Here is a 114117-nt window from a genome sequence, read left to right as displayed (position 1 = left end):
GTGCTGCCCGATGGCACCATTGAACTGCCGGGCGCCAACACCTCGGTGAAAATCGCCGGGATGTCTTCCGAAGAAGCGCGTCAGGAAATCCAGCGTGTCTACACACGCAAGCAGCTGTTTCAGCCTAACCGCAATCAGCTGTCCGTGCAGGTCATCAGCCCGCTAAGCGAAGAGGCGAACCTTAAAAGTGCCCTGAACCACCCGGGTACCGGCATGAGCCGGGAGATCACCGTAGGCACCGACGGCTACGCAAGCTTCCCGGAAATCGGCGCCGTGCCATTGCAAGGCATGACCGTCAATCAACTGGAAACCTTCCTCAACAAACGCTACGCACAACTGCCGGGGCGAATGACCGTTGACGTGCTGCTCAAATCCACCGCCGGCAATGAAATCTACGTGCTGGGCGAAGTCGGCCAACCGGGTTCCTACCCGATCCGCCGGCCGGTCTCGGTGCTTGAAGCACTGACCCTGGCCCGTGGCAGCAACACCAAGGCACGGCTCGATTCGGTGGTGATCATGCGTCGCAACGGTAACCAGGTTCAGGCCGTGCGTTATGACGTCGAAAAAGCCTTGTCGGGCGATGCGTCGCAGATTGCGTACCTGCAACCGGACGACATGCTCTATGTGCCTAAGACCAAACTGGCCAGCGCCGGTGAGCTCGCGCGGCAACTGGCAGACGTGGTGTTGTTCCAGGGCGTGGGCTTCAGCTTCGGCTACCGCGTCGACAACAAAGACAGTGACAGTAACTAACTCTCAGGTGACCGACCATGAATCCAAAGGAAAACTACCTGCACGAGTTCTTCAGGATCTTCTTCGCCAACAAGCAGTTGGTGAAGCGAGTCTTCCTGATCTTTGCAGTGATCGCGCTGGTCTTGCCGCTGATGCTCAAACAGAGCTTCGATATCACCGCCCAGGTGATCGTGCAGTCCAAAAAACTCTCCCAGGGAGACGCTACGACATCCCTCAACCAGGAGAACGCCTCGTTCATTCCACCGTCCCTGGCGGACATGGAAACCGAGAGCAATATCCTGCGCTCGCCGGCGTTGATCCGGCAGACCATCAGCGAGTTGCGCGACAAGGGTGAGTACACGCCCACCCCTGGAGTCTTCAACAAACTGGTGACCCAGCCGTTCAAACAGTACGTGACCACCCCGCTGCGCGAATACGTGATCAACCCGGTGAAAGCCACTCTTGGCCTGGAAACCGATCCGGTGCGCGACACGGTGCTGGATGCACTGACCCAAGAGGCGATGGACAGTCTGAAAATCGAGACCCTGCCAGGCTCCAACGTGATCTCCATCATCTACAGCTTTGACAATCCGACCCAAGGCACCAATTTTGTCGCCGCCTTGCTGCAGAACTACCTGACCAGCCGTCAGGAACTGCAGTCCATCGACTTGCCACAATCGTTCTACGAAACCAAAAAGAAGCAGTACCAGGTTCGGCTCGATGGCCTGGAAGGCACTCGGCTGGCCTTGCTTGAAGAAGTCGGCTCGTCCGATCCAAAGGAAGAAATCACCTTCCGCCTCAACGCCATCAACACCGAGGAGCAAGCGCTCAACCTGTACCGCGACCGCCTGCTGCAAAGTCAACGCTGGCTTGATTACCTGAAAACCAGCCTGGCCGCTGCCAGCAACTCCAAACTCAACGACTACACCTTCCCCTACACCTTCACCACCACCGTGGATAACGTGGCGTTCGAAGATCGCGAGATCAAACAGATGGGTGAGGCCCTGACCACTCAGGTCAGCCGCTACATGAACGACCTGGCGATCTTCCAGCCAAGCAGCGAGCCGATGTTGCTGACCCGCGAGCAAATTGCCCGCACCCGTCAGCAGTTTCTGAAAGTGGTCAGCAACCGGATTCAGGAGCGCACCACCGACCTGGCCGTTGTCAGTTCAGTGATCAACCAGAAAACCGCGCGCATTGCCGAGTTCAAGGAACGCATCCACCAGTTGCAGAAAACCCAGAGCAAGCTGCGGCAGATGGACACCGAGATCAACGGCTTGCACGCGGCGTTCTCGACTTACGCCCAGCGCTTCGCCGAAAGCAGCACCTCTCGCTCGCTGGACAACGACCTGTCCAACGCACGGGTGCTCAGCCCGCCGTATGAGCCGACCGAAGCCGCGTTCCCGAAACCGATACTGATCATTCCGTTCGGCTTGTTCACCGGTCTCTTGCTGGCGATTGCCCTGGTCTACGTGCGTGAGTTCTTCGATCACCGTTTCAAACACCCAGCGCAAATCACCCACGAACTGGGCTTGCCGGTGCTGTTGGTGATCAACGATCAAAACGTGGAACCGACCAATCCGCACAGCAACTGGTCCGTGCCTGGCCTCGTGCATTGGGTGCGCAATTGAACGCGCCGCTCAGCCCTTCCCTGCCGATCATTCATTTGCTCAGCAGCGGCGGCTTCTACGGGGCTGAGCGGATGCTGCTGGACCATTGCCTGGCGACGCCGGGGCAGCACCAGGTGCTGTTTCTCGATGCGCCGCCAGACCTGATCGCACGGTTTCGCCAGGCGGGGGTCGACTGCCGGAGCTGCGCGGGGCTGGGGCCATTGCTCGCGCATTTGCGCCAGCGCCGGGCGGAACGGCCGTTGATCAATACGCACAACTTCAAGGGCCTGTTGTTTGGCTGGGTGGGCGCAACGTTGTTGCGCCTGCCGCTGGTGATTACGCAACACGGTTTTACCCCGCGCAGCCGCAAGCAGAAGTTCTACACCTGGCTGAGCCTGCAACTGTGCCGCACCGCGTCGGTGACTCGCGTGGTCTGCGTCGCCGAAAGCATTGCCGTGTTGTGCCGCCAGGCCAGTGTCCGCGCGGAAAAACTGCAAGTGATCCCCAATGGTTTACCGGCGGCTACCGCACTGCTGCCGCACCGCGTGGACCGCCAGCGTTGGCTGGCCGGTTACGTCGGTCGGCTGAGCAGTGAAAAGGGCCCGGACTTTTTTCTCGATGCGCTGATTCCACTCTGTCAGCAACACCCGCAACTGGACGCCGTGATGCTCGGCGACGGCCCGGAACGGGAAACGCTGCTGGCGCGGATCAACGAAGCCGGTTTGCAAGACCGCATCACCCTGCCGGGTTACCAGACCCACATGGGTAAGTGGTGGCAGCAACTCGATGCGCTGGTGATCAGCTCGCGCACCGAAGGCACACCGATGATTCTGCTCGAAGCGATGCAAGCCGGCGTGCCGGTGGTGGCGTTTGGCGTCGGCGGGATTCCCGATGTGCTGCAAGACCGGCACAACGGCCTGCTGGCGACACCCGCCGACAGCGCCGCCCTCGCCCGCCAGATCGGTTCGTTGTTGACTGAACCGTCCATGGCTCGCGAACTGATCGACAACGCAAAACGTACGCAATTGGACCGTTACGACCTCAAGGCCCTGGCCGAACGATGGTCGCAACTTTATCTCCGTACTGCACGGGAGGCACGCGCGTGATCTTTCCGCTCTCGATCGTCAGTTTGTTTGGCCTGGTCTGCCTTGGTTTGCTGGCCAGCCCTTATCCGTATCTGGCGCCGGGGGCGGTGCTGGGCCTGGTTGGTGTCGCGCTGCTATACCGCAAACCCATGTGGGGCTTGCTCGGGATCGCAGCGCTGGTGCCGTTCGAAGGTTTCTTCAAGGACAGTTCAGTCTCGGGCACCAAGTTTCTCGGCGCCTCACTGGCCGTGATCCTGATGCTGCAACTGGCCATCCACCAGATTCCCTCCGAACGCCTGCGCAGCAACATCTGGCGCTACCTGATCTGGTTCATGGTCTTGTACATGCTGAGCGTGATCAACACCGATAACATGGCCATGTCGATGGGGCATCTGCGGGAACTGAGTGTCGGCCTGGTGCTGTTTGTGATCACCCTGCTGATCGGCCGCGAGCTGAACATGGACCTGTTCGCCAAACTGGTCACCCTCAGTGTCACGGCGACCTGCGTGCTGGCGATGTTCTCCAGCAAATATCAGGACCAGGGTCGCGCTGCCGGCCTGCTGGAAGACCCGAACGCCTTTGCCATGCTGATCGCCTTCGCCGTGCCACTCGCCTTGCTGCTGGTGGTCCGCAGCCCGCACTTTTTGCATCGGGCGTTCTGGGTCGGCTGCTGCATTTTGCTGCTGGGCGGCATGACCAAGACCGAATCCCGATCGGGGCTGGTAGTGCTGTTCCTCAGCCTGATGATTGGCGCCTGGCACTACCGCGCCGAGCTGAAACGCATCCGTCCACGGCATCTGGGGTTCGCGATGCTGGGTCTGGTGATCGTGATTCCGCTGGCCATTTATGCGATGCCGAAGGGTTACATCGAGCGCATACAGTCCTTGAGCATTTTGAGCGCCGGCGCCAGGAGTCAGGACCAATCCCTCGGCCGTCGCGCCTCGTACATTGTGGTCGGCAGCCAGATGATCCGCGAGAACCCGCTGCTGGGCACCGGCCCCGGGACGTTCCCGCTGCACTACGCCACCACCGGGTATGCCAAGGCGTTTTCGGCCAACCGCAAAATCGGCGACTTGTACCGCCGCGCCCACAACACCTACCTGGAAATCTTCAGTGAACTGGGGATTCCCGCCGGGCTGCTGTTTGTCGGCATGCTCACCCTCGGCTTGTACAACCTGGTCCGCGCCCGTCGTGTGTGGATGCAGCGACGCAACCGCGAGCAGGCGGATTTGCTGACGCACCTGAGCATGAGTTTCCTGGCGCTGAGCCTGTTCTTGATGTTCCTCAGCGCGCCCAACCAGAAGTACGTGTGGATCATGCTCGCCCTGACCAGCGTGCTGCGTTTGAAAGCCGAAGAAAGCCCACTCGTGGAGGCCAAGGCATGACCCGCATCAGCATTGTCATTCCGATGTACAACGAAGCCCCTCACATCGCACGGACTCTGCTGGCTGCGCAACGCGCCGCCATCGCCGCCGGAGTGCAATGCGAACTGATCGTGGCCGACAACGGCTCCGAGGATCAGGGCCCGCACATTGCCCGGCAAATGGGCGCGCAAGTGCTGGTGCTGCCGGGCTTGCTGATCGGCGCCTTGCGCAATCGCGGTGCCGCCGTCGCCACCGGTAAATGGCTGGCCTTCCTCGATGCCGATATCGAAGTGCCCGAGGACTGGCTCACGCTGTTGTTGAGAATCGAGCCCGCGGTTCAGGTCGACGTCCTCGGTCTGGATTTGCACACTCCGGCGCAAGCCCCGTGGTATGCCGATGCCTGGCAACGCCGGCTGTTGCGCCCCAGTGCGGAAACGGTGCAAACCGTGCGCTGGCTGCCCAGCGCCAACCTGCTGATGCGCCGCCATTGGTTCGACAAGATCGGAGGCTTCAATGAAAGCCTGCGTACCGGCGAGGACAAGGACTTCACCATGCGCCTTTCCCACGCGGGTGCGCGCTTGCTGTCGGTGAACCATAGCGTCGCCCTGCACTGGGGTTATGAAGCCAGCTGGCGCGAATGGATGGGCAAGGAGTTCTGGCGCCAGGGCAGTCACCTGCAGTTACTGCGCAGCAACGGGATGAGCCTGCGTCTGCTGCGGTTCCCGATGCTGTCGATCGCCGCCTGGGTGCTGGATATTGCGGCGCTTTTTGCCCTGATCAACGGCCAGGTCCATCTGACGCTGTTCTTCTTGCTGGTGACCAGTTTGCCCGCGCTCGCCCTGAGCATGCGCCAGAGCATGAAACACCGTGACCTGGGCCTGACGCTGCAACTCTGGGGCCTGCATTGGGTGCGTCTGCAACTGGCCGGTGCCGCGTTCATCCTCAGTCTTTGTCATTGGAATGCCAGGAGGCCCGCCCGTGGCTGAATTCATTTTCTGGTTGTGCCTGTTGCTGCCGGTTTACGCCTATATCGGTTATCCGCTGCTATTGACGCTGCTGGCGCCGTTGTTTGCTTCGCGGCGCCATGCGCCGCCGGAACCGATGAACATCAGCATCGTGATTGCCGCGCACAACGAAGCGCGGCACATCGAACACAAGCTTCGCACCTTGCTTGCTCAGGATTATCAGCCGGCCTCGCTGCAAATCATTCTCGCCAGCGACGGTTCGACCGATGACACCGTGGCCTGTGCACGCAAGGTCATCGACCCGCGCATCACCATTTTCGACCTGCCCCGCCAGGGGAAGGCCGCGACCCTGAATGCCGGCGTTGCGTTGAGCACCTGCGATATTCTGGTGTTCACCGATGCCGACAACCAATGGTCCCGCGACACCCTCGGCCACCTGCTTGCGCCCCTGTGCGATCCCCAGGTCGGCGCGTGCGCCGGGCACATGGTGATCCCGGTCACCGGCGGTGGCCTGAGCATCGGCGACAGCCTCTATCGGCATTACGAAGGCTGGCTGCGCAGGGTGGAAAACCGCACCGGCTGCATGGTCTCCGCCGACGGCGCCCTGCTCGCCCTGCGCCGCGAGTTGTTCCAGGACATCCCGGCCGAGGTCAACGATGACTTCTTCATCAGCACCTGCGCGCCGGTGGCGTTCAAGCGGATTGTCTATGTGCCCGAGGCGCAGGTCATCGACCAGGGCGTCGATGAAGCGGACAAACAATTCCGTCGTCGTCAGCGGGTCACCGTCGGTGGCTTGCAAAGCCTGGCCCAGCGCAGCGAGCTGCTCAATCCGCTGAAACATGGCTTGTATTCGATTGCCTTGATCAGCCACAAGTTGATCCGCCGACTGGCGCCGATCCTGTTGCTGCCCCTGTTGCTGAGCAATTTCTGGCTGTGGGAAGAACACGGTTTCTATCGCCTGAGCCTGGTCGCGCAACTGCTCGGTTACGCCGTGGCCATCGCCGGCCTGCTGGATTCGCAACACCGTCTGCCCAAACCCTTTCGCCTGGCCGCGTTCCTGCTGGTGACCCTGGCCGGGATGAGTATCGGTCTGTGGCAGTTCCTGCGGGGGCAGCGGTACGCCCAGTGGAACCCTGAGCAAAACCGTTGAGAGGACTGTGCCATGGCGATCAAACAATTATTAAAACGCACCAGTGGCTGGCTTTACCTCAACTCGTCGGTGGGCCGCACTCAACTGCAAGGCGCCGGTGTGATCCTGATGTTGCACAGGGTGCTGGCCAGCGACCAGGCCGCCGAGCTGCCCCACCGCAATGAACTGTGCGTCGGGCCGAAGGCCTTTGAGCACTTGCTGGTGTGGCTGAAAAAACACTTCGACTGCGTGTCGTTGATGGACATCCTGCAACCCGGCACAGTGAGATCGGATCGTCCAAAGATCACCCTGACCTTCGACGACGGTTGGCGCGACAATGCGCTGAATGCCTTCCCGCTGCTGCAAAAGTATCAGGTGCCGGCGAGCATTTTTCTCTCCACCGATTTCATCGGCAGCCGCCAGCGGTTCTGGTGGGAAAGCATCGGCGAAACCCTCTGGGGCAGCCACGGTGAACGGGCCCGGATGCAATTGATCGATTGCCTTAAACAGGTCAGTCGGCCGTTGCCGGTGCCCTTCGATGAACTGGATGTGGAGCGTCGCAGCCTGGCCTTGCTGCACTTCCTGCACAGCCTGAAAACCCTGAGCCCCGCCGACCTGAATCGACTGACCGATGAGTGCCCGGACGAGTCATTGCCCCAGGCGCTGGACTGGCATCAGGTGCGCGCGCTGGAAGCCTCAGGGCTCGTGCGGTTCGGCCCGCACGGCGCCAGCCATTCGATTCTCACCGGCCTTGATGATCAGCGTTTGCACGAGGAGCTGAGCCGCAGCCGCAATGCCTTGCAAAATGGCTGCAACCGGCCGCTGCCGGTCTACTGCTACCCCAACGGCGACAACGATGCGCGGGTGCGCGAACAGGTGGCCGACCATGATTTCCCGTTTGCCCTGGGCACGGGCACCGGGATTTATCGGGGCACCGATGACCCCTTGAACTTGCCACGCTTTGGCGTCAGCCAACGGGTGGCGCGCAATCCGCAGCTGCTGTCCTGGCGCCTGTACCGCGGGGCACGCGCATGAGCCGCAGCCATTACCTCAAGCATCTGGCCCTGAGCATGGGCACCAAACTGGCGATGATCGGTTTGCGGCTGATGCGCAACGTGTTGCTCGCTCGAATCCTCGGGCCGAGTGAACGAGGCTTGTTTGCCCTGCTCAGCACCTTGCCCGACCTGATCAGCGCCGCCACCAGTGGCGGGCTGAATTCGGCGGTGGGTTTTCAGGCGGCCAAGCACCGGCCTATGGGTTTGCTGCTGAGTCAGGTGCTGGTGTTCGGTTGCGTGTTGGCCGGTCTTTTGACCTTGCTGGTGGTCGCCCTGGTGCGCGAGTTCGGCAACGAACTCGACATCACCACGCAACTGGGCCTGCTCGCCTGGCTGTTGCTGCTGGCGGTGCCACTGACGGTGCTCAAGAGCGGACTGCTGACGTTGCACAACGCCTCCGGCGGCGTGGTGGCATTCAATGCGTTGCGCCTGTTGGAATCCCTGGCGCCGCTGTTGTTGTTTCTCGCCTTGTTCTGGATGTGGAAAGACTCCGCGCTGGAAGCGGCGCTGATCAGTTGGCTGTCCGGCATCAGCCTGGTGGTGCTGGCGGGCTGGTTCTGGCTCAAACGCGATCAGCCGTTGAAATTGCAGTGGGACCGCGCCAGTCAGAACGAGCTGCTGCGCTACAGCGCCCGCAGCCATCCTGACCTGCTGTTCCAGCAAGTGATCCTGCGCTCCGATTACTTGTTCATCGGCGCGCTGCTCGGCAGTACCGCGCTCGGTCATTACGCCATGGCCAGCGCCGCCGCCGAGTTACTGCTGATCGTCCCGGAAGCCGTGACCACGCCACTGATGAAACGCCTGCTGCAACAGGAAGAAGGCATCGACAAGGTCACGCCGCTGGCCCTGCGCCTGACCGCCACGGTGATGCTCGGCGCCTGCGTGACCATGGCCGTGATCGGCGAATGGCTGATCGTGACGCTGTTCGGCGTGGCCTATCAGCCCGCCTATCCCGCCTTGTTGGCGCTGCTGCCGGGCCTGCTGGGCCTGTGCTACGCGAGCATCCTGCGCCTGGACTTGCTGGGTAAAAACCGCCCCGGCACGATTTCGCTGTTGATGGGCCTCGGCGCCTTGCTCAATTTGGCACTGAACCTGGTGTTGATTCCGGCTTACGGGATCGTCGGCGCGGCGGCGGCATCGTCCATCGCCTACGTCGCGGTAACCATCGCGTTGCTGGTGATGTACTGCCGGTTGAGCGGTGTGCCGGTCTGGCAAACCCTGATCATCCTGCCCAGCGATGTAGCGCCGATGCTGCAAATGCTGCAACGGAAGTCGGCATGAAGCGCCTGGCCCTGCTGTTGAGTCTGGGCCTCTCGCTGAGCGCCCACGCGGCGCCCATGCGTTGGGCCGATATTCGCGACGGCAGCTTGTACCTGCAACCGGATCGCCCCGACACCTTGACCATCCGCTGGGCCCCGGCGTGGCAGGCGGATGCCAACGAAGAGCGCCTGTACCTGCTCGATGGCCAAGGCAAACTTCAAGGCGAGCGCCTGATCGCCGCCAGTGAATCGCGCGGCAGTCAGAGCTGGTCGCTGGCACCGAGTGCCTCCAGCTATCAACTGGAAATTCCGGGCTACAGCTTCCGTCGCTACCGGGTAGAACACGACGAACGCACGGTGGCACTGTTCGCCCCCGCCAAGGTGCATTTCAGCGCCGAAACCCACAATGGCGATGAGCTGTATTTCAAGGTGTCGCCGGGTGAACACGCGGTGCTGGCCGGCAAGTTCCACGGTGGCGTCAGCGCCCTGCAAGCGCAGCGGGTGGGCGACGGCAAACAAGTGGCGCTGGCGCTGAAACCGTATCGCGGCTATTGGCAATTCGATAAGGTCGAGTTGCCCGTCGCCACCGAGCCACAGGTCTGGCGCCTGCGTCTGCAAGGCAGCGGCAAAGTGGCGTTCTGGCTTGACGGCACCGCCAACCTCTTCGCCCAGAACCCGCAGCAGCTCAAGCCCCTGCGCGAGGACGATGGCCAAGTCCGGTTGACGTTGCACAACAAAGTGCTGGGGCCGACCCCGAACCTCGGCATCGCCCTGCCCTACGTCAAGGTGCCGGAATCGAGTTATGCGGTGCTCGATGCACTCAAGCCACAGGCGGGGACTTATTACAGTTTCGTCGACATCATGGCGAAGAACCCGCACTACGAAGACGCTTTCCGCCAGCTGTATCAGGACCGCTTCGGCATCACCCAGGACATCACGCTGTTGGCCGGGAGCCAGCGCCAGGCTGACCTGCGCGCCGACACCATGAGCAATGCCGGGCTCGACGCCTGGCTCGCGTCGACCCGGGCCCTGGGTGGCAAAGGCACGCACTACATCGGTTTTGCCGACGAGCCGAACCTCAACTACCCGGACTACGCCAACTACCAAAGCATCTTCAACAGCATGGCCCGGCAAGTGCGCAGCAACCCTGCCAACGCCAAGGCCGGCGTGCGCATTGCCATGCCCGCCAGTTCGCGACTGGTCAACGGCCCGTTTGCCGACAACGCCGCCGACAAGCGCGGCATCGATTGGGCCAAACGCTTGCTGGCGGAATCCGGCGACAACATTGATGCCCTGGCCTGGCACGAATGGATGATTCGCGACCTGCTGGCGACACGGGTCTACCGTGACAGCGTGCGCCGCGCCGCCGAGCTGGTCGGCCTCGACGTCCAGGGTCGGCCGCGCAAAGCCTTGCTGCTGGACCAGACCAACATGTCCAGCGGTTCCAGCCTCAGTCCTTACGATCAGGAAACCGATTTCGCGTCGTTGTGGTGGGCTTCGGTCGTCATCAATTCGTCCCAGGACGGCTTGCTGGAGATGCTGAGCTGGTTCCAGGCCGCCGACGAACCGAACTACCCCAAAGGCATGTTGCGCGTACTCGGCGAGAATTCCTTCGAGCTCAAGCCCGTAGGCATGGCCCATCAGTTCATCCGCGAGCAGTGGCTGCACGACGTGATGAGCCTGGACAATGACGCTTTCGAGGTCGACGTGCTGGCCATGGCCGAAGACCTCAAACGCAGTTTGCTGGGGGTCAACAAAGCAACGCGCTTGCAGCGTGTAGCCCTGACCGGAGTCCAGTGTCCTCTGGCCAACGGTTCATTACGTTACTTCGGCGCCGACAACCGTGCCCGCGACGCGCCATTCAAATGTCAGGACGGTCGCGTCAGCTTCGAGCTGCCAGGACGGACCCTGTTTAATCTAAGCTGGAGCGCCTCATGAATTGCCAACTATTGCATTGCGACGCCGGCCATTGGCCGCGCCCCGCAACACTCCACTTACGGCCCAGACCGTCAGGAGTCAATAACATGAGCGTTTTGCAGAGACTCAGCCGCCACATCAGACAAAAAGGCTTGCGCGCCACCCTCAAAAAAATCTGGAAGCACTACGTGTTTTCCCACGAAGAACTGTTGTGGATGGAGCGCGACCTGGTCAGTCCGGTGCCGCCGTACAAACTCAGGCCCTATCCACCGCTGGAGGTGGTCAGCATCACCCCGGAGAACGCCGTGGCCTTCACCCGTTACTTCGGCGACCGCGTGGACACCATGGCCGAACTGGCCCGAGAAGGTTACACCGGGCAGATGCACCTGGACGATCAGGGCAACGCCGTGGCCTTCATCTGGGGCACGACACGCAACTACCACGACAAGCACTATTACGGCTGCTGGTTCCCGGTGAAAGAAGGCGAGTTCTTCGAATTCGGCGGCGAGCTGACCCGTGCTTATTGGGGCACTGCGCTCTCGATGGACCTGCAGACGGATTTGTGGAAAGCCATGCTGGCCCAGGGTTGCCACACGGTGGTGGATGTCTGTGAGTACCGCAATGTCCCGGCCCTCAAACTGCACATACGCACCGGCTACAAGGAACAAGGGCGGATCATGAACGTCTACGAGCTGTTTGGTCGTTGGCGCTTCTTCCGCGAAACCCATTACAGCGGCTCACGCCTGGATGCCTTTCGCAAACCGACGCGTGAACCTGCCCCGGCAGCGGTGACCTGACCCTATGGCAGCACGATTCGAATGGCGCACTTCACTGTGCGCCGCTGACTTCCCGGCAACGGCTTACGAAGCGTTGCGTCTGCGAGTGACGGACCACACGCCGTTCAACACCCTGGCCTGGATGCGCGCGTCCGAACAGGCACTGACCACCGGGCAACGCTTGCACGTGTTGCTCGGCTGGCATGGCAACGAACTGGTCTTGTGCCTGCCCTTGGTGGCCAGCGTCGAACGTTTCGGCCGGCTGCCGTTTCGCGTGCTGCATCACCTTGGCTATCCCCTCGCCGACCGTCTCGCGCTCCTCGCGAAAACGGACTCGGAGAATATCCGCAAGGCACTGATCGAGATCCGTCGACAGCTGCCCCATGCCCTGCTGCAACTCAACGAGTTGTCGGAACCGGTCGGCGAAGAAAGCGCACTGACTGAGTGGATGGCCCACAGTTCGACCGGTGAACGACGCCTCAGCTGTCGGGTGCCGGTGCACGTGATCAGCGATACGGACCATCAGGAAGTCTCCGGCGACCCGCGCTACAAACTGCGCCGCGCACGCAAACGCATCGCGGCGTGTGGCGCCCAGGTTCGGCGGATCACCCCCGACGCTTCGACCATGGGTCCGTTGTTGAAGGCCATCAGTGAAGTCGAAGCGGTCAGTTGGAAAGGTGATGAAGGCGTCGGGATTTTCGCCGACGAACGCCACCGACAATGGATGGACCGTGCCTTTACCGCCCTCGCCGAACAAGGGCTGGTGCGGGTCGTGGTGCTGGAACTGGACGGGCGCTGCATCAGCTACCGCCTCGGGTTGCTGGAGCAGGGTCGACTGTACGATTACAACCTGGCGTTCCTGCCGCAATACGCCGATCTGGGCAGCGGTCGGGTGCTGCTCGAAGAGTGGATTCGCTGGGGCCTGGACGAGCACTGGCGCTGGATCGACGCCTCGCGGGTGAGCCTGGAAAACTCCAACCATCAACTGCACGAACGCATGACCGGACAGCTGGAACACTGGCGCTGGAGTTTTTACTCCTGGCGCCCCAGCGGCCTTGCGTTGGGCCTGGCACTGAGATTTTGGCAGTGGCTCAAACCCTTGCTGCAAAAACGGCGCGCCAAACGTTCAGCAGCGGCCGTTGCCGCCGCACCGGCCCCCGTCGCCGCGGTGGTCAAAGCAGCGAAGCCAACCGACAACAACAGGGAGAGCGAACATGCCTCGCCAAGTCATAGTCAACGCTGACGATTTCGGTCTCAGCCCGTGCGAAAACGCGGTGATCCTCGGTGCGTTCCAGGCCGGCGTGATCAGCTCCGCCACGGCCATGGCCAATATGCCGGCCTTCGAGGCGGCCTGCGTCATGGCCCAGCACCCGTTGCTCAAGGACCGGATCGGCCTGCATTTCAACCTCACCTACGGTCGCCCCTTGAGTCAGTCGATTCTGGCTCGATCGAACTTCTGCGACCGCAACGGGGTATTCGATCTCAACCTGCCCCGCCATCGCTTCTGGCTCAGTCGCCGCGACCGCGACGCGGTGTTGGAGGAGCTCAAGGCCCAATGGCAACGCTGCGTGGACAACGGCGTACGGCCCAGCCACATCGATTCCCATCAACACGTCCACAACATCTGGCCCATCGGCGAAATCGTCGCCCGCTTCGCCGCGAGCCAAGGGGTGGCCGTGCGCCTTGCGCGCAATCTGGGGCAAAACCTGAGCCTGCCAAAGCGCGTGTTCAAGACGTTGCTCAATAATCGTTTGCAGAGTCTGGCCGGGGTGACCGCAGATTATGTATGCACGCCAGTGGACCTGCGCAACGACGCCATGCCGACCGACGGTGTGCTGGAAATCGTGGCTCATCCGACTCAGCTCGGGGCTGATTTCGGCGATGCCTATTTGCACTCAGAAGAGTCGCTAACCCTTGTGCTAGAGCGGCGCCTTCAAGGTGTTCCGCGGGTTTCCTATGGCGCTGTGAACAGCGTTTTGATGACAGGTGAAGCCGCGCTCGAATGAGTTACATAAGTTGCAACATATTCTGAGCTGGCGCTTTGATATGAACTTTCAAGCTTGATCTATACACAACAAAAGCGTTTCCACCCACACCCTGGCTTAGGCTAAGGAGAGCGTCATGAGCATCATCCAAAAGCTTCGCGAACGCATAAAACAAAAGGGCCTGAGCCGCACGTTCAACACGCTGTGGAAACGCTACGTGTTCTTCCACTGGGAGCTTTTATGGATGGAACGCGACCTGATCAGCCCGGTAGCACCGCACAAACTGCGCCCCTATTCGGGCCTGCGCAAGGTGATCATCACCTCGGAAAACGCCATCGCTTTCAGCAAGCATTTTGGTGACCGCGTCGAGACCATGGCCGAACTCGCCACCGAGGGTCACACCGGGCACATGTATCTGGACGAAGAAGGCCACGCTATTGCGTTCATCTGGGCCAGCACCCGCGACTACCACGACCGTCACTATTACGGCTGCTGGTTCCCGGTCAAACCTGGTGAGTTCTTCGAGTTCGGCGGCGAAATGACCCGCCCGTACTTCGGCACCAGCCTGTCGGTGGATGCTCAGGTAGACCTCTGGGCGGCAATGGCGGCCCAGGGCTGCCACAAGGTGGTGGACGTCTGCGAAACCCACAACATCCCGGCGCTTAAGCTGCACATCCGCATGGGCTATCACGAACAGGGTCGCGTCACCCACGTCTACGGACTGTTCGGCCGCTGGCGCTTCTACCGCGAAACCCGCTACACCGGCTCGCGGCTTGATCCGCTGCGCAAACCGGGACGGCCGGTGGTGACGGGGGCGGCGAATGCCTGATTGCTGGACCAGAGACCGAGTCGCTGCCATCGTCGGAACGCCGCCCGGAGCAAGCTCGCTCCCACAGTGGATCTTCAGCGCACGCAGATTTTGTGTTCAACGACGTTCCAATGTGGGAGCTAGCCTGCTAGCGATGGCGGTGGGTCATTCAGTATTGATGTGACTGACAGATAGCTATCGCGAGCAGGCTCGCTCCCACAATAGATTTTCAGCGCACACAGCATTTGTGTTCGAAGACGATCAAATACAGGGAGACCAAATGATCTCGCTCGCGAGAGCAGGATAAGTCCCACACACCTCTGGGAAAAAACACCCATAGCCAAGGAACCGCCTGACTGCTCATTCGTATCCATATGGATACATTTGAGCAATGAATTATATTATTCAACAAACTATGATCTTCGTGGCATGGCATGCCTCAGTCCGTGACTTGCGGGCGAAGGTAGCTATCGCTCGCCGCATTGATCGTGCCTCTGCAGGTAATCTGGGCGATATCAAACCGGTGGGCGATGGCGTTTCCGAAATGCGCGTGGACGTCGGTGCCGGCTATCGGGTCTACTTCACTTTGCGAAACAGTGTCGTCATTGTGCTTTTGGCTGGTGGTGACAAATCTTCGCAAGCCGCCGATATCAGGCGGGCGAAAAAATTGGCAAAGGAGGTTTAAACATGAGCCAGACTTTGACTACTTTCGATATGGCGGCGCTGCTGGACAGTGACGAAGCCATTAGCGAGTACCTTTCACAAGTGCTCGCAGATGGCGATAACGAGGAATTTCTTCGTGCTATCGGCTATGTGGTGAAAGCGCGCGGAATGACACAGATTGCCAAGGATTCGGGCATGGGTCGCGAAAGCCTGTACAAGGCCTTCGCGCCCGGTGCAAAACCGCGCTTTGATACGGTGTTGAAGGTCATCCATGCCCTCGGCATTGATCTGTGTGCGCAGCCGGGTCATTCGGTAAATCACTCGGTTCTTTGAGAGATTCTTCTGACTAAGCTGCTCGCTTCACCACCACCAACGTAAAACACAACGGCAACTGCGCCGTCTGCTTCTCATACCGGTCATAGAGTTCCTCGCGGTTGGAATGCGGGTACTCCTTGAAGTGGCTGATCTGCAGCCCCGCCTCTATGGCGGCGGTGAAGATTGCGCCCAGGGTGTGGACGAACCAGTAGGACGACGCGGCCTGCTGGTCGACTTTGCCTTCGTAGACGATTGGCTGGTCCTGCACGAACGGCTCGCGGCGAAAGTACGCGCTGTCCAGGCGATAAGGATCGGTGGCCTCGGGATCGAACATTTCCAGGAAGGGATGGGTTTCGTACACCACCAACGCGCCGCCAGGCTTGAGGGTCTGCGCGACATGGCGCAAGAACGCGCCGATGTCGGGCATCCAGTTCAATACGCCGATGGTGATCAGCGCCACATCGAAGCGCTCATGAAGTTGGGTCGGCAGGTGATGAATGTCGGCCTCGATGAATTCAGGCTGATGCGGCGAGAGGCAAGCCAGTTCTCGCGCCTGATCGAGAAACGCCTCGGACTGATCCACGCCCACCACCCTGCGCGCGCCCAGCGCAAACAGCGAAATACTTTCGCGCCCGTTGTTGCAGCCCAGTTGCACCACGTCCTTGCCATCGACGCCGACTTGCTCCAGCACACCGCGGAGTGTGTCGTCGATGCAGCAAAAATCGCGCTGACTGACCGCCTTCACCAGGGCCTGCCAATCGGGGGTGTCTTTATGGTGTCGGGCGGAATCGTTCCAGGCATCGCGGTTGCTGGCGATGGCATTTTCTTTGTTCGGCATTTCCATTGCGCACTCCAGAATTCGGCTCTTGGTTGACCGGCACGAGTCTAGATCAGGGTGCTGAGAAACCCCATTGGGCGTTTGTTGGAATGTTGTAATCCGGGCTTCGCGAACGCGAGCCCGTACGGCAGCTATAGTTAATGGCCTTGGGGAAGTGCGGGAAAACCGATTTCGCAGGTGTTGCCATGAAAACAACTGATCTGACGCTGCTGTTCGCCCTCAGCCTGACCGCCATCACCGGCGCCCAGGCGGACGATACGCTGACACCCACCACCGATTACAGCAGTAACTTCAACTATTACGGGGCCGACCAGCCCTTCGCCCACCCGGTGCCGCCCTCCCTGAGCACGGTGCCGCCTCGGTCATACATCCCGACGGCCCCTCAGGATTTCATCCCGATTGCCAGCCAGCATGAGTTCTACGACTCAGTATTGCCGACGGTCGCGGATGCCTCCGTTCGAGTGTTCATCCGCTCCTACGATCCGGAACGCGGCGTCTACGTCAACGAAGAAGTCTTCGACCCCCGGTGCGTGCTCGAATGCCTCAGCCGTCAAAGTGTTACGTTGCAATAAGGCTCACCACTGGCGTTTGTCCGGGCGTGCGAGGCCGAGTTTCTCGATCCGGTAACGCAGCATGTCGCGGCTCAGGCCCAGCAGCCGTGCGGACTTGGTGACGTTCCAGTCGGTCTTGTCGAGCATCTTGCGCACCATGTCGCGCTCGACTTCCGGCAGGTTCATCGACTCAGTGCCGTTGTACACCGGGCGCGGCTCGTGGTGCTGTGCTTCCTGCAGGATGATCGGGTCATCCACCAGGCTCAGGCACACGTTCAACTGATGGACCGCAATCGTATCGCTCTGCGCCAGCAGCACGGTTTGCTCGAGCATGTTGCGCAATTCGCGCACGTTGCCCGGCCAGCTGTAGCTGAGCAGCAATTCTTCAGCCTGGTCGCTGAAATGCAGGTTAGGTTTGCCATAGCGTTTGCCGTGGATCGCCAGGAAGTGCCGGGCCAGCAGCAAGATGTCTGCGCCACGGGCATACAGGCGCGGAACCTTGATCGAAATAATGCGCAAACGGAAGAACAGGTCACGACGGAACTTGCCCTGTTGCACCATTTGTTCGAGGTTGCAGTTGGTCGCGCTGATCACCCGCAAATCGACCTTGCGCTCCTTTACCGAGCCGACCCGGCGGATGGTCCGGTCTTCCAGCAGCTTCAGCAGTTTGGCTTGCAGCAGCAGGTCCATTTCACCGATTTCGTCGAGAAACAGCGTGCCGCCATCGGCCGCTTCCACCAGGCCGACACGACGATCCTTGGCGTCGGTGAAGGCGCCCTTCTCGTGGCCGAACAGTTCCGACTCCACCAGATTGGACGGGATCGACGCGCAGTTGAATTCAATGAACGGACCTTTGCTGCGCGGACCATCGAAGTGCAACGCCCGGGCCACCAGCTCCTTGCCGGTACCTGTCTCGCCTTCCACCAGCACCGGCGGCAGGTCGGTATTGGCCATGCGCCGCTCGGCGTCGAGCAACTGGGCAATGGTGTTTTTCAAGTATTGCATCGGAGCCGATACTCCGATCAATGCCTGTACTCCTGACTTCTGCGCCTCGCGCTCCTGATAAAACGACAGCGTGCGCTCCATTCGGTCAGTGGCCAGGGCCTTGTCCAGCAGCAGCTTGAGCTCCGGCAAGGCCACCGGTTTGGTGACGTAATGAAAAGCGCCCTCTTTCATCGCCACCACGGCATCTTCGACGTTGCCGTAGCCGGTCATCATGATCACTTTCAGATCCGGCGCGCTGATGCGCAGCTTCTGGATCAGGTCGTGACCGCTCATGCCCGGCAGCGAGTTATCGGTCAACACCACATCAGGGGTGAACGTACCCAGTTTATCCAACGCCTCTTCAGCCGAGTGGCAGACCGTCACCTCGAAGTCTTTGCGCTCCAGGTAGGTCTGAATATTCTCGGCCAGGAGTTCATCATCCTCGACCAGCAGTATGCTGTGCTCCATATTCCCCTCCCGTTGCCACTTTAAAATTGAGACAGACGCGGGTTCCTTCCTGCTCCTGGCTGGTCAGTTCGACCGCGCCTTCGAAACGCTCCATTATTCGTTTGACGAGGGCCAGGCCAACGCCCAACCCTCCTTGTTTGGTGGTGAAAAACGGCTTGAAGACCATCTGTTGCTGCTGCTTGGTCATGCCTTTGCCGGTATCACTCAAGGTCATCCGCACCTGTCCGGATCGGGGCTGTTCAATATCGATACTGAGCATGCCGCCCTTGGGCATGGCCTCCAGGGCGTTGGCAAACAGGCTATTCAGAATTTGTGTGAGCAGCACCTGTTGGCTGACGACCGGTGGACAGGTTTGCGGTGTGAAGCGCACTTCCACGTTCGAGCGTTTGATCAGTGCGTCGAAGGCGCTCAGGGTGTCATCGATGGCCAGCACCAGGTCGACTGTTTCGGAGTCGTCGTTCATGGGCCGCAACGACACCAGCAACTCGCGGACCCAGCGCGACATGCGATCAACCTGATTGATGATGTCGCCAATGTTCTTTTGCGCATTCTGACTGGCGATTTCCTGGGCCAGTTCGGCGCTGGAGCGAATGTTCGCCAGCGGATTGCGCAAGCTGTGGGCGACCGCCGAGGACATTTCCCCCAGGGCGACGAAGGTCTCGTTAGTGATCAGTTGTTTCTGCTGGCTCTGCAGCAACATGGACGCACGCCGCACAATCCAGAACAACCCAAGGTAGATGACCAGACCACCGACCAGGGTCGCCAGCCAGATTGCCCTGAAGCCACGCTGAATGCGCTCTACCAGATCCACCGGCTCCTTGTAGATCTCGACCATCGCCATGACTTTGCTTTTGTCGGCATTGAACATCGGGATGTAGTTTTCGATGAACAGGTGTTCAGGCTCACGCAGCAGTTTCTGCTCGGGACGCTCGTCGTCGATCTCGTGGTAACTGGTGGACACCGCTTCCTTCATTTCAAAGGATTCGTCGAGTTCATCATCGTTTTCGATGCGCACACCGATCAGCTCCGGGTTGGTCGACCAGACCACGGTGCGATCCAGGGCATACACGTTGGCCAACAAAATATCCGGCAGATGTTTCACATGATCGAGAAACTCGCCGCGCGAAGACGCACGCGCTATTGGGGAGACGTCGGGATAAGCATTGTCATCGCGCGGGTCGAGCATTTCACCCATGGTTCTGATCGGGTTGATCGAGGCATGGCGGATTTCCGCATCGCCGATGGCCTGAACGAATTGCGCGGTGAGCATGGAGTCGCGTGCGATGCTTTCGGTGACCACAAAACGCGTGGAAATGTAGCCGAGCCCCGCCGCCACGGCGGCGATGATGAAAAAGCTGGCTAATGAAAACCAGCGCAGAAGATTGAACTGTCCGCCCCGGCACGGCTTCCCTGCTGCCGGTGTGTCCGGCGCAGAAATTTTTTGTTGTTCCAGCGTCTGCATGGGAGTGTCCTGGAGACTTGCATCGAGCCTTTTAAGCCGTGTCTGGGATCAGTGTAGGTGGCATTGATCGCGGTTGACGGCTCCACTGATAGTATTTCGCCGCTATTGCACCTGCGCCGCTTGCAGCGGTTGCTGACGATCGGTTTCTTCTTGCAAAAATCCCATAATTGACTGCGCCGCGTTCTCGTCCAGACGCAGGTTGGGCATCGGGATTCTGTCGAAACGCTCAAACAGCTCCACCGCGATCGGGTCCTTTTCCGCGAGCATGCGGTCCGGTTCACGAATCCAGCGGCTGAGCCAGGCCGGGTCGCGCCGGCGAGTCACGCCGATCAGGTCCGGGCCGATGCTGCGCAGACCGATGCCCTGCCCATCCATCGGCCCCAGGCTGTGGCACGACGCGCAACGGGTGCGAAACAATTCTTCACCATTGCTCGGCGGGCGAATCTCGGGCGCATCGGCGTAACTTTCTCCAACGCTGGGCTTCTTCCAGTTCTGCAAGGTGTTGGCCAACTGATCGGCGAGGATCCACGGGTTCTCGAACGGCGAGGCTTTCATCCAGCGACCCGTGGACTGGTTACCGACGATCAGGCTCAGGTTGTGGTCTTTGTTGCGTCCGTTGTCGACGCCTTCGATGAACAGCCCGAGTTTTTTGCGCAGATCGGTAACCTCTTCGAATTCGCCGGTCAGAAACTTCCAGCCCGGCCCGACCTTGAAGCGTTGTGCGTAAGCCTTCAGCACCTCGGGCGTGTCGCTGAGTGGGTCGATGCTGATCGAGTAGAAGAAGATGTCCTGGCCGACCCGGTCGCCCAGCAACGCTTGCACCTGACGCAGGCGCGCGGTTTCCAGCGGGCAGGAGTCGCTGCACGAAGTAAATATGAAATTGATCACCACCACCTTGTCCTTGATCAAGTCATCGAAGAACCGCACCTGCCGACCGTCCTGATCGGTCAGCAGAGTGTTGGGAAAGTAATCGCCGCCCCAGGGTGTCGCCGATTCCGTTGGCGCCAGTACCCCTTCGTGAGCGAGCAGCACTTGAAGGGCCAACAGGCAAGTGACCAGGACCAGAATCAGGTGCATGCCCAAGGCGCGTGAGCGCGGCGTATGCGGTGGTGTGTCGGCTCCCGTGCGCTTCATTTTTTCACCGTCACGTGTGGGCCGAAGGTCAGCCCCGGTTGACGCATAAAGGCGTCGAGTACCGCGCTCGGTGGCGCACTGCCGGCCGCTTTGATGGGGTCCTGCTGTGGCAACGGGCCAACGGCCGCCAGTGGGGTGGGGTAATTGAAATGCGTCTGCACCGACGGCGGCAGGATGTTTTCCTTGCGCGTCGTGTCTCGGCTGCCTTTGACGTCATCGATGGGGCTGGCCTGCAGAGTCGCTGTGCCCAGCGTCATAGTGAGCAGGACGCTCAGAGGCGTTATCAGGCTGACCCATTTGAAGGGGTGCCGCGCTTTTCTGTCCATCACCAGCCGCCTCGAAGTCGTGAAGGAGGTAGTGGTGGTTTTGCAAGGACCTCGCCAGATCTGTAACAGATTTGCACAAGAGCAAAAACACTAACAAAACAATGGCTTACAAACACCAACTCGCCACGATCGGAGAAACGACTGGGGCCTGGCACCCGCTAACGGGGAAAGTTCATACCCATTGTCAGGGAATCCGTTTGAACGCCAGACGGACCGAGGTGCCCTCGCCTTCACGGCTGCCCAAGGTCACCGCGCCGCCAAAACGCTCCATGATCCGCTTCACCAGCACCAGCCCGACACCCAGCCCGCCTTGCTTGGTGGTGAAGAAAGGCCGGAAGGCCATGCTGCGCTGTTCTTCGTTCATGCCCTTGCCGGTGTCGCTCACGACGACGCAGATGCCCCGGGTATCGGTCGGCTCCAGGGTGATGGTCAGCATGCCACCCCCGTCCATCGCTTCCACGGCATTGGCCAGCAAACTGTTGAGGATCTGAGTGAGCTGCACCTGCTGGCTCAACACCATCGGCGTTTCCTGCGGCTCGAACACCACCTGCACCCCAGCCTTGGCAATCTGATGCTCGAAGGCCATGAGGCTGTCATGCAACGCCGCCACCAGGTTCACCGGCTCGGCCTCGTCGTTGAGCGGGCGTAACGACTGCAGCAATTCCCTGACCCACTTCGACATGCGATCCACCTGACCGATGATGTCGTTGATGTTCTTGTGGGCCGGGCCACTGTCGAACTCCAGGGCCAGTTCTGCGCTGGAGCGGATGGTCGCCAACGGGTTACGCAGACTATGGGCAACCGCCGATGACATCTCCCCGAGCGCGACAAAGGTTTCATTGGTGATCAGTTGTTTTTGTTGGGTCTCCAGCAGGATCGCTGCCCGCCGCACGATCCAGTACAGCCCCAAATAGATCAGTCCGCCGCCCAGGGCCGTGGCCAGCCAGATCAGCGCCAGGCCACGCTCCATGCGGTCGATCAGGTCCTTGGGTTCCTTGTAGATCTCGACCATCGCCGTGACGGTATCGCCATCGGCATCGAACAGCGGAATGTAGTTCTCAATGAAGATGTAGTCCGGCGGCGTGACGAACTTCTGCTCCATGCGGCGTTTGTCGACGCTGTGGTAACTGGCCGACACCGGCATCCTGGAAGAAAAGGCCTGGTCGAGGTCATCGTCGGCATGGATCGTGGTGCCCATCAGTGCAGGGTTGGTGGACCAGATCACCATGCGGTCAGGGGCATAAATGTTGGCCAGGATCACGTCGGGCAAGTGCTCGATATGGTCGAGGAATTCGCCACGGGCGCTGGCCCGGGCCAGTGGGTCAACGTCGGGAAAGTCTTTGTCTTTGCGCGGGTCCAGCAGCTCGCCCATGGTCCGCACGTTGGGGATCGAGACATGGCGAACCTCGGCCGAGGCAATCGCTTGAACGAACTGGGACGTGAGCAACGCATCGCGCTGCACGCTTTCGGTAATCACGAAACGCGTGGACACCGCGCCCAGCGCGACCGCCACCGAGCCGATCACCGCCATGCTGATGAGCGAGAACCAGCGCAGCAGATTGAACGGCTGTTTGCGCGAGCTCAAGCGGACATCGCCCTCTTCTTTCTGGAGGGTTGTGGTCTGACTGGTCATGGATGTTGTTCCCGGAAACTCCCTATAGGGTTATAGCCCACTGTCTGGTGTTTGCCCGACTTCGGGTTTTGTCCCCCCCACCAATTCCCCGCACACCCCACAGCCCCCACCTACCCCCAATGCTGGGGACAATCGCCCGCTCGCGCCCTCGGCGCCGCGAAACCGTTTGCGCGCTACACGCCTTCACTGCGGGCCTCTGCCGGCCGTTTTCAAACATTGGTATGGAAGTTGCCGAAGCCTCCTCGACTGACCCATCCCTACGGGGCAGGTACTTCGATAGAGGGAATACTCATGCACCCTTTACTGTCCAAAACGGCGGCCGCCCTGGTCGTCAGCGCTTTAGCCCAAGGTGTTGCCCAGGCAGCGCTGTTTGCCGTTGACCCCGGCCCCTTTGTGCCAGCCAACGGCTCCTTCGCCGCCTGGTATCAGGACAGCCATGGTCGAACCCTCGATCTGTGCCTGTCCAAGGCAGTCAGCTCCCGGGTTGCCAGTACACCCGGCGCGCCGGCCTACATGTGCCTGTTGAATCCGACCCCCGGGGTTTTCGACGACGCGCAGCCCATCGTTTTCCCGAGCAACTTTCCCGATGAGTCGTTCTGGTTCACCGGCGACGGCTCAATCGTCGACGCCGCACGGGGCATCGACCTGTCCTATGTCAGCGCCGTGGAAGCCGCCTTCGCCGCTGAAGAACCGGTCGAAGGCGACCAGGTCAGTTTTGGCCGCATCCGCATTCGGGTGGACGTGCCCACCGCCGGTGTCTACACCATCACCCACCCCTACGGCGTCGACATCTTCGACGTTCCCGCTGGTGGGACTCGCGCCATCAACATGACCCGCGACATCGGCATCGGCACGCCGAAAACCTACGACGGCGCACTCAAGAGTGACATCGGCCCGTTCCTGCGCAGCGTCAACGGCCCCTACACCGAAACCAACCCGGTCACTGGGGCGGCCGAGCGTTTCGTCGGCGATCCGAACCTGGAAGAAGCCTTCACCGGCAGCCCTTTCAATACCAACTACATCCGCATCGAAGGGCCTAACGGTCTGGACTTGCGCACGACGGTCATGGCCATTTCCGGCAAGTTGTCGAACGTCGTCCGGCCAACCCCGATGATCACCGAGCGCAGCACTTACTCGCGCAAGGCCGGTGAAAGCGCACCGGTGGCGCAGCAGGATGTGTTCGTCATGGCCCCGCCGCCACCGGCCACCGTGACCCTGGACAGCAACAGCCCGGCGCTGAACCTGACCGAGGCTGACACCTCCGGTCACTGGTACGCCCAGTCCGCCACCAACCCGACGTTGCCAAGCACCCTGGTGGTGACCGCCGACAACCACCTGGCCATTCCCACCAGCACGCCGACCACGCTGTCGATGCCACTGACGGACCTGGTGGTGATCCAGACCGCCCAGTACAGCTTGAGCACCGCGCAAATCACGGTCGTGGCTTCGACCAGCGATGAAACCTCGCCGCCGGTACTCACCGCCACCACCGGCACCGGTGTCGCCATCGGCGCCCTGAGTGGCGATGGCGCAGTGAAATCCCTGGCGACCGGCATCTCGCCGATTCCACCGGCCAAGGTTCGAGTGACGTCATCCAATGGCGGCAGCGACACCGAAGAAGTGGTCATCGTGCAATGAACGCACATAGGCCCAGATCCTCATCAGGAGGCATCATGAACAAATTGCCACGCCTGGCGCTCAACGCCCTGGGACTGACTCTATCGCTGTCCGGCAGTGCTTTCGCGCAACTCAATGCCGTCGACCCCGGCCCCTACACCTTCGCCACCGGGAAATTCCCGATGTGGTATCAGGACAACAATCTGCTGTCGCTGGAACTGTGCCAGTCGCGGGCGACCAGCTCGCGGTCACCTGGAGCACCGGGCGCGCCTTCCTACATGTGCATCCTCAATCCGGAACCTGGAGTTTACGACGACACCCTGCCGATGGTGTTTCCGGATAACTGGCCACCGGAAACGTTCTGGTACCTCGCCGAGACCACCATCGCCGATGTCGGAGGCTATGGCGTGGATGCCTACGTGGCCGGGATCGAAGCGGCCTTCGCTTCGGAAAACCCTGTCGACGGCGACCAGGCAAGCTTCGCGCGGATTCGTCTGCGGGTGAACGTGCCTGTCGCCGGGACCTACACCATCACCCACCCGTACGGTGTGGACACGGTCAACGTCACCACACCTGGCCGTCGGGCGATCAACATCACCCGCGACATCGGCATCGGCGCACCGGGCAATTTCTCGGGTGCCCTCAACGGGGAGGTCGGGCCATTCCTGCGCAGCGTCAACGGCCCCTACACCGAAGTGAACCCGGACACCGGCGCCATCGAGACTTTCATCGGCGATCCGAACCTCACCGAAGCGGTCACCGGCAGCCCGTTCAATAACAACTTCCTGCGTGTGCAGGGGCCGGCAGGGACCATCCAGACCAACCTCTTTACCGTGTCCGGCAAAGTCCTCGACAACCGTGCGCAAACCCCGGCGGAAATTGGCCGCGCCACTTACCGCCGCACCTCTTCAGGCCCGGGCACCAGCAGTACCCGGGTAGAAGTGTTTGGCAAATCAACCAACGGTTCGAGCCTGTGCTTCCGCGAAACCGTGGCGCTTGTGCCCGGACCACCGCAGACGCCCTGCCTGACCAACATGCTCGGCGACAACAATGGCCAGTTCTTCGGCCATCGCCTGACGGGCTCCACCGTGCCTTCGGTGGTAGTGGTCACCGCCACCAATCCGGCCGGCACTACCCGGCCGACGGCAGTGTCGAGCAAGGTCACCGACCTGGTGAAAATCCAGACCGCTCGCTACAACTGGAGCAATCACAGCCTGCTGATCGAGGCCACCTCCACGGATGAAGTGGCGGTGCCGGACATGGTCGCGCAGGGTTACGGACGTCTGTCGAAAACCGGCACCCTGCAAAAAATCACCGTCGCCGACCTGACTCAGCCACCGGCGTCCGTCACGGTCAAATCCGCCGCTGGCGGCAGTGATACCGAGCTTGTCGTAGTCGTCGGGGCTGCACCGGATACCGGCGAGAACCAGGCGCCGCTCTCGGTCGCCGACACCGGCAGCACCAGCTTCGGCGTGCCGCTGACCCTCAACCTGCTGGCCAACGACAGTGACCCCGACGGCGACACGCCGCTGAGCATCACCGCGCTGACCCAACCGGCTGCCGAGCAAGGCACCGTGGCATTGAGCGGCACGGCAGCGGTGATCTACACCCCACCTGCCGTGGTCAATGCTCCGCTGACAACGACCTTCACCTACATGGCTCAAGACGTCAAAGGCCTGGCCTCGACCGCTCCGGCGACCGTGACCATCACCGTGGCGCCTAACCAGCCTCCGGTGGCCGTCGCCGACAGCATCGCGACCCTGGGCGTGGCAGTACCGATCAGTGTGCTGGCCAACGACACCGATCCGGAAGGCAACGTGCCGCTCACCGTCGCCAGCATGCTCCCACCGCCAGCCGGTCGCGGCACCGTCGCCACTGACGGCACGGTCATCACCTACACCCCACCGGCCACGGTCACCACGGCCTTTACCACAACCTTCACCTACATCGCCCGGGACAGCTTCGGCGCCCTGTCGACACCGGCGACGGTCACGGTGCAAGTCTCGCCACGGCCTGCTGCGGAAACCTTCGCAGTGACCGGAGCCACGGTGTCGGCCCGCTCCAACAACCGCTTCACCTGGGACTTTGCGGGCACCTCATCGGTGATCACCGGCAACACCATCACCGTACAGGTCACCACCCCGACCGGGCTGGTAACCCTGGGCACCACCACCGTGCCGGTGACCGGTCGCTGGCGGTTGACGGTGGGCAACAGCACCACGGTGATCCCGTCCGCTAATCCGACGGCCACCATCCGCTCCTCCCAAGGCACCGTGCGTACCGTGACGGTCATCGCCAACTGAGCCCTCGCCCCACCCGCCGATTTGGCGGGTGGGGCCGGCCTCTCCGCACAGGACAACGCCATGAAAACGCCGACCGCCGCCCTGCTCTGCCTGCTTCTGCTTTGCAGCAGTGCAGGCGTGCGCGCCGACGACTTGATGGAGAACGACGACCTGGCACCTTCCGCCGATCTCGGCGAGTTGCCACCACCGGTTGGCCAGCAGGCGCTGATCGACCAGAACGGCCAGGCCAACGTGGCGCTGCTGCAACAGAACGGCCAATCGTTGCTCGGCACCATCGTCCAGTCGGGCAGTAACCAGGAAGCCTACATCCTGCAACAAGGCAGCGACCTCATGGCAATGATCACTCAGCAAGGTTCCGGCAACGCCGCCTCAATCACCCAAAACGGCAGCCACAACCGCGCGCAGATTTCCCAGAACGGTAATAACAACGACGCCAGCATCGACCAGGCCGGTACTGGGCTTTCAAGCGCCGTGACCCAGTCGGGAAACGGCATGAGCGTTTCGGTTAAACAATATCGCTAAAGCACTGCACCCCTTGGAGGTTTCATCATGTTCAAACTGACGCCCCTCACCGCCGCCATCCTGGTCATTGTCAGTGCCCAGGCGATGGCCGACGACAGCGTTTCCACCCAGGACCAGCTCGGTACCGCCAACGTTGCCGATGTGAAACAGACCGCGGCCCCGTTCAGTACCGCCACCCAACAACAACTTGGCCAGGGTAACGATGCCGCGGCGGTGCAAGACAATGCCACCGGCACCATCACCCAGGATCAAGTCGGCGACTACAACGCCGCTTACGGTGAGCAACTGTTCGAGAACGGCGGCCTCATCACCCAGCAACAGGTCGGCAGCGGCAACACCAGCCATGCCAGCCAGTCGATCGGCATGGGCGAAAACCAGGCGCTGCAACAACAGTCGGGCAGCGGCAACTTCTCGTTCATCTATCAGGACAGCCAGGAAGCCACCCAAGGCCAGACCTTCCAGTTCGGTGATAACAACGAGGCCAATATCGAGCAGATTCAACTGGGCATCGCCAACAACGCGACGATCATCCAGTACGGCACCGCCAACTACGGCACCGCCGAACAGATCGCGCACATGGGCGGCGAGATTGGCATCAACCAGGCCGGTGAAGGCAACTATGCCTATGGCGACCAGCGCGATGGCAACGGCGGTATCGTGACCATCAACCAGTTCGGCGACTTCAACGGCAGTGAGGTCTGGCAAGGCGCACAAACCGCGAGCGAGGCCACCGTCAACCAGTACGGGCAAGCCAACGAAGCCGTGGTCGACCAGAGCTTCGGCCAAAACAACTATGCCCAGGTCCTGCAAGTCGGTGACGTCAACGCCATTTACGCCGACCAGTTCGACTCCGTCGGCTCGGTACTCGCGCTGTACCAGCAAGGCACCGGCAACGTGCACTTCACCTACCAGAGTGGCGACAGCCATGTGCTGACAGCCACCTCCGTGGGTACCGAAAACAAGGTCTACGCCAGCAACTGGAAAGGCCCGCAACTGGGCGGCCAATTCGGCAGCAACCAGATTGCGACCGTCACCCAGGCCGGCAACGGCAACATCGCCAGCTTCAAACAGGATGGCGCTGGCCACATCATGACCACCAACCAGACCGGCAGCGGCAACAAAACCACCATCAGCCAGGCCGATTCCTACAACGAGCTGTACTTCGACCAGAACGGCAGCGACAACATCCTGATCGCCGACCAGCGCGGCACCACCAACCTGGCCCAGGGCACCACCAACGGCACGGGCAACACCACCGAGTTCGACCAGTCGGGCACGGGCAACCAGGCGTTCACCACGCAGCTGTATGGCAGCGACAACATGATCACCGTCAAACAGGCTGACACCATGAACGTGGCCTATGTCACCCAGGGCGGTACCGGCAACATTGCCAGTGTTGACCAGAGTGGCGTGACCCAGATGGCGAATGTTCAGCAGTTGGGTTCTGACAACCGGGCGACTGTGTTGCAGCAATAACCGAAAGGCATAAGAAACCGCGGCCCTTGGGGGAGGGTCGCGGTTTTTTTGTGCCTGATGGAGAGGTGTCGCCTTAAAGTCAGCTCGCCCCCACATTTGATCTCCATGGGACACCGATTTTGTGAACGACGAAAATCCCCTGTGGGAGTGAGCCTGCTCGCGATGACGGAGTGTCAGCCGACATCAATGCTGAATGGAACATGGCAATCGCCAGCAGGCTGGCTCCCACAGGGACTGGGTAAATCCGGGAATTGGCGCGCAATGCTTCATCGCTTGTGGGGGTTCCTCACGAGACAAACCAGCGGTGCGTCCCCTATTCTCATGTTTCTTACCATTGAACTTGGTCAACAGGATGGCAAACGGTATCACTCGACTGATGCTTGAAAAGAGCGCCTACCAGGACTTCCATGCAATGCATTGCACAGGAAGCTTTAGCGGCCAGCGTTTGGGCCAAGCGTTCTACAACCACTTCAAATTGCACCGACTTTCTGACCAGCAGCGATTAGCTGGTTTGTATGAAGCTGATGGAAAGTCGGCACTCAAGATAATTGAGCGAGTATTCACATTCAGTTAGTACCTGGTTATGCCTGCGAGAAATTGGCCGGCTATCAGGCCGCCATCGCAGGCAAGCCAGCTCCCACAACGGATCGGCGTACACCAGCAAAAAACAGGTTGGCTGTCAGGCCGCCTTCGCGGGCAAGTCGGATCGCCGCACCGCTCGCTCCTACAGGTGTTCGGCGTACACCCGCTTTTCACCACTCAACAGTCCGAGTGTTAGCTCGCCTGCAGCTCTTGATCTTGATCTGGCTTTTGATCTGCCCGCCCCTTCGGTAGGCCGAGTGGAGGCGTTCATCTGGGGGGTGGGCGCGCAGCGCCGTGCGGCGAAGCCGCACACATCGAGAGGAGGTTGAAGCGAAGCCAACCGGAGGCGATACCCCCAGATGAATGCCGGAGCGAGGGTACGCCGAGCCTAAGCGAGGGGCCGGACGCTGGGGCGAAGACTTTTGGTTCCTTTTTGGCGTTTGAAAAAGGGACTCGCCGTAAGGGCGAAACCATAGGTGGCCGTTACCGCAGGAATGGATATGTACACCTGAAAAAGACTGGTCGGCTGTCAGGCCGCCATCGCGAGCAAGCCTCGCTCCTACAGGGGACCGGGTATATCAGGGTGAACTTGGTCGGCTTTAAGGCCGCCAAGGTCAAGATCATCAGATCGAGGGCAAAACCAGGTCGGCCCGAAGGCCGCCTCGGCTCACTCTTCCTCCCCCTCAGGCACAACCTTGTTCTGAGTCAGGTAACGATCCAGCGTCGCATTGTTATCAGGCGAAGAATTATCCCCGGCCACCTGCCACAAATTCCGCTCAATCCCCTGGGCCAACAGGTGCCCGACGGCCGACTCGATCGCCGACAACACACACAACTGCGCCGGCTCGTTAGTGGTGTAACCCACCTCAGCCTCAAGCAACTTCTTGAACTCGATAAACTTGAACACCCCGGCACTGCGGCCCACCGAGTAAATCGTCTTGCTGGTCATCACATTCGCCAGCACCTGCCCACTGCGCACATCCACCGCACGAAGGTTCACCGACACCTGGTCCACCCGATACTCCCGGGAAATATCGATCCCCAGATACCGCGCCCCTTCCCCGCCACTGCGCACGTTGGTGTCATAAGCGATGATCCCGCCTTCCAGCATCAGATTCGCCGCCTGCAACGGTGGCAGCTCGCCCTGAATATTCACCGGCGTATTGGGTTTCTTCTGCGAGGCGCGGATGATCTTGCGCTCGGTCAGCAGGTTCTGCAGCCCTTCCCGTTCCAGCACCACAAACCAGCCACTGGCCTGCAACGCATCCATCAACATGCTCGCCGCGCCCTGGGTCACGCTGGTCGAAAAAGAACTGGCCGGGGTCGGTTTGTACTGCCCGGTCTGATCCCGGAAGCCGTACACCACCGCCATCAACCGGCCCTTGGGTCGTGGCATGTTGATCAAGTCGTAATAAGTCGACGCCCGAGGTGTCAGGGTCGGTGATTCTGTGTCCTGCTCGGCGCCCACATTCTCGCGCAAACTGCACCCTTGCAATGCCGCCAACATCAGCCCCAGCGCTATTATTTTTTTCATGTCCATTTCTCCCCATCGACCCGAATCCCCTTCAAGGGGCGAGGCCATTCACCTGGATTTCCGAAATTTCACCGGTCGCTCGGTCGGTCACTTCAATGGTCAGTGCACCGGAGTCGTCGACGACGTTGACGATAAAAGCGTCGGTGGACAGGCTCCCGGTATTGCCCGTGGAGATGTTGTCCAGCAACTGCCCCAGCAGCCGCGATTGCAACTGGCTGGTGAAGCGTTCAAGGGCCGAAGTCCCTACCACCGACGCACGGTCTTTCAGGTCAGGATCGTCGTAGTCGTTTTGCGCCTGGGCGTTGTTCAGCAACCAAGTGCCGTTCAACGGGTTGCCGCCGAACGAGGGGTTGATGGGCGTGTAAACCAGCTCCGTGGCGTGCACCAGGCTGCAACTTCCCAGCCCGATCAACCAGAGCCCGAGGTTCCGTGAGACTGTTTTCGTTTTCATAATTCGTCCCTCTCAAGGTCCGTAGTGTCTTGCAACAAGGCTTCCAGCTTGCGCTGGACAATCTGTCCGCGAACCCAGTCGGCGGCGTCATAGGCCTCGTCCTTGAGTTCCACGGTGTTCGGTGGCAGGAAGCGCCGATAAACCAATCGCTGCTGATATTCCACGGTCACCAGGCTGCCCCAGCGTGCCGAAGGTCGTTCGCGTACCACCAGGTTGAAATCCATTGGGCTGGTGGCGCGCAGGCGTTCACTGAACGAGTAGTAAAAGTCGTGACCGATGTGCGAGATCGTGTCATCGACGATAAACCCCTTCATTTCGTCTTCCTCGCTGGCGCTGGCGAACGTCGCTACACACGCGAGGATCAGGGCCGACAGCCATTGGCGGCGGTTCATGGCGTCACCCCCTGAGGCGATGCGGAGTGGCTGTTCGCCGGGCCCGAGGCGCCATCGAGGAAGGCTTTCTCGGCCACAAACTGCCAGTCCTTGTAGCTCGCCATGCCGGTGAAGTCCGACCACTGGCTGGGGAAATCCGACTGCTTCAGCGGCAAATCCGTGGAAGGACTGTTGAGACCGGTGATGCGTCCGTCGAACCCGCGCATCAGGGTCCATTCACCACCGCCAATCGGGTCCGGGTACAGCTGGCGAATATGATGTTTGGCCGTTGGAAAACGCTCGTCCTGCAGCAGGTCTTCAAGTTCTTTCGGGTACTGCGCCAGGCCCGGCGAACTGCGGTAATAACTGCGCAACGCCTGGGCGTATTGAGTGCCGACCCACAGCAACTGGCGTTCGCGATCACGGCGCGAGGCGGTCGACCACAACTCGCCGGCACTGGCCAGGCCCATACCCATCACCATGATCAGAAACAGCACGCCCAGGTAAGTGAACCCGGCCTCGTCGGTGGGCTTACCACTCGGAATAAAGGCTGCCATCACGCGCCCTCCCTGTGGCACCGCTTTTGATATCGGCAACCCCGCCCGGTACGCCATCAGGCGGCGAGACCAGCACCCAGAGGTCCTTGCGTTCGGAAATCGGGTCCATCGGCGGGTTGCGCAAGTAGCGCTGCTCCACCAGTTGCTCCAGGGAATCGGGATAGCGTCCGGTGTCGCCGTAGTAGTGATCCAGTGCTTCACGCATGGCCGACAGGCTCTGGCGCAGCGTGGTTTCTTTCGAAGCTTCGAGGCTGTTGAAATAGCGTGGCAAGGCGATGGTCATCAGGGTCGCGATGATTGCCATGACCACCATCAGTTCCAGTAGGGTAAAACCCTTTTCCCGACGCATGTTCTCACCACTCCCGGTAGGCAATGCCGTTGAGACCCTTGCCGCGTGCGTGGGAGTAAACGTCGAAGACGTCTTCGCCATCCCGCGGGTTTTGAGCCGTGCTGTCGTAAGAGCGCAAGCCCCAGCCACCGTCGTCGTCACGCTTGACCGGCGTCAGCGGGTCATGCGGCACGCGCCGTAAAAAGTAGAACTTGGCGCCCTTGGCGCTGCGCACGTCACGCACGCCCTCCACCAGCACTTGCAGGCTCGGTGGATAGCCGCTGCTGTTCAGCGACTTCTCGATGTAACCGGCGTCGAAGGCGCGCTTGTAAGCGTCAATGGCGTCGCGGATCTGGTACAGCGCCGTGCGCAACTCCTGCTCTTTGCCCCGGCGCACCACGGTCTCGGTCAGCGGCGCGGCCATACCGGCCAGCAGGCCGATCAGGGCCAGCGTCACCACGACTTCGATCAAGGTAAAACCACGTTGCGAGGCGTTCATGATCAAGGCTTCTCGACGACAACAGGGGTGGAATTGGACGCAACCGGCCGGTCGATGTGTTCGTTCTGAATCGGCGCCGGCATCCGACGGTCAGGCGCCTGGATGTGCATGCTGGTTTCAGTGCCGGTGGGGAATTCCATGTCCGACGGGCTCTGGTACGGCAGGTTGCGCACGATCCGCGGGGTGATGGAGAGCACCAGTTCCGACTTGCCGACGGTGTCCTTGTTGCTGCCGAACAACCGGCCAAGACCGGGGATGTCGCCAAGGCCCGGAATCTTGTTGCCGGTGGCGCCATGGTCATCGCGCATCAGGCCGGCCAGCACTTGGGTTTCGCCGTCATGCAGACGCAGGGTGGTCTGGGCGTTGCGGGTGTCGACCTGAACCGGAATGGTGCCCTGGCGGGTCGGCTCCAGCGGCGTGGCGTTACTCACTTCCAGTGCGATCTTGATCGCCACTTCATTGTTCAAGTGCACGGTCGGTTGCACTTCGAGCTTCAGACCGACGTCCAGGTAGGTCACGCTTTCGGTGATGACCGGGCCTTGGGTCGACGGCACCGAGGTGGCGCTGATGATCGGCACACGCTGACCGATGTGGATACGCGCCTGCTCACGGTTGCTGACGCGGATCACCGGGCTGGCCAGGGTGTTGATGTCGTTGTCCTGGGCGTTGATCTTGGCCTGCGGCGATGGCGAAATGGTGATCCGGCTGGAGTTGATGCCTTTGAGTTGATCGAGCAGGGTCACCGCCGAACCGTCGCTGTTGACCACGCCGAAGGTGTTCGGCCATTGCAGGCCAAGGTCGAGAATCCGCTGCGTGGCGACTTCCATCACCTCCACTTCCAGCACCACTTCCGGGTTGGACTGGTCCTGGGATTGCAGGAGTTTCTCAGCCATGCGCACGGCGTCTTCGCTGTCGCGCATGGTCAGGGTGTTGAGGCGTTCATCGACGAACACGTCACGGGTCTTGAGCATGGTTTTGATCATGTTCAGCGCGGTGTTGGCATCGATGCTGGTCAGGTAGAAGGTGCGCATCACCAGTTCTTGGTAATCCTTGAGCTTCTGCGGCGAGTCGGGGTAGATCAGCAAGGTGTTTTCGTTCACCACTTTCTGATGCAGCTGGTTCTGTTGCAACAGCAGTTCCACGGCGTCTTCGATGCGCACGTCACGCACGAAGATGGTGGCTTTCATGTCCGGGCGCAGGTCCTTGTCGAAGATGAAGTTCAAACCGGCGACCTGGGACAGCACTTCGAAGATTGTCTTCAGGTTGGCGTCGCGAAATTCCAGGGTCACCGGCCGGTCGAGACGGGTGCGCAGTTGCGGGTAAGGAATCACGTTGCGGCTTTGCACCAGACGGATATTGCTTTGCAGCTCCAGGGCGCCTTCATTCTTGGGGTCCAGTTCGAGGATCTGTTTGACCTGGCGGTCGGCGCCGTAGATATCGCCGCGACGCAGGTCGCCCCGGGCCAGTTCGAGTTTGTCATCGAGACTGCGCATGTGTTCGAGTTGGCGCAGGGAGTCCTGGGCCCGACGGTTGTTGGGTTCGATGGTCAACACCCGGCTATACGCCATGCGTGCCGACGCGAAATCACGCTGGGCGCGATCCATGTCGCCCTGGGTCAACAACGCCGTCACCGCACGGGCGCGGCCGCTGGTCAGGGCCAGGTGCAGTTCGGTGTTGCGAGGGTTTTCCTTGAGCCCTTCCTCGATACGGGCCAGGCCGGCTTCATACTGCCCCGACTCCATCAGGTCGGTCCCCTCCTCTTTGGCAACCTGCGCCGAGCTGCACGCGGCCAGCCCTGCGCACAGGCAAAGGCTCATCAGCGCTCCTAGCGTATTACGGCATGATCTGATCATTGCGTGCTCCCCACAGACAAGGTCTGGGACAAATGCAGAGGCAGGTAGACAAAGCTGAGTTCCACATCGGAAATCCCCTCGATCCGCCAGGTGTCGTCGATCACATCCCCTTTGCGTACGACGTATATTTTTTCGCCGTTCTGCAAAAACACTTGCAGGTCGGAACGGTCATGGAGCTTGCCGACGAACTGGAAAGGCATCGGCGGTACGCTGGGGACTTGCACCACCGGAGTCTGGTTGACGGGTTGTTCGGTGACGCTGGCCAGCGTCGGTGCAGCCTTCCAACTGCGGGCGGCGAACAGGTCGCCGGATGGGCTCAGGTCTTTGATCGCCGCCGGTTTGCCGCTGGCTGCTACGGCCGGCAGCGTGCCGCGGGTTTTACTTTTGGCGGGCGTCGTCGCGGTCGCGACCAATGCATCACCTTCGTCCGACGGCATGAAGTAATCAGCCCCCCAGGTCAGCGCCGCGGCCACGCCGAAGAACCCCACCCAACCCACTGCGCGTTTGGTATTCATCATGACCTCGACAGGTAAAGGGTCATGCGGATCCGCCCGGTCAGGTCGGTGTCGGCGATCTTTTTACGCTGGAACTCCACGTCCTCCACCACCACCGCCGGCAACTGGCCGAGCAACGCGTGCAGGAAGCGCCGCAGCTGCGGATAGCTGCCGCGCACCGGCAGCAGAATCTGATAACGCGCCAGATGGGTCTTGGGGTCGATGCCCAGCGAGTATTCACCCCGTGCCAAGGTGATGTGTTCCTGGGCCGCCAGCGCATAGATCTTGTCGATGGCCACGGTGGCTTGAGGTTGCGACGGCAACTTGCTGCGGAAGTCGTCGAGCTGACGTTGCGGCACCACCGGGGCGGCGACACTGCCGTCTTCAACCTTGGCCAGGTACTCGCCGGCTTCGCGGGTCTGCTGGCTGAGGGTTTGCAACGAATTCCAGTCCGGCATCAAGCCACCCAAGGCCCAGGCCAGCGCCAGCAGCAACATCGCCAGCCCTGCCAGGCCGGGCACGCCCAGGCCTTGCAGGTATTCGTGGACGATCAATCTAGAGATTTGCATCGCCGATCTCCCAGCTAGCCGACAGGTTGAATTGCACCGGTTGTTCCGGTGATTTCACGATGATTTCGTGGCTGAGCAGCGACACATCGGAGAGCTCGTCGCTGGCTTCGAGGCGGCGGTGAAAATCGAGCATCGCTTCCAGGTCCCGTGCCTCGGCGCTGATGCGCACTTGGCCTTTACGGGCATCCGGGGTCAGGGTCAGCAAGGCAACGTTGTCGCGCGGCATGGCTTCGAGCATGGCGAACAGGCGTTCCCAGGGCCGGCGCAGTTGCTGCGAGACCTTGCGCATTTCCGCCAGGTTCTGTGCCTGCTCGCGGGTTTCGGCCGGGCTTAGGGTGACTTTGCTGCCGGTGTCACCGGTAAGTTCGCGCTGGGCGTGCTGCAAATGGCCTTGCTGTTGCGAGGCTTGTTCGGCGACGTGCTGCTGGGCGATAAAACAGGTCACCACCAGCACCACGCCACCCGCCAGCAGGCTCCAGCCCAAAGGGCCCGAGCGGCGGCGCGGCTGAAAGTCGAGCGTCAAGGCGCGCATATCAGGCCACCGCCCGGGACATGACGTACAAACCATCGTGTACGGATGTCCGGTCCTCTTCGAGGGTGCGCAAGTGCACACCGGGCACGTCGGGCTGCACGTCGATGCGCGCGGGAGCGTGCAGGTAAACGTTCAGCGGGCGTTCGCTGGTGGAGGCTTGCAACTGGTTTTCACGACCGATCAGCGCGGTTAGTGCGGCATCGCTGTCGCTGCTGCCCACCGAACGCACCGAGGTCCAGCGCCCTTCCCTGGCCAGCAGCAAGACACTGCGCACCGGCTCGGCGACCACGAACAGAAAGTCGCCGGCATCCAGGCTTTTATCGAAGTGATTGAACGCCGCCATCAGGTACGGCTGCACCGAACGCAGGCGCAGGCCACGACCGCTGACCAGGCTGCGCAGACGCGCCAGCAAGTCTTGCGGCAGCGCGGTGGCGATCCGGTCGTAACCCGCCGGTTCCGCCGACAGCACCATGCTCCAGGGTTGAGTCGGTATGCCGTAGAGGTCTTCGAAACACAGTTGGGCAAACCCGAGCAATTCGTCAGGGCTGGTGATTTGTTCGCTCCAGGGCACCAGGCAGAAGCGGCTGAAGTGGCCGGAAACCACCACGCTCAATTCCGCACCGGCCGGCACGTGTTCACCCAGCAAGCGGTCGAGGGTTTCGAGGGCGACGGCCCAGGCATGGAAGCCTTCGTCGATAAAGCCGACGCTGCCCAGCCACAGGGTGTCGCCACCCTTGCGCTGGCCCAGGCCGACACCACTGGCGCCGAGCACGGCGACATAACGATCACGAGACAAAAGTGACACGATTGATCTCCTCGAGCGTGGTCCGCCCTTCCTGCACCAGTTCCAGAGCGGACTCGCGCAACAGGCGCAAGCCACGTTTGCAAGCGTGTGCCTTGATCTTCGAAACGGGTTGGCGCTCGACGATCATTTGCCGCAGTTCGTCGTCCAGGTGCAGCAGCTCGGCAATCGCGGTCCGCCCGCGATAACCGGTGCCCCGGCAATGGCCGCAGCCTTTGCCATGGACGAAGTGGTAATGATCGACCTTTTGCGGGTCGAGCCCGGAGAGGCGCAGTTCTTCATCGGTCGGGTTGCACGGCGCACTGCAACTGGCGCACACCAGGCGGATCAGCCGTTGAGCCAGCACGGCGTTGAGGGCCGAGACGAGGCTGTAAGGGTCGATTTCCATCTGGGTAAAGCGGCCGATCACGTCGAACACGTTGTTGGCGTGAATGGTGGTGAACACCAAGTGCCCGGTCAGGGCCGATTGCACGGCAATCTGTGCCGTATCGGGGTCGCGGATTTCACCGACCATGATCTTGTCCGGGTCATGGCGCAGGATCGAGCGCAGGCCACGGGCAAAGGTCAGGCCTTTCTTTTCATTGACCGGGATTTGCAGGACGCCCGGCAGTTGGTATTCCACCGGGTCTTCAATGGTGATGATCTTGTCCACGCCGTGGTTGATCTCGGTGATCATCGCGTAGAGGGTGGTGGTCTTGCCGCTACCGGTCGGGCCGGTCACCAGCACCATGCCGTAAGGTTCGGCGGCCAGCCGGCGCAGCGCGCGCAGGGTTTCGTCTTCAAAACCCAGGGCCTGCAATTGCACGCCGCTGACCTTGTCCGCCAGGTCTTGTTTGTCGAGGACCCGCAGCACCGCGTCTTCACCAAAAATGCTCGGCATGATCGACACCCGGAAGTCGATCTGCCGACCGCTGATGCCGATCTTGAAGCGACCGTCCTGGGGCACGCGTTTTTCGCCGATGTCCAGTTCAGCCATGACTTTGACCCGGGAGATCACCTGCTCGGCGAACTCGCTGCCCTGGATTTTGCTGATGTTGTTCAGCACGCCGTCGATCCGGTACTTGATCACCAGCCCGCTGCCGGTGGTGCCCAGATGGATGTCGCTGGCGTGCATTTTCAGCGCGTCGTAGAGGGTCGAGTTGACCAGTTTGACGACGACGCTGGCGTCTTCGCTGATGCTGGTCAGCGACAGGCTTTGCAGGGTGTCGATTTCGACATTGGCGTCGGCCTGGGCGTTGAGCGATTCCACCGCGTGGAAGCTCTCTTCGTGGCGCGCGAGGTAGGCTTTCAGGTCGTCGGCATGCACCAGGTACAGCGGCGCACCGTGCAGGCAATCATCGATCCAGGCCAGACGCGACGTATCGAACGGGTCGGCAAACACGCCAATCACCGCATCGTCGTGACGCAGCAGGATGAATTCTCGCTTGAGGCATTGGGCCAGGGTGACCCGGTCGAACACCGGGGTGGCTTGAAACAGGGTGTCGGTGTCGAGCACCGGATAATGCAGGGTAGCGCCGAGGCACCGGATGAAGGGCATGGGGGCCAGTTCGCACAACGCCCCGAGGGCTTCCAGAACCCGCTCGCCGGAGCTGGTTGCCCGGGCCCGGGCCTGGACCAGTTGCTCACTGGAAAATCGCGACGGTACACATTCCAAAAGCGCCGGTTCGACGGCTAGGGATAGACGGTCCATGGCATGCTCTCCAACGCCGGGGGCTTTGAGCCCTGTCGACGCGGCAGGCCATTACGGCGTATGCCGGAACGTCTTGTCGCGCCACTACTCCCCGGTGAGCAATTGTTCGTCGCCTGGTGCCTTGGAGGTCGATAGACTTCGTCGACGATCTGCCAGCACCCAACTGCCATCGTACAACTGCAGCGGGAAGCTTTCGGTCCTGCTCTGGCGTCGTTCGACGAATCCTTCGGATGGGCTCGCGCCTGTTCGGTTTTCCCGCTCCATCCCCAGAAGGTCACAAACTGCTCGGGCCAATTCCGCCATTGGAAACGGTTTGAACAGGATATGGCTGACTCCCAGTTGCCGGGCCCGCTCACAGACTTCAGCGGTTGGGTGCCCGGTAATCAGCACAAAATGGCACTTCCTGTTCTGGCGGACGGCATCGAGCACCTCAAAGCCTTCCATATCGGGCAAGCGGTAATCGAACACCATCACATCGGGTGCAAACTGTTCGGCTTCACCGATACCTGTCGCACCGTCATGTGCTATCCGGACTTCCAGCTCTTGCGCCTGAAGGTAATCCTTGAGGTTTTCAGCAAGAAGCAGTTCGTCTTCAACAACCAGTACTTTGTTTAACAAGGTGGACTCCTTGAAACCGCAGGTCCGAAATTCGTGCCTGGGAGTACGCGCCTTAATTAGGCTAACGCACACTTCATGCCAGACTGAGCGTCGGTTTTTGGCCGATTCATCTCTTTGATTTTCATGAAAAAATCTTTTCGTTCAGGAACCCCGTCCCCCAAAGGCGGGGAAGCGCTCGGAATTGCCCCTGAAGCTTTCCCCACATTTGGGGGGGAACCTTCAATCGTCGTCAATCCGTTCGATTCGATTGCTGGATCGCAACTGCGCCAGAACCTGCAGACGAGCCTGATCCTTTTGCTGTCGGGCAAGGTAAGCCCGAACCATTTCAAGCCCCTGAGTTTCTGAGACATCGGTCGCCTCCGTGTGGTTCTGCAAGTAGATCAAATGCCAGCCCAGCGGCGTACGCACCGGCGCGCTGACGGCCCCCGGCGCCAGGGCAAATGCCGCTGCTTCGAACTCCGGCATCATGCGCCCACGGGGAAAATAGCCCAGATCCCCGCCTTCGGTGGCGGAAGCATCTTCGGAGCCGGCCCGGGCAACGCTGGCAAAGTCCTCGCCCTGGCTGATTTTCACCCGCATCTCCTCTAAGCGTAGCCGGGCGGCTTCAACTGTGGCGGCATCGGCGCCCTGCGGCACTTTGACCAGGATGTGCCGCGCCTGGATTTGCTCTGGTGTGCTCATTTCGGCGCGGTGTTCCTCGTAGAACGCGCGGACCTGTTTTTCGTCCGGCTCAGTGACCTTCAGGAGGTCGGCAAAGACTTGCTGCGCCGCCAGTTCACGGCGCGTGTACTCGATAAAGGTGGCTTCGTCGAAACCGGCGTCTTCGAGCCTGCGGGCGAACACTTCGGCACCACCGATCGCTTGCCGCGTCTGCTCAACCTGGCTTTGCACCACCTCATCGCTGATCTCCACCCCGCGCTTGCGCGCCTCCTGCCACAGCAACTCCTTGTCGATCAGGGCGTCCAGCGCTTTCTTGCGCAATTGCTTGTACGCCGTGGGGTTGCGGATGCTGCCCACCGCCCGGCCCTGGTCCTCCAGGAACTCGGCGAAATAACGCTCCAGACGGAACTCGGAAATAACTTCGCCATTGACTCGCGCGGCGGCCGGGCCATTACTGGCGAACGCCATGGGGCCCCACAGCGTCAGCAGGATCAGCAGAATCTTGAGTTTCATCATCAGACCTCCCGTCAGGGTGTCGCGGCAATGGGTTTGTACGGTGCGACCAGATAGAAGCGCTGGTCGGGCAAATCTACGGTGACGATATGGGCACCGCTCAAGCCCAGTCGGCGGCCCGGACCGAAGCTGATCAGTGGGGTCAGCCCGGTGTCGAAATCGTGCAACCCTTCAAGGGCGCTGATGAGCTTCTCGTGGCTGGCGTCGCGCCCGGCCTGTTTCATGCCTTCGCTGAGCAGCAGCATCGAACTGTAGGCGCCGACTTGCAGCACCGCGTGCTCACCGCCCAGCCCCTGGTTCTTGCGCAATTGCGTCAAGGCCAGGCGCCCGGACAGCGTCCAGTCACTGGGCACGAACGGATAGGCCAGAAACACCCGCCGGGAAAAACCACTGGGCAATTGAAACAGGTCGCCTGCCACCTGATTCGACGCGGCGAACAGGTACGGCACCTGCCCCGCCGTGTGCAAGCGCTCGGCAAGGCGACTGAAACCGCCGCCGTTGCCCAGGTAAAACACTGATCGCGAGCCCAGCGGCAGCTCTTCCGGCGCCGAGTTGTAGGCGTGCAACCGCACTTGCTGCCAGGCGTGATCTTGCAGGTACTGGCCGAGGTTCTGCGCCGCCAGTCGTTGGCTCGGCTCATCCGGGTAGGTGATCAGTGTCGGCCCCTGGAGCAAGCGCAAATTGGCGGCACCGTAGTCGGCCAGGGCGATCAGCTGTTCACGCAGCCCGGACAGCGGTTCGAAAATCTGTCGACTGGCCTGGGCCATGCCCTGCAGCGAGAGCGGCCCGATCAGTGGAATGCCGGCGCGTTCCAGCCGCGTAGCCAGTTCTGTGTCGAGCGCAGGTGCCAGCGGCGCGATCAGGGCGAACACTTGCTCCTTATCGATCAAGCGGTCCAGCGCCTGTTCGGCACTGGCGCGGTCCGGGCCTGGATCGAGGATGGTCAGGCGCAATTGCCGGCCATGAATCCCGCCCGCCTCGTTGATCCGCGCCACGCTGCCCTTGAGCACCGCCGCCACCGTCGCGCCCTCCTCGCTCAACGGTCCGTGACTCGGCAGCAAGGTGCCCAGGTGCAAACTGTCGGCGGTCAAACCGGGATCGCGGTCCTCGGCCACGCGCTTGAGGTAGGCCGTGAGGTTGCGCTGATCATTCATCGACAGCACGAATCGCGGCATCGCCGGGTCCAGCCGATTGTTCGCCGAATCACGCCCTTCCTGGATCGCCCGGGCGAGTGCGCCCTCGTTGTAGGCCGGGTAATTGCGACCATTGACCTGCTGCTGACCGTAACTGCTGGAAAGGCGCGACCAGCTGATATCCGGCGGCCGTACCCCGCCTTCGGGCCGCCCTTGAGCATCGGCGCCATGGCAATTGGCACACGGCAGGCTGGTGGCCGGCAGCAACATGCCTGCCGCGCCGACCCTGGCCATGATCGGCTCACCACTCCCGGAAACACCCTCGCGGTACAGCCGTTTGCCGGCGCTTTCGCTGGGGCTCAGCGGCAACGCACTGGCGGCAAGGCTGATGCCGCCGAGAAGGAGCAGACTGAGGGCGAGGGCAATGTTCATGGCGCAGGCTCAACGACCAGCCACGGGCATTGTCAGCAACTGCAAGCGCTGGGCAATGGCGGCGGCCGGTGCGTCGGGACGGATTTTGCTCCAGCGCTTGTTGGCCACATCACCCACGATCAGCTGCGTTGAATGCTGCTCGGGGGTCGGCACAATCTGGCCGATGCGCCCCAGCACAAGGTCCATTTGCGCCTTGTCGCCGGTGAGAAAAAGCCAGTGGGGGCCATCGACGCCCTGCTTCAAGGTGTAAGCCTTGAGTACCGCCGGCGTATCGCGCAGCGGATCACTGGTAAGGGAGATAAAGGTAATGCCATCGGCCTTGTCGCCCAGCACCTCACGGACTTCCTTGAGCTTGCGGGTGATCAGCGGGCAGGCATCGTTGCAACGGGTGAAAATCACGTTCAGCAGCACCACGCGGTTTTGCAGCGCGTCGCTGTAGAAGCGCAGCGTGTTGCCGTTCTGGTCCAGCAACGGCGTGTCGGTGAACCAGGTTTTCGCATCCCGCGTGCCGCTGGCCGGTTGCGCGGCGGCCACCGCCGGCGCCGGTTCCTGGTGTCCTTCATGGGAAAACGCCATAAAACTGATTACGCAAAAACACATCGTCAGGAAGATCAAAACGAGGGCTTTCATGGCTGGTGCTCCATGGCAATGGCAGTGTGTTTGGCGTGGGCGTTGCGCTGGCCGCTGAGTTTCTCGACTTCACGTGTGAGCACTGCCGGGTCGGTAAAACCGTAATAGCGCGTCCAGTGGCGGCTGTTGCCGTCACCGACGAGGATCAGCGGCTGATGGCTTTTGAAGTCACCGCTGAAAGAGCCGAGGCCCTTGAGGGTTTCGTTGATCGACTGCGAGCTGCCGGTCAGCCAGCTCCAGCCCGGACCTTTCTGGAAGCTGCGGGCGTAATCGTTGAGGCGCTTGGCGTCATCGCGCTGCGGGTCGATGCTGATCGACACCAGCTGCACCTCGTCGCCGACCCGGGCACCGAGTTGCTTCTGTACCTTGCCCATGATCGAGGACACCACCGGGCACACCGTGGTGCAACTGGTGTAGATGAAACTCATGACCACGATTTTGTTGGTCACCAGATCCTTCTCAAGTCGCACCGGTTTACCGTTCTGGTCCACCAGCGCCACGTCGGCGAATTTGACCTGGGCGCTCTCCGAGCTGGCGCTTTTGGCTGGCATGTCGTGTCCGGCATGTTCATCCGCCGAGTGCGCCAGGGCTTGGCCGATGCCGACGGCCAACAGGCAGAACGTCAGCAGTCCACGGTGTGCGAATCGATTCATGTCGGTTTCCTCTTCAGTGGGCATCGCCGGGCAACACCCGAACGCTGGCAAAGGTCTTGTCATCGAAACTCGCGCCAAGGGACGCCGCGCGCACGTGCAGGTACCAGGCGCCGTTCTGGTCGAGGGTCACCGGGGCTTCGTAGATGCCGTTGCCCACTTCAAGGGCGGCGACGTGCTGAGCGCGGGAAGTCGGGGCGCGGAAGTAGCGCACCTGAACGTCCTTGACCCCGCTGCGCTGTGCTTTCTGGTGGCCCTGGACAATGCGAAACCGCACGGTGTAGGGGCTGCCGAGGGCGGCGGTGGATGTGTCGAGCATGAACTCGACTTTTGGCACGCCGGGGAGTTTTGCGAGGTTCTTGTCCGGTTCCACCAGCGCCGTGAAGCAATGGATGATGTTCGGTTGGTTAAGCAGGAACGCCACGTCAAAACGCCCGGCGACCGGCAGCTTGATCCGCGAACTGTAAAGCCCTGGCTCGACCTCCCGCAGGCTGCGATCGATGACCATGGCCGCCCGCGCCACCTGCCCGCGATTGGGGTAACCAGACATCGGCGCGTTCATGCCTTCGGCGTAGAAGTAGGTGGTGTTGTCCACCGGGTTGACCACGAACACCGCGTTGTCGTCCCGCGACACCGCCAGGCTCGAAGCCAGCGGCAAATCACCGGCCAGCCGTGGCGCCTGAGGCCCGGCTTCGAAGCCCTGGCTGATCGGCGTGCGGCCAGTTCCCAACGACGAGAGGTTGATCATCGTGACCTTGGCCGAGGCCAGTCCGCGTACATAGGCGTAGGCCTTGGTGAACACCACTTGATAGGGTTCGGCGGACACGTCCAGCTCATGGATCATCGAATCGGTGGCCGCGTCGATCACTGCGGCCTGGTTTTCCAGGGTGTTGAGGACGATGCCGAAACGCCCGTCCGCGCTGAACCCCATCGGGCCCAGGCCCTGTTTCATCTTGATCACCCGCCGAACCGCGAGGCTGGCGGTATCGACCACGGTCACGGTACCGTCCTTGCCGTCGGCGACATACACCGCCTGAGACAGCGGCGAGTACGCCACCGACAACGGATGCGAGCCGGTCTTGAGTTGTTTGCTGATGGTCAGGCTGGCGATGTCGATGATGCTCAGCGTGCCGTCGTCGCGGTTGCTGACGAAGGCAAAACGGCTGTCCTTGCTGAAGGTGATTTCGTGGTGCCCGGCACCCGTTGCCAGGTGTTTGAGCGGCTTGAGGCTACGGGTGTCGATCACCGTGACGCCGGACTGCTCGGCGGTCTTGGCATTGTTGCCGACCCACAGCAGACGCTCGTCCGGCTGCAAGGCCACGCGCACCGGGTTGCTGCCGGCGGCGACCGAGTCGATCACTTTGAATTGCTCGCTGTCGATCACCGCCACTTCATCGGCGGTGGGCATGGAGACGAATACCCGTTTGTTGTCCTTGGGTGTGGTCCAGTCCATTGGTGGTTGCTTGATGTCGATCCGCGCCATGGTGCTGGTGATGCCGCCCACCGACACCGACGGGTCGACCACCGAGACACTGGCGTCGCGGTTCATCACCAACAGGAAGTAGCTGTTCAGATCGAGCATCGGCCGTGCACCGATGCTCGATTTCAGGAAGACCCCGACCCGGGATTTGCAGCTTTGCTCCCGACCCTGGGCCTTGTCCGCGGCAACGGTTTCCGGATCCAGCCAGGCACCGGGGTTGACGCCCGACAACGGCTGGCCCGAGGCACTGTCGCTGACGCGGAACTGCACGTCGGCAAACTCGCCTTCACGCAACACGCCGTCCGCGGCCAGTGGCTTGAGCTCAAGCGCCACCGAAATCCCGTCACGGGAGAGGTTCTGACTGCTCCAGGTGTCCGGCAGTGCGACTTCGCTCAGCAAGTTGGTCGGCGCGGTGCGCCAGACGCCGAAACTGATTAGCGCCACCCCGATAACCAGCGTGAAACTGGCGAATCCGATAGTCCTGTTCATAACACTCTCCCCTTACAGATCTGTGCCTGCCTTGTCCCTTGTAGGAGCGAGGCTTGCCCGCGAAGGCGTCATCTGTGACACCACCCACATCGAGGTGAACCCTTCGCGGGCAAGCCTCGCTCCTACAGGGTTGGTGCTGTTCCTGTGGGAGCGGGCTTGCTCGCGAAGAGGCCGACACATCCAACATTGATGTGACTGACACTCCGCCATCGCGAGCAGGCTCGCTCCTACAGGGATGGGGGGGTGTCAGCCACCACCCCATCCCTGGCTTTACGGTGCCGGCGCCGGTTCAGGTTCGTTGGTCACCCGCAGCAACCCCCAAAGCCCGGCGGTGTTGCCGTAGGCGCCGTAGTCGCGGTACAGGTAGTCGCCCGGTATTGCGTTGCTGCCCCCGGCGCTCGGGTGCATGAAGCTGAAGTGCGCCGCCGGCAGGATGCTTTCACGAGCGCCGATGTACATCGACATCGGGTTGTAGCCGAACCGCACCGACCCCACCCCTGGCGTGGACATCGGATAACCACCGGTATCGCTCTTCTCCGACTGGAACGGGTTGACCGACCAGACGTGACCGTCCAGTTGGAAGGTCGTGCCGCGACTGCCACCGCTCGGCATCATGATGTGGGTGCGGAACGGTTGCCCCGGTTTCACATACAGCACCGGTGTCTGCGGATCGCCCCCGATCAGCGCATTGCTGTAGGCCATATGCGCGTTCGGCACGTCCCCGTAACCGGCACCGTCGGCGTGCCCGAACGGCGCATCCGGCGCCAACCCGAAGCGGAACCAGATCGGCTCGGCCTTGTAGTTGATGGCCATGCTCGAGTTGTCCTGTGGATCGGTCGGTACACCGAAGCCTTCGGCGGCAATGCCTTCCACCGGCCGACCATTGGCCCAGCGGATGTTCAGCGCTTTCTGCCAGACCATCGCAAAGTCGCGGTAAGTGGTCTGCCCTGGCGCCGTGACCGTTGCGTTGGTTTTACGCGCATCCTCAACCCAGGTTGCGCCCACCGGCAGGATCGTCATCGCCCCACCCAAACCTTTCTGCGGTTGTTTGATGAGGTCCGCCGGGGTGATATTCAGTCCGCCGAACTCCACCGCGGTGGCGTTGATGTTGTCGACACTGCGGCCCAGTTGCGTGACCGGTTTGCCTTCGCGCTCCAGATGCCCGGCGTAGTACTGATAAGTACGGGTCGGGTACGCGCCGCTGTTGCCGATGCGCGGTGGCACGGTCTGGATCGGGTTGGCGCCGACGTTGGTGCCATCGGATTTGGTGATGTCGTACGCCAGCAGTTGCGCGTGCAGACCCACGTGGCTCGACGGCCGCATCAGGTTGTTGGTGAAGATGGTCGAGCCCTGGCCATTGTTGCGATCACGCTTGACCAGCCCTTGCATCACGGCCGTCTGGGTCAGGTCGGGCATGACCACAGGCAAGCGGTTTTCCAGGGTGACGTTGATGCAGTCACCCGCCGCTGCGCGCAATACCAGCGGCTCCACCGGTACACCTGGTTTCATTTTGCCGGTGACCGGATCGAGGTCGGATTTGCGCACGTACAGGATCGCAGTCGGATCGTGCAACGGGCCGCTTTGACCGCCGACGGTGATGGTTTCGCCATCTTCAGGATCGACCACGGTGACCTGCGGGATATTCACCGGACGCGAGTTGAACACCAGGGTGCCACCCGCCGGATTCAACGGCCCACCCACGTGTTGCCCGATGCCGGCCGGATCGCCGATGGTCAGGTTCAGCGGATTGCGCAGGATGTCGTTGGCCAGCGCCGCAACCACTTCATAGTTGCGTTGCACGGTCGGCCGGGTGCCGATGCCGTTGGGGTTGGCACTGATCCGTGGGCAGGAGCCATCAAATGCCACGGTGTTACGCATGCCCGCCGGCTTGGGATTGTTTGGCACGGCGAACAGATCGCTGCGCTGGGCCGTGTAGTTGCGCATCACGCCCCAGATACCGTTCCAGTAACCTTCAATGGAAGCGTCCATCGAGTACAGGTAATCCCCCGTGGTCGCCGCCGAACTGGAGAGCATCGAGACCGGCGCGTTAAAGCCCATCTGTTCGGAGATACCGACCATCTGCGACGCGCGCCAGCCGGAGTTGGAGCTGTTGCCGAAGCCGGAGCCGCTTTGCAGCCACTTCACGCCGTGCAGGGTCACGTTGTGCTCTTCTTCGTGACCGCCGGCATGCACCCGCAACCGCACATTGTCACCGGTGTAGGTGCGCAACATCGGGGTGAACGGGTCACCCGGTTCCGCGCCGCCACGGTTGACGTGCGGTGGGAACAGCGTGGTGCCGCCGGTTGGACCCGTGGCTGCGGTGACCAGGTTAGGCGCCAGGTTCATCGCCGGGATGGCGCGGTCGGTGCGGCTTTGCATGGCGTACGCCAGGTCGCCGCCGAGGCCGTCGGCCTGCATGCCGCGCTTGCCGTCCGGGCCGACCTTGTTCGGGTCGTACACCCGCAGGGCCAGCGGTTCGTTGCGGTAGTTGACCACGAACATGCCGGGGTCATCGACCGAGATCGCCTGTGGGCATGGCCGAGTCGGACAACCCGGCACCATGCCGCCCTGCACTTCGATGATGCCGTCGAGCAAGGTGCTGGCGTTGTTGCGCACCGGCGGGTTGATCGCGTAGCGGAAGCTGTCCGCGGTGGCCGGGAACGCTTGCGGATCAGGCACGCCGTTAGGACCGGCGCCCACATACACACCGGCTTCATAGGCGTGCTGGAAGTCGCTGTATTCGAGGAAGAACTCACGGAAGCTGTCGTTCTTGCCGTCGCCGTCGATGTCCCCGGTGGACACCACCGCTTGCCACGAAGTCGGCCCGCCGTCCTGGCGTGCGCCGCTGTACAACGGCTCGCCGGTTTCAGCGTGAAACCAGGTGGAACCGGCCGGTTCAGCCAGCACGGTGGCGTACAGGCCAATCTGTTGGTGAGTCGATGGGCCGAGGTGGTCGTGGGTGAAAATGGTCCCCAGGCCACGGTCGACACCTTTGGCGTTCACCACAGGGTCGACAAACCAGCGTTGCATCGCGGTGCGCGCACCCACCCAGTCAGCACGGCCAAATTGACCGAAATACGGGTGATTCTTGGCTTTCGGGCAGACCGGGGTGCCGTCACGAGGATCGGTGCCTTCGCACTGATTGAATTCGCGAATCGCGCGGATGCGTTCTTGCACAGCCCCCGGGGAAAGGACGCCGTCTTCGTAGTTCCAGCCGTTGGCCGAACCATCGGCGGCCGTCAGGTCCCATTTCGGCAGGTGAATGTGCTGGCCGATCACGTCGGTCGGCGTGCGCACCTGATAGTCGTCCATTTCATAGGTGGCCGGCACCAGGTTGGTTTGCTGGTATTGCACACAGTCGAAGGTGTTCATGCGCATCACCAAAGGCTCTGGCGGACGCTGCTTGGTGATCACCGGCCAGGCGTCTTCCCACAGCGCCAGGATGCGCGCTTGCGGGAAGTGGTAGCCGACCTTGTTGTAGACCGCATCGAACTGGATGTTCGCCGCTTTGTAGATCCTTGGGCGGTCGGCGGTGAAGGTCGAAGAACCGGTGTAGGACATGCCGTCGATCCGTTCGCCGCTGGCGAATTCTCCGGTGCCGGCGCTGCTGGTCAGGCGTTTTTGCCGGTCATCCATGCACGGCTCATAGTACGGCGCGCCGGCAATCGGCAACGCACCGTTGGTGCGGAAGGCCTTTGCCACGATTTGATTACCGGGCAGCACGGCAAAACTTGGATGGTCTTTTTTGGCGTGGAAGGCCATGGCCGCCTGTTCGACTTCAGTGCCCTCTTCCGGCATGTAGATCGGTTTGGCGCGAGTCACTTCCTTGGAGAAATCCAGCGACGTGGTAATGGTGTTCGCCTGGCCACCGGAGGAGAAGCCGTCCAGAGTATGGCGCCCCAGGCCGCCGTCCCAACCACCGGACGAAGCCGGGTCGAGGTTGGCCCACAGGGCGTTGCCACTAGTTTTCAACGACTGCGCCTTGGCCGCGTCGAGCATGTCCAGCGGTGGGGTCGGTGGACGTTGGCCGACCGACGTTTCCATGCCGCCGATCCAGAACGGATAGCCAGGGTTTTTCAGGCTGCCGTCGGCATTGCGGTTGGCTTCGCTGCGATCCACCAGGGCCAGGGAACCGATGGCTTGAGCGCCGCCGCTGCCGCCGTGATGTTCGCCGTCGTCATCCTCTTCTTCATCGTCGTCATCGTTAGCGGAGACCAGGGTTTCGCCGATTTTCGGCACCACCGCGACCTTGCCTGGCATTGGCGCCATGGCTTTGCCCGGCAGCGGCACGACCGCAGGGATCGGGGTACCGGCAACGATTTCGCCATCGGGCAAGGCCCGGGCGCCCGCTGCCGGTTTGCCGCTGCGCAACGCGTAGGGTTCGCTGTGGTATCCGTCGGAGCCTTGTTGCGAGACTTCGAGTTTGGTGCCTTCTTCAAACACGTCGTGTACCCGCCACATGCTCCACATGCCTTGGGCGAAGTGCGGGTAGAAGTGGCAGTGGTAGATCGCATCACCGGCGACGCGGTTGCGGTTACCCGAACCGCCGTTGGCGATTTCATAGGTGTAGCCGGCGCCCGGACCGATGCCCTGGGCATCCACGTAGTCGGAATTATCGTCGTTGGGGTTGAACAGCCACTGATGACCGTGCAGGTGGAAGATGTGCTGCTCATGGCCGTTGTGGGTGTTGCGAAATTTGATGAAGTCACCGATGTAGCTGTGGTTGACGTTGGATGGCTCGGACGGATACAGCGCCATGGTCGCCTTGACGCCGATCTGGTCGGCGCGCGGTACCTGCCCTGGAAGAATGCCTTCGAGGCCGGCGTTGGCCGGTACGTCCACCAGCATCGCCACGTCGCCGACGGTGTGCGAACTGAGGAAAAATTCTTCATAAGCGCAGGACAGGCAATCGTGCATCGGCCCGACGCCCAACCGGTTGGCCACCACCTCGGCGCCCATGCCGCCGGAGCCGTAGTTGATCATGAACGAATCGCGAGTCGGCTCCAGCACGTGGGCCATCACCGGGTCCGCCCAATACGCGGGGAATGCCTGGGTTGCGGCGGTTTCATCCTGGAACTGCGAGGCGAAATCGCGGAACGGTTCCAGCCGATTCGGGATCGCCGGGTTGCGTTTGCCGACGGATTCCAGCGGATAGGTCGACGGCGGGAAGCTACCGTCGGCGTTGCTGCCCATCACAATGGCGTCGCTTTCGCTGGAAATGATTTCATTGCCGTCGACCATGTTGATGATCGGCGTGCCGGCCTTGCCTTCACGGATCCACGGCTCGCGCTGCGGGTAGCGCGCCTGGTAATCGACGATCGGTTGACCGGCCGGGGTGCGGCCGGCGCTGGCCAGGCGCATCTCTTCTTCGGTCACGGTGTTGCGGTAGCTGCGGCCGCCCTTGGGCACCACGACTACCTGGCCGAACAGACCGTTGGCAACGTTGCCCGCATCGCCTTCACCACCAAAGGTCGCACCACGGCTGCTGGCGGCGAATGCACCTTCGCGCTCAGCGAACAAGGTGTAGGAACGGGTGCCGCCCGGGGCGACCAGCGAATTGCCGTTGCGCCCGGTGTACGAGGCGATGTCGTCGATGCTGTTGACCGCTTGCAAGCCGTTGACCTGGAAGCCGACATGGCGGTCAGCGACCTGCTCATCGACTTTCCAGTCGTCTACTTCACCGATTTCGACTTCACCTTCAATCTCGCCCTCTTCCTCTCCCCCGTCGTCGTGACTGCCGGGGTTAGCCTGATACGCCAGCAGGTTCTGCAGGTTGATGGTCAGGCAGTCGCCGGCAGCCACACGCAACACCAAGGGCCGCGGACGCTTGTCGGGTCGCAGCGAGACTTTGCCCGGCACTGCCGCGCCGCCCTGGGCCAGGGACACATTATGGTCGTCGACCACGTCGCGGCGCAGGGCGAACATCATGCCATTGACGTTCTGCGCGCCGAGGCGGTTGAACATCAGCGGCTGATCCAGCGCCACGACGTTCGCCACCAGATTGCGCTCGCAACGCAGGGCTGCTTCAGCCAGCTCGATGCCGAACATCGACACCACCAACAGCGCAAATTTAAACAGGGACGAAGCGTACGGTTTGCCGGTCATGATTACGGGCCTCGCTGTGGGTGCTCACAGGGAATAATTCTCGACAAATCCCCTTGAGCAATCCGCATGCCATAAAAAATTCAGTTACTTTTCAGCTACTTGGAGCAACGACTTAACAACTCGGGGGATTATTCCCCACTTATTCCCCCTTTCCGGTGGATACCAACCTCCACCCAACAACGCGTATCCCGTAGCAGCTGCTGCGCTCGGCTCTGTAGCAGCTGTCGAGCTTGCGAGGCTGCGTTCGGCGGCGAAGCCGTCGTGAGATCCGGCAACGCGGTGTTTCAGGAAAACCTCGCGCGCAGGTATTACGACTGCTCCGCAGCCGAACGCAGCCTCGCAAGCTCGACAGCTGCTACGGGGCGAATGCGGTCTTCGGTCGGTGGTACGGATCGGGTTGCCCCACATATGGGGGATCCCCCCCATTACAACGGTGCATCCATGGCCAGGCCCTGCAAGCGGCGGTATTGGCGCAAGACACTGGGCACATAACGCTGGGTTTCGGCGAATGGCGGGATCACCCCGCCACGGCTCAGCACCGCTTGTGGCCCGGCGTTGTAGGCCGCCACGGCGAGGGTGATGTCGTTGTCGAACAGGGTCAGCAGGCGCTTGAGGTATTTGGCGCCGCCCTGAATGTTGGCTTTCGGGTCATAGACATTCTTCACGCCCATTTCCCGCGCGGTATCGGGCATCAATTGCATCAGCCCACCGGCCCCTTTGGGGGAGGTCGCATCCGAGTTGTAGCGGGACTCTTCGCGGATGACGGCGTGCAACAACGCCGCCGGCAATTCGTTGGCCGTGGCGGCCGCCGAAACCAGCTCTGCATAAGGTTGTTTGGCAATCATCTGGGGCTGCTGATCGAGGCCGACCAGCGAGGATTGGGGCTCGTGAATGACCCGTTCATAGGTGCGGCCGGGACGGTGAACATTGGACAGCACGTAGCTGCCCTTGGCGTCCACGGAAACGAACACATCGGCCTGTGCGACGCTCGTCAGCAGCAAACAGCCGAGCAGTCCTGTGGTGAGTGTTTTCATTATTTTGCCTCCCCTGCCCGGCCCCGAAAAATGGGGGTATTGCCCCAATGGCCGGTAGTAAACAAGCCATACGCAAGCACTGTGCCGAAAGCGCAAAGGCCCGTAATACAGGGGTTACAGAAGCAAGTCCGGGGGTGAGCATGGCAATTGCATACGCCTTCAGGGCGACCCTTCTGCCGACTGTGTGAGGTCATCATGAATCAGCGTTTGCGTTCCGCCCCGCGTACCCAAAGCGGGTTCACCCTGCTCGAACTCTTAGTCGTACTGGTGGTGTTGGGGCTGTTGGCCGGCATCGTCGCGCCGAAGTATTTCGCCCAACTGGGCCGCTCCGAAGTGAAGGTGGCCAAGGCGCAAATCGAAGGCCTGGGCAAGGCGCTGGATCTGTACCGTCTGGAGGTCGGTCATTACCCGTCGACCGAACAGGGTTTGCAGGCGCTGGTCATTGCACCAAGCGATGAAACCAAATGGACCGGTCCTTACTTGCAGAAAAAACTGCCGCAGGATCCGTGGGGCCGTAACTACAACTACCGCTACCCCGGCGAAAACGGCGAATACGATCTGCTGTCCATGGGCAAGGACGGCCAACCCGGCGGCGAAGGCGAAAACGCCGAAGTCACCAGCTGGCAATGACGGGGAGTGGCGACCATGCGCTTTCATCTCAAGGCTGTGGGCAAGGCCGGCGTGGTTTCGATGACCGTCGAGGCGCCCGGCCACAGCGAAGCCCGGCGTATTGTCGAAGACCAGGGCTTGCGGGTGGTCAGCCTGCATGTCGATCGGCACTGGCGCGCGTTGCGTTTACAAAAACGCGAGACCTTCAACCTGGTGTTGTTCAGCCAGGAACTGACCACCTTGCTCAATGCGGGCCTGCCGTTGATCGATGCGCTGGAAAGCCTGGCGGAAAAAGAGAACGCGCCCCAGGCCCGTAAAACCTTGAGCGAACTGGTGCGCCTGCTGTACGAAGGCAAATCGTTCTCCCAGGCGTTGGCCCAGTTGTCGGCGGTGTTCCCTCCTCTCTACGTCGCGCTGGTGCAGTCCAGCGAAAAAACCGGCGCCGTGGGCGATGCCCTGGGCCGCTATGTCAGCTATCGCCAGCGCATGGACGAGGTCCGGCAAAAAATCGTCAGCGCTTCGATCTACCCCCTGCTGTTGCTGGTGGTGGGCGGCGGCGTGGTGTTGTTTTTGATGGGTTACGTGGTGCCGCGCTTCAGCCTGGTGTTCGAAGGGCTGGGGTCAAACCTGCCGTGGCTGTCACAAGTGCTGATGAGCTGCGGGATGTTCCTGCACGCCCACCAGGGTGAATTCTTCGGCGGGTTGGCGGCGATCATCGTCGCCCTCGGCTTTCTCCAGCGCCAACCGGCCTTTCGCCGGGGCGTCGACCGTGTGATCGAAAAACTCCCGGCAGTCCATCAACGCATCTTCATGTACGAACTGGCGCGCTTCTATCGCTCCCTGGGGATCCTGCTGCAGGGCGGCATCCCCCTCGTCACCGCCATGGGCATGGTTCGCGGCCTGCTCACCCCCGCCTCCCGCGTGCGCCTGGACCAGGCCTGCGAACGGGTGCGCGAGGGACAATCGCTGTCGGCCGCGCTGGAACTCAATCACCTGGTGACCCCGGTGTCCCTGCGCTTGCTGCGCGCCGGCGAACAGTCCGGCAACCTCGGGCAGATGATGGAGCGCAGCGCCGACTTCTACGACGAAGAAATCAGCCGCTGGATCGAATGGTTCGTGCGGTTGTTCGAACCCCTGCTCATGACCTTCATCGGCCTGCTGATCGGGGTCATCGTGATCCTGATGTACATCCCGATCTTCGAGCTGGCCTCGAGCATTCACTGACTCCTGGAACGGAGTCGAGTCGTACCGTTCATCGTTCATCCACGTTGCAACTGAATTAATCAGCGCGCTGCGGTGTTCACCCATTGAATCGAGCAGCAAGTTGCATTGTTCATCAACGTTCCAACCTGAATAAGAAGACGGAGAACGACATGCACATCAACAAGCTTTTACTGGCAGTAGCGATTGGCGCAGTTCTGTCGGCGTCTACCATATTGATTCCGGACAGTTTGTCCGGGGTGTCGAGTGCCCAGGCCAAGGACGGTGGTAGTGGTGGCGGTGGATCTGGCGGCGGAGGGGGCGGATCTGGTGGCGGCGGCAATGGCGGTGGTGGTGGTGGATCCGGCGGCGGTGGCGGTGGAAGCGGTGGCGGCGGCAATGGCGGTGGTCACGGCGGAAGTGGAAGCGGCGGCAATGGCGGTGGTCACGGAGGCAGCGGCAGCGGCGGTAATGGCGGTAGTCACGGTGGCAGCGGCAACGGTGGTAACAGTGGCAGTGGCGGCAACAGCGGCAGCGGTCACAGCGGCAGCGACCATGGTTCGGGACACTCCGGCAACACCGCCTCATCCTCCTCCGGGCGCAGCGGCACTCACGCCGAACCGGGTGACGATCATGGCGTACATCGTTCAGGCGAAGTCGGCCACAATCGAGGGGTTCATCGCTCCGGTGAGATCGGCGACGACCACGGCGTCCATCGCTCCGGTGAGATCGGCGACGACCACGGCGTCCATCGCTCCGGTGAAATCGGCGATGACCACGGCGTTCATCGCTCCGGTGAGATCGGCGACGACCACGGCGTCCATCGTTCCGGTGAGATCGGCGATGACCACGGCGTGCATGTCGGTGGCGAGCCAGGCGATGACAAACGGACTTGACAATCAATGACCTTCAAAACTCCACAAATCCCCTGTAGGAGCGAGGCTTGCCCGCGAAGGCGTCGTATCAGTCAACACTTGTTTTGAATGTGACGGCGCCTTCGCGGGCAAGTCGGATCGCCGCACCGCTCGCTCCTACAAGGAATTGTGTGATCCGGTGCTCTACAACCCACCCTCAACCCGATCCAGCCGCTCGCGCAAAAACTCGATCAGCGCCTGCACCGGCCGCGAACTCTGGCGGTGCTGCGGATACACCGCCGATAACGTCAGCGGCTGCGGACGAAACTCGTCCAGCACCGGCACCAGCCGGCCATCCTTCAGCGCCGAACCGACAATGAACGTCGGCAAATACGTAATCCCCATCCCGGCCACCGCCGCATCCTTGAGCAACTCACCGTTGTTGACCCGCATCCTGCCCGTCACGTTGACGGTCAGCGGTTTGCCCTGCCCTTCGAAACGCCATTGCACCTGACGCCCGTGGCCGTAAGGCAGGCAGTCATGACTGTGCAGGTCTTCGGGTTTGAGCGGCGTGCCGCGCTCGGTAAGGTAAGCCGGGCTGGCGCAGTACACGCGCTGGATGGAAGCGATGCGTCGGGCGATCAGTGTCGAGTCTTCAAGAGTGCCGATGCGCAACGCCAGGTCGTACCCCTCACCGAGCAAGTCGACGGGACGATCGCTCAAGTCCACTTCCACCGTGACATCGCGATAGCGCTGCAAGAAAAGCGGCAGCAGGCAACCCAAGTGCGCCAGCGCAAACGACAACGGCGCGCTCACGCGAATGGTGCCGCGTGGCTCGGTAGTCTGGCCGGCGATGCCCTGCTCCACCTGCTCGACTTCACCGAGCAGGCGTAACGCCGACTCGTAATAACTCTGCCCCAGCGGCGTGACGTCCAGTCGCCGCGTGGAGCGATTGAGCAAGCGCACGCCCAGACGCTCTTCGAGCTGCATCAAGCGGCGGCTGACGAACTGCTTGGACAGGCCCAATTGATCGGCTGCCGAGGTGAAGCTGCCGGAGTCCATGACCTGGCAAAAAATACGCATATCTTCGAACGGGTTCATTGTCACGCCTTGGTTGACAGTCAAACACTTTATAGCCGCTTTTTCCCTTTTGGGCGACCTATTAATCTGTGTCAACGGTGCAGCGACAGCCGCTGCTTCTAAACCAAAACCCAATACTTGTAGGAGCTGTCGAGTGAAACGAGGCTGCGATCTTTTGATCTTGTTTTAAATGATCGCAGCCTCGTTTCACTCGACAGCTGCTACAGGGACCGAGTACACAATTAAAAAGGAATTAACCATGAACATCGTCAACAAAACCCTGACCGCGTCCCTTCTCGCCCTCTCCATCGGCAACGCATTCGCCGCCGGCAGCCCGGGCGTCGAACACAACACCCAGGCCTTCCTCGAAGCACTCGCCGCCGGGGGTGGCAAGCCGCTTGAGCAGATGACCCCGAAAGAGGCCCGTGCGGTACTGACCGGTGCGCAAAATTCGGTGAAGGTTGATCTGTCGGGTGCGGACGTCAGCGACCGTGCGATCAAGGTCGATGGGCAAACCATCAACCTGAAAATCGTCCGGCCGGCCAAGGTCAAAGGTGAATTGCCGGTGTTCATGTTCTTCCACGGTGGCGGTTGGGTGCTGGGCGATTACCCGACTCACCAGCGTCTGATCCACGATTTGGTGGTCGGCTCCGGCGCAGTCGCAGTGTATGTCGATTACACGCCATCGCCGGAAGCGCACTACCCGACCGCGATCAACCAGGCCTACGCCGCGACCCGTTGGGTGGCCGAGCATGGCAAGGACATCGGCGTCGATGGCAAACGCCTTGCGGTGGCCGGCAACAGCGTCGGCGGCAACATGGCGGCGGTCGTGGCGTTGATGGCCAAGGAACAGAAAACCCCGGCGCTGCGCTTCCAGTTGTTGATGTGGCCGGTGACCAATGCGCAGTTCGACAGCGGCTCGTACCAGCAATTTGCCGAAGGCCATTTCTTGACCAAGGGCATGATGAACTGGTTCTGGGACAACTACACCACGGACAAATCCGAGCGTGCGCAGATCCATGCCTCGCCGCTGCAAGCCAGCGCCGAACAGCTCAAAGGCTTGCCCGCTGCCCTGGTGCAAACCGCCGAGTTCGACGTGTTGCGTGACGAAGGTGAAGCCTACGCCCGCCACCTCGACGCGGCCGGTGTGCCGGTCACGGCGGTGCGTTACAACGGCATGATCCACGACTTCGGCCTGCTCAACCCGCTGAGCCAGATTGCGGAAGTGAAGGCGGCGGTTCGCCAGGCGGCATTGGAACTCAAGACGCATCTGAACTGAGGCCCTCCCCCCTCGCCACACAGCAATGTGTGGCGAAGCTGCTTGCCTTTGTAGCAGCTGTCGAGCACCGCGAGGCAGCGTTCGGCTGCGCAGCAGTCGTGAAACCTGAATACGCGGTCCTCCTGACAAACCGCATTGCTTGATTTCACGACTGCTGCGCAGCCGAACGCTGCCTCGCGGTGCTCGACAGCTGCTACATGAATCGAAAGCGATCTTTAGCCGGAGTTTCCCCATGTCCTTTCTCCTCGCCCATCTGCTGTCCTGGAGCGCCCTGTTGCTGGTGATCGACACCGTGCTCTGGCACCTCGCGCCGTTCAAGCATCGCGTCACGCGGGTTGGCGTGCGGCTGGCGCTGTTTGTGATGTTCAGCGCGCTGGTGATCAACGCCGGTGTGAGCCCATTGCAGGCGCCGTTGCTGGCCGAGGATCGTGTCGCGCAATTGGGCGCCACGGCATTGGGGATTCTCTGGTGGTTGTACGCCGCACGGGTGCTCACCGAAGTCATCGGCCTGGTGCTGATGCGTCGTATCGGTCACAGCGGTCGCCTGTTGCAGGACGTCATCGGCGCGCTGGTGTTTCTGATCGCCATCGTCGCGGCGGCCGGTTATGTGCTGGAGTTGCCGGTGAAGGGCTTGCTGGCGACGTCCGGCGTCGTGGCCATCGTCGTCGGTCTGGCGTTGCAGAGCACTTTGAGCGATGTGTTTTCCGGGATCGTGCTGAACACCACCAAGCCGTATCAGGTGGATGACTGGATCATGATCGATGGCGTCGAGGGCAAAGTGCTCGACATCGACTGGCGCGCCACCCACCTGCTGACCAGCGCCGGCAGCACGGCCGTGGTGCCGAACTCGGTGGCGGCCAAGGCGAAAATCGTCAATCTCAGTCGGCCGAACAACATGCACGGCGTGTCGATCAGCATTCAGGTGCCCAACCACATTCGCCCACGTCGGGTGCTGGACGCACTGGAGCGCACGCTTCAGGGCAGCAGCAGTTTGCTGCTCAACCCGGCGCCGAAAGCAGTGTTGAAAGAGGCTGGCGAAACCATGTCCGAATACGTGGCCAGCGGTTTTATCACCGAGCTCGGCAAGAAAAGCGACGTGCGTAATCAGCTGTTTGACCTGGCACATAGGCACCTCGAAGCGGCAGGCATTTCCCGGCAGATCGATGGCGTGATTGAACCGACGACCCGCGCACGGGCGTTGCTCGACGAAGTGAAGATCTTCCGTTCCCTGAGTGAAGATGAGCGCGATCAATTGGCTCAGTCGATGGTCCCGCAGCAATACGCGGCCGGCCAAGTGGTGCTGGAACTGGGCGAAGTGCCGGACAGCCTGATGGTGATCGCCACAGGTGTGGTCAGCGCCACCGTGCCGGACGGCACTGGGCAAACCGAAGCGGGTCGCATGGGGCCGAGTGAGGTGATGGGTGAGCAAAGCATCCTCACCGACACGCCGTCCCAGGCCACCTTCACCACCTTGACCTCGTGCATCATTTACCGGATCGACAAATCCCTGACCCGTGGATGCATGGAGCGGCAGGTTGAAGTGGGTCGGGCGTTGAACAAGCTGCAAGCGGTGCGGCAGCAGAACAGCCGGTTGGCGTTGATGGCTAAACCGGTGCAAATCAAGAAAAGCGGTTTCCTCAGCTGGCTGCAAAAACGCCAATCGGTGTAACGGGCCACACGGTTTCTTGTAGCAGCTGTCGAGCCTGCGAGGCTGCGTTCGGCTGCGAAGCAGTCGCGAGTTCAAACAATGCGGTGTGTCAGAAAAAACTCGCACTCAGGTTTTACGACTGCTTCGCAGCCGAACGCAGCCTCGCGTTGCTCGGCAGCTGCTACAGAAAGCTCATTCGCCAGACAAAAAAATGCCCGCACAGTCGCGGGCATTTTCATCGGCGGCGGGGCTTATTTCGACGTCAGCACCGAGTAGCTGTTCATCAAATTGCGATAGTTCGGAATGCGCGGCGACAGCAGGTTCGCCAGGCCTTCCATGTCGTTGCGCCAGTCACCCTGAAGCTCGCACGCAACCGAGAACCAGTTCACCAGTTGTGCACCGGCCGCTGCCATACGGGCCCAGGCCGCTTGCTGCACGGTTTCGTTGAAAGTGCCCGAAGCGTCGGTCACCACAAACACTTCAAAGCCTTCCGCCAGCGCCGACAGCGTCGGGAACGTGACGCACACGTCGGTCACCACACCCGCGATGATCAACTGCTTGCGGCCGGTGGCTTTAACGGCCTTGACGAAATCCTCGTTGTCCCAGGCATTGATCTGGCCTGGACGCGGGATATATGGGGCATCCGGGAACTGCTCTTTCAACTCAGGAACCATCGGACCGTTCGGACCGCTTTCGAAGCTGGTGGTCAGGATGGTCGGCAGTTTGAAGAACTTGGCCACATCGCCCAGGGCCAGCACATTGTTCTTGAATTCGTTCGGCGAGAAATCCTGAACCAGCGAGATCAGGCCGGTCTGGTGGTCGACCAGCAGGACAACAGCATCGTCTTTGTTCAGGCGTTTGTACGGAACGTTGCTCATGTGAATCTCCTCGATGGATGGGAATTACGCAAGGCGCCGACACATCGCATCGGCGCTGATAGTGATCGTCAGAACGCGAAGCACGAGCAGCCGAACGCGCCCCAGAAACCGGCGAAATCGCTGACCGGCGCGTTCGATAAACGGGCCTTTTCATGACTGTGGGAATGCACGCCGCACGGCCCTCTGCAATGGTGAACCTGCGCCTGCATCGGCGACGTCGGACGCCAATGACCCGGCACCTTGACCACCGGCGACCAGTCCGGCAGCACCGGCACGCTGGCCGGCCCGAGTTTTTCGAAATCACCGGCGGCGTACACCACCTTGCCGCCGACCACGGTCAACAACGATTCGATCCACTTGATCGCTTCTTCATCGACGCTGAAAAAGTCCGCGCTCAAGGCCGCGACGTCCGCCAGTTGGCCGACCTTGATCATGCCTTTCTTGCCCTGCTCGGAAGAGAACCAGGCGCTGCCGTGGGTGAACAGTTCCAGCGCAGTTTGTCGGGACAGGCCCTCTGCGTGCAGTTCCAGGCCACCGACGGTGCGACCGCTGACCATCCAGTACAGCGAAGTCCATGGATTGTAGCTGGACACTCGCGTGGCATCGGTGCCGGCGCCGACCGGTACCCCTTCGGCCAACATGCGCTTGATCGGCGGCGTGGCTTCGGCGGCTTTGGCGCCATAACGCTCGACAAAATATTCGCCCTGAAATGCCATGCGATCCTGAATCGCGATACCACCACCCAGCGCCCTCACCCGCTCAATGTTCTGCGGGGTAATGGTTTCGGCGTGATCGAAGAACCACGGCAAACCGTTGAACGGAATGTCGCGGTTGACCTTCTCGAACACGTCAAGCATGCGGCTGATGGATTCGTTGTACGTGGCGTGCAAACGGAACGGCCAGCGCTGCTCGACTAGATGGCGCACCACCGGTTCCAGCTCGTCTTCCATGGTTTGCGGCAGGTCCGGACGTGGCTCGAGAAAGTCCTCGAAGTCCGCCGCCGAGAACACCAGCATTTCCCCGGCGCCGTTGTGGCGCAGGTAATCGTCGCCCTGATGCAGGGTCACGCTGCTGGTCCAGTTCTTGAAGTCGGTCAGCTCTTCTTTCGGCTTCTGGGTGAACAGGTTGTAGGCGATGCGGATAGTCAGTTGCTGGTCCTTGGCCAACTGCTCGATCACCTGGTAATCGTCCGGATAATTCTGGAAACCGCCGCCGGCGTCGATGGCGCTGGTCAGGCCGAGGCGATTGAGTTCGCGCATGAACTGGCGGGTCGAGTTGACCTGATATTCCAGTGGCAACTTCGGCCCCTTGGCCAGCGTCGAGTACAAAATCATCGCGTTGGGACGCGCAACCAACATGCCGGTCGGCTCACCGTTGCTATCGCGCACAATCTCGCCACCCGGCGGGTTCGGCGTGTTGCGGGTGTAACCGGCCACGCGCAATGCGGCGCGGTTGAGCAAGGCGCGGTCGTACAAATGCAGGACAAACACCGGGGTGTCCGGCGCGGCCTGATTGAGCTCTTCGAGGGTTGGCATGCGCTTTTCGGCGAACTGGAATTCGTTCCAGCCACCGACCACCCGCACCCATTGCGGCGTGGGCGTGCGATCGGCCTGGTCCTTGAGCATGCGCAAGGCATCGACCACCGACGGCACGCCCTCCCAACGCAGTTCGAGGTTGTAATTCAGACCGCCACGAATCAGGTGCAAGTGCGAGTCGTTGAGGCCTGGAATGACGCAACGACCCTTGAGGTCGATGACCTGGGTGCCCGAGCCGCGCAGGGCCATGGCGTCGGCATCGGTGCCGACCGCGACGAAGCGACCCTCGCTGATCGCCACCGCACTGGCGCGTGGGTTTTCACGGTCAACGGTATGGAATTGGCCATTGAATAAAATCAGATCGGCGTTCATCGCGTTTCCTTGGAAGGAGTGGAATGGGACAGCCAGGGCGCGAACAGACGCGTCGCCATCGGCATGAACAGGTACACCACCGAGACGACGATGGTCAGCGTGATCAGAAACGTGGCGACCACGTAATTGGACAGAAAGGCGTTGAGTTGCAGCAGCGGGCCCCAGAGCAGCGGCACCAGCAAGGTGTGCGGCAGAATCACCAACAGCGTCACCACGGCCTGCTTCCAGCGCGGTGGCGGCGGCGATGCGGCGTCGGCTTGCGGCGCGAACCAGAATTCATTGGCCGGATTGACCTCGGTCTGGTCGCCATCGGCGAGCATCGGCGTGGCCTCGTTGACCAACTCCAGGCGTTGCGGCGAATCGAGCCAGTGCTGCATCGCATCGGTGGTGCAAAACCGCAGCACGCAGGTGTACATGTCCAGGCCGGCGTTTTTACCGCGCATCACGTCCACGCCCAAATGCCCTTCCTGCTGCCCGGCGATGCTGACAATGTTGCGCAACCAGGCTTCGTAAGGCACTTCAAAACCGGCCTTGACCCGGTGCTTGATCACCAGGGTCACGACTTCCTCGAAACGATTGGATTCAGGCATAACGCAAAGCTCCGGCGAATCGGACATTGAGCGCCAGCCGTCCTGGCCCGGCGATAAATAGGCTGGTGAACACAATCAACAGCAGCCAGCCGAACTGCCCTTCATCGAGGCTCCATTGCGCATGCACTACCAGCAGCGCGACCAGCAACACCGACAAAATCGGCAGGCACGCCAGACGCACCAGCACGCCGGCGATAATCAGCAGCGGGCACAGCACCTCGGCGAAAATCGCCAGCATCAGCGTGACGTTGGCACCCAGGTGGAAAGGGTCTTCGATGACTTGCAGTTGAGCGCTGTAGTTAAGCAGCTTCGGCAAACCGTGCACCCACAGCAGAAACAAACCGCCAGTGACCCGCAGAAAAAGCAGCCCGAAATCCTGGGCCCGATCATCCCATCGCGACGTATTCATGGGCTCACCTGCACAAATGAAGAACTACCGGCGTCGTTGCGCCGGGACTTCATTTGATAGTGCCGGTGTGGGGGCGGGAAAAATTGGATGGGTGTGCTTTTTTTGCGGCGTGCTCCAATCTGCAATCAACCGAAGATCCCTGTGGGAGCGAGCTTGCTCGCGATAGCTGTGGTTCAGGCAACAACAATATTTATGACACACCGCCATCGCGAGCAAGCTCGCTCCCACAGGGAATTTTTATTGCTGGAAGGTTTCTGCCAGGCACAAAAAACGGCCTCATCGAGACCGTTCTTTTCAGCTGACACCGTTACCGCGGATCAACACCATCCAACGCCCGATTCACCGCCAGCTCGGCCAGCATGATGACCTGCTGAATGCCCAGCATCGTATGCCGCTGCGGCCCCTCCAGATGCCCCGCAAAATCACCGGCCAGCACACTCGCCGACGCCAGAGATTCGCAAGCATGGGTCAACAGGCTTTCGTTATCGATATCGGGGGCGACGATGAACATTGTGCTGGGCTTCCGGATGACGGGGGATTTCAGGGCAGACGGGTTGAGATAGTGATCCAGCGCGCGGTCGGCGGCTTCGTTGAGTTTTTTGGGATCGAGCGGATCGTAGGGGGAAACGTCGTCGGCTTCCGGGGGATTGGGTGTGGCTTTGAACATGGTGAGTCTCCTTTGGAAAATCGCACCACCAGCACCTGTCGCTAAACAAGTAAGGGTGGCGACTGTATGCAGGTTAGCGAACCGGTCAAAGGCACCCGGTAGACCCGAAGGTCTCCCGCATACAGCCACCATAACGTAATTGCAGACGTCAAAAGTCGGCAAAAAAGTCTGGAAAACAGATGCACTTTGATAGTCCGGGTCGCTAAACCCGATCACTGATTGGCAGCGATGCGGAAACGATAAAGACCTGGGTCAAAGCGCACAAGCCGGCGGATTCTGGCGCAGTCGTAGGCAACGGCGCAAGGATCTGTAGCTTTCAGGACGTAACGCTAAACAACATTAAACACAGCCCTCAAATCAACACACATTCCCCTGTGGGAGCGAGCCTGCTCGCGATTGCGGTGCGCCATTCAACATTGATGTTGGCTGATAATCCGTCATCGCGAGCAGGCTCACTCCCACAGGGAATGAAGTGTGCCTGCAAGAAACTGGTCGGCTGTCAGGCCGCCATCGCAGGCAAGCCAGCTCCCACAGGGAATGAAGTGTGCCTGCAAGAGACCGGTCGGCTGTCAGGCCGCCATCGCAGGCAAGCCAGCTCCCACAATGAATGAAGTGTGCCTGTAAGAGACCGGTCGGCTGTCAGGCCGCCATCGCAGGCAAGCCAGCTCCCACAGGGAATGAAGTGTGCCTGCAAGAGACCGGTCGGCTGTCAGGCCGCCATCGCAGGCAAGCCAGCTCCCACAATGAATGAAGTGTGCCTGTAAGAGACCGGTCGGCTGTCAGGCCGCCATCGCGGGCAAGTCGGATCGCCGCACCGCTCGCTCCTACAACAAATCGGCGTACACGCTTCGCTTGTCACCACTCAACAGGCCGAGCGTTAGCTCGCCTGCAGCTCTTGATCTTGATCTGGCTTTTGATCTGCCCGCCCCTTCGGTAGGCCGAGTGGAGGCGTTCATCTGGGGGGTAGGCGCGCAGCGCCGTGCGGCGAAGCCGCACACATCGAGAGGAGGTCGAAGCGAAGCCGACCGGAGGCGATGCCCCCAGATGAATGCCGGAGCGAGGGTACGCCGAGCCTAGGCGAGGGGCCGGACGCTGGGGCGAAGACCTTTGGTTACTTTGGGGCGTTTGCCAAAGTGACACGCCGTAAGGGCGGAACCATAAGTGGCCGTTACCGCAGGAATGGATATGTACACCTCAAAGAGATTGGTCGGCTGTCAGGCCGCCTTCGCGGGCAAGCCTCGCTCCTACAGGAGATCGGGCACAGGCGGGAATGTGGTCGGCCCGAAGGCCGCCACGTTCAAGCCGAAACCGGCAAAGGCCTCGACATGAACTCACTGATCCGCGACCGCAACCACCGCTCCGCCGGATCATTGTCATGCACCCCACTCCACGCCATCGACAACTGCGCCGCATCAATGGGAAACGGCGGATCCTCCGCCCGCAACGCACACCCTTCAACCAGCGCACACGCCGCATAATCCGGCACCGTGGCAATCATCTCAGTCCCGGCCAGCAACGCACGCAAACCACTGAACTGCGGCACACCCAACACCACACGGCGACTGCGACCAACCTTGGCCAAATCCAGATCGATATTGCCGCTCAAGTCCCCGGAGAACGACACCATCGCATGCGGCCGCTCACAGTATTCGTCAAGCGTCAGCGTCCCCGGTCGTTTATCCCCGCGCAGCACCTTGCAGGGAATGTCCCGCAACTTCTTGCACTTGGCATTCGCCGGCAAATCCGTGGTGTAACTCACCCCCACGGAAATTTCCCCCGAGGCCAGCAATGCCGGCATCAACAGATAGTTGGCACGACGCACCACCACGACAATCCCCGGCGCCTCTTCCTGCAATTGCCGCAACAACGGCGGAAACAAACCGAACTCCGCGTCGTCCGACAGCCCAATGCGGAACACATCGCAACTGGTCGTCGGATCGAATTCCTTGGCACGACTGACCGCCCCGGAAATCACATCCATCGCCGGTTGCAGCTCCTTGAGAATCGCCAGCGCCCGCCCCGTCGGCTCCATGCCGCGGCCATTGCGCAGCAACAACGGATCGTCGAACAGATCCCGTAACCGCCCCAGCGCCGCACTCACCGCCGGCTGCCCCATGAACAGTTTTTCGGCCACACGGGTCAGGTTCTTTTCGAACATCAACGCTTCGAAAATCACCAGCAGGTTCATGTCGACGCGGCGCAGATCGTTACGGTTCATAGGCACGGTTTCCTTGTGTGTTCAGCCGGTGACTTTACTCGATCAGCGGCACTTTGGCCGCACGTTTGTAAGGCCCGTATTCGACCGGCACCCACTGAAAATGCTTGCCCTCGGCGGCGATGTGGCTGATGCCCTGAAACGGCAAGTTTGCCGCCGTCACCCAGCTATCGCTCGCCGCCGCATCATTGAACACTTTCGCGCAGCTCTTGATCGCGAGCCCCAGCGCACAAATCAGGGAATGTTTCATGCCTTCACCCTTGATCGAGTCAGAAAAACGGCGATGTAAAACGTCGCCCAATGACGACGATTGTGCACGTGGGGTGGTCATGGAAATTGCAGCAATGTGCTGAGTTAGCGCTGTTGTCTCCCCTGCGCACCGATGGAATTAACAACGTTTAACTCGCCTGTCAGAGCCCTGCGACCAAGAATGAAGCTCACCGACACGGACATCTGTCATGGCCTCTTCTCAGCAAAACCTCGCCTGCGCGACTGTCACTGCAACGCGAAAGAAAACCACCGGCGGCCTGACCCCGTGGCGCGAAAGCCTGGCCAAGCAACTGATCCTCGAACGCCTCGGTGAAACCGTTGAAGTGACCGAACTGGCCCGCGCCTGTGCCCTGTCGCGCAGTCATTTCTCCCGTGCGTTCAAGTGCAGCACCGGGCTCTCGCCCCAGGACTGGATTCGTGACCAACGCATCGCCCGCGCCAAGCAGTTGATCCAGAGCACCGACCTGACACTGACGCAAATCAGCCTCGAATGCGGCTTCTGCGATCAGGCGCATTTCTGCCACATCTTCACCCGCAGCGAAGGTATTAATCCGTTTGCGTGGCGCTGCCGTGTTGTGCGCGCCCTGCCCCAACGCCCCGCCTGCACCGCTCAACTTCACGCGTAATAAAGCCCAACACCGCACGGTCCTGTAGCAGCTGTCGAGCTTGCGAGGCTGCGTTCGGCTGCGCAGCAGTCGTAAAATCAGCCAACGCGGGGTGTCAGGCATACCGCGTCATCAGGATTGACGACTGCTTCGCAGCCGAACGCAGCCTCGCAGGCTCGACAGCTGCTACAAAGCCGTGCGCTGCCACGTGGGTTGCGTCAGCCCAACGGAGTAAGCCGTTCCAACGCTTCAGCCACGCCAAACCCATACGCCGGATCAGCCTTGCTGCAGTTGTCGATATGGCGCTGACGGATCGCCTGTGGCACGCCGTTCATGGCACGCGCGGTGTTGTCGAACAGCAGCTGTTTGCGCACTGGATCGAGCAAGCGGAACAGGTTCCCCGGCTGCTCGTAATGGTCCTCTTCCAGCCGATGATCGTAGTGCTGCGCGAAGCCTTCCAGTGGCAGCGGCGGTTCGGCCAGTTCCGGTGAATCCTGCCACTCGCCCACGCTGTTGGGGAAGTAACTGGCGGTGCCGCCGAGGTTGCCGTCGGTGCGCATGGCGCCGTCGCGGTGGTAGCTGTGGGCCGGGCAGCGTGGCGCATTGACCGGGATGTGGTTGAAGTTCACGCCCAGGCGATAGCGCTGCGCATCGCCATAGGAAAACAGCCGCGCCTGAAGCATGCGGTCCGGCGAGAAGCTCACGCCCGGCACCACGTTGGCCGGCGAGAACGCCGCTTGTTCGATCTCGGCGAAGTGGTTTTCGGCGTTGCGGTTGAGCTCCATGATGCCGACTTCGATCAGCGGAAACTCGCCATGCGGCCAGACTTTGGTCAGGTCGAACGGGTTATGCCGATAGTTGAGCGCTTGCTGTTCTTCCATCACCTGGATGCACAGTTTCCAACGCGGGAAATTGCCCTGCTCGATGACTTCGTACAGGTCGCGCAGGTTGCTTTCGCGGTCCTTGCCGACCACCGCCGCAGCCTCGGCGTCCGAGAGGTTTTCGATGCCTTGCTGGCAGACAAAGTGAAACTTCACCCACACCCGCTGGTTGTCACGGTCGATCAGGCTGAAGGTGTGACTGCCGAAGCCGTGCATGTGGCGGAAACTGGTGGGAATCCCGCGATCGCTCATGACGATGGTCACCTGGTGCAGCGCCTCGGGCAGCAAGGTCCAGAAGTCCCAGTTGCTGGTGGCGTTGCGCAGGCCGGTGCGCGGGTCGCGTTTGACCACGTGGTTGAGGTCGGAGAAACGCAGCGGGTCGCGGAAGAAAAATACCGGCGTGTTGTTGCCGACAATGTCCCAGTTGCCTTCGTCGGTGTAGAACTTCACCGCGAAGCCACGGATGTCGCGCTCGGCATCCGCCGCGCCGCGCTCGCCGGCCACCGAGGAAAAGCGCACGAACAGCGGCGTTTCCTTGCCCACTGAACTGAAGATATTGGCTTTGGTGTAGCGAGTGATGTCATTGGTGACGGTAAAGGTGCCGTAGGCGCCCGCGCCCTTGGCGTGCATGCGCCGTTCGGGGATCAATTCGCGGTCGAAGTGGGCAAGTTTTTCCAGCAACCAGATGTCTTGCAGGAGCGCCGGCCCACGAGGGCCGGCGGTCTGGATATTGAGGTTATCGACCACCGGGGCGCCGGTGGCATTGGTGAGCTTTTTCATGAACAGGTTCTCGATGGCTTGCTGCTCTCATCAGGAGCGAAAACCGGCGCGGGTCTACCCCCGCGCCGGGGTACATCAACCCTTGAGGAACGCCAGCAGATCAGCGTTGAGCTGATCCTTGTGGGTATCAGTCAAGCCGTGAGGGGCGCCGGGGTAGATCTTCAGCGTAGAACCTTTCACCAGTTTTGCTGAGGCGATGCCCGCTGCTTCGATCGGCACCACCTGGTCCGCGTCGCCGTGTACGACCAGCGTCGGGATGTCGAACTTCTTCAGGTCTTCGGTGAAGTCGGTTTCGGAGAACGCTTTGATGCAGTCATAAGCGTTCTTGTGGCCGGCCATCATGCCTTGCATCCAGAACCAGTCGATCATGCCCTGGGACGGCTTGGCGTCCGGTTTGTTGAAGCCGAAGAACGGCCCGCTGGCGAGGTCGATGTACAGCTGCGAACGGTCGACCAGGGACGCCTGGCGAATGCCGTCGAACACTTCGATCGGGAGACCGCCGGGGTTGGCTTCGGTCTTGAGCATCAGCGGTGGCACCGAGGAAATCAGCCCGGCCTTGGCCACGCGGTCAGTGCCGTGGCGACCGATGTAGCGCGCCACTTCACCGCCGCCGGTGGAGAAGCCGAACAGCACGGCGTCCTTGAGGTCGAGCAACTCGATCAACTGCGCCAGGTCATCGGCGTAGGTGTCCATGTCGTTGCCGGTCCATGGTTGGCTGGAGCGGCCATGGCCGCGACGGTCGTGGGCGATCACCCGGTAGCCTTTGGAGGCCAGGAAGATCATCTGCGATTCCCAGCTGTCGGCGTTCAACGGCCAGCCGTGACTGAACACGATGGGTTGGCCGGTGCCCCAATCCTTGTAGTAAATCTCGGTGCCGTCTCGGGTCGTGAACGTACTCATGCGATATCTCCTTAGCGAGTGTTGGGGTGAGTCAAACCGGTGGTGGGGCCATGCGTTCGGCCAGACGCGCCACCCGCTCGCCCAAATGAGCGGCGGTGCAGCGATCTTCGGGAGGTGGGGCGAGGTCCGGGGTCTGTTCGACATTCGACTGGGCCATGGCGCCGAGGGAGCTGCCGAGGCGATTCATTTGCCCGTCGAAGGCGCCCGTGCTGGAGCGCGCCGGCAGCAGGTCGAGGCCGACCCAGATCATTGAATGCTGCGCGGCGAACACTGCCAGTTGCAGCAAGGTGTTGAGTTTGTCGCCGCACAGGCAGCCGGAATTGGTGAAGCCGGCGGCCAGTTTGTCGCGCCACGGCTGGGCGAGGTAGAACGCCGCCGTTGACTCCATGAAGGCTTTGAACGGTGCAGACGCGCTGCCCATGTAGGTCGGGGCGCCGAAGATGATGGCGTCGGCGTTGTGCAAGCGTTCCCAGTGCTGGTCCACTTCGTCGACCGGAATCAGCAGACAGGTGCTGCCCACGTGCCGCTCCACCCCCTGGGCCACGGCTTCGGCCATGACCCGGGTGTGCCCGTAGCCACTGTGATAGACCACCACCACGTTGCTCATCCCGGTGTCCTCATGACAAGTTGATCCCTTAGCAACACCGCCCTCCCTGTGGGAGCGACCTGTGGCGAGGGGATTTATCCCCGTTGGGCTGCGAAGCAGCCCCAAAACCATTCAACTCGGTGGTAACAGCTAAACCGCATCAGCCGGATTTACGACTGCTGCGCAGCCGAACGGGGATAAATCCCCTCGCCACAAAGGCTCACTCCTACAGGTTGCGCAATCCCACAAGACCAGCGGATGTTGAAGAGGCAGAGTTTTGGGCGTAGACCAGACGCAGGACGAGTTAAACGTTGTTAATTTTCATTGGCGCGCCAAAAGCCTCAACACCTGCTTTGCTACGGTTGCAGCCAATAAACACGGCACCGGCCAGTGGCGCCGGGTACTGGCAGCCGCCGCGAACACCCGACAGTCACCCGAACCCTCGTTGCGTTGATGGATAAACCTGAGGAATATGCTCGAAAACCGCGTACTAGACGGACGCAAGCAGGAGCGACACGTTGACCCTTTCCCCCGAGCAGGCCATCCATTTCGGCCCCTACCGGATCTATCCCGGACAACGCCTGGTGCTGGAGGCTGACCAGCCCCTGCGCCTGGGCCGGCGCGCCATGGACATTCTGTTGATCCTGCTGGAGCACGCCGGAAACGTGGTCAGCAAACAGCAACTGATCGCCGGGGTCTGGCCCAAAAGCGTCGTCGAAGACATCAACCTGCGCGTACACATGGCGGCGCTGCGTAAAGCTCTTGGCGATGGCCAGGCCGGCCAGCGCTATATCGTCACCGTCGCCCAGCGCGGCTACAGTTTTGTCGCGCCGTTCTCGCTGGAATCGATCGAGCAACCTCTGGCGAGCGAAAGCCTCGAGCCGAGCGCCCATAACCTGCCCATCCGTCGCACGCGCATGATCGGTCGCCAATTGCTGGTCGAGAGCCTGGTCACGCAACTGTCACGCCAGCGTTTCATCACCCTCGTCGGCCCCGGCGGCATCGGCAAGACCACGGTGGCGCTGCGCGTCGCCGAACTGTTGATCGGTCGCTATCGGGACGGCATTCGCCTGCTAGACCTTGCGCCGATCCATGACCCGACGTTGATCACCGCACATCTGGCCACGCTGCTGGATTTGTCCCTGCACGACGCCGAACCGACGAGCAGCCTCGGCGCGTTTCTGCTCGATCGGCAAATGCTGCTGGTGATCGACAACTGCGAACACCTGCTCGACGCCGTCGCACTGCTTTGCGAAAGCATCCTGCGCGCCGCGCCACACGTGCACATCCTGGCCACCAGCCGCGAGAGCCTGCGGGCCGAAGGTGAGTTCGTCCAGCGTCTCGAATCCCTCGATTGCCCACCGCCCATCGCGGTGCTGGACCGCGCTCAGGCACTGACCTTTTCTGCGCTGCAATTGTTTGTCGAGCGAGCCATGGCCAGCCATGACAGTTTCGAGCTGAGTGATGACGAGCTGCCGCTATTGATTGAAATCTGCCACCGTCTGGACGGCATTCCGCTGGCCATCGAACTGGCGGCGGCGCAAGTCGGCAACTTTGGACTGAGCGGATTGCTGACGCAGCTGCAAGGCAGTTTTCGCCTGCTCACTCAGGGCTGTCCGTCGACGCTGGGCCGACACCAAACCTTGCGCGCCACGCTCGACTGGAGTTTCGAACTGTTGAACGCCTGCGAGCAAACCTGCCTGCGCCGACTGGGCGTGTTCAGGGGCGGCTTCACGCTGGAGTCGGCGGCAGCCGTGATCGTCGGCGACCACATCGAGCCCGGCGTGGTGTTCGGTTCGATCACGCAACTGGTGGCCAAGTCGTTGCTGAACGTGGAGGTGGGCGACGAAGAAGTGTTCTACCGCTTGCTCGACACCACCCGCAGCTATGCCCTGGAAAAACTCGACCAGACCGCCGATTTGCAGGACACGCGAAAACGTCACGCCGAACGTTGCCTGGCCTTGATGCATCTGGCTGAGACTGACTGGGAGCTGATCTCCACCGACCTGTGGATCGAGCGTTACGCCCGCAGCCTGGATGACATTCGTTCGGCCCTGGACTGGGGTTTGAACGCTCAAGGTCCGCAGGCACTGGCGATCCGCTTAACCGCGACCTCGACACCACTCTGGCAGGAACTGTCGCTGCTCAAGGAACACGGCGTTTACGTGCGCAAGGCGCTGGCCTTGCTCGAGGCGGCGCCCGAGCCCTGCCCTCATCTGCAAATGACCCTCAAGCTGGCCCTCGGCAGTTCCTGTTACCACACTCAGGTCTGCGCGACGGAACCCATCGAGGCGTTCGTCAGCGCCAGAACCCTGGCCAGACAGTGCAACGATTTAGCCGGTCAGTTGCGGGCGGTGTCCGGGCACATGGCGGTCAACCTCTGTTGCGCCAATTATCAAACGGCTCTGGAGCAGAGCCGGCAATTCGATCGATTGGGGTTGTACGGCGATGCAGTCTTGTCCCTCAGCATGCATCGCTTGCGGGTGCTGGCGTTGCACTTTACCGGGGACCAGCAGCTGGCGCGGATGAATGCCGAACAGGTCATTCAACGCATGGCCCAAAGCGGGCACCTCAACCGCTTCACCCACGGTTTTGGCGTGCAGTACGATCAGAGCGTCGCCGCCCTGACGATTCTGGCGCGCATCCTCTGGTTGCAGGGGCAACCGGAACAAGCCTGGCGCACCGCCCGGCAAGCGCTGGACATTGCCATCCAGATCAACCACGGCACGTCCATCTGCTACACCCTGGCACTGGCCGGTTGCCTGATCGCTCACTACAACGGCGACAGCCAGAACGCCCGCAAACTCTTGCGCCTGTTGCTCGAGCAAGCGCAGAAACACTCGGTGCTGCTGTTCTACACCTGGGCCCGGCACTATGCGCAGGTGATCGACCGCGCCGAGGCGCACCTGCCTCTTCAACCAGGCGTGGGGTTGATCAAGGACATCATGGTCACGCTGGATAGCGGTTTCGTCGATGACGCCCTGTTGCAACGGGCCGACGCCGGTACGGCAGGCTGGAGCACGGCGGAGATATTGCGTGCCAGGGCTGATGCATTGTTGGCGGAGGATAATCAGCCGGAGATGGATTGCCTGGGCGGACGTCATCGCGAGCAGGCTCGCTCCTACACGGTCGTCGCAGCCGAGGAGATATTGGTTCGGGCGTTAAATGTGGCCAGGCATCAGGGCGCGCTGGCCTGGGAACTGCGCAGTGCCACCTCGCTGGCGCAATTGTGGCAGCGTCAGGGTCGGCATCAGCAGGCACATGAACTGCTGGCGCCGATCTACAACCGCTTCACCGAAGGTTTTGCCACGCCGGACCTGAGCAAAGTCCGCCGGTTACTCGACGAGCTCCATGGGCAACTGCACGCCTGAGACCCAGCGCGCACGGCTGATGTAATGCGAGTAGCGCCGTTCGAACGTACGCAGGTGACCGCTGTGTTCGAGCTTCTCCAGCGCATAGGTGCGCGTGGTGTTGAGCAAGCGATAACGGGTGGTGCCATTGACCTGATCCATCGACAGCAACGATTTGGCCACCAGGCGCTGCACCAGCACCGCCAGTTGATCGGGCTTGAGCACCTCGCAACTGCTCACGCCAATCGCGGCATCGAGGGTGAACGACATTTTGAATACCGAGAGGCGCTGCAATACGGTTTGTTCCAGAGTGCCCAGCCGTTCATAGCTCCAGTCCAGCGCGGCCTTGAGGGTCTGATGCCGGGGCACGGCCGTGCGCCGGCCCTGGGTCAGCAGCTGAAAACAGTTATCCAACTGAGCTTGTAAACCGACCAACGCCAGCGCATCGATCTGCGCCGCCGCCAGTTCAATGGCCAACGGCAAACCGTCGAGGCGCCGACAGATTTCACGCACTGCCTTGAGGTCCTGTTCACGCAGGGCAAACCCTTGTTGGCGATTGCGGGCGCGACTGACAAACAGCTGCACCGCCGAATAGCCCATGGCCTCGGCCACGCTGTGCAAGGCCGACGCGGGCGGCACCGCCAGGGACGGCAAGCGCTGGACCGTTTCCCCCGTTGCCAGCAGCGGTTCGCGGCTGGTGACGAGGATCGACAGCCGAGGCGCCAACGCCAGCAAGTCCTCGACCAATGTCCGGCAGCGCTCCAGCAAGTGTTCGCAGTTATCGAACACCAGCAACGTATGCCGTTGCACCAACACGTCCAGGGTTGTGCCGACTTCCAGCTCAAGGGTCTGCGTCAGGTGATCGACCACTCGCGCGGGGTCATCGAGCGCCGCAAAATCAACCAGCCACACGCCGTCTTCATAGTGCTGCAACAGCAGTTCGGCGACGCGCAACGCCACCGTGGTCTTGCCGATGCCGCCGGGGCCGACCAGGGTCATGAGACGCCGCACCGGCAACTGCCGGACCAGACTGCCGACAATCGAATCCCGACCGGTCACGGGCGTGAGCCGGGCAGGCAGGTTGTGCTGATGTTTTTGCGCGGTCTCGATCGAGACCAAGGTACCCGCAGGCACTGGCTCCACCGGGGCGATAAAGCTGTAGCCGCGCTGGGGAATGTTGACGATGTAGCGCTGGCCGTTCTGCCCGTCGCCAAGGGCCCGACGCAGGGCCGCAATGTGCACACGCAGGTTGATTTCTTCGACCACCGACGTCGGCCAGACATGGGCAATCAACTCGTCCTTGCTGACCACCTGGCCGGCGCGCTCGACCAGCACCTGGAGGATATCCAGGGCCCGACCGCCCATGCGCAGCGGCCGATCACCGTCCAGGATCAGCCGTTGCCGCAGGTGGAATGCGTAGGGGCCGAACCGCAGCACCGTATCGCTGTTTAAATCGCTGAGGCTGTTCATGCACGTTTGCGTGCTGAAAACCTGGCCCGGCTCACAGTGCGCAAATATCCATCGCACCCGCCCTCCAGGCTCCCGCACCTCCATTGCAAAGAGTTCACGGGTATCTTGGCAGGCATCAGTGACGGTACAACTACCGCGGTGGGAGCGTCACGGCCATTGCGGTGCGCACAACGGCCAAGAACGCTCTAGCTGAACTGTTCGCGGTATTGCGTCGGGGTCAGACCGAGTTTTTCAGCGAACAGAAAGCGCATGTGCCGCACGCTGCCAAAACCACTTTTGAAGGCCACGGTCTTGAGCGGCACGTCGCTGGTTTCCAGCAGATTTCGGGCGCAATCGATGCGTGCGCTTTGCAGAAATTCCATGGGCGTCATGTTTACGTCCCGGGCAAACATCCGGGCGAAGTGCCGCGTACTCATGTTCGCCAGGCTGGCCATGCGTTCAATGCTGAAGGCTTCATCGAGGTGTTCGAGCACATAGTTCTGCACGCGGGTGATCGGCGTCTCATGGGGTGCGACGGTGGCCATCAACGGACTGAACTGTGCCTGCCCGCCCTGGCGCTTCATCACCACCAGCAACACCTTGGCGACGTCCTGGGCGACTTTCTTGCCGTGGTCTTCGGCGACCACCGACAGGGCCAGGTCAATGCCGGCGGTGACGCCACCGGAGGTGATGAGGTTGCGGTCCTGAACGTAAATCTGGTCGGTCTCGACAGTTGCCTTTGGAAAACCGTTGATCAGTCGCTCGGTGTAATGCCAGTGGGTGGTGACGCGATAACCGTCCAGCAGCCCGGCATGCCCCAGCACAAACGCGCCGGTGCAGATCGAGCCGTAGCGCTCGGCGCGACCGACAGCGGCCTTGAGCCAACACAGCAATGGTGGATGTTTTTCGTTGTAGGCACCCGGGCCGCCCGGCACCAGCAACAGGTCGTACGGATGATCGGCTTGATCGATGTGCAGGTCGGTCTGCACGCTGACGCCGTTGGATGCGCGCAGTGCGCCATGCTCGGTGCCAATGGTCGACAGCTCGTAACGGTCATCCGAAGCGAGGTATCGATTGGCGATGGAAAACACTTCCATGGGCCCGGCCAAGTCGAGCAGCAGAAAGTCCGGAAACAACACCATAGCCACGGTTTTCATAGGTTCAAAATCACTGAAGTCAAAAGAAAATCCCTCTGCCAAACACCAATCCCTGTAGGAGCGAGGCTTGCCCGCGAAGGCGTCATCACATTCAACATTGATACTGACTGACACGCCGCCTTCGCGGGCAAGCCTCGCTCCTACAGGGGCTTTGTGTCCGGCATCAGAGTAGTGCTGTGCATTATGGCCAATGTGCGGCGCCGGCGTCGGAGAAGAATACGTTATGGCACGCCTGCCACTGTCAACCTGAGAGAGACAGTATTTCAATTTACATCTACTTATTGAACCCACCAGTAACCATTAATCTTCTCCTCACTCGGACGAATCAACGTCCCCACAGGAGATTTCATCATGCTGACCCTTCGCAAAGCCTCCGATCGCGGCGCCGCCAATCACTGTTGGTTGAAGTCGTTCCACACCTTCTCCTTCGCCAACTACCGCAACCCGAAAGAGCAGGGTTTTTCCGACCTGCTGGTGATCAACGATGACCGCGTCGCCGCCGGTAAAGGTTTCGGCCAGCACCCGCACCGCGACATGGAAATTTTCTCCTACGTGCTCGAAGGTGCCCTGGAACACAAGGACACCCTGGGCACCGGTTCAGTGATCCGCCCTGGTGACGTGCAATTGATGAGTGCCGGCAGCGGCGTGGCGCACAGCGAATACAACCACTCGGCCACGCGGCCGGTGCACTTTTTGCAAATCTGGATTGTGCCGGAGGTCAGCGGCGCCAAACCGCGTTATCAGCAAGAGCACTTCAGCACCCAGAAAAAACGCGGGCGCCTGCAACTGATCATCTCCCCCGACGGGGCCAAGGGTTCGCTGAAGGTGCGTCAGGACGCACGGGTGTACGCCGCGCTGATCGACGGCAAGGAAAGCGCCACGCTTGAACTGGCCGCCAACCGCTACGCCTATGTGCACGTGGCCCGTGGCAGTGTCGAACTCAACGGCGTGCAGTTGCAGGAAGGCGATGGCGTGCGGGTTCGTGATGAGCAAGTGCTGACGTTGAGCAACGGTGTGGATGCCGAAGTGCTGGTGTTCGACCTGCGCCCGCAGGAACTGCCGGAAATGCCATGACCATCACGCAAATGCCATGACCATCACGCAATCCCTGTAGCAGCTGGCGAAGCCTGCGTTCGGCTGCGCAGCAGTCGTAAAATCAGACACCGCGGTCTATATGACCCACCGCGTGTGCCGGGTTTACGACTGCTGCGCAGCCGAACGCAGGCTTCGCCAGCTGCTACAGGGGGTTGCGTGTTATTCGCTGGTACCGGAAAACACCGCGACAATTTCATCGATGACCGCACGAACCCTGGCGGTATGCCGCAAGTCCGCGTGGGTCACCAGCCACACGTCATACGGCACCGGTCGCGTGCGCTCCGGCCACAGCCTGATCAGCCCATCCCGCTCCCCCATGTACACCGGAATTTCCCCGACCCCGAGCCCCGCAGCAATCGATCGGCGCACCAGCAAACTGGAACTCAGACTGGCCACAATCCGCCCCCGCCCCAGCGGTTCCGAAACCAGGGCCATGTCTTTGTTGCCTTGCAGATACGGCTGATACACCACCAGATCATGCCCCTCGAACGCCGAGCCCGGTTCAGGCACGCCATGGGCATCTACATAGTCCTGAGAGGCAAACAGGCCCACCGGCCAGCGCGCGATGCGGCGGGCGATCAGGTCCGGGTTGTCCGGCCGGGTATTGCGCACGGCGATGTCGGCTTCGCGTTTCGCCAGGCTGAGAATCTGCGTGGAGGCGTCCAGTTGCACGCGCACGTCGGGGTGCTGTGCATGCAAGCGGGCAATGGCCGGAATCAGGAAATCGACGGCCATGGAGTCGGTGGTGCTGACCCGCACGAGCCCGGTCAGTCGATCGTCGAGCCCTTGAATCCGGCGTTCCAGCTCCAGCGCCGAGTGCTCCATTTTTTCCACGGCCGTCAACGCCGCCTCCCCCACCGCTGTCAGCGCATAGCCTTCAGAGGTGCGCAGAAACAGCGTCGCACTCAACGACTTTTCCAGCGCGGTGATCCGTCGGCCCACCGTGGCCTGATCGACCCCCAGCACCCGCGCCGCGCCCCTGAGCGTCGACTCCCGGCACACCGCCAGAAACACCCGTGCGTCATCCCAATTCATGCCCTTTCCTTGCTGATGCAGAATCGCATCACCATAACGCAAAATCGCTGCGTTATTGCATCAACCGTTCGGGATAGTCTGGAGGCCAAGCGTAAAACCTCTCAGGACGTTTCCCATGCACAGCACCTCGACCACCCCGCGCAGCGCGATCTGGCTGCCGATCTTCGCCGGCCTCAGCGCCAGCCTGGTCAGCATCGGCCTGGCGCGATTTGCCTACACGCCGCTGATTCCTTCGTTGATTCAGGCGCACTGGTTTTCCGCCAGCGACGTGGTGTACCTCGGCGCCGCCAACCTCGTGGGTTACCTGATCGGTGCGTTGATCGGCCGGCCACTGGCCAACCGCACGTCGAACAAAACGGCATTGCGCCTGATGATGCTGGCCGTGACCTTGTCGTTTTTCGCCTGTGGTTTTCCGTTGTCGGTGAGCTGGTTCTTCGGCTGGCGCCTGCTTTCGGGCGTTGCCGGCGGCGCGATCATGGTGCTGGTGGCCGCGACGGTGTTGCCCCATGTGCCGGCATCCCGCCGAGGTTTGGCCAGCGGTGCGATCTTCCTGGGCATCGGCCTGGGCATTGCCGGCTCGGGAACGATTGTTCCGCCGCTGTTGAGCCTTGGCTTGCAGCAAACCTGGTTTGGCCTGGGTCTTCTGTCACTGGTTCTGACGGCGGCGAGTTGGTTCGGCTGGCCGAAAGAGGCGCATCATCAAGCCGTTGAAGTGTCTGCCGAGAAAACCGCAACACCGACCGATCCAGGGGTTTACCTGTTGTTCGCCCAATACGCATTCATGGCCGCCGGGCTGGTGCCGGCGATGGTGTTTCTGGTGGATTACGTGGCCCGTGGGCTCGGCGCCGGGCCGCATGTCGGCGCGCTGATCTGGGTGATGTACGGACTGGGCGCGATCATCGGGCCGGTGAGTTACGGATTTCTGGCGGATAAACTCGGTGCGAAATTGAGCATTCGGCTGGTGCTGGTGGTGCAGGCGATTGCCGTAGGCCTGTTGTCGATTTCGAGTTCGTTCACGGCCCTGGCCTTGCTGGCCGTGATCCTCGGTTCGTTCCCGCCGGGCATCGTTCCACTGGCGCTGGCGCGGGTTCATGAACTGCTGCCGAACCATCACCAGCAGCAGATTGCCTGGAGCCGCGCGACGGTGTCGTTCGCCACTTTTCAGGCGATTGCAGGGTTTGCGTATTCGGCGTTGTTCAATGCCAGTGGTGGTCAACATGGGTTGTTGTTTGTGATAGCGGCGGGCGCGATTGTGGTTGCGCTGTTGCTGGAACAGGCCATGCGTTTGCTGAACAGATCAAACACTGTAGGAGCGAGCCTGCTCGCGAAGACGTAGGCAGATCCAGCATCAATGTGACTGACATACCGCTATCGCGAGCAGGCTCGCTCCTCCAGGGGGTCGGTGGATTGGACTGAATCATTCGTACACTCATGCGATCCCATTTTTACAGATGACTTTCTCGACAGGACTTCAACATGACTTTGCCCCAAACCATGACCCTGATTGAAATCACCGAGCCCGGCGGCCCCGAGGTATTGAAGCCGCGCCAGGAGCCGGTGCCAACCGCCGGTGCAGGCGAAGTGCTGATTCGTGTGTACGCCGCCGGGGTCAACCGTCCCGATGTGATTCAACGCGCCGGCAAGTACCCGATGAAACCCGGTATGAGCCCGATTCCCGGGCTGGAAGTGGCCGGTGAAGTGGTGGCGATCGGTGCGGGCGTCAGCGAATTCATCGTCGGTGACAACGTCTGTGCGCTGACCAATGGCGGCGGTTACGCGCAATATTGCGTCGCACCGGCCAGCCAGACGCTGCCGATTCCGGATGGCATGGATTGGGTCCACGCAGCGGCGGTCCCGGAAACCTTTTTCACGGTGTGGGCGAATCTGTTCGACATGGGCGGCGCGAGCAAAGGCCAGCGCGCGCTGATTCACGGCGGCACCAGCGGCATTGGCACCACCGCGCTGATGCTCTGCCGCGAATTCGGGGTCAAGGCGTTCGCCACGGCAGGCAGTGAGGAAAAATGCGCGGCGATTCGTCAGCTGGGCGCCGAGGCGATCAACTACCGCGACCAGGATTTCGTCCAGGTCATCCAGGAAAAAACCGCCGGCAAAGGCGTCAATGTGATCCTCGACATCATGGGCGGCTCGTACCTGAATCAGAACATCGCCGCACTGGGCATGGAAGGTCGCTTGGTGATGCTGGGCTTCCTCGGCGGCGCCCATGCCAAAGACGTCGACCTGATGGCGATCATGGGCAAACGCGCGACGATCACCGGCTCGCTGATGCGCTCGCGCACCCGGGAAGAAAAAGCCTCGATCGCCGAACAGTTGCGTGAATACGTGTGGCCCGTACTAGCCGCCGGGCGTTGCCTGCCGATGATCGACAAGGTTTACCCGTACACCGAGGCGGCGCAGGCCCATGCGCGGATGGAAGCCGGCGACCACATCGGCAAGATCGTGTTGCAGGTGGACTGATCAGTAACCCTCGCCGGCCGCCAATTCGCCGCCGATGATCGCGATGCCCGAGTTGGTGCCCAGTCGCGTGGCGCCGGCTTCGATCATCGCCAGTGCGGTCGTGTAGTCGCGCACGCCACCGGAGGCCTTGACGCCGATGTCAGGTCCGACGGTGCGGCGATCAGCGCGACGTCCTCCACGGTGGCGCGGCGGCGTTCCGACGATGGGGCCCTATGCATCACCGACTGATCAGGGCCATTCATACGACTGTCGAATTAATCCCCATCGCCCCCACGCTTCTGTTAAAACCCGAACTTTCCTTTTCACCCTCCGGACCTTTGCATGTTTTCAAACCTGATGAGCCGCATCAGCCGACGCTGGCTGCCATGGCTGTGCATGGCCGCGCTGGTCGTCGGCTTGCCCGTGGGTTGCGGCGTACTCAAATACAAGGAGCGCGAGCTGCTGTTCCGCATCGAGCCGGGGACCGCCGGCTGGTATCGCGGTTTGCCCAAGGACGTTGAGGAATTCGATATCAAGCCTACCCGCTTCAAGGCCGGGCAAAACCTGCATGCCTGGTGGTGGCCGGCCGCGCGTCGCGATGCGCCGTCGATCCTGTATTTGCACGGTGTGCGCTGGAACCTGACCGGCCAGGCGTTCCGCATCGAGCAATTGCGTGCGATGGGTTATTCGGTGCTGGCGATCGACTACCGCGGCTTTGGCCAGAGCAAGGGGGATCTGCCGTCAGAAGCCAGTGTCTACGAGGACGCCCGCGTCGCCTGGGAGCGCTTCAAGGCAATGCAACCGGACGCTAACAAGCGTCTGATCTATGGCCATTCCCTGGGCGGCGCGGTGGCCATCGACCTCGCCGCAGACCTGGCGGCGCAGGCGAAAAAGGACCACAGCGCGATCCCGGTGCGCGGTCTGGTGATCGAGTCCACGTTTACGTCGCTGGGCGATGCCGTGGCGCAAGTGGCCGACAGCAACCTGCCGGTGAAATGGTTGCCGGTGCGCTGGCTGCTGTCGCAGAAATTCGATTCCATCGACAAGATCGTCGACATCGACATGCCGCTCTTGGTGGTGCATGGCCTGGCGGATCCGTTCATGCCCTCGCGGTTCAGCCAGCAGCTGTTCAATGCCGCCAGCGAACCCAAGCGCCTGCTGTTGATCCCCGGCGGTACGCACAACAACAGCATGAGCCTGGGGGGCAGCCATTACCGCCAGGCACTCGAAGGCTTGATGAAGGCAAAACCACCGCAGATGGCCGGGCCTAGCGGTAACCCCGGGCTTGCAGGTTGAACAACTGCGCATAGCGCCCGCCCGCGGCCACCAGACTGTCGTGATCGCCGCGTTCGAGGATCGCCCCCTGATCCAGCACAATGATGTGGTCGGCATTGCGCACGCTGGAAAACCGGTGGGAAATCAGCAACGTCATGCGGCCTTCGGTGTGCTCGCTGAAATGCTCGAACACCGCCGCCTCCGCAGCCGGGTCGAGTGCTGAGGTCGGCTCGTCCAGAATCAGGATATCGGCGTTACGGCGCATGTAAGCGCGGGACAAGGCGATCTTCTGCCACTGCCCGCCCGATAACTCCTGGCCACCGGCAAACCAGCGTCCCAACTGCGTGGCGTAGCCTCGATCAAGCCCCTCGATGAACGGGGCGGCCATGCCTTCGGCGGCCGCCTCTTTCCAGCGCTGCTCATCGTTGAACGCCAGCGTATCGCCGACGCCGATGTTCTCGCCGACGGAGAACTGGTAGCGAATGTAATCCTGAAAAATAACGCCGATACGCCGGCGCAGCGCGTCTTCTTCCCACACCTGCAAATCGCTGCCGTCGAGCAAGATGCGACCGTGATCGGGACGATACAAACGGGTCAGCAACTTGATCAGCGTGGTCTTGCCCGAACCGTTCTCCCCAACCAGCGCCAGGCTGCGCCCCGGCACCAGATGCAAGTCGATGCCTTCAAGGGCGGGCCGACTCGCTCCCGGATAACGGAAACCCACGTTCTCGAATCGCAAACCATCGCCGGGCACCGCGCCCACCGTGAGATGCCCGGCATCGGCCACCACCGGTTCGGCCAGGTATTCGTAGAGGCTCGACAGGTACAATCCATCCTCGTAGAGACCGCTGATGGCGCTCAAACTGCTGCTCACCGCCGTCTGCCCCTGCTTGAACAGCACCAGGTACATGGTCATCTGCCCGAGGCTGATTTGGCCGTGAACGGTATCAACCACCACCCACGCATAGGCCAGGTAAAACGCGGCGGTGCCCAGCAACCCCAGCACGAATCCCCAGCCATCCCGGCGCAAGGTCAGCCGCCGGTCTTCCGTATACAGACGGGCAAACGTCTCGCGATAACGCTTCAACAGCAACGGCGCGAAACCGAACAACTTGACCTCTTTGATATAGCCCTCATGGGAGAGCAGTGTCTCGATGTAATTCTGCTGCCGACTCTCCGGCGCCCGACGCGTGAACAGCCTGAACGCATCCCCGGAAAAGTGCGCCTCGGCGAAAAACACCGGCAACGCGCCCACCACCAGCAGCACCAGCGCCCACGGCGAAAAATGCACCAGCAACACGCCGAAGCTGATCAACACAATCAGGTTCTGGATCAACCCCAACGACTTCATCACCAACGCCAAAGGCCGAGTCGACGCTTCGCGCCTTACCCGCACCAACTTGTCGTAAAACTCGGAATTCTCGAACTGCACCAGCGACAACGTCTGGGCCTTCTCCAGAATCATCGTGTTGACCTTCTGCCCCAACTGCACCCGCAACAACGATTGCTGAACCGACAGCGCCCGCTGCGTCCCGGACAGCAACGCCAACACGCCGGCCTCGAACAACACGTAACGCACCACCGGCCACAACGGCGCACTGCCCTGTTGCGCGTGCAACTGCATGGCGAAAACCACTGCGTCGACGATGCGTTGGCCCAGCCAAGCGGCCAAGGCCGGGAGGACACCGGCGATCAGGGTGGCCAGGACGAGGCCGAGGAACAGCCCGCGAGAAGTGCCCCAGACCAGGAGCAAGGCGCGTCTGGCCTGATCGAGTAATGAGGTGAAACGGGAGAGCGCCGCAGGCATGGATTGATTAACTCGGCCAAGGAAGTCGCTGAACACAACAAAGACGTCATGGTACTTCAGTCGGAAATTCCACAGGCGACAAACACCTGTGGCGAGGGAGCTTGCTCCCGCTGGGCTGCGCAGCAGCCCCAAAAAAGGCACCGCTGCACAGCTCACCGAGTTACCGAGTTACCGAGTTACCGAGTTACCGACTACCTGGACAAATCAATCTTATCCAACACCCGGTTCGCCGTGATCTCCGCCGTCATGATGCTGTTGGAAATACCCAGCAGGGCATAACGCGACTCACCCTCCAGATGATCCACCAACTGATGAACCATCACATCGACCGAGGCCAGCGTCTCGACCAGATAAACCGCCAAGGTTTCGGCCGTGGCCTCGGGGTCCACGGAAAACAGGGTACTGCGTGTTCGCGGGGTGGCTTTGATATCGGCATTCGACGGAAAGTGGAAGTCGAGGGCGCGTTCGGCAGCCTCATTGAGCTTCTTTGAATCGGGTTCGTACGGGGATGCCGGATCGTTGTCCGGCGGGTTTGGCGTAACCTTGAACATTGGCTCTAACCTCATCTAAGAGTGAGGCTGCAACCGGTTCGCGACTAAACGAATGGAGGCAGCTGTGCACAGGTTAGTCGACCGATGAGCCAAGAAATCGGCGCGCCCGAAAGCGCCCTGCGCACAGCCACCATCAGGAGCAGGGATGGGGATTCCCGACTGACAGAGACATCGTGCGACTTGACTACAACGGGCGACTAAACCCGACCACTGATGAGCAGTGGCAGGGAAACGATAGAGTCCGAGGTCAAACCGCACAAGCCGGCGGATTCTGGCGTAGCCGTAGGCAACGGCGCAAGGTTTTGTAGCTTTCAGGACGTAACCCTGAGCACTTTTAAACAAGTACACATTCACGATGTTGAATGGCCTGACAAGCACGTCCTGCAACGCTAAAAATGCCACTGAATCAAAGTGCCATCCATTGCTTCCCTCCACCCTGAGTGTCACCCTGCGCGCGTTAATCAGGGATCAAGTCCAAGGAATCAAGGATGAGCGGCTACGTACCCAACCCGCCTAAAAACTACCGTTACGACGAAGCCAAGCCAGTCGACATTCACGCTCAGCGCTGGGCTGAATACGAAAAACACGGCAAAGCCCCCGCACCTACGCCACAAAAAACGGGCATTGCCTTACGCATTGGCGTCTTCTTCGATGGCACCGGCAATAACGCCAACAACGTCGAAGCGGGTCTGCTTTGCGGTGCCCATCACCCCATTGCGCCAAAAGATATCAATGCCAGTTGCAAACCGTTCATGAGTGATCCGGACAGCAGCTATGGCAACGACACTAGCAATGTGAAAAAGCTGAGCGATCTGTATACCGTGACTCAACAAGCAGAGGGCGAAGGGCCGCAAAAAATGGCCTCCCGAGTCGTTTACGTTGAAGGCATCGGCACCCAGTCGGGGGAAAAAGACAGTGTCGTGGGTGCAGGCGCCGGGCGCGGCGAGACCGGCGTTGCAGGACGAGTTCAGTCCTCGTTTGCACTGATCAAGCAGCGCATCAATGAAGTGTTGGTCGATAACCCAGACAGTGAAATCACCTCACTGACGTTCGATACATTTGGCTTTAGCCGCGGTGCCGCAGCCGCTCGGCATTTCGCCAATGAAATCGTGCGTGGCAAGCAAGGTCCTTTAGGAGACGTCCTACGCGGCAATCCCAAAGCCTTTGGTTCGACTTTCATTGACCAATACAAAAGCAGCATCAATATGGGCTTTATCGGCCTGTTCGATACCGTGCCATCGATTGCTGGCTGGTCCAACCTGGGGAATATCAAAAGCCCCATCGCAACAGGCATCAAACTCTACCTCGATCGTCGTTTTTTCACCGACGTCGTCCAGCTGGTAGCGCGTGACGAATGCCGAGCCAACTTTGCCCTCAGCCGAATCAAACCCGATTTCGCAGAGATCACGGTCCCCGGCGTCCATTCAGATATTGGCGGCGGTTACCTCGAGGAGGCGCAAGAGTGCGTGCTCGTCAGTCCGATGCAAGCGCTTGACGTATCAATCAATACCGATGTCACCACCACGTCCATTTACCGCGATGCGGCGAGGGTAAAAAGCCAATGGGTATCTAACGGCTGGCCTACCCGGTTACTGGAAATTGTGACGCCCGCAGCCTTCGAATTACCCCATGGCCCACAAGACCGACTCAGTCCAGGACAAAAGCGAGTTTATGCCGCGTTGCAGCTGAAGCGTCCGGTGAACGGCAAGCTTTCGAGGGTTTACCTGCGCGTGATGCATCACTTGGCGAAAGAAAAAGGTGTTCGCTTTGACGACATCCCGGATTCGTCCGAGCTGGCTATACCACAAGAGCTTCAGGCCCTGTGTGACCGGTTTGTCGGTGGCAACTACAGCACCACACCGCAAGAAGAACAGTTACTTAAACTGAAGTTCATCCACACGTCTGCCAACTGGAACCATCCACTGGGTAGAAACGACGGTAGCGGTCTCAGGGCTGTTTACATTAATGCCCCCACGCAGGACGCAATCCGCGTTCAACATCCTCATGTACCGGACTGGACGCTTTGGTAATGAAACGACTCATCACGTTACTAGGCCTTCTATTCATTGCCGGCTGCCAAGCTGCGGAACCGCTATCAGCAAAGAATGACCCTAGGTCTCAATGGTGGGAGCTCGATTTCGTCGAACCCCACTACATGAAAGTATGGGTGGAGGACAGCTCCGTTGAAGATATCAACGGCAAGCGGTTTGACCACACCGGTAAAGGGTCAGCATCAGGCGGTCAACCAGAGGACGGCACAGAGTCCGCCAAAGGGTGGCGAGGCGTAGGCGGTTCCGGCAAAGCGGTGGTCGGCGCTGATCTCCCCAAACGTATATTCGTACGCTGGCAATCCATCGTAGAACCACAGACCTATAAAGTCTGGATAGACGTACCTGAGCAAGCCAGACAACTGATGCATTCGTCCGTTACGCGACGTTGCCCGGCCACCCCAGAACAAGAGGCCCGGTACATGGCGTCTATCCATATAGGCATGGCTCCCGGCGGGGTCGTGAAGGTTTGGGTAAGAGATTCCTGCCATCGTCCCGTCGAGGTGGCTCAAGCCAAAGCAGAAATTGAGCCTTTAGGCCCAGACCAAGGCAAGAATGAAGGCCGATATGCGTATCCGGTGAGTGTGAAGTCCAAGCTTTATATTGAGAAGTTTGGAATTCCTTACGGCAGCTGGTGACCAACATATGGTTGAAATTTTGGGGGATCGCAGCTGCGCGGGCGTATGAGGTATGAACAGTGGCGCGCCGCGTAAATAGTTGTGGAGGTAAATTACCTCAATTGAGTCAACCCGCCTCTCCCACGCCCTTCTGAAACCGCGCCCGATACCGCCCCGGGCTCTCCCCCGTCCACTTCTTGAACGCCCGATGAAACGCACTCGGCTCCTGAAAACCCAGCTGCTCGGCAATGTCGCTGATACTCGCCCGGCTCTCACGCAACTGCTCAAACGCCACGCCGCGCCGCACTTCATCCTTGATCTCCTGATACGAACACCCTTCCCGCTCCAGCTTGCGGCGAAAGGTGCTCGGGCTCAGGTGCTGCTCGAGGGCGAACGCCTGCAAGGTCGGCCATTGGCTGTAATGGCTGTTGCGCAGGCGCTGATGGACTTGCGACGCCAGGCCATGCTGGTTGCGAAAGCGGATCACCAGCCATTGCGGTGCCGTGCGCAGGAACACTTTCAGTGACGCCAGGTCCTGGACCACCGGGAGGCGCAGGTAGTGGCTGGCGAATTCGATTTCGGTGCGTTCGGCGCCGAAGGTCAGGTTGGGGCCCCAGAGCAATAGGTCGTCGCTGAGGGAAACGCGCTCATGGCGAAAGTCCGCGCGGTCGATGGGGATGCGCCGCCCGCCGAGCCAGCACAGCAGGCTGATCATCAGCACCAGGAACGTCTCTTCACCAAAACGGCTGGCGTCTTCGTTTTGCGCGTGGGTGTCGAGGCTGATGATTGCGCGTTTGCCGCGCACCGTCAGCGTGCCGCGAAAGTCGCGCAGGAAGAGCGCGAAGTTAGCCAGGCACTGGCGCATGGCTTTGTGCAGGTCGGGTTCCTGAATCAATGCGCGGCAGATCAGCGCGAAGCTGCCGGGGGGCATGCCGTGGGAGTCGAGTCGGAAAAACTCGTCGTCAAGCGTGCGGATCTGAATCAGCCACAGCGCGGCAAACGCACTCGCCGGCACTCGCGCGGTCGGCTGCTCGATCAATGCTGGGTCGATGCCCGCCTCTTCCAGCGCAGCGCGCGAGCGCTGCGGATTGTCCCCATGCCCATGGATCATCGCCTGCACGAAGTAGGCCGCCACCGAGTCCTTTTCCCGCATTTGAACGCTTCTCTCCCCATCGCCCGAATGGCAAAAAACACCAGCACCGTTGAACAGTTGCGGCATAGGACAACCGCCCTGCCGGTTCTAGACTCGCGGCCAATAGTACGCCTTCGGCCGTTACGGCGGCCAAGGTATCGCAAGGTTGATCGGAAGGACGGGTACATGAATCTGCAAAACATTGGCGTGATCGGCGCGGGCACCATGGGCAACGGCATTGCGCAAGTCTGTGCATTGGCCGGCTTCAACGTGACCTTGCTCGACATCTCCGACAGCGCCCTGCAAAAGGCGCTGACCACCGTCGGCAAGAACCTCGACCGGCAGATTGCCAAGGAAACCCTGACCGAAGCGCAAAAGCTCGACGCCCTCGCCAGGATCCGCACCAGCACCGAGTACAGCAGCCTGCAGAACGTGCAACTGGTGATTGAAGCCGCCACCGAAAACCTCGACCTGAAACTGCGCGTGCTGCAACAGATTGCCGCGCAGGTCAGCGCCGAGTGCGTGATCGCCTCCAACACTTCGTCATTGTCGATTACCCAACTCGCCGCCAGCGTCAGCCAGCCTGAGCGTTTCATCGGCCTGCACTTCTTCAACCCGGTGCCGTTGATGGGCCTGATCGAAGTGATCCGCGGCCTGCAAACCAGCGACGCAACCCACGCCCTGGCGCTGGAGATGGCCACCACCCTCGGCAAAACCGCGATCACCGCCGGCAACCGCCCGGGTTTTGTGGTCAACCGGATTCTGGTGCCGATGATCAATGAAGCGATTCTGGTGTTCCAGGAAGGCCTGGCCAGCGCCGAAGACATCGACGCCGGCATGCGCCTGGGCTGCAACCAACCGATCGGCCCGTTGGCATTGGCCGACCTGATCGGTCTGGACACCGTACTGGCGATTCTCGAAGCGTTCTACGACGGTTTCAACGACAGCAAATACCGCCCCGCTCCGCTGCTCAAGGAAATGGTCGCCGCCGGCTACCTGGGACGCAAGACAGGACGTGGCTTCCATGCCTATGCCTGAGCGTTGTTCACGCTTCGCCGAGTACCGGGACAAAGTGCTGGAGTTGTTCGCCAGCAAGGGCTTCGGGCAGGTCGGCATGCGTGAGCTGGCAACGTGCCTGGGGCTGTCCCCGGGCTCGTTGTATTACCACTTCCCGAGCAAGCAGCACTTGCTGCTCGACCTGATCGAGGAGTTCTACGAAGAACTGCTGTCGACCCTCGGGCGCATCGATCAAAAGGCTTCGGCCAAACGCGACAAACTGCCAAACCTGATCCGCGCACACTTGAATCTGCACCGGGAAATGCCCTGGCATTTTCGCCTGGCCGAGCGCGACAGCGGCTGCTTGAACGAAGAGCAACAAGCGCGCGTTCGCCAGTTGCGCGAGCAATACGAACGCAAGTTGCTGAAGATGCTCGGCGCCCCGTCCCGTCTCGGCGAACAGGGTTTGATGGCCGCCGGACACGCCATCGCCAACTTGCTCAACAGCGCGCCCGGCTGGCTGGCGCAGCATCCGCTGGAGGAAGCGCAGCGTGATGAGCTGCTGGAAAACATGGTGACCGGTGCTGTCGAACGCTTGCTGCGCCCATCACCTGCCGCCCGTGCAGTGGCCTGAGGACAGCGTTACTTCAGTGCCAACGCTAACCACTCCGGTTAGGCCTTCGCCGCATCACTGCCGGACTTTTCTATATACGTGCCTACGGCCGTGGATGGTCGACCGCGAAAAAATTGTGACCTGAAGTGAACGTACATTGCCATACGACCTAACCTCCTACATTCTCCCTCTAAGCCAGAAAGCCGCGAGCGAGCTCCATTCCCCTGCTTCGTCAGCTTGATGACTTGCCAAGAAAATCCACCCCTCAACTGCAGGCAGAAGCCAACGGATCAGGGGATTTACTTAATAATGAAGGTTGCTGATCAAAAGTCTGGCGACAAGGGAAGCGTAGAAAAGGATGTCGATCTCAAATCTGGAAGTCTTGGACATTCCACTGGGACTTTTCCTACAGGGGGACCCCGTCGATGATCCGGACATCAAGGGTCAGCACCCGCTGTTCTACGGGACAATCAGTGGACTGAAGGGATACAAACGCGACCTTCATGCCTATGTAAAATTCCTTCCAGCGGAGCGCTTGTTCGCAGAAACGATGAGCGCCACAATCGGACGGTATTTTGGCCTCCCAATACCCCTCACCGCATTAGTCATCGCAAGAGGCGAGTCACTCGGGCGAGGACCAGGCAAGTGCATTGCCCTCGCCAGCATCGATACACATGCCATTCCTGTCAGTCGAGCTATCAAATTCGATAAAGTCTCGCACCTCCTGAACAAATGGTCTCATCTTCACGCAGCAATCGTATTTGACGAGCTAGTCGCCAACACGGATAGGAATCTGCGGAATTTGCTCGTCGGTGCCGACGGTGCCATCTGGCTGATTGACCATGAAGAAGCCTTAGCTTCACCCGTGTCCCAAGCCGGAAAAAACATCCAGAATCGCTTGCTGCAAATGGTGATCGGTGAGGTCACCGTTTTCGAGCGTCACCTGTCTGCCAAAAAGCTCAAGAACAGCTCGGCCCCCATATACGACGCAGATTTCCGAAAATATGCGGCAGCTAGCCAGCCGGAGTATTGCCAGGTATCTATTGAGCACGTTAACCGGGTGGTGGAATTCCTTGAGTCCCGAGTCCATCATATGGGCGTGCTAATGGATAGCGCACTTGGTGTAAAACAAAACAGTTTGGCGATCTAACAAGATGCTTCCAGATCTTTCTGATTTTCCAAGTTTTCCAGAGTATGAGGCCGATTGGGCTCCCATTTACCTTGAGCCCATCGTCCAATCGGGAGAGCGCCTGACAATCGCGGTTGTTGCGAAATCGAGCACCGGCGTCGACGGTTGCCTGGCCATTAGTGAAAAAGCATTAAAGTGCCTGTATGGAGCGTCTGCGACAGGAATGCGGCAAATGATGGAGATGGCTCTTAACAGAGCCCTTGAGTTTGCAGAGAAAGGCTTTGAGGGTAGTTTTTCAGCTGGTATCCACGGGGTGTCTGTTGGGAAAATTCGAAAGGGTCTAGGTATGAACATGAAGCATATTCTTCAGCAGGCGTGCAGCCTCACATCAAGCCTCTCCTCAGTTCATTCCGACGCGATTGAAGAAGAAGATGCTGAAGACGATCCGATCGTTTACGAACAGAATCTGGGTCAGCTTCGCTCCGACATACAAGAGCGTGTCCTTGGAATATTGCCGAGGCTACGGGACCGATTCAACCTTCCACTCCACACCCAAGCGATGCAGGGATCCCGAGGCAGTTTATTTTTTTCCGGGAACAAAATGGTCGCTAGCCTGGCAAAAATAAAACCCTCCAAGCAGATTAGCCGTCATGTAGATGGCGCAAAGAGTCGCTTGTGGGATCTCCACTTTGTGAAACACAAAATCGCCGATGCGCCTCAAGACAAATGCACCCTTTTCATCTGGACGCCAAAGTCACTTGATCGATTCGATCGAGCGCTAATTACCGAATATGAGCAAAGTCTCGAAGATCTTCAGCGCCAAAGCTTGGAGGACGGAATTGAGTCCCGTGTGTTTTTTGGAGCCGAGGAAGCGGCCAAAGCAATCATCGACTATGAGTGTGCTGCTTAATCAATTATTGAAAACCACAAAATAGGCAAACCATCAGTTTAGCTACCCCTCCGGGCATGTTATTGCCACAGTCGCAATAGCTAGTCCGTTGGGCAGACGCAGCATGCATGCGGCTGCCGAGAGCGTGTAGTACTGTTGGAAATGCTTAGTCTTCGGCGTCCTCACGCATCAATGAAGCAATAAGCCCCGCCCCTCCCATAGAAAAACCGTCTAAACAAATCCTGCACAACCCCGCATCTAACGCTTTGCTACTTGGAGTCAGTTCATAGGCCAATGGGGGCCTCCAGTCCCTCGGTTACCGGGAGCAAAATATGAAAATCAATCCCTACCTCATCTTCAACGGCGACTGTAAAGCCGCCTTCACCTTCTATGCGCAAGCCCTGCAAGGTCAGATCGAAATGATGATGACCTTCGGCGAAAGCCCGGCGCGCGAGCACTTTCCCGCGGATCTGCACAACCTGATCATCCATACCCGTCTGGCGGTGGGGGATCAGGCGCTCATGGGGTCAGACACCACACCGGATCGCCCGACTGATGACATGAGCGGGTGTTCGGTGTCGCTGAATGTCGACAGCATTGCCGAGGCGGAGCGCGTTTTCGGCGCCTTGTCGGAAGACGGCACCGTGCAAATGCCACTGGATAAGACCTTCTGGGCGGCCCGCTTCGGGATGCTGGTGGACCGCTTTGGTGTGTCGTGGATGGTCAACTGCGAAAAGGATCAGTGACCTTTCAGGCATGAAATAGCCCGACCTGAAAGGGCTGGGCTTTCTGGAAACTCCCGGACCGTCTGCTACCGTCAACAGGCCACCCCGCATTGCAGCGGCTCCTTCGGAGGAAACCCACATGCCTGCTCATGACGCGCTCTGGTCCACCCGTTTGAAATTGTCACTGCTGGCGGCCGGGTTCGCCGCCACCCTGCTTGGGCTCAGTGGTTGCGCCTCCGTTGACGCGCGGACCACCGCTTATGTGGGCGTCGAGCATCCCGCGCCGACGCTGGCCAGCGAAGTCGTGGTATTGCGTACCGAACCGCTTCGTCCGCACATCCGATTGGGTGAAGTGCTGATCGATGCGAGTGTCGACCCAGCGCCGCCCATCACCGAGGTAGAAGCAAAACTGCGGGATGAGTCGGCCAAGCTCGGTGGCGATGCCGTGGTAGTGGTCTACGACCATATCCAGCCGGTGGGTGCCTATGTCAACGGGCCGCTGTGGGCTCGCGATGTCCGGACTATTGAAGGGCGCAAACTTAAAGGGATCGTGATCAAGTATCGGTAGATCAAGAGATCGCAGCCTCGTTTCACTCGACAGCTGCTACAGGGAACACGCATTTCTATGTAGCAGCTTTCGAGTGAAACGAGGCTGCGATCTAGGCGCCGCGCCTACCCCTTCACACACACCACCTGACGCAAGGTGTGCAGCACTTCCACCAGCTCGCGCTGGGCATGCATGACGTGGTCGATGTCTTTGTAGGCCATCGGAATTTCATCGATCACCGACGCATCCTTGCGACATTCGACGTGGGCGGTGGCGCGGATCTGGTCGGCGACGGTGAACAGGCTTTTCGCCTTGGTGCGGCTCATCACGCGGCCGGCGCCGTGACTGCAGGAGCAGAACGATTGTTCATTGCCGAGCCCGCGAACGATGAAACTCTTCGCGCCCATCGATCCAGGAATGATCCCCAACTCGCCCTTCTGCGCCGACACCGCGCCCTTGCGGGTGACCAGAATATCCTGACCGAAATGCCGCTCTTTCTGCACGTAGTTGTGGTGGCAATTCACCGCTTCCAGGGCGACTTCGAACGGCTTGCTGATCACTTTGCGTGTCGCCTGAATCACCGCTTGCATCATCAACGCACGGTTCTGTCTGGCGAAATCCTGGGCCCAGTCGACAGCTTCGACGTAATCATCGAAATGCCGGCTGCCTTCCTCGAAGTAGGCCAGGTCACGGTCTGGCAGATTGGCGATGTGCTGGCGCATGTCGGCCTGAGCCAGTTGAATGAACAGGTTGCCGATGGCGTTGCCGACCCCGCGTGAACCGCTGTGAAGCATGAACCAGACCCGGTTGGTTTCATCCAGGCACACCTCGATGAAGTGGTTACCGCTGCCCAACGTGCCCAAGTGTCCGCGATTGTTGGTATTGGCAAGTTTCGGGTACTTGTCGGTGATCGCCTTGAACCGTGGGTTCAGCGCAGCCCACGCCTGATCGGCCTGTTTCGGAACGCTGTACCAGGCACCTTTATCCCTCATACCACGACCCACGGTGCGGCCATGGGGCACCGCTTTTTCGATCGCGCAGCGCAAACCATGCAGGTTGTCCGGCAAATCAGCGGCAGTCAGCGACGTACGCGCAGCGATCATGCCGCAGCCAATGTCCACACCGACGGCGGCCGGAATGATCGCGCCTACGGTAGGAATCACGCTGCCGATGGTCGAGCCCTTGCCCAGGTGCACGTCGGGCATCACCGCCAGGTGTTTGAAGATGAACGGCATCTTCGCGGTGTTAATCAATTGCTGCCTGGCTTCGTTTTCTACCGGAACGCCTTCGGTCCAGAGTTTGATCGGTTTGCCGTTGGCGACTTCCAGCAGTTGGTAGCTCTGCTTTTGCATGATGTCCGGTCTTTTCTCAACTGCCTGCACCGCCATGTGCTTCCTCGAAGAAGTAATCTTTCCAGCTGTCAGCCTTGTTTTTCAGCACGCCGAGCGCCTGCAGTTGCTCGGCGTAGATAAAGGTGCGCTGTGGCACCACGGTAAAGTCGATTTCGGGGTCGGCGACAATTTTCTCTACCAATGGCAAGGATAGTTTCGATTGCTCCACACGGATATAGATCTGCGCTGCCGCCGGCTTATCGGCCTTGATGATTTTCTCGGCCTCGGCCAGCGCCACGTAGAACGCCTTGTAGGTTTTCGGGTTTTCGTCGTGGAATTTCTCGGTGGTGTACAGCACGTTAAACGTGGCCTGACCACCCAATACGTCGTAGGAACTCAGCACCTTGTGCACGTTGGGACTCTGCAATTCCTGGTACTGAAACGGTGGGCTGGAAAAATGTGAGTTGATCTCCGAACCGCCCGCAATCAACGCCGACGTCGCATCCGGGTGCGCGAGGCTGATCGAGATGTCGTCAAACTTCTTGAAGTTTTCAGCGCCGAACTGCTTGGCCGTTTCGATCTGCAACGTGCGCGACTGGAAACCTACACGCGCCGCCGGTACGGCGATACGGTCCTTTTCAGTGAAGTCCTTGAGGCTCTTCACATTCGGATTATTGGTCAGCAGGTAGTTGGGCATCGAACCCAGCGACGCGATGGCCTTGACGTTTTGCTTGCCCTTGGTCCGGTCCCAGATCGTCAGCATCGGCGGCACGCCTGCCGACACCACATCCAGCGCACCGGCCAGCAGCGCCTCGTTCATCGCTGTGGCACCGGAGATGCTGTTCCAGTCGACCTTGATGTCGAGCCCCTGCTCCTTGCCATGTTTCTCGATGAGCTGCTGATCGCGCACCACATCCAGAATCAGGTAACCGATGCCAAATTGCTGCGCAATGCTGATTTTGCCTTCGGCCTGAACGCCGCCGCTGAGTAACGCACTCATCGCCGCCACGGAGGCTGCCAACAGGGTCAACGGGGAGCGCTTGAAAGGAGTCGCCATGAAAACCTCAACGTGATGGGTACACAGAACCTGTGGGAGCGAGGCTTGCCCGCGAAGAACGATGACGCGCAATACCTGAAAAACCGCGGTGCATTCTTCGCGGGCAAGCCACGCTCCCACAGGATTTTCGTCGTTACCGGCATTAGCCGAGGCGCAGATGTTGAATTTCGAACGGGCTCTTCAGAGCTTGGCGATCGACACCTCGGTGGATTTGACGAAGGCAATCACCTCGCTGCCCACTTTCAATTCAAGGTCGCGCACCGAGCGGGTGGTAATCACCGAGGTGACAATGCCGGACGCGGTTTGCACGTCGATTTCGGACACCACTTCGCCCTGCACTATTTCCTTGATGACGCCTTTGAACTGGTTGCGAACGTTGATCGCTTTGATGGTCATGTTGAGGCTTCCTGTCTGGTGTCGGACACATCCGCATGGATGCGCAGGCCTTCAAAGTGCACCACCTGGAGAAGCAACAAAAGGAATATATAATTATCTATTTATATCTTTATAGAATATTAAGAGCTCAGCGCAGGCTCTCCCAATCCTGGATTTATGCTGCTCACCTTCTCGATCCCCTGGCCCGGCAATGCGTGCACGGCTTGACAGCGAAGGCGTGCTTGAGGACGCCTTCGCCTGCAAGCCTGGCTCCAACGAAGTGCGAGTGCAAAACGCCCAACTAATCTGTATTAGCCGAGCGTTTTGATGCCTGCCTGGACGATCAGCAGGTGCAGCATGGTCCGCTGCAACCATTCGTCGTATAGGAAAACCCGGCGCGCAAAAGGCGGCCCTGTCTGGCGTAGGGATTGCACAAGCCGGTCTTGGCAGCCGCAGAACGACGTAATTCTGACGCGGCAGCAACTCTAATTAACGCTTGGTCAGTCCCCCCGGAGATGTAACGTGTCAACTCTCAATGAAATCGCAGCGAACCACGCGAGAAAAATGGCTATGGCAAAAGCAGCAGAGTCGACCGGGCTGAGTGAGCGACACCTTCAAATCGTCGGTAGCGTCGAAATCCGCACTCCTGATGAGCAATCGCACGTTCCTCTGCATTTCATCGCCGTGGCGCAGGACAACCTCCTCGCCCAGGTGGCTGGTTACTAACGCTGCCCCTGACGAACAAAACCCGGCCCAATTGCCGGGTTTTTCTTTATGTCTTCGTGATCAACCCGAAGCCCTGCCACCAAGCCTTGCCCACGATTTGCGCCGACGCGGCCTAAACTCAACTGACCACCAGCTCGCCGGCGATTGGCGGATGAGGCACTGCCATGTTCGAAGTTTCAGAGTTGACGCGCGTAAAGCGCTTCGCCGCAAACACCGCTGGCCGAGATTTCGCCGTTGGTGACATTCATGGCCACTTCACTCGGTTGCAGGCTGCGCTGGATGCAGCCAGGTTCAACCGCTTGGTCGATCGCCTGTTCAGCGTTGGCGATCTGGTTGACCGCGGGCCCGAATGCCGTGATGCGCTCGATTGGCTGGACAAGCCATGGTTTCACGCAGTGTGCGGCAACCATGACGACTACGTGGTTCACTTCGATACCTGCGACGTCGATAGCTGGATCTACAACGGCGGCTTATGGTTCACGGAGCTATCGCTTTCCGAGCAAAAAGAATTCGCGGCGAAGTTCTCCGAGCTGCCTATCGCAATCGAAGTTAACACGGCACATGGCCTGATTGGCATCGTGCATGCCGATTGCCCATTTGCATCATGGCAGCAACTGCGAGAGGAACTGGAATCGCCAGAGAGCAGCCTGCGCCTGATGCAGGTTCAGCACCGCTGCATGTGGTCACGAAGCCGACTCGATCAATGGGAGATGCATGGCGTTGAGGGCCTGCGTGCATTGATCGTTGGGCATACACCGATACGTAAACCGGTCAGGCTTGGCAATGTGATTCATATCGACACCACTGGCTGGAAGCCTGATGTGGGTTACTTCACTCTTTTGAATCTTGAAACGCTTGAAGCTGCGACTTGACGTTTTTTTGTCAACTCAGGTATCTCGGCCTTTATGAGAGATGAGTAGATCGCCAGTTGCATGGCCAGGACGAAGAAGACGTAGCGAGGCTGATAGGTCTTTTTCATACCTACCGCTCGTCCTGACATGGGCACGTTTACTCTCCGCGGTCTTCCAATGCATACATTCACTCGCACAGCAGGCGCAAACGATGAACAGCAAAATTGCCGCTCTCATGCTCGCTGGACTACTGTCGATCTGCTCGCTCTACTCGATCGCGGCCGAGAAGAATACGGAAGACGCTACCATCCCCCCGAGTGCTCTTCCGGGACTTAACCAAGGGGGTGAGTCCAACAAGGAAAAGGCTGACAAAAAGGGCGAGGAAGCTGCGGGGTCTAATTCTGGTGCGGAGTCGAAGGAAATGGAAAAAGACGCCGCTACTTCAAGTGACTCGGGGGATGGAGGGACGAAGCCGAAACAGTAACGGTGAGCCCTCATGCGGGTTTTGCGCAAGACTGAAACAAGAAAGGCAGCCAGTATTCACCCGCGTGCGCCCTCATAAAACTGGCTCAGCGCTATTAGCTCAAACACAGCGACCATCACACAGAATGCGACAAATCCCCGCGTGAAATCCCTACGAGGTTTTTCGTAAGGCTGAATATCAGCGAGGCCGTCGAAAAGGTCTGACAAAAGTTCAAGTAGCCACATCAGTTATTGCCTTCGTTGCCTGTTATCCCAGCCGTCAAAACTCGGTCGCCGGTTGATTCGTCCGTATTAATGGAGTGTCACTACCCTGCGACTTTCGCCAATCCTGATTCGGTCCAGCGCTCGGTTTAGCGAATCCAGGGCATCGAGCAGAGCTTTCGCCTCAACTTCCCGGCCGTCACCCCAAAGGCGTTCTGCCATTTTGTTCAGGGCTTGGATAGAGCGCTCAATTTCAGCGGCAGTCGCTGCTTTGCTTTCCGGCTGTTTCTTAAGCATTGAGTAACCCTTCTGCCGGGCGGTGTTTGCCTTCAGTTGCCAGCTCAAGAGTATCAGCCAGGCGAATACATTTCGATCTGGTCCGTTGAGCTTACAACGCCAACCACGGCTGTCTTTCCGCCCTGGTGCGGCTTATCGCGCTCATCCGCCGGTAGATTGCTATGGCCTCGAAGGCCCCGGAGATTGGAACAGAGACGAAATACTGCTCGTATCGCCAGCATCCATTAACTCGAAAAGATACAGGTTGCTGAGGTTCTTGCATTGCACTAGGCGATCAGCCTCGGTCGTGGGCAGGCTTTTTCACAGACACAAAAAAGCCGATCCATCTGATCGGCTTAAGTGTCTGATTTCACTCAGTAAATATGGTCGGGACGGAGTGATTCGAACACTCGACCCCTAGCACCCCATGCTAGTGCGCTACCGGACTGCGCTACGCCCCGACTAGGCGTGAAACTCGTTCCTCTCCTCGAAGAACGCTCAAGAATATATCCCAAGCTTTTGAAAACTGGAAGTATTCAAACGCAGGAATTTATTTCTTGAGAACAACCAACACATCTTCCAACTCAGCAATCATCTGCCGAATCATCTGCTTGTATTGAGTGGTGTCGTCTTTGGCTTCATCACCGGACAAACGCAGACGCGCACCGCCGATGGTAAACCCTTGATCGTAAAGAAGCGCGCGGATCTGCCGGATCATCAGCACGTCTTGTCGCTGATAATACCGGCGGTTTCCGCGGCGTTTGACGGGGTTGAGTTGAGGAAACTCCTGTTCCCAGTAGCGCAGCACGTGCGGTTTTACCGCACACAGCTCGCTGACTTCACCAATGGTGAAGTAGCGTTTGCCTGGGATGACGGGTAGCTCGTCGTTATGACTTGGTTCCAGCATAAGCCTCAACTCGGGCCTTCAACTTCTGCCCTGGACGAAAGGTGACCACACGGCGAGCCGTGATCGGGATTTCTTCACCCGTTTTCGGATTGCGGCCAGGCCGCTGGCGTTTGTCCCGAAGGTCGAAATTGCCGAAACCGGACAATTTCACTTGTTCGTTGTCTTCAAGAGCGTGCCTGATTTCTTCAAAAAACAGTTCGACCAATTCCTTGGCCTCCCGTTTATTCAGGCCCAGCTCTTCATACAGACGTTCCGCCATTTCAGCTTTCGTCAGAGCCCCCATACGTCACTTCCTTAACGTGGCGTTCAACCTTTGTTCGAGCGAGGTGAGGATGTTTTGCGTCGTGGTATTCACCTCATCGTCATTAAGAGTGCGCGATGGATGCTGCCAGGTCAAGCCGACTGCAAGGCTTTTTCTATCAGGATCAATGCCTTTACCCTGATACACGTCAAATAGCCTGAGGTCTGTGAGCCATTCGCCTGCATTTTCACGGATTACGTCCATTACGGCACTGGCCGCAACATCCGTGGCGGCAATCAGCGCCAAGTCACGACGCACTTCAGGAAAGCGCGATAACTCCTGGAATTTAGGCATTTTCCCCAATGCCACTTCGGCCAGAACCAGCTCGAAGACGAACACCGGACGGTCGAGACCGAGGGTTTTCGATAATTCAGGATGGATAGCGCCGACGAAACCGACCAGGCGACCTTCACGTTCGATGCGCGCGGTTTGACCCGGGTGCAACGCAGGGTGTTTGCCCGGCACGAACGTGAACGAATCAAGTGCTCCGGCAAAGCCCAACACCGCTTCCACGTCGGCTTTGACGTCGAAGAAATCCACGACATCGCGACCTTGAGCCCAGCCTTCCGGCAGACGGCTACCACAAACAACACCTGCCAGCATCGGCTCTTGCTTCAGGCCTTCCAACTGACCGACAAAACGCAGGCCGCTTTCGAACAGACGGACGCGATCCTGTTGACGGTTCAGGTTGTGCTGAAGCGCCTTGACCAGACCGGGCCACAGCGACGAGCGCATGGCCGCCATGTCGTTCGAGATCGGGTTGGCCAGCAGCAGCGGCTCGACTCCCGGATTAAACAACTCGAATTGTTTCGGATCGATGAAGCTGTAGGTGATCGCTTCCTGATAACCACGAGCCACCAACAGGCGACGCAGTTCAGGCAGATCGCTGCGCGCTTCAGCTTTGGCTTGCGGTGCCAGGCGAGCTTGCGGGTAACGAACAGGCAGACGGTTGTAACCGTAAAGACGCGCCAGTTCTTCGATCAGATCGACTTCCAGGCTGATGTCGAAGCGATGGCTTGGCACTTCAACGCGCCACTGCCCTGCCCCATCGGCAGAAATCTTCAGGCCCAGGCCGCTGAGCAGACGCTCGACTTCGGCGGACTCCATTTCCATGCCCAGCATCTGAGTGATGCGCTGTGCACGCAGCGTAACCGGCGCAATCGACGGCAGATGCTGCTCGCTGACGGTTTCGATGATCGGGCCAGCTTCGCCGCCAGTGATTTCCAGCAGCAGGCCAGTGGCGCGCTCCATGGCTTCACGGGCCAGCTGCCAGTCCACGCCACGCTCGTAGCGGTGCGAAGCATCGGTGTGCAGGCCATAGGAGCGTGCCTTGCCAGCGACGGCGATCTGGTCGAAGAACGCACTTTCAAGGAATACGTCGCGAGTGGTCGCGGTGTTGACGCCGCTATGCTCGCCCCCCATGACGCCGGCGATTGCCAAGGCGCGGGTGTGGTCGGCAATCACCAGCGTATCGCTACGCAGGCTGACTTCCTGACCGTCGAGCAGTACCAGCTTCTCGCCTTCTTCGGCCATGCGCACGCGGATGCCGCCATTGATTTCGGCGAGATCGAACGCGTGCAGCGGTTGGCCCAGTTCCAGCATCACGTAGTTGGTGATGTCGACGGCAGCGTCGATGCTACGAACGTCGCCACGACGCAAGCGCTCGACCATCCACAGCGGTGTAGGCTTGGTCAGGTCGACGTTACGGATCACACGGCCCAGGTAACGTGGGCACGCAGCTGGCGCCAGAACTTCGATCGAACGCACTTCATCGTGCACGGCTGGCACGACAGCAACCACCGGACGGGTGACTTCAGCGTCATACAGCGCGCCGACTTCACGAGCCAGACCGGCCAGGGACAAGCAGTCGCCGCGGTTCGGGGTCAGGTCGACCTCGATGCTGGCGTCGTCCAGGCTCAGGTACTCACGAATGTCCAGACCGACCGGCGCATCGGCCGGTAATTCCATCAGGCCGTCGTTGCCTTCGCCGACTTGCAGCTCGGCTTGCGAGCACAGCATGCCGTTGGACTCAACGCCACGCAGCTTGGCTTTCTTGATCTTGAAGTCGCCCGGCAGTTCGGCACCGATCATGGCGAACGGGATCTTCAGGCCCGGGCGCACGTTTGGCGCACCGCACACAACCTGGAAGGTCTCCGAGCCATTGCTGACCTGACAAACGCGCAACTTGTCGGCATCCGGGTGTTGCTCGGTGCTCAGCACTTCGCCCACGACCACGCCGCTGAATTCACCGGCGGCCAGCGTAACGCTATCGACCTCAAGACCGGCCATCGACAGACGAGCAACCAGCTCGTCGCGACTTACCTGCGGGCTTACCCAGCCACGCAGCCATTGTTCACTGAATTTCATCCTGCTCTCCTAAGAATTCGTTACGACTAGCGAAATTGCGCGAGGAACCGCAAGTCGTTGTCGAAGAACAGACGCAAGTCGTTCACGCCGTAACGCAGCATGGCCAGACGCTCAACGCCCATGCCGAAGGCAAAGCCCGAAAACTCTTCCGGATCGATCCCGGACATGCGCAGCACATTCGGGTGAACCATGCCGCAGCCCATCACTTCCAGCCAGCCAGTCTGTTTGCAGACACGGCAGCCTTTACCGCTGCACATCACGCATTCCATATCGACTTCAGCGGACGGCTCGGTGAACGGGAAGTACGAAGGACGGAAACGCACAGCCAGTTCTTTTTCGAAGAACACGCGCAGGAACTCTTCGATAGTCCCTTTGAGGTCGGCGAAATTGATGTCGCGATCGACCAGCAGGCCTTCGACCTGGTGGAACATCGGCGAGTGGGTAATATCGGAGTCGCTACGGTACACACGGCCTGGGCAGACGATGCGGATCGGCGGTTGTTTCGATTCCATGGTGCGGACCTGTACCGGCGAGGTATGGGTGCGCAGCAACATGTTGGCATTGAAATAGAAGGTGTCATGCATCGACCGGGCCGGGTGATGGCCTGGGATGTTGAGCGCTTCGAAGTTGTGGTAATCGTCTTCGACCTCAGGGCCTTCGGCGATGCCGTAGCCGATGTGGGTGAAGAATTGCTCGATTCGTTCCAGAGTGCGGGTGACCGGATGCAAACCACCCGAGGTCTGACCGCGGCCTGGCAGGGTCACGTCAATGGACTCGGCGGAGAGTTTGGCGGCCAGGTCAGCCTCTTCAAACAACGCCTTGCGCGCATTGAGAACCTCTGTGACACGCTCCTTGGCAACGTTGATCAGGGCGCCGACTTGCGGACGCTCTTCTGCCGGCAAATTCCCCAGGGTCTTCATCACCTGAGTCAATTCACCCTTCTTGCCAAGGTAGTGAACCCGGATTTGCTCCAGGGCATTGATATCTTCAGCGCTTTGCACAGCCTCTAGTGCTTGAGAGACGAGCGCATCCAGGTTTTCCATGTACAGACTCCAGATACAAAATAGGGGAAGAGCTTGAAGGCTCTTCCCCTATTTATGACGTTTAACACCTGGCCCCACAGAGGTGAGGCCGGGTGACTGTCGGGGGTACTTAAGCCAAGGTGGCTTTAGCTTTCTCGACAATCGCAGCAAACGCCGCTTTTTCGTTCACTGCCAGATCAGCCAGAACCTTACGGTCGATCTCGATGGACGCTTTCTTCAGGCCGGCGATGAAACGGCTGTAGGACAGACCGTTGATACGTGCACCAGCGTTGATACGAGCGATCCACAGAGCGCGGAACTGACGTTTTTTCTGACGACGGTCACGGTAGGCGTATTGGCCTGCCTTGATTACCGCTTGCTTGGCAACACGGAATACGCGCGAGCGAGCGCCGTAGTAGCCTTTAGCAAGTTTCAGAATTTTTTTGTGACGTTTACGGGCAATTACGCCACGCTTTACACGAGCCATGAGTTACTTCCTCTATTCTTGACTAAAATTAACGAAGGCGCAGCATGCGCTCGACTTTTGCCACGTCACACGGTGCCAGCAAGCTGCTACCGCGCAGTTGACGCTTACGCTTGGTCGACATTTTAGTCAGGATGTGGCTCTTGAAAGCGTGCTTGTGCTTGATACCGTTAGCAGTTTTCAGAAACCGCTTAGCAGCACCACTTTTAGTTTTCATCTTTGGCATGTTCGGTACTCCGCATTCAGTTGATAAACATAATCAGAAGGCCTGCCGTGCCCTATTGATTACTTCTTCTTTTTCGGGGCGATGACCATGATCAGCTGGCGTCCTTCCATCTTAGGATGCTGTTCGACCGAACCGTACTCGAGCAAGTCACCTTCAACTCGCTTGAGGAGTTCCATCCCCAGCTCCTGGTGGGCCATCTCACGGCCGCGGAATCGCAAGGATACCTTGGCCCTGTCCCCATCACTCAGGAAACGTACCAGGTTGCGCAGTTTTACCTGGTAATCCCCTTCCTCCGTCCCTGGACGAAACTTGATTTCTTTAACCTGAATCTGCTTCTGGTTTTTCTTGGCCGCGGCAACCTGCTTCTTCTTCTCGAAGATCGATTTGCCGTAATCCATCAGTTTGCAAACAGGGGGTACTGCATCGGCGGAAATTTCCACCAGATCCAGCTTGGCCTCTTCAGCCTTAAGAAGCGCGTCTTCAATTGACACAATCCCAAGCTGTTCACCTTCAGCCCCAATTAACCGAACCTCGCGTGCCGAGATATTCTCGTTGATCGGGGCTTTCGGTGCAGCTCGTTTATCTTGTCTCATTTCACGCTTAATAGTAATTACTCCGAATCTGGGCGACCACGCCGGGAAACCGCTTGCGCGAGAAACTCAGCGAACTGGGCGACGGGCATCGAGCCCAGGTCAGCACCTTCACGAGTACGCACAGCGACAGTCTGCATCTCGACTTCCCGATCTCCGATAACCAAGAGATAGGGAACCTTGAGCAAAGTATGCTCGCGGATTTTAAAGCCGATCTTTTCATTTCTCAAGTCAGACTTGGCACGAAATCCGCTTTCATTGAGGGTTTTTTCAACCTCGGCGGCAAATTCGGCCTGTTTATCAGTGATATTCATGATCACTGCCTGGGTCGGAGCCAGCCACGCAGGGAATGCACCCTCGTAGTGCTCGATCAGGATTCCGACGAAACGTTCGAAGGATCCGAGGATCGCCCGGTGCAACATAACCGGGTGCTTGCGACTGTTGTCTTCGGAGACGTATTCGGCTCCCAGACGGACAGGCAGGTTAAAATCGAGCTGAAGGGTACCACACTGCCAGACACGGCCAAGGCAATCTTTCAGCGAGAATTCGATCTTCGGACCGTAGAACGCACCCTCGCCAGGCTGCAGATCGTACGGCAAGCCAGCGCTATCAAGGGCTGCAGCCAGTGCAGCTTCGGCGCGATCCCACAGTTCGTCGGAACCCACGCGTTTTTCCGGACGAGTGGACAGCTTCATTTCGACGTCTTTAAAGCCGAAGTCGGCATAAACGTCCATGGTCAGCTTGATGAATGCAGCGGATTCGGCCTGCATCTGCTCTTCGGTGCAGAAGATGTGGGCGTCGTCCTGAGTGAATGCGCGCACCCGCATGATGCCGTGCAGTGCACCCGATGGCTCATTACGGTGGCAAGCACCGAATTCGGCCAGGCGCATAGGCAATTCGCGGTAGCTTTTCAGGCCTTGGTTGAACACCTGCACGTGGCAAGGGCAGTTCATCGGTTTGATGGCGTAATCGCGGTTTTCCGACTGCGTGGTGAACATGTTGTCGGCGTAGTTGGCCCAGTGCCCGGATTTCTCCCATAGGCTGCGGTCAACGACCTGAGGCGTCTTGATCTCCAGGTAACCGTTGTCGCGCTGAACCTTGCGCATGTACTGCTCGAGCACCTGGTACAGGGTCCAGCCGTTCGGGTGCCAGAACACCATGCCCGGCGACTCTTCCTGGGTGTGGAACAGGCCCAGGCGCTTGCCGATCTTGCGGTGATCGCGCTTTTCAGCTTCTTCGATGCGCTGGATGTAAGCCGCCAGCTGCTTCTTGTCCGCCCATGCGGTGCCGTAAACGCGCTGCAACTGCTCGTTCTTGGCATCGCCACGCCAGTAGGCGCCGGACAACTTGGTCAGTTTGAAGGATTTCAGGAAGCGCGTGTTCGGCACGTGCGGACCGCGGCACATATCGACGTATTCTTCGTGATAGTACAGACCCATGGCCTGCTCGTTCGGCATGTCCTCGACCAGGCGCAGCTTGTAGTCTTCGCCACGGGCCTTGAACACTTCGATCACTTCGGCGCGCGGAGTGACTTTCTTGATCACGTCGTAATCTTTTTCGATCAGCTGCTGCATGCGCTGTTCGATCGCGGCCAGGTCGTCCGGAGTGAAAGGACGTTCGAAGGCGATGTCGTAATAGAAGCCTTCGTCGATGACCGGGCCGATGACCATCTTGGCCGTCGGGTACAGCTGCTTGACCGCATGGCCAACCAGGTGGGCGCAAGAGTGGCGAATGATCTCCAGCCCCTCTTCATCCTTTGGCGTAATGATTTGCAGCGTGGAATCGCTGTCGATGATGTCGCTGGCGTCGACCAGCTTGCCATTGACCTTGCCGGCCACGGTGGCCTTGGCCAGACCTGCACCAATGGATGCGGCGACCTCGGCTACGGAAACCGGATGATCGAATGAACGTTGACTGCCGTCGGGAAGAGTAATAGTTGGCATGGCGCCTCCTCTCCTAGTGGTGACCCCTACCAAAGGTCACGTGGGTTGGGATGAGCCAGTACAAGATCCGATCCAGGCCATTCAATGACGAACGCCTGCCTTACAGCGGCAGGAGCCTTGCGGCCAACCGGAAAACCGAACCAGAGTGACTGGGATTCAAATCAGGGTTATTCGCACACTTGCCGCTACCGGGACTGAAGGTCATCCGGAGCCTGCAAACGCCCGAGCGAGGCATGCTAGCACAGATGAACGGTCGTCGAGGCAACGAGGCTTTGTTCTGGGGCAAATCATGCAATTTATGCCAGAGTGCTGAACTTGAACCCCGCTTTACCCCTCAGATAACAAGACATTGACCCACAAGGAGCATCCCAGCATGCGTCTGAATCGTTTGTTCGCAGTCGTCGCCCCCATCGTTCTGCTGCTGCCACTGGCCGCCCACGCCGATTGGCCCAAGGGCGAGCGCGATAAATACATGGCTCAATGCACACAGGCTGCGACCCCGCAGATCGGCGCTGCTGCTGCGAAGTCTCACTGCGCGTGCGGTGCTGATGCGATCAAATCGTATCCGGCTGGCGACATCCAGGCATTGATGGACAACAAGGCCAGCCCAGACTTGCAACAGAAAGCACTGGGTCAGATAGCCAAATGCAAGGCCAATACACCAGTTAAAAAGTGACGAAAAAGTGCTTTTGACCCGGCCCAAAGCCGATAAAAAGTGATGCATTTGAGCCTTTTCGTACAATTTATGCAGGTTTTACAGGTTTTTTTATCGTCTTTACTTTCGGCTGAAAGCCTTGTAAAACGGGGCTTTCAGCTACATCAAGCAGCAAACGGAACGCGTCTGCAGGGCAAACAGTACGTCCGGGGGGCTCCCAAAGCGAACATTTCGACTATGATACCCCGGTGTGCCCAGTTGGCCTGAGCAGCACAGCACTACTGAAAATATATGTTTCTTGGAGATACACCATGTCTAATCGCCAAACCGGCACCGTTAAATGGTTCAACGATGAAAAAGGCTTCGGCTTCATCACTCCTCAAGGTGGCGGTGACGACCTGTTCGTACACTTCAAAGCTATCGAAAGCGACGGTTTCAAAAGCCTGAAAGAAGGCCAAACCGTTTCCTTCGTGGCTGAGAAAGGCCAAAAGGGTATGCAAGCTGCACAAGTCCGCGCTGAGTAATTTTCAGCCGCACTAAAAAAACCCCGTCCATGTGACGGGGTTTTTTATGGGTGAAGCGAAAGTCTGAAGCGATCAGCCGCAGTTGACGCGGGTAACCACCTGGCTGGCATCGGTATTCAGGTTCAGGCGATCGGAGCGGTATTCCAGCGTCACCATATCGTTAGGCGACAGGAAACGAGCGTTCTGGGCACCTGCGCGGGTGCGCGCCTGCTCCAGCAGTGCGGGCGACGCCGCTTTGCCGATGGCGAATTCGGCTGCTGTTGCCTCACAACGGCTGTGACCTGTGTCAGTCGTCGCTACAGGGTCTGTTGCCGAATCGGACGACGTGCTGCTGCAACCAGCCAGCAGAGTGACGGCGAACAAAGTACCCAATGACGCGAGCTTCCAAGGCATGAAGCCTCCTTTTTTCCAATAGTTAAGCTGAGATCTTGCGACCGCCAATCCGGCATTTGGTTTCAAGGTGAGTGCCATCAACCCGCCCTCGAACCGCACGAGCGGCGAGTTTGCCTGAGCATCGCCCTGCCGTTCATTACTCAATCGTGACTGAATATGAACAACCCTCAATAGACGTCGATGTAATCGAACGGCGGGTTCGGCCAGTTCTCTTTCAGCGCATTGAAGATCTGCATGACCCAGACCTCGTCGCTGGCCGCAACCAGTCCTACATATCCGGAACCCTTGGCCCACGTCTCCAGACGAAACAATAATCCGTCGATATCGGTGCCACCCACAACGCCCGATGAAATGTAGGCGATGCCGCCCTCGGTCACCCGCAGTTGCGTGTGCTCGTCATCATTGGCAGCGGCCAGCAGCTGGCGCACTGCCTCAAGGGTCAAGCCTTCGGGCGTGTTCAAATCGATCTGCACAGCACAGTCCTTGAAAATTCGTCAAAGACCAAGTGTCGCATAGCCCTGTTCTCATGCCTAAGTCGGAGTGCCAAACGCCGCGCAAAATGGTTAACTCGGCACTCAGACTTTTCCGACTTCACGAGCGCCATCATGACCACCGTAAACATCGACGCCAACATCACCGTCAAGTGGCCACAGGGCCACAGCTCTTACAGCCCGGGCAGCCCGGAAGAGTTGGCAATCATTGGTATCGATCTGTTGGTTAAGGCACTGGGCACTGACGCAGCCCATTCATTCATCAAGCAGGTATTCGAGAGATATCCCGCCGACCTGAAAGAGGCAGTGGAAACCGAGAGATAGTAAAAACCCGCAGGCTGGCACCTGCGGGCACGTGGCTTACTTCAGACGAGCCAGACGCTGGGTCAGCAGGTCGAAGAACCCCTGGGCGTCGCCGCTTTCAACCCAGAAAGCGTTCTTCGGCGCTTTCAGGCCGTCATACCAGTCGACAATGGTTTGACCGAAGGTCGGGCCTTCGCGGCTATCAACGACTACGTTGACCGAACGACCGGTGAACAATTCAGGCTTGAGCAGGTAAGCGATGACGGTGGCGTCATGCACCGGGCCACCAGGAATACCGTAGTGCTCCATGTCGCCTTTGACGTACTCATTGAGAATATCGCCCACCAGCTTGCTGGCATTGTTGTTGATCGCTGCGATCTGCTTCAGGCGCGCGTCACTGGTGAGGATCTTGTGGGTCACGTCCAGCGGCAGATAAGTCAGTTTCACGCCGCTTTTGAGCACCACTTCCGCAGCCTGCGGGTCAGCGAACAGATTGAACTCGGCCACCGGGGTAATGTTGCCGCCGTTGAAGTGCGCGCCACCCATGATCACCACTTCCTTGATGCCCTGAACGATTTCAGGTTCCTGGATCAGCGCCAGGGCCAGGTTGGTCTGCGGACCCAGCATGGCAATGGTGATGCTGTGGGGCTTGGCGGCCTTCAAGGTATCGATCAGGTAATTGACCGCATTGCCTTCGGCCAGGCCCTTCTTCGGCTCGTGCACGGTGACGCCCGACAGGCCTTCCTTGCCATGGATGTTCTCCGCATAGATCGGCGTGCGCATCAACGGTTTCGGTGCACCCGCGTAGACTGGCACTTCCTCGCGCCCCGCCCATTCACGGGCCAGTCGTGCATTTCGCGAAGTCTTGTCCAGACGCACGTTGCCGGCAACGGTGGTCAGCGCACGAATGTTCAGCTCTTCAGGCGACGCCAACGCAAACAGCAAGGCGACGACGTCATCGGCACCGGGATCGGTGTCGATGATCAAATCGATCTTTTCCGCCGCCTGGGCGCTCGTTGCAGTAATCAGGGACAAAAGCAGCAGACTCCGAAGCAGGTGGTGCAGTTTCTGAGCATAGCGGTGCATATCGCACTCCTTGTGCGTGGGGGAACAAATGTGGGTACAGCGCGTTAGAACGTCACCCCCGAGACCAGCACGATGTTGCAGTACGGCGCACATTCGCCTGTACGAACAATCGCTCGCGCCTGTCGGCTGAGGACTTTGAACTGATCATGGCTGAGCAGCTCACGCTGGCCCAGCGCGCCTTTGGCATTCAGCTCATCCAGCGAGCTCAAAGCTGGTGGTTGTTTGTCCAGAATTTCCTGGGCCAGCACATGGCGCTCAACCTGCATTTCGCTGAGAACGACCTTCAAAGTGCTGACGAAATCCGGAATACCCTGGGTCAGGGCCAGGTCGATCAGTTCGACGCCCGGAGGTACCGGCAGGCCGGCATCGCCGATCACGACCATATCGCCGTGACCAAGGGACGCGATCAGCCGAGACAGCGCGACGTTGAGCAAAGGTGTCTTTTTCATGGTGCTTTGAACGCCTGTACATCGGACAAGGTGGGAATCGAGGGTTGCGCGCCGGCACGAGTGACCGACAGCGCCGCGGCGACCTGGCCGAAACGGATCGCTTCAGCTTCAGTTTTCCCGGATGCCAGCGCAGCGGCGAACCCGCCAACGAACGTGTCGCCCGCTGCCGTAGTATCGACAGCCTTCACCTTCGGCGCCGGGAAATGTTCGAAGCCTGTGCCGTTGGCGAACATCGATCCTTGAGCGCCGAGGGTGATGATGACCTTGCCGGCGCCCAACGCGATCAAACGGGTTGCGGCAGTTTCGGCGGTTTCAAGGGAGTCCACCGGCAAACCGCTGAGGGCCGAGGCTTCGCTTTCATTGGGAATCAGATAATCGATGGACGCATACCAATCCGCCGGCAGCGGGCGACTGGCCGGCGCCGGATTGAGGATCACGATCTTGCCCAACTCACGACCACGTTTGAGGGCGTGACCCACCGTGGCATCCGGCACTTCCAGTTGACAAATGATCACGTCGGCCGCCTGCAATACCGCATCGAACTGGTCGATGACCTGTGGCGTCAGCGCGCCATTGGCGCCGGCAACGATCACGATTGCGTTCTGACTGTTGTCATCGACCACAATCAAGGCCACGCCGCTGGAGCCTTTCACAGTGCTGACTGCCTGGCAGTCGATCTGCTCAGCCAACAGCGCCCCGCGCAATTCTTCACCGTAAGCATCGCTGCCGACACAACCGACCATCGACACCTGCGCCCCCAGCCGCGCCGCAGCGACTGCCTGGTTCGCGCCCTTGCCGCCGGAAACCGTGGCAAACGACTCGCCGATCAGCGTCTCACCGCCACGGGGCAAACGTGGAGCCCGAGTCACCAGGTCCATGTTCAGGCTGCCTATCACCACTACTTTTGCTGGCATACATCACTACTCGTCAATTCGGTTTCAGCGGTATTCGTCGAACACACCGGCAAGCGGTGCAGTCGATTCTCGCAGGACAATACTGGGCGTCACGATCCGTTGATCGGTGGCCATGTCGGGTTTTGCGATCCGTCGCAACAGAACCTCGGCCGCCATCTCACCGAGCTGCAGGATCGACTGGCCCACGGTGGTCAGCGCCGGATAGACATAACGACTCATCTGGATGTCGTCGAAGCCGATCACCGACAGCTCGGTCGGCACACGAACATTGCGCTCGGCAGCCGCTCGCAGCACACCGATGCCGATCATGTCGTTGCCGGCGAAGATCGCACTGGGCGGGTTCTTTTCCAGCAGAATCGCGGCGGCGTTGTAACCGCCAGTGCTGGTGAAGTCACTTTCCAGCATGCGCTCGGGATGCACTTCGACGCCCGCCTCCTGCAAGGCACGGCAATAACCGGCCAGACGCATCTGCGCCACGCTGGTGCCCGCCGGGCCGCCGATGGTGGCGATGTCCCGATGGCCCAGTTCCAGCAGATGCCGGGTGGCCAGATAGGCGCCGTATTCGTGGTCGATACGCACCAGATCGGCATTCACACCTGTCAGACCGCGGTCGACGATCACCATCGGCGTGCGCACGCCCGCGAGACCTTCTGCAAGCCCCGCGTCACCGCCGGCCGAGGCCACGATCAATCCGTCGATACGTTTTTCCAGCAGCACGCGCAGGTAACTGCGCTGCTTGTCCGGGTTGTCGTCGGAGTTGCAGAGGATCACGCAATAGCCGTTACGCTCGCAATAATCCTCGATGCCCCGGGCCAGTTCGGCGAAGTACGGGTTGAGGCTGTTAGGCACCAGCAAACCGATGGTCGCCGTGGTCTTGGCTTTCAATGAGCGAGCCACGGCACTCGGTACGTAGTCCAGGGTTTTGATCGCCTCCTCGACTTTTTTTCGCACCACTTCACTGACCGGTCGGGTCTTGTTCACCACGTGGGAAACCGTGGTGTAGGAAATCCCCGCGAGTGCCGCTACATCCTTGATCGTTGCCATGACTCAGGTCCGCCGGCTTGCGCGCTGACTGCGATAAGTATCAAGCACCACCGCCACCACGATCACTGCGCCGGTGATGATGCGTTTGGTGGGCTCGGTCGCGCCGATCTGCGCCAGGCCCGCCGCCAGTACTGAAATGATCAGAACCCCGAAGAACGTGCTGATCACCGAACCACGGCCGCCCATCAGACTGGTACCGCCAATTACTACGGCAGCGATCACTTGGAGCTCCAGTCCGGAGCCAGCATTCGGGTCCGCCGCTTCCAGACGGGAAATCTGGAACAGCGCGGCAATACCGGCCAGCAGACCCATGAGACTGAATACCAGGATCTTGTAGGGTTTTGGATTGATCCCTGCCAGACGCACCGCCTCTTCGTTGGTGCCGATGCCGATCAGGTAGCGACCGAACACAGTACGGGTCAACACGGCCTGGGCGATGATGATGATCAGCAAGGCAATGATGAACGACGGCGAGATGCCGAAGGCAATCGGGTTGGACAGCCAGGCGAAGGCGTCGCCGATATAAGCAGTACGCGAACCGGTCATCTGATACGCCACGCCACGGGCCATTTCCAGCACGCCGAGGGACACGATGAACGACGGAATTCGCCACGCCACGGTGATCGATCCGGTGATGGTCCCGGCCAATGCCGCAATCGCCATCCCGAGCAGCGCTGCGGGCAGGACGCTCCAGCCCCAGCCGAGAATCGCCACGCTGACGGCCGATGCCGCGAGCGCCAGGACCGAGCCGACCGACAGGTCGATACCCCCGATGATCAGCACGAACGTCATGCCGACCGCCAGCACCATCAAATCGGGAATCTGGTTGGCCAGGGTACTGAACGTGTCATAAGACAGGAAATGGCTGCTCAATACCGAGAACAGCGCAACCATCGCCAGCAAGGCACCGGCCAGGCCCAGATAGGTGCCCAGACCGTAGAAATTGCCACTACGTTTGCCGGCGGAAGATGCAGTTTTCATGAAAGGTCCCTAGGCGCTGCTTCGTTGAGCAACGCATCACGTTTTTGGTAGCCGGCGAACGCGGCGGCAAGCAAATCATCCTGAGTCCAGCTGTCGCGCTCGAAGGTGTCGATCAGGCGCCCTGCCGACAACACGCCGATCCGGTCGCAGATCAGCATCAGCTCACGCAGGTCGCTGGACACCACCACCAGCGCCTTGCCCTGTCGGGTCAGCTCACCGAGCAGTGCATAAATGTCGAACTTGGCGCCCACATCGATGCCGCGGGTCGGTTCATCGAACAGCATTACTGAACAGTCGCGCTCCAGCCAACGGCCGATCACGACCTTCTGCTGGTTGCCCCCCGACAGCTCGGACACCAACTGCGTCGGGCTCGAACTGCGGATGCGCATGGCGTCGATCTGACGCTGGGCCAGGGACATTTCGTCAGCGTTGTTGACGATGCCGCCACTGGAAATCACCGGCATGTTGCCCAGCGCGATGTTGGCGCTGATCGATTGGGTCAGCAGTAGACCTTCGCCCTTGCGGTCCTCGGTGATCAGGGCGATGCCGTGGCCGACCGCATCAGCCGGCGAGCGAATACTCACCACTTGAGCGGGTGAACCCAGCGCGACGGTGCCGCTGTCCGCGGTGTCGGCACCGAAGATCAGACGCAGCAACTCGGTGCGCCCTGCCCCGATCAACCCGGAAATCCCGTAGATCTCACCGGCGCGGACTTCAAAGGACACGTCGCGAACTTTGTCCGAGCGGGTCAGCCCTTTGACCGTCAACGCGGGAGCGCCAATCTTGCGCAGGCCCAGGTCAATGTGTTCACCGAGTTCACGGCCAACCATCAGGGTGACCAGTTGCTCGCTGTTGTAATTGGCCATCGGCTCGACGCAGACCAGGTTGCCGTCGCGCAACACCGCAATGCGCTGGGCCACTCGCGCCAAC

Annotated in this window: 106 protein-coding genes, 1 tRNA gene and 3 pseudogenes (2 of these 110 only partly in view); 45 read left to right on the top strand and 65 right to left on the bottom strand. The window is 60.2% G+C overall.

The annotated features are described in order from the left end of the window. From ACYZT6_RS09475 to ACYZT6_RS09405, 15 genes are all read left to right on the top strand, one after another. Window positions 1-750, top strand: partial view of a polysaccharide biosynthesis/export family protein gene (locus tag ACYZT6_RS09475; RefSeq protein ID WP_462026646.1) — the 3' portion only. It extends 276 nt beyond the left edge of the window; 750 of the gene's 1026 nt are visible here — the last part of the coding sequence; the start codon falls outside the window, past its left edge; it ends in the stop codon at window positions 748-750. A gap of 17 nt (window positions 751-767) precedes the next feature. Beyond that, window positions 768-2360 (top strand): GumC family protein, encoded by a 1593-nt coding sequence (locus tag ACYZT6_RS09470; protein WP_462026645.1) that lies wholly within the window; start codon window positions 768-770, stop codon window positions 2358-2360. Then, complete coding sequence (locus ACYZT6_RS09465) at window positions 2357-3445, top strand: glycosyltransferase family 4 protein (protein WP_462026644.1); 1089 nt, start codon at window positions 2357-2359, stop codon at window positions 3443-3445. Before ACYZT6_RS09470 ends, ACYZT6_RS09465 begins: the two co-directional genes overlap by 4 nt. Next, window positions 3442-4809, top strand: a complete 1368-nt coding sequence (locus tag ACYZT6_RS09460) for an O-antigen ligase family protein (protein ID WP_462026643.1) — start codon at window positions 3442-3444, stop codon at window positions 4807-4809. Before ACYZT6_RS09465 ends, ACYZT6_RS09460 begins: the two co-directional genes overlap by 4 nt. Continuing rightward, window positions 4806-5774, top strand: coding sequence for a glycosyltransferase family 2 protein (locus tag ACYZT6_RS09455; RefSeq protein WP_462026642.1), 969 nt, complete (start codon window positions 4806-4808; stop codon window positions 5772-5774). The genes ACYZT6_RS09460 and ACYZT6_RS09455 overlap by 4 nt, the downstream gene beginning before the upstream one ends. Continuing rightward, the gene (locus ACYZT6_RS09450; protein WP_462026641.1) at window positions 5767-6903 is read left to right on the top strand and encodes a glycosyltransferase; all 1137 of its coding nucleotides are present in this window, start codon (window positions 5767-5769) and stop codon (window positions 6901-6903) included. The genes ACYZT6_RS09455 and ACYZT6_RS09450 overlap by 8 nt, the downstream gene beginning before the upstream one ends. 12 nt (window positions 6904-6915) lie before the next feature. Next, a complete protein-coding gene (locus tag ACYZT6_RS09445) occupies window positions 6916-7917 on the top strand; it encodes a polysaccharide deacetylase family protein (protein ID WP_462026640.1) in 1002 nt (333 codons plus the stop codon). Next, on the top strand, window positions 7914-9218 hold the full coding sequence (locus ACYZT6_RS09440; RefSeq protein ID WP_462026639.1) for a lipopolysaccharide biosynthesis protein: 1305 nt from the start codon (window positions 7914-7916) through the stop codon (window positions 9216-9218). Before ACYZT6_RS09445 ends, ACYZT6_RS09440 begins: the two co-directional genes overlap by 4 nt. Next, window positions 9215-11134, top strand: coding sequence for a hypothetical protein (locus tag ACYZT6_RS09435; protein WP_462026638.1), 1920 nt, complete (start codon window positions 9215-9217; stop codon window positions 11132-11134). Before ACYZT6_RS09440 ends, ACYZT6_RS09435 begins: the two co-directional genes overlap by 4 nt. 86 nt (window positions 11135-11220) lie before the next feature. After that, window positions 11221-11910 (top strand): N-acetyltransferase, encoded by a 690-nt coding sequence (locus tag ACYZT6_RS09430; protein WP_462026637.1) that lies wholly within the window; start codon window positions 11221-11223, stop codon window positions 11908-11910. A 4-nt stretch (window positions 11911-11914) separates the two neighbouring features. Beyond that, the gene (locus tag ACYZT6_RS09425; protein WP_462026636.1) at window positions 11915-13132 is read left to right on the top strand and encodes a GNAT family N-acetyltransferase; all 1218 of its coding nucleotides are present in this window, start codon (window positions 11915-11917) and stop codon (window positions 13130-13132) included. After that, window positions 13104-13895, top strand: a complete 792-nt coding sequence (locus ACYZT6_RS09420; protein WP_462026635.1) for a ChbG/HpnK family deacetylase — start codon at window positions 13104-13106, stop codon at window positions 13893-13895. The genes ACYZT6_RS09425 and ACYZT6_RS09420 overlap by 29 nt, the downstream gene beginning before the upstream one ends. Window positions 13896-14010: 115 nt before the next feature. Beyond that, complete coding sequence (locus tag ACYZT6_RS09415) at window positions 14011-14703, top strand: GNAT family N-acetyltransferase (RefSeq protein ID WP_462026634.1); 693 nt, start codon at window positions 14011-14013, stop codon at window positions 14701-14703. Window positions 14704-15073: 370 nt separating this feature from the next. After that, a complete protein-coding gene (locus ACYZT6_RS09410) occupies window positions 15074-15367 on the top strand; it encodes a type II toxin-antitoxin system RelE/ParE family toxin (RefSeq protein ID WP_462026633.1) in 294 nt (97 codons plus the stop codon). Window positions 15368-15369: 2 nt separating this feature from the next. Further along, complete coding sequence (locus ACYZT6_RS09405; RefSeq protein WP_462026632.1) at window positions 15370-15678, top strand: addiction module antidote protein; 309 nt, start codon at window positions 15370-15372, stop codon at window positions 15676-15678. A 13-nt stretch (window positions 15679-15691) separates the two neighbouring features. Here ACYZT6_RS09405 and ACYZT6_RS09400 read toward each other — a convergent pair whose 3' ends face one another. Then, a complete protein-coding gene (locus tag ACYZT6_RS09400; protein WP_462026631.1) occupies window positions 15692-16504 on the bottom strand; it encodes a class I SAM-dependent methyltransferase in 813 nt (270 codons plus the stop codon). Window positions 16505-16683: 179 nt separating this feature from the next. On the opposite strand from ACYZT6_RS09400, the gene ACYZT6_RS09395 reads away from it, so the two are divergent. After that, complete coding sequence (locus ACYZT6_RS09395) at window positions 16684-17070, top strand: hypothetical protein (protein ID WP_462026630.1); 387 nt, start codon at window positions 16684-16686, stop codon at window positions 17068-17070. 3 nt (window positions 17071-17073) lie between these two features. Here the strand turns inward: ACYZT6_RS09395 and ACYZT6_RS09390 are convergent, their stop codons facing one another. The 5 genes and pseudogenes from ACYZT6_RS09390 to ACYZT6_RS09370 form a co-directional block, all read right to left on the bottom strand. Then, window positions 17074-18501 (bottom strand): sigma-54-dependent transcriptional regulator, encoded by a 1428-nt coding sequence (locus tag ACYZT6_RS09390; protein WP_462026629.1) that lies wholly within the window; start codon window positions 18499-18501, stop codon window positions 17074-17076. Continuing rightward, window positions 18470-19963 (bottom strand): sensor histidine kinase, encoded by a 1494-nt coding sequence (locus tag ACYZT6_RS09385; RefSeq protein ID WP_462026628.1) that lies wholly within the window; start codon window positions 19961-19963, stop codon window positions 18470-18472. The genes ACYZT6_RS09390 and ACYZT6_RS09385 overlap by 32 nt, the downstream gene beginning before the upstream one ends. A 102-nt stretch (window positions 19964-20065) precedes the next feature. Beyond that, window positions 20066-21097, bottom strand: a complete 1032-nt coding sequence (locus ACYZT6_RS09380; protein WP_462026627.1) for an SCO family protein — start codon at window positions 21095-21097, stop codon at window positions 20066-20068. 26 nt (window positions 21098-21123) lie between these two features. Continuing rightward, window positions 21124-21423, bottom strand: a pseudogene (locus ACYZT6_RS09375) (copper oxidase); the annotation flags it as partial. 184 nt (window positions 21424-21607) lie between these two features. Then, entirely contained in the window at window positions 21608-23056 is a 1449-nt protein-coding gene (locus tag ACYZT6_RS09370; protein ID WP_462026626.1) for an ATP-binding protein, read from the bottom strand. Between the two features lie 291 nt (window positions 23057-23347). On the opposite strand from ACYZT6_RS09370, the gene ACYZT6_RS09365 reads away from it, so the two are divergent. Genes ACYZT6_RS09365 through ACYZT6_RS09350 form a run of 4 tightly spaced genes read left to right on the top strand, consistent with a single transcriptional unit; the run spans window position 23348 to window position 28974 of the window. Continuing rightward, window positions 23348-24694, top strand: a complete 1347-nt coding sequence (locus tag ACYZT6_RS09365; RefSeq protein WP_462026625.1) for a hypothetical protein — start codon at window positions 23348-23350, stop codon at window positions 24692-24694. Window positions 24695-24729: 35 nt separating this feature from the next. Next, window positions 24730-26976 carry an Ig-like domain-containing protein gene (locus tag ACYZT6_RS09360; RefSeq protein ID WP_462026624.1) on the top strand — a complete coding sequence of 749 codons (2247 nt, stop codon included), beginning with the start codon at window positions 24730-24732 and terminating at the stop codon, window positions 26974-26976. A gap of 60 nt (window positions 26977-27036) precedes the next feature. After that, a complete protein-coding gene (locus tag ACYZT6_RS09355; protein WP_462026623.1) occupies window positions 27037-27498 on the top strand; it encodes a curlin in 462 nt (153 codons plus the stop codon). Between the two features lie 27 nt (window positions 27499-27525). After that, window positions 27526-28974, top strand: a complete 1449-nt coding sequence (locus ACYZT6_RS09350) for a curlin (RefSeq protein ID WP_462026622.1) — start codon at window positions 27526-27528, stop codon at window positions 28972-28974. A gap of 1249 nt (window positions 28975-30223) precedes the next feature. Here the strand turns inward: ACYZT6_RS09350 and ACYZT6_RS09345 are convergent. From ACYZT6_RS09345 to ACYZT6_RS09250, 20 genes are all read right to left on the bottom strand, one after another. Then, window positions 30224-31090: a CsgG/HfaB family protein gene (locus ACYZT6_RS09345; protein ID WP_461958253.1), complete on the bottom strand. Its 867-nt coding sequence runs from the start codon at window positions 31088-31090 to the stop codon at window positions 30224-30226. A 31-nt stretch (window positions 31091-31121) separates the two neighbouring features. Then, entirely contained in the window at window positions 31122-31541 is a 420-nt protein-coding gene (locus tag ACYZT6_RS09340; protein WP_462026621.1) for a curli assembly protein CsgF, read from the bottom strand. Continuing rightward, a complete protein-coding gene (gene csgE / locus ACYZT6_RS09335) occupies window positions 31538-31933 on the bottom strand; it encodes a curli production assembly/transport protein CsgE (protein ID WP_462026620.1) in 396 nt (131 codons plus the stop codon). Before csgE ends, ACYZT6_RS09340 begins: the two co-directional genes overlap by 4 nt. Beyond that, window positions 31930-32469 (bottom strand): type II secretion system protein, encoded by a 540-nt coding sequence (locus ACYZT6_RS09330; RefSeq protein WP_462026619.1) that lies wholly within the window; start codon window positions 32467-32469, stop codon window positions 31930-31932. The genes csgE and ACYZT6_RS09330 overlap by 4 nt, the downstream gene beginning before the upstream one ends. Continuing rightward, complete coding sequence (locus ACYZT6_RS09325; RefSeq protein WP_462026618.1) at window positions 32444-32818, bottom strand: type II secretion system protein; 375 nt, start codon at window positions 32816-32818, stop codon at window positions 32444-32446. Before ACYZT6_RS09325 ends, ACYZT6_RS09330 begins: the two co-directional genes overlap by 26 nt. Window positions 32819-32822: 4 nt before the next feature. Beyond that, the gene (locus ACYZT6_RS09320; RefSeq protein ID WP_462026617.1) at window positions 32823-33296 is read right to left on the bottom strand and encodes a type II secretion system protein; all 474 of its coding nucleotides are present in this window, start codon (window positions 33294-33296) and stop codon (window positions 32823-32825) included. A 2-nt stretch (window positions 33297-33298) separates the two neighbouring features. Beyond that, complete coding sequence (locus ACYZT6_RS09315) at window positions 33299-35149, bottom strand: secretin N-terminal domain-containing protein (protein ID WP_462026616.1); 1851 nt, start codon at window positions 35147-35149, stop codon at window positions 33299-33301. After that, window positions 35146-35664, bottom strand: a complete 519-nt coding sequence (locus ACYZT6_RS09310; RefSeq protein WP_462026615.1) for a hypothetical protein — start codon at window positions 35662-35664, stop codon at window positions 35146-35148. Before ACYZT6_RS09310 ends, ACYZT6_RS09315 begins: the two co-directional genes overlap by 4 nt. Further along, window positions 35664-36212, bottom strand: a complete 549-nt coding sequence (locus ACYZT6_RS09305; protein WP_461958248.1) for a GspMb/PilO family protein — start codon at window positions 36210-36212, stop codon at window positions 35664-35666. The genes ACYZT6_RS09310 and ACYZT6_RS09305 overlap by 1 nt, the downstream gene beginning before the upstream one ends. After that, window positions 36199-36744 (bottom strand): PilN domain-containing protein, encoded by a 546-nt coding sequence (locus ACYZT6_RS09300; RefSeq protein ID WP_462026614.1) that lies wholly within the window; start codon window positions 36742-36744, stop codon window positions 36199-36201. The genes ACYZT6_RS09305 and ACYZT6_RS09300 overlap by 14 nt, the downstream gene beginning before the upstream one ends. Window position 36745: 1 nt before the next feature. After that, window positions 36746-37549 (bottom strand): hypothetical protein, encoded by an 804-nt coding sequence (locus tag ACYZT6_RS09295; protein ID WP_462026613.1) that lies wholly within the window; start codon window positions 37547-37549, stop codon window positions 36746-36748. Further along, window positions 37530-39236 (bottom strand): GspE/PulE family protein, encoded by a 1707-nt coding sequence (locus tag ACYZT6_RS09290; protein WP_462026612.1) that lies wholly within the window; start codon window positions 39234-39236, stop codon window positions 37530-37532. The genes ACYZT6_RS09295 and ACYZT6_RS09290 overlap by 20 nt, the downstream gene beginning before the upstream one ends. Before the next feature lie 84 nt (window positions 39237-39320). After that, entirely contained in the window at window positions 39321-39854 is a 534-nt protein-coding gene (locus ACYZT6_RS09285; protein WP_462026611.1) for a response regulator, read from the bottom strand. Between the two features lie 219 nt (window positions 39855-40073). Then, entirely contained in the window at window positions 40074-41027 is a 954-nt protein-coding gene (locus tag ACYZT6_RS09280; protein WP_462026610.1) for a peptidylprolyl isomerase, read from the bottom strand. Between the two features lie 14 nt (window positions 41028-41041). Beyond that, a complete protein-coding gene (locus ACYZT6_RS09275; protein ID WP_462026609.1) occupies window positions 41042-42592 on the bottom strand; it encodes a cytochrome c/ABC transporter substrate-binding protein in 1551 nt (516 codons plus the stop codon). Window positions 42593-42601: 9 nt separating this feature from the next. Next, window positions 42602-43222 carry an SCO family protein gene (locus ACYZT6_RS09270; protein WP_462026608.1) on the bottom strand — a complete coding sequence of 207 codons (621 nt, stop codon included), beginning with the start codon at window positions 43220-43222 and terminating at the stop codon, window positions 42602-42604. Further along, window positions 43219-43875, bottom strand: coding sequence for an SCO family protein (locus ACYZT6_RS09265; protein WP_462026607.1), 657 nt, complete (start codon window positions 43873-43875; stop codon window positions 43219-43221). Before ACYZT6_RS09265 ends, ACYZT6_RS09270 begins: the two co-directional genes overlap by 4 nt. A 13-nt stretch (window positions 43876-43888) precedes the next feature. Further along, complete coding sequence (locus ACYZT6_RS09260; RefSeq protein ID WP_462026606.1) at window positions 43889-45841, bottom strand: cytochrome D1 domain-containing protein; 1953 nt, start codon at window positions 45839-45841, stop codon at window positions 43889-43891. 270 nt (window positions 45842-46111) lie between these two features. Beyond that, window positions 46112-51946 carry a manganese-oxidizing multicopper oxidase MnxG gene (gene mnxG / locus ACYZT6_RS09255; protein WP_462026605.1) on the bottom strand — a complete coding sequence of 1945 codons (5835 nt, stop codon included), beginning with the start codon at window positions 51944-51946 and terminating at the stop codon, window positions 46112-46114. Window positions 51947-52371: 425 nt separating this feature from the next. Then, window positions 52372-52980, bottom strand: coding sequence for a lytic transglycosylase domain-containing protein (locus ACYZT6_RS09250; protein ID WP_462026604.1), 609 nt, complete (start codon window positions 52978-52980; stop codon window positions 52372-52374). Window positions 52981-53175: 195 nt separating this feature from the next. Here ACYZT6_RS09250 and gspG point away from each other — a divergent pair, with 195 nt between their 5' ends. From gspG to ACYZT6_RS09235, 3 genes are all read left to right on the top strand, one after another. Further along, a complete protein-coding gene (gene gspG / locus ACYZT6_RS09245; RefSeq protein WP_462026603.1) occupies window positions 53176-53610 on the top strand; it encodes a type II secretion system major pseudopilin GspG in 435 nt (144 codons plus the stop codon). A 15-nt stretch (window positions 53611-53625) separates the two neighbouring features. Then, complete coding sequence (locus tag ACYZT6_RS09240; protein ID WP_462026602.1) at window positions 53626-54813, top strand: type II secretion system F family protein; 1188 nt, start codon at window positions 53626-53628, stop codon at window positions 54811-54813. Between the two features lie 149 nt (window positions 54814-54962). Then, the gene (locus tag ACYZT6_RS09235) at window positions 54963-55685 is read left to right on the top strand and encodes a hypothetical protein (protein ID WP_462026601.1); all 723 of its coding nucleotides are present in this window, start codon (window positions 54963-54965) and stop codon (window positions 55683-55685) included. A 162-nt stretch (window positions 55686-55847) separates the two neighbouring features. Here ACYZT6_RS09235 and ACYZT6_RS09230 read toward each other — a convergent pair whose 3' ends face one another. Continuing rightward, window positions 55848-56744, bottom strand: a complete 897-nt coding sequence (locus ACYZT6_RS09230) for a LysR family transcriptional regulator (RefSeq protein ID WP_462026600.1) — start codon at window positions 56742-56744, stop codon at window positions 55848-55850. A gap of 238 nt (window positions 56745-56982) precedes the next feature. On the opposite strand from ACYZT6_RS09230, the gene ACYZT6_RS09225 reads away from it, so the two are divergent. Together ACYZT6_RS09225 and ACYZT6_RS09220 are read left to right on the top strand one after the other, a co-directional pair. Further along, the gene (locus tag ACYZT6_RS09225) at window positions 56983-58002 is read left to right on the top strand and encodes an alpha/beta hydrolase (RefSeq protein WP_462026599.1); all 1020 of its coding nucleotides are present in this window, start codon (window positions 56983-56985) and stop codon (window positions 58000-58002) included. A gap of 232 nt (window positions 58003-58234) precedes the next feature. Next, the gene (locus tag ACYZT6_RS09220) at window positions 58235-59671 is read left to right on the top strand and encodes a mechanosensitive ion channel domain-containing protein (protein WP_462026598.1); all 1437 of its coding nucleotides are present in this window, start codon (window positions 58235-58237) and stop codon (window positions 59669-59671) included. Between the two features lie 230 nt (window positions 59672-59901). On the opposite strand, the gene ycaC is transcribed toward ACYZT6_RS09220, so the two are convergent. The 7 genes and pseudogenes from ycaC to ACYZT6_RS09185 all read right to left on the bottom strand — a co-directional run. Continuing rightward, the gene (ycaC, locus tag ACYZT6_RS09215) at window positions 59902-60528 is read right to left on the bottom strand and encodes an isochorismate family cysteine hydrolase YcaC (protein WP_392887294.1); all 627 of its coding nucleotides are present in this window, start codon (window positions 60526-60528) and stop codon (window positions 59902-59904) included. Window positions 60529-60596: 68 nt separating this feature from the next. Beyond that, window positions 60597-62435 carry an amidohydrolase gene (locus ACYZT6_RS09210; RefSeq protein WP_462026597.1) on the bottom strand — a complete coding sequence of 613 codons (1839 nt, stop codon included), beginning with the start codon at window positions 62433-62435 and terminating at the stop codon, window positions 60597-60599. Continuing rightward, a complete protein-coding gene (locus ACYZT6_RS09205) occupies window positions 62432-63025 on the bottom strand; it encodes an antibiotic biosynthesis monooxygenase (protein WP_462026596.1) in 594 nt (197 codons plus the stop codon). The genes ACYZT6_RS09210 and ACYZT6_RS09205 overlap by 4 nt, the downstream gene beginning before the upstream one ends. Next, the gene (locus ACYZT6_RS09200; RefSeq protein ID WP_462026595.1) at window positions 63018-63434 is read right to left on the bottom strand and encodes a DoxX family protein; all 417 of its coding nucleotides are present in this window, start codon (window positions 63432-63434) and stop codon (window positions 63018-63020) included. The genes ACYZT6_RS09205 and ACYZT6_RS09200 overlap by 8 nt, the downstream gene beginning before the upstream one ends. A 307-nt stretch (window positions 63435-63741) precedes the next feature. Further along, window positions 63742-64101: a DUF6124 family protein gene (locus tag ACYZT6_RS09195; protein WP_462026594.1), complete on the bottom strand. Its 360-nt coding sequence runs from the start codon at window positions 64099-64101 to the stop codon at window positions 63742-63744. 1297 nt (window positions 64102-65398) lie between these two features. Continuing rightward, window positions 65399-66319 carry a LysR family transcriptional regulator gene (locus tag ACYZT6_RS09190; RefSeq protein ID WP_438661716.1) on the bottom strand — a complete coding sequence of 307 codons (921 nt, stop codon included), beginning with the start codon at window positions 66317-66319 and terminating at the stop codon, window positions 65399-65401. 34 nt (window positions 66320-66353) lie between these two features. Next, window positions 66354-66533 (bottom strand): annotated as a pseudogene (locus ACYZT6_RS09185) (MBL fold metallo-hydrolase); the annotation flags it as partial. Window positions 66534-66774: 241 nt separating this feature from the next. Here ACYZT6_RS09185 and ACYZT6_RS09180 point away from each other — a divergent pair. After that, complete coding sequence (locus ACYZT6_RS09180; protein ID WP_462026593.1) at window positions 66775-67212, top strand: helix-turn-helix domain-containing protein; 438 nt, start codon at window positions 66775-66777, stop codon at window positions 67210-67212. 197 nt (window positions 67213-67409) lie between these two features. On the opposite strand, the gene ACYZT6_RS09175 is transcribed toward ACYZT6_RS09180, so the two are convergent. The 3 genes from ACYZT6_RS09175 to ACYZT6_RS09165 all read right to left on the bottom strand — a co-directional run bounded on the left by ACYZT6_RS09175 (window position 67410) and on the right by ACYZT6_RS09165 (window position 70359). Further along, window positions 67410-68852 (bottom strand): catalase, encoded by a 1443-nt coding sequence (locus ACYZT6_RS09175; protein ID WP_462026592.1) that lies wholly within the window; start codon window positions 68850-68852, stop codon window positions 67410-67412. A gap of 75 nt (window positions 68853-68927) precedes the next feature. Beyond that, a complete protein-coding gene (locus ACYZT6_RS09170; RefSeq protein WP_462026591.1) occupies window positions 68928-69752 on the bottom strand; it encodes an alpha/beta fold hydrolase in 825 nt (274 codons plus the stop codon). Between the two features lie 31 nt (window positions 69753-69783). Further along, window positions 69784-70359, bottom strand: coding sequence for a flavodoxin family protein (locus ACYZT6_RS09165; protein WP_462026590.1), 576 nt, complete (start codon window positions 70357-70359; stop codon window positions 69784-69786). A gap of 497 nt (window positions 70360-70856) precedes the next feature. Here ACYZT6_RS09165 and ACYZT6_RS09160 point away from each other — a divergent pair, with 497 nt between their 5' ends. Beyond that, entirely contained in the window at window positions 70857-73709 is a 2853-nt protein-coding gene (locus tag ACYZT6_RS09160) for an ATP-binding protein (protein WP_462026589.1), read from the top strand. On the opposite strand, the gene ACYZT6_RS09155 is transcribed toward ACYZT6_RS09160, so the two are convergent. Both ACYZT6_RS09155 and ACYZT6_RS09150 read right to left on the bottom strand, forming a co-directional pair. Next, window positions 73674-75158, bottom strand: coding sequence for an ATP-binding protein (locus ACYZT6_RS09155; protein WP_462026588.1), 1485 nt, complete (start codon window positions 75156-75158; stop codon window positions 73674-73676). The genes ACYZT6_RS09160 and ACYZT6_RS09155 overlap by 36 nt on opposite strands. A 185-nt stretch (window positions 75159-75343) precedes the next feature. Further along, window positions 75344-76294: a GlxA family transcriptional regulator gene (locus ACYZT6_RS09150; protein WP_462026587.1), complete on the bottom strand. Its 951-nt coding sequence runs from the start codon at window positions 76292-76294 to the stop codon at window positions 75344-75346. A 351-nt stretch (window positions 76295-76645) separates the two neighbouring features. Here ACYZT6_RS09150 and ACYZT6_RS09145 point away from each other — a divergent pair, with 351 nt between their 5' ends. Beyond that, a complete protein-coding gene (locus ACYZT6_RS09145; protein WP_462026586.1) occupies window positions 76646-77368 on the top strand; it encodes a pirin family protein in 723 nt (240 codons plus the stop codon). 180 nt (window positions 77369-77548) lie between these two features. On the opposite strand, the gene ACYZT6_RS09140 is transcribed toward ACYZT6_RS09145, so the two are convergent. Then, on the bottom strand, window positions 77549-78424 hold the full coding sequence (locus ACYZT6_RS09140; RefSeq protein WP_462026585.1) for a LysR family transcriptional regulator: 876 nt from the start codon (window positions 78422-78424) through the stop codon (window positions 77549-77551). A 115-nt stretch (window positions 78425-78539) separates the two neighbouring features. Between ACYZT6_RS09140 and ACYZT6_RS09135 the strand changes: the two genes are divergently transcribed. Together ACYZT6_RS09135 and ACYZT6_RS09130 are read left to right on the top strand one after the other, a co-directional pair. Next, the gene (locus ACYZT6_RS09135; protein ID WP_462026584.1) at window positions 78540-79760 is read left to right on the top strand and encodes a YbfB/YjiJ family MFS transporter; all 1221 of its coding nucleotides are present in this window, start codon (window positions 78540-78542) and stop codon (window positions 79758-79760) included. Between the two features lie 140 nt (window positions 79761-79900). Then, complete coding sequence (locus ACYZT6_RS09130; RefSeq protein WP_462026583.1) at window positions 79901-80899, top strand: NAD(P)H-quinone oxidoreductase; 999 nt, start codon at window positions 79901-79903, stop codon at window positions 80897-80899. Here the strand turns inward: ACYZT6_RS09130 and ACYZT6_RS09125 are convergent. Beyond that, window positions 80900-81093 (bottom strand): annotated as a pseudogene (locus tag ACYZT6_RS09125) (deoxyribose-phosphate aldolase); the annotation flags it as partial. Between the two features lie 127 nt (window positions 81094-81220). Between ACYZT6_RS09125 and ACYZT6_RS09120 the strand changes: the two are divergent. Further along, window positions 81221-82174: an alpha/beta hydrolase gene (locus tag ACYZT6_RS09120; RefSeq protein ID WP_462026582.1), complete on the top strand. Its 954-nt coding sequence runs from the start codon at window positions 81221-81223 to the stop codon at window positions 82172-82174. On the opposite strand, the gene ACYZT6_RS09115 is transcribed toward ACYZT6_RS09120, so the two are convergent. Continuing rightward, window positions 82146-83960, bottom strand: coding sequence for an ABC transporter ATP-binding protein (locus tag ACYZT6_RS09115; protein ID WP_462026581.1), 1815 nt, complete (start codon window positions 83958-83960; stop codon window positions 82146-82148). The two genes, ACYZT6_RS09120 and ACYZT6_RS09115, sit on opposite strands and share 29 nt — an antisense overlap. A gap of 191 nt (window positions 83961-84151) precedes the next feature. Then, a complete protein-coding gene (locus tag ACYZT6_RS09110) occupies window positions 84152-84511 on the bottom strand; it encodes a DUF6124 family protein (RefSeq protein WP_462026580.1) in 360 nt (119 codons plus the stop codon). Window positions 84512-84999: 488 nt separating this feature from the next. Between ACYZT6_RS09110 and ACYZT6_RS09105 the strand changes: the two genes are divergently transcribed. Together ACYZT6_RS09105 and ACYZT6_RS09100 are read left to right on the top strand one after the other, a co-directional pair. Beyond that, window positions 85000-86541 (top strand): T6SS phospholipase effector Tle1-like catalytic domain-containing protein, encoded by a 1542-nt coding sequence (locus ACYZT6_RS09105; protein ID WP_462026579.1) that lies wholly within the window; start codon window positions 85000-85002, stop codon window positions 86539-86541. Then, a complete protein-coding gene (locus ACYZT6_RS09100) occupies window positions 86541-87197 on the top strand; it encodes a DUF2931 family protein (RefSeq protein WP_462026578.1) in 657 nt (218 codons plus the stop codon). Before ACYZT6_RS09105 ends, ACYZT6_RS09100 begins: the two co-directional genes overlap by 1 nt. Window positions 87198-87303: 106 nt before the next feature. Here ACYZT6_RS09100 and ACYZT6_RS09095 read toward each other — a convergent pair whose 3' ends face one another. Further along, complete coding sequence (locus tag ACYZT6_RS09095) at window positions 87304-88329, bottom strand: AraC family transcriptional regulator (protein ID WP_462026577.1); 1026 nt, start codon at window positions 88327-88329, stop codon at window positions 87304-87306. Window positions 88330-88494: 165 nt separating this feature from the next. Between ACYZT6_RS09095 and ACYZT6_RS09090 the strand changes: the two genes are divergently transcribed. From ACYZT6_RS09090 to ACYZT6_RS09065, 6 genes are all read left to right on the top strand, one after another. Further along, window positions 88495-89346: a 3-hydroxybutyryl-CoA dehydrogenase gene (locus tag ACYZT6_RS09090; RefSeq protein ID WP_462026576.1), complete on the top strand. Its 852-nt coding sequence runs from the start codon at window positions 88495-88497 to the stop codon at window positions 89344-89346. Continuing rightward, window positions 89333-89938 carry a TetR/AcrR family transcriptional regulator gene (locus ACYZT6_RS09085; RefSeq protein WP_462026575.1) on the top strand — a complete coding sequence of 202 codons (606 nt, stop codon included), beginning with the start codon at window positions 89333-89335 and terminating at the stop codon, window positions 89936-89938. Before ACYZT6_RS09090 ends, ACYZT6_RS09085 begins: the two co-directional genes overlap by 14 nt. Before the next feature lie 337 nt (window positions 89939-90275). Further along, entirely contained in the window at window positions 90276-91067 is a 792-nt protein-coding gene (locus tag ACYZT6_RS09080; RefSeq protein ID WP_462026574.1) for a HipA family kinase, read from the top strand. Window positions 91068-91071: 4 nt separating this feature from the next. Further along, window positions 91072-91956 (top strand): hypothetical protein, encoded by an 885-nt coding sequence (locus ACYZT6_RS09075; protein ID WP_462026573.1) that lies wholly within the window; start codon window positions 91072-91074, stop codon window positions 91954-91956. Window positions 91957-92267: 311 nt separating this feature from the next. Next, a complete protein-coding gene (locus ACYZT6_RS09070) occupies window positions 92268-92681 on the top strand; it encodes a VOC family protein (protein WP_462026572.1) in 414 nt (137 codons plus the stop codon). A 118-nt stretch (window positions 92682-92799) separates the two neighbouring features. Continuing rightward, complete coding sequence (locus ACYZT6_RS09065) at window positions 92800-93228, top strand: YajG family lipoprotein (protein WP_462026571.1); 429 nt, start codon at window positions 92800-92802, stop codon at window positions 93226-93228. 104 nt (window positions 93229-93332) lie between these two features. Here the strand turns inward: ACYZT6_RS09065 and ACYZT6_RS09060 are convergent, their stop codons facing one another. The 3 genes from ACYZT6_RS09060 to ACYZT6_RS09050 all read right to left on the bottom strand — a co-directional run bounded on the left by ACYZT6_RS09060 (window position 93333) and on the right by ACYZT6_RS09050 (window position 95991). Next, entirely contained in the window at window positions 93333-94559 is a 1227-nt protein-coding gene (locus ACYZT6_RS09060) for an RtcB family protein (protein ID WP_462026570.1), read from the bottom strand. Window positions 94560-94575: 16 nt separating this feature from the next. Continuing rightward, window positions 94576-95595 (bottom strand): ABC transporter substrate-binding protein, encoded by a 1020-nt coding sequence (locus tag ACYZT6_RS09055; RefSeq protein WP_462026569.1) that lies wholly within the window; start codon window positions 95593-95595, stop codon window positions 94576-94578. A gap of 180 nt (window positions 95596-95775) precedes the next feature. Continuing rightward, on the bottom strand, window positions 95776-95991 hold the full coding sequence (locus ACYZT6_RS09050; RefSeq protein ID WP_027921432.1) for a TOBE domain-containing protein: 216 nt from the start codon (window positions 95989-95991) through the stop codon (window positions 95776-95778). A 501-nt stretch (window positions 95992-96492) separates the two neighbouring features. On the opposite strand from ACYZT6_RS09050, the gene ACYZT6_RS09045 reads away from it, so the two are divergent. The 3 genes from ACYZT6_RS09045 to ACYZT6_RS09035 all read left to right on the top strand — a co-directional run bounded on the left by ACYZT6_RS09045 (window position 96493) and on the right by ACYZT6_RS09035 (window position 98031). Further along, window positions 96493-96696: a hypothetical protein gene (locus ACYZT6_RS09045; RefSeq protein WP_462026568.1), complete on the top strand. Its 204-nt coding sequence runs from the start codon at window positions 96493-96495 to the stop codon at window positions 96694-96696. Between the two features lie 164 nt (window positions 96697-96860). Beyond that, the gene (locus tag ACYZT6_RS09040; RefSeq protein WP_462026567.1) at window positions 96861-97568 is read left to right on the top strand and encodes a metallophosphoesterase; all 708 of its coding nucleotides are present in this window, start codon (window positions 96861-96863) and stop codon (window positions 97566-97568) included. 190 nt (window positions 97569-97758) lie between these two features. Beyond that, window positions 97759-98031: a hypothetical protein gene (locus tag ACYZT6_RS09035; RefSeq protein WP_462026566.1), complete on the top strand. Its 273-nt coding sequence runs from the start codon at window positions 97759-97761 to the stop codon at window positions 98029-98031. Window positions 98032-98321: 290 nt separating this feature from the next. Here ACYZT6_RS09035 and ACYZT6_RS09030 read toward each other — a convergent pair whose 3' ends face one another. The 10 genes from ACYZT6_RS09030 to thrS form a co-directional block, all read right to left on the bottom strand. Next, window positions 98322-98528: a hypothetical protein gene (locus ACYZT6_RS09030; protein ID WP_462029921.1), complete on the bottom strand. Its 207-nt coding sequence runs from the start codon at window positions 98526-98528 to the stop codon at window positions 98322-98324. 363 nt (window positions 98529-98891) lie between these two features. Further along, window positions 98892-98968 (bottom strand) — tRNA-Pro (locus tag ACYZT6_RS09025). Window positions 98969-99057: 89 nt separating this feature from the next. Continuing rightward, window positions 99058-99414, bottom strand: coding sequence for a MerR family transcriptional regulator (locus tag ACYZT6_RS09020; RefSeq protein ID WP_003179985.1), 357 nt, complete (start codon window positions 99412-99414; stop codon window positions 99058-99060). Continuing rightward, window positions 99395-99697, bottom strand: a complete 303-nt coding sequence (gene ihfA / locus ACYZT6_RS09015; RefSeq protein WP_002553164.1) for an integration host factor subunit alpha — start codon at window positions 99695-99697, stop codon at window positions 99395-99397. The genes ACYZT6_RS09020 and ihfA overlap by 20 nt, the downstream gene beginning before the upstream one ends. Window positions 99698-99700: 3 nt before the next feature. Then, window positions 99701-102082, bottom strand: coding sequence for a phenylalanine--tRNA ligase subunit beta (gene pheT / locus ACYZT6_RS09010; RefSeq protein WP_462026565.1), 2382 nt, complete (start codon window positions 102080-102082; stop codon window positions 99701-99703). Window positions 102083-102108: 26 nt separating this feature from the next. After that, window positions 102109-103125, bottom strand: coding sequence for a phenylalanine--tRNA ligase subunit alpha (gene pheS / locus ACYZT6_RS09005; protein ID WP_007905876.1), 1017 nt, complete (start codon window positions 103123-103125; stop codon window positions 102109-102111). Window positions 103126-103234: 109 nt separating this feature from the next. Then, window positions 103235-103591 (bottom strand): 50S ribosomal protein L20, encoded by a 357-nt coding sequence (gene rplT / locus ACYZT6_RS09000; protein ID WP_007905879.1) that lies wholly within the window; start codon window positions 103589-103591, stop codon window positions 103235-103237. A 28-nt stretch (window positions 103592-103619) separates the two neighbouring features. After that, the gene (rpmI, locus tag ACYZT6_RS08995; RefSeq protein WP_008145659.1) at window positions 103620-103814 is read right to left on the bottom strand and encodes a 50S ribosomal protein L35; all 195 of its coding nucleotides are present in this window, start codon (window positions 103812-103814) and stop codon (window positions 103620-103622) included. A gap of 59 nt (window positions 103815-103873) precedes the next feature. Next, the gene (infC, locus tag ACYZT6_RS08990) at window positions 103874-104425 is read right to left on the bottom strand and encodes a translation initiation factor IF-3 (RefSeq protein ID WP_176469887.1); all 552 of its coding nucleotides are present in this window, start codon (window positions 104423-104425) and stop codon (window positions 103874-103876) included. Next, on the bottom strand, window positions 104425-106347 hold the full coding sequence (thrS, locus tag ACYZT6_RS08985) for a threonine--tRNA ligase (protein ID WP_462026564.1): 1923 nt from the start codon (window positions 106345-106347) through the stop codon (window positions 104425-104427). The genes infC and thrS overlap by 1 nt, the downstream gene beginning before the upstream one ends. 373 nt (window positions 106348-106720) lie before the next feature. Between thrS and ACYZT6_RS08980 the strand changes: the two genes are divergently transcribed. Further along, window positions 106721-107023, top strand: coding sequence for a hypothetical protein (locus ACYZT6_RS08980; protein ID WP_462026563.1), 303 nt, complete (start codon window positions 106721-106723; stop codon window positions 107021-107023). A 290-nt stretch (window positions 107024-107313) separates the two neighbouring features. Further along, the gene (locus tag ACYZT6_RS08975) at window positions 107314-107526 is read left to right on the top strand and encodes a cold-shock protein (RefSeq protein ID WP_007905882.1); all 213 of its coding nucleotides are present in this window, start codon (window positions 107314-107316) and stop codon (window positions 107524-107526) included. Between the two features lie 72 nt (window positions 107527-107598). Here ACYZT6_RS08975 and ACYZT6_RS08970 read toward each other — a convergent pair whose 3' ends face one another. Both ACYZT6_RS08970 and ACYZT6_RS08965 read right to left on the bottom strand, forming a co-directional pair. Further along, window positions 107599-107919 carry an I78 family peptidase inhibitor gene (locus ACYZT6_RS08970; RefSeq protein WP_462029920.1) on the bottom strand — a complete coding sequence of 107 codons (321 nt, stop codon included), beginning with the start codon at window positions 107917-107919 and terminating at the stop codon, window positions 107599-107601. A gap of 167 nt (window positions 107920-108086) precedes the next feature. Next, window positions 108087-108392 carry a hypothetical protein gene (locus ACYZT6_RS08965; RefSeq protein WP_462026562.1) on the bottom strand — a complete coding sequence of 102 codons (306 nt, stop codon included), beginning with the start codon at window positions 108390-108392 and terminating at the stop codon, window positions 108087-108089. Between the two features lie 132 nt (window positions 108393-108524). Between ACYZT6_RS08965 and ACYZT6_RS08960 the strand changes: the two genes are divergently transcribed. Next, window positions 108525-108734 carry a hypothetical protein gene (locus tag ACYZT6_RS08960; RefSeq protein ID WP_462026561.1) on the top strand — a complete coding sequence of 70 codons (210 nt, stop codon included), beginning with the start codon at window positions 108525-108527 and terminating at the stop codon, window positions 108732-108734. Between the two features lie 36 nt (window positions 108735-108770). On the opposite strand, the gene ACYZT6_RS08955 is transcribed toward ACYZT6_RS08960, so the two are convergent. The 6 genes in view from ACYZT6_RS08955 to ACYZT6_RS08930 are tightly spaced (at most 44 nt apart) and all read right to left on the bottom strand, a layout consistent with a single transcriptional unit that may run on beyond the window. Then, the gene (locus tag ACYZT6_RS08955) at window positions 108771-109799 is read right to left on the bottom strand and encodes a nucleoside hydrolase (protein ID WP_462026560.1); all 1029 of its coding nucleotides are present in this window, start codon (window positions 109797-109799) and stop codon (window positions 108771-108773) included. Window positions 109800-109843: 44 nt separating this feature from the next. Then, a complete protein-coding gene (rbsD, locus tag ACYZT6_RS08950) occupies window positions 109844-110248 on the bottom strand; it encodes a D-ribose pyranase (protein ID WP_109633142.1) in 405 nt (134 codons plus the stop codon). Next, a complete protein-coding gene (rbsK, locus tag ACYZT6_RS08945) occupies window positions 110245-111162 on the bottom strand; it encodes a ribokinase (RefSeq protein ID WP_462026559.1) in 918 nt (305 codons plus the stop codon). The genes rbsD and rbsK overlap by 4 nt, the downstream gene beginning before the upstream one ends. 24 nt (window positions 111163-111186) lie before the next feature. After that, a complete protein-coding gene (locus ACYZT6_RS08940) occupies window positions 111187-112206 on the bottom strand; it encodes a LacI family DNA-binding transcriptional regulator (RefSeq protein ID WP_462026558.1) in 1020 nt (339 codons plus the stop codon). Between the two features lie 3 nt (window positions 112207-112209). Then, window positions 112210-113187 (bottom strand): ABC transporter permease, encoded by a 978-nt coding sequence (locus ACYZT6_RS08935; RefSeq protein WP_010455954.1) that lies wholly within the window; start codon window positions 113185-113187, stop codon window positions 112210-112212. Beyond that, a protein-coding gene (locus ACYZT6_RS08930; protein WP_462026557.1) for a sugar ABC transporter ATP-binding protein crosses the window boundary here: on the bottom strand, window positions 113184-114117 show its 3' portion. Its footprint extends 620 nt past the window's final position; only the last 934 of its 1554 coding nucleotides appear in the window; its start codon lies beyond the right edge, outside the window; the stop codon is at window positions 113184-113186. Before ACYZT6_RS08930 ends, ACYZT6_RS08935 begins: the two co-directional genes overlap by 4 nt.

This window comes from Pseudomonas sp. RT6P73, from assembly GCF_054897715.1.
The sequence above is the reverse complement of the archived record's forward strand: the minus strand, read 5'-3'. Positions and strand labels throughout refer to the sequence as shown.

Coding starts and splice junctions, on each gene's coding strand:
- ACYZT6_RS09470 (WP_462026645.1), top strand. CDS start 768: ATGAATCCAAAGGAAAACTACCTGCACGAGTTCTTCAGGATCTTCTTC.
- ACYZT6_RS09455 (WP_462026642.1), top strand. CDS start 4,806: ATGACCCGCATCAGCATTGTCATTCCGATGTACAACGAAGCCCCTCAC.
- ACYZT6_RS09445 (WP_462026640.1), top strand. CDS start 6,916: ATGGCGATCAAACAATTATTAAAACGCACCAGTGGCTGGCTTTACCTC.
- ACYZT6_RS09440 (WP_462026639.1), top strand. CDS start 7,914: ATGAGCCGCAGCCATTACCTCAAGCATCTGGCCCTGAGCATGGGCACC.
- ACYZT6_RS09435 (WP_462026638.1), top strand. CDS start 9,215: ATGAAGCGCCTGGCCCTGCTGTTGAGTCTGGGCCTCTCGCTGAGCGCC.
- ACYZT6_RS09430 (WP_462026637.1), top strand. CDS start 11,221: ATGAGCGTTTTGCAGAGACTCAGCCGCCACATCAGACAAAAAGGCTTG.
- ACYZT6_RS09425 (WP_462026636.1), top strand. CDS start 11,915: ATGGCAGCACGATTCGAATGGCGCACTTCACTGTGCGCCGCTGACTTC.
- ACYZT6_RS09420 (WP_462026635.1), top strand. CDS start 13,104: ATGCCTCGCCAAGTCATAGTCAACGCTGACGATTTCGGTCTCAGCCCG.
- ACYZT6_RS09415 (WP_462026634.1), top strand. CDS start 14,011: ATGAGCATCATCCAAAAGCTTCGCGAACGCATAAAACAAAAGGGCCTG.
- ACYZT6_RS09410 (WP_462026633.1), top strand. CDS start 15,074: ATGAATTATATTATTCAACAAACTATGATCTTCGTGGCATGGCATGCC.
- ACYZT6_RS09405 (WP_462026632.1), top strand. CDS start 15,370: ATGAGCCAGACTTTGACTACTTTCGATATGGCGGCGCTGCTGGACAGT.
- ACYZT6_RS09400 (WP_462026631.1), bottom strand. CDS start 16,504: ATGGAAATGCCGAACAAAGAAAATGCCATCGCCAGCAACCGCGATGCC.
- ACYZT6_RS09395 (WP_462026630.1), top strand. CDS start 16,684: ATGAAAACAACTGATCTGACGCTGCTGTTCGCCCTCAGCCTGACCGCC.
- ACYZT6_RS09390 (WP_462026629.1), bottom strand. CDS start 18,501: ATGGAGCACAGCATACTGCTGGTCGAGGATGATGAACTCCTGGCCGAG.
- ACYZT6_RS09385 (WP_462026628.1), bottom strand. CDS start 19,963: ATGCAGACGCTGGAACAACAAAAAATTTCTGCGCCGGACACACCGGCA.
- ACYZT6_RS09380 (WP_462026627.1), bottom strand. CDS start 21,097: ATGAAGCGCACGGGAGCCGACACACCACCGCATACGCCGCGCTCACGC.
- ACYZT6_RS09370 (WP_462026626.1), bottom strand. CDS start 23,056: ATGACCAGTCAGACCACAACCCTCCAGAAAGAAGAGGGCGATGTCCGC.
- ACYZT6_RS09365 (WP_462026625.1), top strand. CDS start 23,348: ATGCACCCTTTACTGTCCAAAACGGCGGCCGCCCTGGTCGTCAGCGCT.
- ACYZT6_RS09360 (WP_462026624.1), top strand. CDS start 24,730: ATGAACAAATTGCCACGCCTGGCGCTCAACGCCCTGGGACTGACTCTA.
- ACYZT6_RS09355 (WP_462026623.1), top strand. CDS start 27,037: ATGAAAACGCCGACCGCCGCCCTGCTCTGCCTGCTTCTGCTTTGCAGC.
- ACYZT6_RS09350 (WP_462026622.1), top strand. CDS start 27,526: ATGTTCAAACTGACGCCCCTCACCGCCGCCATCCTGGTCATTGTCAGT.
- ACYZT6_RS09345 (WP_461958253.1), bottom strand. CDS start 31,090: ATGAAAAAAATAATAGCGCTGGGGCTGATGTTGGCGGCATTGCAAGGG.
- ACYZT6_RS09340 (WP_462026621.1), bottom strand. CDS start 31,541: ATGAAAACGAAAACAGTCTCACGGAACCTCGGGCTCTGGTTGATCGGG.
- csgE (WP_462026620.1), bottom strand. CDS start 31,933: ATGAACCGCCGCCAATGGCTGTCGGCCCTGATCCTCGCGTGTGTAGCG.
- ACYZT6_RS09330 (WP_462026619.1), bottom strand. CDS start 32,469: ATGGCAGCCTTTATTCCGAGTGGTAAGCCCACCGACGAGGCCGGGTTC.
- ACYZT6_RS09325 (WP_462026618.1), bottom strand. CDS start 32,818: ATGCGTCGGGAAAAGGGTTTTACCCTACTGGAACTGATGGTGGTCATG.
- ACYZT6_RS09320 (WP_462026617.1), bottom strand. CDS start 33,296: ATGAACGCCTCGCAACGTGGTTTTACCTTGATCGAAGTCGTGGTGACG.
- ACYZT6_RS09315 (WP_462026616.1), bottom strand. CDS start 35,149: ATGATCAGATCATGCCGTAATACGCTAGGAGCGCTGATGAGCCTTTGC.
- ACYZT6_RS09310 (WP_462026615.1), bottom strand. CDS start 35,664: ATGAATACCAAACGCGCAGTGGGTTGGGTGGGGTTCTTCGGCGTGGCC.
- ACYZT6_RS09305 (WP_461958248.1), bottom strand. CDS start 36,212: ATGCAAATCTCTAGATTGATCGTCCACGAATACCTGCAAGGCCTGGGC.
- ACYZT6_RS09300 (WP_462026614.1), bottom strand. CDS start 36,744: ATGCGCGCCTTGACGCTCGACTTTCAGCCGCGCCGCCGCTCGGGCCCT.
- ACYZT6_RS09290 (WP_462026612.1), bottom strand. CDS start 39,236: ATGGACCGTCTATCCCTAGCCGTCGAACCGGCGCTTTTGGAATGTGTA.
- ACYZT6_RS09280 (WP_462026610.1), bottom strand. CDS start 41,027: ATGAAACTCAAGATTCTGCTGATCCTGCTGACGCTGTGGGGCCCCATG.
- ACYZT6_RS09275 (WP_462026609.1), bottom strand. CDS start 42,592: ATGAACATTGCCCTCGCCCTCAGTCTGCTCCTTCTCGGCGGCATCAGC.
- ACYZT6_RS09270 (WP_462026608.1), bottom strand. CDS start 43,222: ATGAAAGCCCTCGTTTTGATCTTCCTGACGATGTGTTTTTGCGTAATC.
- ACYZT6_RS09265 (WP_462026607.1), bottom strand. CDS start 43,875: ATGAATCGATTCGCACACCGTGGACTGCTGACGTTCTGCCTGTTGGCC.
- ACYZT6_RS09260 (WP_462026606.1), bottom strand. CDS start 45,841: ATGAACAGGACTATCGGATTCGCCAGTTTCACGCTGGTTATCGGGGTG.
- mnxG (WP_462026605.1), bottom strand. CDS start 51,946: ATGACCGGCAAACCGTACGCTTCGTCCCTGTTTAAATTTGCGCTGTTG.
- ACYZT6_RS09250 (WP_462026604.1), bottom strand. CDS start 52,980: ATGAAAACACTCACCACAGGACTGCTCGGCTGTTTGCTGCTGACGAGC.
- gspG (WP_462026603.1), top strand. CDS start 53,176: ATGAATCAGCGTTTGCGTTCCGCCCCGCGTACCCAAAGCGGGTTCACC.
- ACYZT6_RS09240 (WP_462026602.1), top strand. CDS start 53,626: ATGCGCTTTCATCTCAAGGCTGTGGGCAAGGCCGGCGTGGTTTCGATG.
- ACYZT6_RS09235 (WP_462026601.1), top strand. CDS start 54,963: ATGCACATCAACAAGCTTTTACTGGCAGTAGCGATTGGCGCAGTTCTG.
- ACYZT6_RS09230 (WP_462026600.1), bottom strand. CDS start 56,744: ATGAACCCGTTCGAAGATATGCGTATTTTTTGCCAGGTCATGGACTCC.
- ACYZT6_RS09225 (WP_462026599.1), top strand. CDS start 56,983: ATGAACATCGTCAACAAAACCCTGACCGCGTCCCTTCTCGCCCTCTCC.
- ACYZT6_RS09220 (WP_462026598.1), top strand. CDS start 58,235: ATGTCCTTTCTCCTCGCCCATCTGCTGTCCTGGAGCGCCCTGTTGCTG.
- ycaC (WP_392887294.1), bottom strand. CDS start 60,528: ATGAGCAACGTTCCGTACAAACGCCTGAACAAAGACGATGCTGTTGTC.
- ACYZT6_RS09210 (WP_462026597.1), bottom strand. CDS start 62,435: ATGAACGCCGATCTGATTTTATTCAATGGCCAATTCCATACCGTTGAC.
- ACYZT6_RS09205 (WP_462026596.1), bottom strand. CDS start 63,025: ATGCCTGAATCCAATCGTTTCGAGGAAGTCGTGACCCTGGTGATCAAG.
- ACYZT6_RS09200 (WP_462026595.1), bottom strand. CDS start 63,434: ATGAATACGTCGCGATGGGATGATCGGGCCCAGGATTTCGGGCTGCTT.
- ACYZT6_RS09195 (WP_462026594.1), bottom strand. CDS start 64,101: ATGTTCAAAGCCACACCCAATCCCCCGGAAGCCGACGACGTTTCCCCC.
- ACYZT6_RS09190 (WP_438661716.1), bottom strand. CDS start 66,319: ATGAACCGTAACGATCTGCGCCGCGTCGACATGAACCTGCTGGTGATT.
- ACYZT6_RS09180 (WP_462026593.1), top strand. CDS start 66,775: ATGGCCTCTTCTCAGCAAAACCTCGCCTGCGCGACTGTCACTGCAACG.
- ACYZT6_RS09175 (WP_462026592.1), bottom strand. CDS start 68,852: ATGAAAAAGCTCACCAATGCCACCGGCGCCCCGGTGGTCGATAACCTC.
- ACYZT6_RS09170 (WP_462026591.1), bottom strand. CDS start 69,752: ATGAGTACGTTCACGACCCGAGACGGCACCGAGATTTACTACAAGGAT.
- ACYZT6_RS09165 (WP_462026590.1), bottom strand. CDS start 70,359: ATGAGCAACGTGGTGGTGGTCTATCACAGTGGCTACGGGCACACCCGG.
- ACYZT6_RS09155 (WP_462026588.1), bottom strand. CDS start 75,158: ATGAACAGCCTCAGCGATTTAAACAGCGATACGGTGCTGCGGTTCGGC.
- ACYZT6_RS09150 (WP_462026587.1), bottom strand. CDS start 76,294: ATGAAAACCGTGGCTATGGTGTTGTTTCCGGACTTTCTGCTGCTCGAC.
- ACYZT6_RS09145 (WP_462026586.1), top strand. CDS start 76,646: ATGCTGACCCTTCGCAAAGCCTCCGATCGCGGCGCCGCCAATCACTGT.
- ACYZT6_RS09140 (WP_462026585.1), bottom strand. CDS start 78,424: ATGAATTGGGATGACGCACGGGTGTTTCTGGCGGTGTGCCGGGAGTCG.
- ACYZT6_RS09135 (WP_462026584.1), top strand. CDS start 78,540: ATGCACAGCACCTCGACCACCCCGCGCAGCGCGATCTGGCTGCCGATC.
- ACYZT6_RS09130 (WP_462026583.1), top strand. CDS start 79,901: ATGACTTTGCCCCAAACCATGACCCTGATTGAAATCACCGAGCCCGGC.
- ACYZT6_RS09120 (WP_462026582.1), top strand. CDS start 81,221: ATGTTTTCAAACCTGATGAGCCGCATCAGCCGACGCTGGCTGCCATGG.
- ACYZT6_RS09115 (WP_462026581.1), bottom strand. CDS start 83,960: ATGCCTGCGGCGCTCTCCCGTTTCACCTCATTACTCGATCAGGCCAGA.
- ACYZT6_RS09110 (WP_462026580.1), bottom strand. CDS start 84,511: ATGTTCAAGGTTACGCCAAACCCGCCGGACAACGATCCGGCATCCCCG.
- ACYZT6_RS09105 (WP_462026579.1), top strand. CDS start 85,000: ATGAGCGGCTACGTACCCAACCCGCCTAAAAACTACCGTTACGACGAA.
- ACYZT6_RS09100 (WP_462026578.1), top strand. CDS start 86,541: ATGAAACGACTCATCACGTTACTAGGCCTTCTATTCATTGCCGGCTGC.
- ACYZT6_RS09095 (WP_462026577.1), bottom strand. CDS start 88,329: ATGCGGGAAAAGGACTCGGTGGCGGCCTACTTCGTGCAGGCGATGATC.
- ACYZT6_RS09090 (WP_462026576.1), top strand. CDS start 88,495: ATGAATCTGCAAAACATTGGCGTGATCGGCGCGGGCACCATGGGCAAC.
- ACYZT6_RS09085 (WP_462026575.1), top strand. CDS start 89,333: ATGCCTATGCCTGAGCGTTGTTCACGCTTCGCCGAGTACCGGGACAAA.
- ACYZT6_RS09080 (WP_462026574.1), top strand. CDS start 90,276: ATGTCGATCTCAAATCTGGAAGTCTTGGACATTCCACTGGGACTTTTC.
- ACYZT6_RS09075 (WP_462026573.1), top strand. CDS start 91,072: ATGCTTCCAGATCTTTCTGATTTTCCAAGTTTTCCAGAGTATGAGGCC.
- ACYZT6_RS09070 (WP_462026572.1), top strand. CDS start 92,268: ATGAAAATCAATCCCTACCTCATCTTCAACGGCGACTGTAAAGCCGCC.
- ACYZT6_RS09065 (WP_462026571.1), top strand. CDS start 92,800: ATGCCTGCTCATGACGCGCTCTGGTCCACCCGTTTGAAATTGTCACTG.
- ACYZT6_RS09060 (WP_462026570.1), bottom strand. CDS start 94,559: ATGCAAAAGCAGAGCTACCAACTGCTGGAAGTCGCCAACGGCAAACCG.
- ACYZT6_RS09055 (WP_462026569.1), bottom strand. CDS start 95,595: ATGGCGACTCCTTTCAAGCGCTCCCCGTTGACCCTGTTGGCAGCCTCC.
- ACYZT6_RS09050 (WP_027921432.1), bottom strand. CDS start 95,991: ATGACCATCAAAGCGATCAACGTTCGCAACCAGTTCAAAGGCGTCATC.
- ACYZT6_RS09040 (WP_462026567.1), top strand. CDS start 96,861: ATGTTCGAAGTTTCAGAGTTGACGCGCGTAAAGCGCTTCGCCGCAAAC.
- ACYZT6_RS09035 (WP_462026566.1), top strand. CDS start 97,759: ATGAACAGCAAAATTGCCGCTCTCATGCTCGCTGGACTACTGTCGATC.
- ACYZT6_RS09030 (WP_462029921.1), bottom strand. CDS start 98,528: ATGCTTAAGAAACAGCCGGAAAGCAAAGCAGCGACTGCCGCTGAAATT.
- ACYZT6_RS09020 (WP_003179985.1), bottom strand. CDS start 99,414: ATGCTGGAACCAAGTCATAACGACGAGCTACCCGTCATCCCAGGCAAA.
- ihfA (WP_002553164.1), bottom strand. CDS start 99,697: ATGGGGGCTCTGACGAAAGCTGAAATGGCGGAACGTCTGTATGAAGAG.
- pheT (WP_462026565.1), bottom strand. CDS start 102,082: ATGAAATTCAGTGAACAATGGCTGCGTGGCTGGGTAAGCCCGCAGGTA.
- pheS (WP_007905876.1), bottom strand. CDS start 103,125: ATGGAAAACCTGGATGCGCTCGTCTCTCAAGCACTAGAGGCTGTGCAA.
- rplT (WP_007905879.1), bottom strand. CDS start 103,591: ATGGCTCGTGTAAAGCGTGGCGTAATTGCCCGTAAACGTCACAAAAAA.
- rpmI (WP_008145659.1), bottom strand. CDS start 103,814: ATGCCAAAGATGAAAACTAAAAGTGGTGCTGCTAAGCGGTTTCTGAAA.
- thrS (WP_462026564.1), bottom strand. CDS start 106,347: ATGCCAACTATTACTCTTCCCGACGGCAGTCAACGTTCATTCGATCAT.
- ACYZT6_RS08980 (WP_462026563.1), top strand. CDS start 106,721: ATGCGTCTGAATCGTTTGTTCGCAGTCGTCGCCCCCATCGTTCTGCTG.
- ACYZT6_RS08975 (WP_007905882.1), top strand. CDS start 107,314: ATGTCTAATCGCCAAACCGGCACCGTTAAATGGTTCAACGATGAAAAA.
- ACYZT6_RS08970 (WP_462029920.1), bottom strand. CDS start 107,919: ATGCCTTGGAAGCTCGCGTCATTGGGTACTTTGTTCGCCGTCACTCTG.
- ACYZT6_RS08960 (WP_462026561.1), top strand. CDS start 108,525: ATGACCACCGTAAACATCGACGCCAACATCACCGTCAAGTGGCCACAG.
- ACYZT6_RS08955 (WP_462026560.1), bottom strand. CDS start 109,799: ATGCACCGCTATGCTCAGAAACTGCACCACCTGCTTCGGAGTCTGCTG.
- rbsD (WP_109633142.1), bottom strand. CDS start 110,248: ATGAAAAAGACACCTTTGCTCAACGTCGCGCTGTCTCGGCTGATCGCG.
- rbsK (WP_462026559.1), bottom strand. CDS start 111,162: ATGCCAGCAAAAGTAGTGGTGATAGGCAGCCTGAACATGGACCTGGTG.
- ACYZT6_RS08940 (WP_462026558.1), bottom strand. CDS start 112,206: ATGGCAACGATCAAGGATGTAGCGGCACTCGCGGGGATTTCCTACACC.
- ACYZT6_RS08935 (WP_010455954.1), bottom strand. CDS start 113,187: ATGAAAACTGCATCTTCCGCCGGCAAACGTAGTGGCAATTTCTACGGT.